Raw genomic sequence first — 114,600 nt, forward strand, 5'->3', positions numbered from 1 at the left:
CAGTCGCGTTCGGTCGCCAACCGCATGGGCGCCGAGGTCGACGAGATGGATCTTGGGCAGACCGAGGACAAGACCAAACTGATCTACGGCAGCGCAAGCAGGATCAACGCGACCGCCACCAAGCTCCGCGCGTTCCAGAAGGCCTTCGACAGCGCGGGCGAGGGTCTGAAGGGCCTCGACTCGTCCCGGCTCAAGGGGGAGACGGCCGAGGCGCTGCGCACGGCGGTGAGCACCCAGCCGCCCAAGTGGTTCACCGGTGCCGACGCCTGCACGAAGGCGGCCGGTGCGCTCGAGGCGTTCGCCGGCACCGTCACCTGGGCGCAGGGGCAGGCGCAGACGGCGATCGACAAGTGGAAGGAGGGCGTCAAGGCCTCCGAGGACGCCGCCGACGCCCACCGCAAGAAGGTCGACGCCTACAACGGCGCCGTCGACCGCTACAACGCCCAGCCCGCCGACAAGCGCGACCCGTCCACGCTCCCGCCCAAGCCGGCGGCGACGTTCGACGATCCCGGCCAGAAGCTGATGCAGGACGCCCAGGACCTGCTGGCCGAGGCCCGCAAGCAGCGGAACTCGGCGGCGGAGACCGCACGTTCCGCCGTGCGCGCCGCCCGCGACACAGCCCCGGATAAGCCGTCCTACGCCGAGCAGCTGAGGGACGGGACGGACGAGCTCCGGCTCATGCAGGACCACGTCGGCGGCGGCATCGTCAAGGGCACCGCGGGGATCCTCAATTTCGTTCGCGGCGTCAACCCCCTGGACCCGTACAACATCACGCACCCGGCCGAGTACGCCACGTCCCTGAACAGCCTGGCCGCCGGCCTGGTCGTCGCCGCCAACGATCCGGTCGGCACCGGCAAGCAGATGATCGGCGACTTCATGAAGGACCCGGCCGAGGGCTTCGGCCGGCTGATCCCCGACCTCGCCCTGACCGCGGCCACGGGTGGCGGTGGCGCGGCGGTGAAGGGTGTGCGGATCGCCGAGGAGGCCGCCGACGCCGCGCGGCTGCGCCGCCTGATCGACGACGCCCCGGACGGCACCCACCGCCGCCCGGACGGCGGGCGCACCACCGACGGCACCGACCCGGTGGATCTGGCCTCGGGCCGGATGTTCCTGCCCCAGACGGACGTGGAGCTGCCCGGCATCCTGCCGCTGGTCTTCACCCGCCGGACCGAGTCCGGTTGCACGGCCGGCCGCTTCCTGGGGACCGCCTGGACCTCGACCGTCGACGAGCGGCTCCAGATCGACGCGATCGGCGTCGTCCACGTCACCGCCGACGGGCTCCTGATCCCGTATCCGCATCCGGTCCCCGGCGCGCCCACCCGCCCGGAGACGGGCCGGGCCCGCACGCTGCTGGCCCGCGACGCCGACGGCGACTATATGGTCACCGATCCCGACAGCGGCCTGACGCGTCATTTCGCCGCTCCTCCCGGCACCGAGCCGGGCGGCGACGGCACGGCCTGGCTGTCGGCCGTCGCCGAACGCAACGGTCACGTGATCACCGTCGACCGCGGTGAGGGCGGCCTGCCGCTGGCCCTCGTCCACTCGGCGGGCCCCCAGGTGAACCTGGCCGTCACCGACGGCCTGGTCACCGCTCTGTCCCTGGCCGGCGCGGGCGGGAACGGTGCGGATCTGGCGCTGATGAGCTACGGCTACGAGGACGGCAACCTCACCACCGTCACCAAACCCTCGGGCGCCACCACCAGCTTCGTCTACGACGACCGCCGCCGCGTCATCGCCTGGATCGACTCCAACGCACACCGCTACGACTACGCCTACGACGACCGCGACCGGGTCGTCGCCGAAGGCGGCGAGGCCGGCCACATCCAGATCACCCTCACCTACACCGAGCCCGATGCCGGAACCGGTCACCGCACCACGACCCTGACCACCGCCCAGGGGCACACCACCCGCCACCTCATCGGCCCCGGCTGTCGCGTTCTCGCCACCACCGATCCACTGGGCCACGTCAACAGCTTCACCTACGACGCCCGTGGGAACCTCCTCACCCACACCGACCCGCTCGGCCGCACCCTCGCCCACACCTACGACGACAACGACCGCCTCGTCGCCGTGGTCCGCCCGGACGGCAGCCGCATCACGATGAAACCCGGCCCGTTCGGGAGGTACACGGACCTCCGGGCCCCGGACGGCAGCCGTTGGCTCCAGAGCTTCGACGCGCGCGGCAACCGGGTGGCGCTCACCGACCCGGCCGGCCACACCACCCATTACACCTACGACGCTCGCGGATGCCCGACGTCGGTCACCGACGCGCTGGGAGCCGTCACGACGGTCCGTTGCGACGCCATGGGGCTGCCCGCGCGGGTCGTCGACCCGGCCGGCGCGACCACCGAGGTTCAGCGCGACGCCCTCGGACACGCACGACGGGTCACCGACCCCACAGGGGGCGTCACGTGTCTCGAGTGGGACGCGGACGGCAATCTGGTCCGCCGGGAGGCCCCGGACGGCGCCACCGAGTCGTGGACCTACGACGGCGAGGGCAACCGCCTCACCCACACCGACCCGATCGGCGGGGTGTCCCGGTTCGAGTACACCCACTTCGACCTGGTGGCGGCCCGCGAGCACCCGAACGGAGCCCGGTACGAGTTCGGGTACGACGCCGCCCTGCGGCTCGTCGAGGTCGGCAACCCGCAAGGCGCACGCTGGAGTTACCGGTACGACGCGGCCGGCCGCATGGTCTCGGAGACCGACTTCGACGGCCGGACCCTCGACTACCGTCTCGACTCCGCCGGACAGCTCGTCTCCCGGACCGACGCGCTCGGCAACGTCATCTCCTTCGAGCGGGACCGACTCGGCCAGGTGACGCGGAAGGACGCCGCGGGCCAGGTGACCACCTACGGCTACGACGGGGCCGGAAGGCTGCTTCAGGCGTCCGGCCCGGACAGCGAACTCGTCTACGTGTACGACCGCCGGGGCCGGGTCAAGTCCGAGCTCGTCGACGGCCGCGCCATCAGCTACGCGTACAACGCCGTGGGCCGCCGCACCCGCCGTACCACTCCCACCGGTCATGTGACCACCTACGCGTACGACGCCGGCGGCCGTCCCGAGCGCCTGACCACCGGGGGGTCCCCGGTCGTCTTCACCCAGGATGCCGCGGGCCGTGAAACGGCTCGTGTCTTCGGGGACTTCGCCGACGCCCTCACCATCACCTCGGCCTGGGACGAGGCCGGGCGGCTCTCCGCCAGCCACCTGACCGTCGCCGGCCGCACCCTCGGCAGCCGCGCCTACTCCTACCGCCCGGACGGCCACCTCAGCTCGGTCAGCGACCTCCTGTCGGGCACCCGCACCTTCGACCTGGACCCGGCCGGCCGGGTCACCGCCGTCCACGCGCAGGGCTGGACGGAGCGGTACGCCTACGACGCCGACGGCAACCTGACCGAGGCGTTCTGGCCCGCGTCCCATCCCGGCAACGAGGCCACCGGCCCGCGAACCTACGCGGGAACGGCGATCACCCGCGCCGGAGCCGTCCGCTTCGAACACGACGCCCTCGGCCGCATCACCCTGCGGCAGAAGACCCGCCCGTCCCGCAAACCGGACACCTGGCGCTACACATGGGACGCCGAGAACCGGCTCACGTCGGTGATCACCCCCGACGCGACCCGTTGGCGCTACCGCTACGACCCGCTGGGCCGCCGCGTCGCCAAGCAGCGTCTTGCGGACGACGACAGCGTGGTCGAGGAGACCCGGTTCGCCTGGGACGGCATGACCCTCTGCGAGCAGACCCTTCACCACCCGGACCTGCCGAACGCGGTCGCCCTCACCTGGGACCACCGGTCCGGCGTTCCCCTCTCGCAGACCGAGCGCATCCTCACGGCGGACGCCCGTCAGGACGAGGTGGACCGGCGCTTCTTCGCCATCGTCACCGATCTCGTCGGCACGCCCACCGAGTTGATCGGCCAGGACGGCGACATCGCCTGGCGCACCCGCGCCACCCTCTGGGGCACCACCGCCTGGAGCAGTTCCAGCACGGCCTACACCCCGCTCCGCTTCCCCGGTCAGTACCACGACCCGGAAACCGGCCTGCACTACAACGTGTTCCGGCACTACGACCCCGAGACGGCGCGATACCTCACCCCGGACCCTCTCGGGCTCGCTCCCGCGCCCAACCCCGCCACCTACGTCCACAACCCGCACACCGGGTCCGACCCCCTCGGTCTCAGTCCGTATCCGCGTGGCGAGAAGGGCAATCCGTTCGACAACCGTGCGGATGCGGAGAAGGCCGCGTTCGACCTCGCCGGTGTCCCTTACGGCGAGGAACCCATCGCCGAGTGGGTGGTCACGGGGGACAAGCAACTGAAGCACGTACCCGGACACATCTACTCACCGGATCCGGCGCACTGGGGAAATTTCCGGCAGTTCGAGACGGACAGCGGCTCGCGGGTGGTGGTCGAGCACACCAACGATCCGGCAGGCCCGCACTTCCACGCCGGCAAACCCAAGATCGACGACACCCGGAACCTGGTCAACTTCGGCTGGGACAACGCAAGGGTTCAGCGGCCCGACGGCAGCCTCGGCTATCCGGAGTCCATGGAGAGATACGGCAAGATAAACAAACCGGGTGGCGACCATCACCTGTTCTACGGGGGTGGCTGAATGGCCGGAGAACCGATGAAAGGTCAGGAATCGTGACGGACCGGCAGACACCGGAGTGGCTGGACGTCCTCGGGCGGTGCGGGCTCGAGGTGACGGGGGAACCGGCGACCGACGGCCCGCCCGTGACCGCCGCCATCCAGGCGGTCAGCGGGTTCGAGGTGGAACCGGTCGCCAGGGTCCCCGCCTCGGCCCCGCAGGCCGCCGAGGCACTGGACGAGGCCTGGCATCACCATGCCGCCCGGGTCTCGCTCTGCGGGGAGAACGGGGAGTTCCTCGTCCTCCCGCCCGTACCCGGCGGCAGCAGGATCGGCTGGGTACGCGTGAAGGACCCGGTCGGCACGAATCTCCCGTCCCGTGTCTGCGCGGTGACGGGTTCCCCGGAGTTCTTGGCCGCGTCGGTCGACGGGCGCCACCTGTGTGCCGCCTCCGTCGAGGAATCCGACTACTGGGTGGTGGTGCACGAGTTCTGAGACCACAGCGGCCACCTGAAGAGCACGTCACGGGTGGAGGGCTTGGCGAAGGACGCCTGCGCCGGGCCGGAGAAGGTGAGCCGGTGGTCCCTGACCCGGCCGGTGAAGGTGCCCGCGCGTTCGTCCTGACGACGAGGTTCTTGTCGCGGTAGGTCTGCCAGACCTTGTCGATGTAGTGGTCGAAGTAGTGCTGGGGGAACAGACCGGCGTCGAGGCCGTGGCTCGGGGCGATGATGCGCCGGTTCCCGATGACGAGCCGCGAGAAGTCCGGGTGGTTCCGCAGGGCGTGGAAGACCTGTGCGCGGCCGCCGGCGCGCAGTCGCCGAGGCCGGCTGGTCAACTCCGCGCGGGACGTGGGCATCCGGCTGACCGGGCCGCAGGGCACGATCTCGGCGGGCCCGCAGCCCGATCCCTACCCCCCACTGCCCCGCAACGCCCCGGACCCCGTCAGCGTGCCCTCCGGCGGCCAGGACTGGCTCGTCCTGTCGCTGCGCGTCGGTGCCGCGAAAGAGGGCACCACGCCGAACCTGTGGCTGCTGTCACCGGACACCGCCGAGGACGAACTGGCCCTGGTACGCGGGCGGTTGCTGACCGGAGCACTGTTGGCCGCGGCACTCGCCGGAGTGGCCGCCTGGGCCATCGCCGCCAGAGCGGTGCTTCCGCTACGACGGCTCCAGCGGCGGACCAGCCGTCTCGACCCGCGGACCAGCAGCGTACGTCCGGAACACACGCCGACCCGGATCGCCGAGGTGGACGACGGCCTGACTCTGGTCGCCCAGCAGGTCGCCCTGCACCAGGGCCGGATCACCGTGTCGGACCACCCTGACGGAGGGCCTGGCACCCCCGCGCCCCGCCACCGGAGGGCCGGTCCTGCCGGAGCCCGTGCCGGGCACGCCGACCGCGGACCGTTCGAACCGCCTTTGGCAGGTGATCGAGGAGGTCAGCTGAAGAGGATGCCCCGCAGTACCCGCGCGAGGTGTTCGGTGAGCTGGTCGGACGGCATCGAAGCGAGAGGCTCGGTCCGTGCGATGTACCGGTTGAACGCCACCCCGATCATCTGCGTCCCCACGAGCGCCACGCGGGTGTCCAGGTCGTCGCCGGGGGCAGCGGTCCCACCGGGTGACAGGACGGACCGGTAGACGGCGGTGCTGTGCTCCTGCATCGCGCGCAGGAGGTCCGACGCGGCACGCTGGTCGGACGCGGCGCTGCGCAGCAGGGCGATCAGCGGATCGTTGACGGCGTCGGTCTCCAGCCGCCGTACGAAGGCACGGGCGATCCGGTCGGGCAGCGTGGCGGGGTCACCGGCCGCGACGTCCTCCAGGTCGCGATTGCCCGGCATCGCCGCGAGGAACAGCCTTTCCTTGGAGGCGAAGTGACGGGTGATCAGGCCGTGTGTGACGCCTGCCCGGCCGGCGATCTCACGGAGGGTCGTACGGGCGTATCCGCGCTCGGCGAAGGCCTGGCGGGCCGCCTCGATGATGGCCGCCCGGTGTCCCTCGGGATCCCGGCGCCTGCGTGGCTGCTCGGACACCGGCTCTGCGTCGTTCACGGCACCTCCTTCATGTGATCACTCTACGGCGGCGCGACACCTCGCCCGTAGCCACTGCTACGTTAGTATCCACTTGGATATCAACTAGGGAATGGATCCCATAGTGAGTGTTGAGACACCCGAAGGCGGCGCGGCGGTCGCCGAGACCCGCCTGCTGCACAAGATGCACAGGGCCGCGACCTCCCTGTTGGCGGAGGCGGCACAGCGGGACACCGCCTCCGCCGCGGCCCTGGCGGAGTTGCGTGACTTTCTCGTCGCGGCGCTGCGGCACCACCACGAGAGCGAGGACCACGTCCTCTGGCCGCTGCTGACCGCCGCGGACCCCGCGGCGGCGGCCGGGCCGACGGACCTGGCGGCCGAACACGACGCGCTGGACGCGGCACTGGACGCGCTGGCGGCCACTCCCGTGCGGGATGCCGACGAGCGGACGGCGCTCTCCGACGCGGCCGTGGCAGTACGCGACCTGGTACACACCCACCTGGAGCACGAGGAGCCGGTGCTGTTCCCCGCGCTGACGGCACACATGTCCGACGAGGCCTGGGCGGAGTTCTCCCGCGCTGTCATCGCATCGGCCCCGCCCGTGGGTGCCCACCTCAACATCGGCTTCTTCGAGCAGGTCGGTACTCCCGGCGAACTCGCGGTCGTCACCGCCAACCTGCCGGAAGCCGCCCTGCGCCTCGTCCCGGCCATGCGCGAGCAGGCCCGAGCCACCCTCAGCAGCCTCCAGGCCGCCGAACCCGGAAGGACCTTCACCGCATGACCACCACACTCATCGTCGGCGGCAGCGGCGGACTGGGCAGCGTCATCGCGGAGCACTTCGCCGGCCGCGGCGACGACGTCATCGTCACCGCCAGGGACAAGGCGCGGGCCGAGGCCGTAGCGGCGCGCATCGGCGGCGGCACCCGCGGGCTCGCCCTCGACCTCGGCCACCCCGAGACCATCGACGCCGCACTCGCGGACGTCACCCGGATCGACCATCTGGTGATCACCGCCGTGGGCCAAGCGGCAAACACACTCGCGGAGTTCAACATCACGGACGCGGTCTCCGCCGTGACCATGAAGCTCGTCGGCTATGCGGAGACCGTCCGCGTGCTGCGCGACCGGTTCACCCCGCAGGCGTCGGTCGTGCTCTTCGGGGGGCTGGCCAAGGAACGCCCGTACCCTGGCTCGACGATCGTCAGCACCTTCAACGCCGGGATCACCGGTCTGGTCAGGACGCTCGCGGTGGAGATCGCGCCGCACCGCGTCAACGCCCTGCACCCCGGTCTGATCGGCGACAGCCCCAAGTGGCGCGACGTCCCCGACCCACCGCACTCCGCCCAGACGCCGATCGGACGGCTGGTGACCATGGCCGAGATCGCCGACGCCACCGACTTCCTCCTCCGCAACACCGGTGTCAACGCCCACGACCTGCACATGGACGGCGGCCTGCTCGCCACCTGACGGTCCGGTGCCCACCGAGTGCCACATCCGCCGGTCCAGCACCGACACCCTGACGGCAACGACACGAACGGACGGACGGATGCGCGACACACAGCAGCCCCTCGTCCCAGCAGCCGCGCCTGCGCCCGGCCGCGGACAACACGCGGACCAGGTACTACGGTTGCTGCGTGAGTCGGGGCCCATGACGCGAGGTGAGCCCGGCGCACGGGGCGGGCAGTAACCGTGGTCCCTGCCCGCCCGACGCGTCCATGGTTCACGACTTCCGGATCAGAGGTGCATCGGTGCGGGCGGCGATGTCCTCGGCGGTGACATCCGGCGCGCATTCCACGAGAGCGAGGCCCTCGGGCGTGACGTCGAGGACGCCGAGGTCGGTGATGATGCGGTGGACGCACTGTTCGCCGGTGAGCGGCAGGGTGCATTCGGTGAGGATCTTCGGGCTGCCGTCCTTGGCGGTGTGTTCCATCAGGACGATGACGCGGCGGGCGCCGTGGACGAGGTCCATCGCGCCGCCCATGCCCTTGACCATCTTGCCCGGGATCATCCAGTTGGCCAGGTCGCCTGCGGCGGAGACCTGCATCGCGCCGAGCACGGCAGTGTCGATGTGGCCGCCCCGGATCATGCCGAAGGACAGGGCCGAGTCGAAGAAGGAGGCCCCGGGCAGCACCGTGACGGTCTCCTTGCCCGCGTTGATCAGGTCGGGGTCGACCTCGGCCTCGGTCGGGTACGGGCCAGTGCCCAGGATGCCGTTCTCGGAGTGCAGGACCACATGGACGTCCGGGGGCAGGTGGCCGGGGACGAGGGTGGGCAGGCCGATGCCGAGGTTGACGTAGGAGCCGTCGGTGAGTTCGGCGGCGGCGCGGGCGGCCATCTGGTCCCGGGTCCAGCCCAGCCGCGTTCCCAGGGTGGTGCTCATGCGCGTACGGCCCCTCGTGTCGAAGACGCGGAAATGGAAAGGTGCTCGATCTGCTTGTCGGCGGCCTCGGTCGGGGTGAGGACCACGATCCGCTGGACGAAGATGCCCGGCAGGTGGATTTCGTCCGGGCTCAGCGCGCCCGGCTCGACGAGTTCCTCCACCTCGGCGACGGTGATGCTGCCCGCCGTCGCGGCCAGCGGGTTGAAGTTGGCGGCGGACTTGCGGAAGACCAGGTTCCCGTGGCGGTCGCCGCGCCAGGCCCGTACGAGGGCGAAGTCGGTGGTGATGCCGTGCTCCAGGACGTACGCGCGGCCCGCGAAGTCGCGGGTCTCCTTGGGCGGGGAGGCCACCGCGACCGTGCCGTCGGGCCGGTAACGCCAGGGAAGCCCTCCCCTGGCCACCTGGGTGCCCACCCCTGCCGGGGTGTAGAAGGCGGGGATGCCCGCTCCCCCGGCGCGCAGCCGTTCGGCCAGCGTGCCCTGCGGCACCAGCTCCACCTCCAGCTCGCCCGACAGGTACTGACGGGCGAACTCCTTGTTCTCGCCCACGTAACTGCCCGTGACACGGGCGATCCGGCCGTCGGCCAGCAGGACTCCCAGTCCGCGCCCGTCCACACCGCAGTTGTTCGACACGACCTCCAGGCCGGTGGTGCCCTGGGCGTGGAGTGCCTGGATGAGCACGCCGGGGATGCCGCTGAGGCCGAAGCCGCCGACGGCCAGCGACGCGCCGTCGGGGATGTCGACGACCGCCTCGGCGGCGCTCGCGCGGACCTTGTCCATGAGAGAGAGGGCCTTTCTGTCGTGGCTGTCCTGTGTGGTCGCCGGTTCAGGCGTCCGCGCGCAGGGCGTCGGAGATCGACTTGGCGCCGCCGTGCGCGGTGAGTCCTCCGTCGACCGGTATCTCGGCCCCCGTGATGAAGGACGCCTCGTCGGAGAGGAGGAAGACGACGAGCGGGGTGATCTCGTCGACGGTTCCGGTGCGGCCGAGCGGTGTCTCGCGGACGTTCGCCTCTCGGAAGCCGGGCGCCGCGGAGGCGGTCATGTCCGTTTCGATGAAGCCGGGGTGGACGATGTTCACGCGGATGCCGACGGGCCCCAGTTCCATGGCGGCGGTCCGCGACAGGCCGCGCAGCGCCCACTTGCTGGCCGTGTAGGCGACCGGGTAGTGGCCGGTGAGCGCCGCGGACGAGCCGACGTTCACGATCGAGGAGCCGGGCGGCATGAGGGGCGTGAGGTGCTGGATGGCAAGGAGCGGGCCGGTGACGTTGACCGCGTGGACCCGGGCCATGTCCTCGGGGCGTACGTCGTCGATCCGGGCCCGCCAGGTGACGCCCGCGTTGTTGACCAGGCCGTGCACCTGCCCGTACGCCTCACGCAGGTCGGCGGCGAGTTCCGCCCAGTCCTTCTCGTTCGTGACGTCGAGACGGCGGCAGCCGGGTGACTCCGCGACGTCGGTGGCGATCACCCGGGCGCCCTCGCGGGTCAGCGCCTCGGCCTCCGCGGCGCCCTGGCCACCGGCCGCGCCCGTGACCACGACGACCCGGCCGAGGAGCCTTTTGGGATGGAGATCGGTCACGGCCGTTGCCTCGTGCGGCGTCGGGCGACGGGAATGGTCACGGGGTCCGGGCCGGCCACCACGGTGTTGGAGACGGAGCCGATGCCCTCGACGGTGAGGGTGACCGTGTCGCCGGGCTTCAGGGGAGCCGGGGACTGCTCACCCCGTACACCCCACAATTCGGCGAGGCAGCCGCCGTTTCCGCAGGTCCCGGAACCGAGGACGTCACCGGGGCGGACGACGGTGCCGCGTGAGGCGTAGGCGGCCATCTCCTCGAAGGTCCAGCTCATGTTGGACAGCAGGTCCTTGCCCACGACCTCGCCGTTGATCTCGGCGGTGAGCGCCAGGCGCAGGAAGCCGTCCGCGTCGCGGTACTTCCCCAGCTCGTCGGCGGTGACCAGGTAAGGACCCAGCGTGGTGGCGGTGTCCTTGCCCTTGCAGGGGCCGAGGCCGACCTTCATCTCGGCGGACTGTAGGTCCCGTGCCGACCAGTCGTTGAAGACGGTGTAGCCGACGATGTGGTCGCGGGCCTGCTCGGGCGTGAGGTCGCGGCCCTCCTTTCCGATCACGGCGGCGACCTCCAGCTCGAAGTCGAGCACGCTCGACCCCGGTGGCATGGGGATGTCGTCGTGCGGCCCGTACATCGCGTAGGGGTTGCCGAAGTAGAACGTCGGGGCCGCGTACCACCGCTCCGGTACCCCGGCAGCCCCGTCCACGGACCGCCGTACGCCCTCGACGTGTTCCTCGAAGGTGACGAAGTCCCGCACGGTGGGCGGCTGGAGCGGCGCCAGCAGTCGTACGTCGGAGAGGTGGGGGCCGGCCGGGAAGTCGAGGGTCGCGGAGCCCGCGTCGAGCAGTTGGGGCAGGCCGCCGCCCTCGGCGAGCAGGCCGGTCAGTGAGCTGACGCCGGGCAGGGGGTGGAGCGTGCCGTCCTCTGAGACGACGGCCACATGGCGTCGGTTGCGGTACTCGTACGCGGCGAAACGCATGGCGGTTTCCTGTCGGCTGTCGGCGTGAGGGGTGGCACGAAGGCCGGGGGCGCGGCAGGGGAGTCAGGGCAGTTGACAGGGCAACCGCGCCCCCGGGGACTGAAGGCTCCGCCGATCAGACCGGCGGAGCGACGAAGACGCCGCGGTCGACGTCGTTGAAGGACTCCTTGGTAACCAGTTCGTTCATGGGGTTGGCGGTGCCCCACTGGTCGGTGACCTCGGGCTTCGAGAAGTCGTAGACGTGCGGGTGCCAGGTGTCCTCGTCCAGCAGCTCCAACTCCGTCGTGTACTCCACCGTGTTGCCGTGCGGGTCGAGGAAGTAGGTGAAGGTGTTGTCGCCCGCCATGTGCCGGCCCGGCCCCCAGATCTTGCGGGCGCCGGAACGGATGACACGGCCGGAGCCGCGCATGTACTCGTCGATTCCGCGCATCTCGAAGGAGATGTGGTGCAGCGAGGTGTGCGGGCCCTTGGCGATGGCCATGGAGTGGTGCTGGTTGCTGATCCGCATGAAGTGCATGACGTCGCCGATGTGCGGATGGCCGAGGGTGTCGGACAGCCGGAAGCCGAGGTGCTCCTCGTACCACGCCTTGGTCTTGTCCAGATCCGGCGAGTTGAGGACGACGTGCGACAGCTTGACCGGGATCGACTCCTTCTCCTCGATCTTGCGGTGCTGCCGCACCTCGACGTCGGCCAAGACCTCGATGGTGCGGCCGTCGACGTCGAAGAAGCGGAAGCCATAACCGCCGCCGGGTGTTTCCACCTTGCCCGGCTGGGTGACCAGCTCAACGCCCCCGGCAAGGAGTTGCTCGGCGAGCGCGTCCACGTCGGCCGGGCTCGCGGCACCGTAGGACACGAGGTCGAGACGCTTCTCCTCGGCCTTGCGCAGCCGGACGACGTACTGCTCCGGGCTGCCCTCGGCGGCCAGGAAGGAGAGTCCGGAGTCCTCGGCGACCTTGGTCAGGCCCCAGACGCCCGCGTAGAAGTCGAGTTGCTTGTCGTAGTCCGGCACGGCGAGGTCGACATGGCGGAGGTGGGTGAGCAGGCGGCTATTCATGGGGGGGCTCCTCAGACGAGGTCGAGCAGAGCGGCGGCGTTTGCGCCGCGGACGGAGTGGAAGTCGGTGTCGGGCAGGTCCGCGGCGCGCAGCGCGCCGAGCGGGTCGTCGGTGCCCATGTCGAAGGGGAAGTCGGAGCCGAGCAGGACCCGTTCCGGGCCGACCGCTCGCAGCAGCTCCCGCAGCACCTGAGGGTCGTGGACGAGGGAGTCGAAGTACAGCTGCTTCAGATAGCTGCTCGGTTCCCGCTCACAGCCCCGGGCGTCGGGACGGGCCCGCCAGGCGTGGTCGGAGCGGCCGATGTGGGTGGGCAGGTAGCCGCCGCCGTGCGCCGCGATCAGCTTCAGGCCCGGATGACGGTCCAGGACACCGGAGAAGATCAGGTGGGAGAGGGCGACCGCGTTCTCGGTGGGCTGGCCGACGGTGTTGGACAGGTACCACCGGTCCAGGCGCTCGTCGAGGGAGCAGCCGAACGGGTGCAGGAAGACCAGGGCACCTGTCTCCTCCGCACGGGACCAGAAGGCTTCGTACGCCGGGTCCGACAGTTCGCGGCCGGGCGCGTGCGAGGAGATCTCCACGCCCCTCAGCCCCTGGTCCAGGGCGTGGTCGAGCAGGCCGACCACGAGGTCGGGATGCTGGAGCGGGACCAGGCCCAGGCCGTACAGGCGGTCGGGAGCCTTCGCACAGTGTGCGGCGGTGCCCTCGTTGGCCAGGCGGCAGACAATCTGGGCCAGTTGGGGCTCGGCCCAGTAGTGGTAGTGGGAGGGCGAGGGACTGACCAGCTGGATGTCCACGCCCTGCGCGTCCATGGCCGTCAGGCGCACCGCGGCGTCCGTCAGCTGCGGCACGCGCGCGCCGACCATCGGACCGTTCACTGCCAGGGCCGCCGGGCCGTTGCGGCGCGCGTCGAGGGCGCGGGCCTCGGCGAGACCGGGATGACCGGCGACGGCCTCCTCGACCTCCGGGAGCAGGAGGTGGGCGTGGACGTCGGTGGTCGGCGCGGAGGATGCAGTGGTGGTCACGGGCGCTCCTTGAGGAGGTTCATGGTGCGGCCGACCAGCCCGGCCATGTCGGCGTCGCGCACACCGTCCAGCTGCCACTGGCCGATCTGCATGGACGCCTCGACGACGGTGCGCACCCGGGGAATGCGGCGGTCGTGGTAGGCCTGGAGCAGCTCGTCGTCCCAGTCCCGGCCGTCGGCCACGGCCCCGCTGAGCAGCTCGGCGAGGACGAGGGCGTCCTCCAGGGACATGGCCGCGCCCTGGGCCATGGTGGGCGGGCAGCAGTGGGCGGCGTCGCCGATGAGCACGACCCGGCCCCGGTGCCAGGAGTCCTCGACCAGCAGGCGGTCGAACCAGGTGTAGTTGACCTTCTTCGGGTCGGTGATGTGCTCGGTGATCTCCGGCCAGACCCCGCCGTAGCTCTGCGCCAGGCGGCGCATCTCGTCGGCGTAGGTGGCCCGGTCGATGGAGGCGCGGTCGCGGCACCCCTCGACGACGTACGCGTAGATGGTGTTCTCGCTGGTGGGGCAGTAGCCGGCGATGTAGGCGGGGCCGCCGTAGGCGAGGTCGGTGCGCGTCACGCTCTCGGGCCGGGGGGCGGCGATGCGCCAGATGGCCATGCCGGTCGGCTCGGGTTTGTCCGTGATGCCGATCGCGGCGCGGGTGGCGGAGTTGACTCCGTCGGCGCCGATCACCAGGTCGTAGCGGCCCTCGCTGCCGTCGCTGAAGCGCACCGACACGCCGTCGGCGTCCTGCTCCAGCGCTTCGGCGGTGATGCCGAGGCGAACGCCGGCGCCGGAGGCGTGGACCGTGTCGATGAGGATCTGTTGCAGTTGGGGGCGCTGCATGCCGAGGGTGGCGGGCAGGTCCTCGCCGCCGGTCTGGATGTCCTCGGCGACGAACAGGACGGTGCCGTCGGGGGTGGTCACGCCCAGCGAGCCGAATGCGTATCCGGAGGCTTTCACCTGTTCCCACACGCCCAGTTCGCGCAGGACCCGCAGGGCGTTGCCCTGGAGGGTGATGCCGGAGCCGGTGGTGGCGTTCCAGTCCGGCCTGGCCTCGATCAGGTCGACGGCGATGCCGGCGCGGCGCAGCAGGATGGTGACGGCGTTGCCTGAGGCGCCCCCGCCGATGACCAGGACGGTGGGTGTGCCCCCGGCCGGAGGCTGGGAGAGAGTGCGGCTGTCAGCCATGTCGGGGATTCCTCCCGGGTTTGGGCCGCGCGACTTCGGGCGGCGGGGGCTGCGGCTCGCCCGCTGCGAGTGCGGGCCAGGGGTGGGGACGGGTCACCCGGCGAAGCGGGTGGAGCGGTGGGGGCCGGATGCGCCGATGCTGTCCGGGGAACGGCGCATCCGGCAGTAGCGCGGGTTCGGGTTACTTGACGGCGATCGGGTTGACCGGGGAGCCGACGGCTCCGGTGATGGGGAGGGGAGCGGCGGTGAGCCAGAACTCGTACACGCCGTCGTCGGCGCAGTCGGCGGCGAGTGCGTCGAGGTCCCACATCTCGCCGATCAGCAGGCCCATGTTGGGGATGACGACCTGGTGCAGCGGCTGGAAGGCGTTGTCGAACTCGTTGGGGCGGACCTCGAAACCCCAGGTGTCGGTGGCGATGGCGGCGATCTCGGTGCGGTGCAGCCAGCCGGCGGTGGTGAACGACAGGCCGGGCGCGGGGCCGCCCGCGTAGTCGCCCCAGCCTCCCCGCCGGGCGCGGGCGAGACGTCCGGTACGGACGAGGACGATGTCGCCGCGGCCGACGGTCGCCCCATGGGCCTCAGCGGTCTGCTCGAGGTGCTCCTCGGTGATGGCGAACCCGTCGGGCAGCTCTCCCCCACTCTCGGCTCCGCTCGAGCGGGAGGTGCCCCCACCCGTGCCGACGACCAGGCCCACGTCGAGCAGTACGCCGCGTCCCGCGACGTACGGCGCCATGTGCTCGATGCCGGTGACAAGGTCTCCGTCGGAGGTGACCACCTGCTCGGCGGCCCGTCCGTTCCACGCCTTGCCGTGGTCGAAGATGTGCCCGAGGCCGTCCCACTGGGTGGAGCATTGCAGCGGCATCGCGATCACGTCGTCCGCGCCGCCGATGCCGTGCGGGAAACCCTGGTTGCCCAGCGCCGCGTCGGTCCCCGTGTCGAGCATGGTGTGCACCGGGTTGGTCCGCCGGCGCCAGCCCTTCTGCGGGCCGTTCATGTCGAACCGCTGCGACAGCGAGAAGCTCACGCCGCGGCGTACGAGCGCCGCGCCCTCGCGCCGCTTGGCCTCGTCGAGGAAGTTCAGCGTGCCGAGCACGTCGTCCTCACCCCAACGGCCCCAGTTGGAGTACGCCTTGGCGGCCTCGGCTATCGCACCCTCCGGGTCGCGGCGGTCCAGGCTCATGCCGTTCCCTCCGCGACGCAGCGGGTGCGCTGCACGCCCAGACCGGTGATGGAACCCTCCATGACGTCACCGTCGCGCAGCAGGCGTCCCCAGTGGATGCCGTTGCCGGCCGGGCTGCCGGTCAACACCAGGTCACCGGGCAGGAGTTGAGACGTCTGCGAGGCGTACGACACCAACCGGGCGACTCCGAAGAGCATGTCCTTGGTGGACTCGTCCTGCATGGTCTCGCCGTTCAGCCTGAGCGTGACCCGCAGGTCACCGGTGTCCGCGATCGACTCCGCAGGTACGAGCCACGGGCCGAGCGGCGTGAAACCGGGAGCGTTCTTGCAGCGCAGCCAGTCCGTGCCGATGGCCTTCATGTCCTGGCGGAACACGGTGGCGCGGTCGGTGAGGTCGTTGGCGATGGTGTACCCGGCGACGTACTCCAGGGCCTCCTCGACCGTCACCCGGTAGGCGGGCTTGGCGACGACAGCCGCCAACTCCAGCTCCCAGTCCGGCTTTTCGGCCCAGGCGGGCAGGACCACGTCGTCGTAGGGGCCCGTGATCGCGCTGGGCAGGCCGATGAACACGTAGGGCAGGTCCTCGGCGGCCCGGCGGTCCATGACCGCGGCGATCTCCGCTCGTGCCTCCTCGACGGTGCGGGGGTCGTCGGGGGAACGGTGGGCGACCTCCAGATCGATCACGTGCTGCCGGTAGTTCGCGCCGGACTGGAAGATCTGCCGCGGCTCGATGGGGGCGTGCACGCGCAGGCCCTCCAGTGGCAGCCGGCCGAGGGAGTCGTCGTCCGCCAGGGTGCGCAGGACGGGGAGGGTCTCCTCCCACCGCTCCAGGACTGCGCGCAGATCCGACGGCGCCCAGTCCAGGGCGCTGCGCAGATCGAGTACCCGGTCATGGGCCAGGAGGCCGGGAAACGACTCCCCGTCCTGAGCGGAGAACGTGCCGAGCGCGAACGGGCCGGCTGATTGCGCGAGCATTGCCATCAGATTTCCTCCTGCGGGGTCGGGGTCTACTCTGACCCCGATCGGCAAATCACGGAAATTAATCCTGTGGATGTGTCGAATCCACGCCATGGATGACTCTCGTTGCTAGGTGGTTGCCGGTGAACCTGTCCCGACTCGACCTCAATCTGGTCCTCGCCCTTCGCGCGCTGCTGGAGGAGCGCAATGTCACCCGGGCCGGCGAGCGCATCGGCCTCAGCCAGCCGGCCATGAGCGCCGCGCTGTCCCGGCTGCGCCGCCATTTCGACGACGAATTGCTCGCACGTACCGGCAACGCCTACGAGCTGACTCCGCTCGGCGCCGCCCTGCGCGACCGCAGCGCCACCGCGTGCGACCTGCTGGAGCGGGTCTTCGCCAGCCAGGCCGACTTCGACCCGGCGGCGGAGTCACGTGAGTTCACCCTGCTCGCCTCCGACTACGGGGCGGCCGTGTTCGGTGCCGCACTCGCCCGCACCCTGCACGAGGAGGCGCCCGGCATCCGGCTCACCTTCCAGCACCCGGCACCGTCCGTCGTGGAGAACACCGCCGCGGTGCTGAGCACCGTCGACGGACTGCTGATGCCGCACGGCATCATCGACGGCTTGCCCGCCGTCGACCTCCACCAGGACCGCTGGCTGTTCCTGGTCGCCGACGATCACCCCGAGATCGGTGACGAACTCTCCCTGGACCAGCTGGGGCGTCTGCCCTGGGCCGTCTACCAGCGTCCCTACGACGCCCCGGCCGCCCGCCAGCTCAGCATGATAGGGATCAGTCCCCAGGTGGAGGTGTCCGTGCAGACCTTCCAGCTGCTGCCCCTCATGGTCGAGGGCACCCGCCGGATCGCGATGATCCAGGAGCGCCTGGCGCGCAAGGCGGTCCGATCCGCCGCGGTGCGCGTCCTGCCCTGCCCCTTCGAGGCGGTACCGGTGCGGGAGGCGATGTGGTGGCACCCGGTGCACGCTCAGGACGCGGGCCACATCTGGCTGCGGCAGAAGGCCGCGGAAGTGGGCGCGACGCTTGCGGGCAACGGCTACAGCAATGGCAAGGGCCCAGGGAAGGCCGTGCCCGTCGACCGGAGCGCGGGGCTGCCGCCGGGCCGGCTCTGACCGGGCCCGGCGGCAGTCCGTGATCGACGCGCTCTCGGCGGTCTTCCCACACACCCTCAGGCCAACTGCTCCGGCAACGGCCGGGGATCGACGGCGCCCACCCGGCGGCGGGCCGCCCACAGCCCCGCCGCGACGAGGGCGGCGGCCAGCCCCAGCACGCCCACCGCACCGGCGAGACCGCCGACCGCGGACTCCCCGGCGAGCAGCACCAGCGGGCAGATGAACTCACCGCCGAAGAAGGCCGTCATCCACAACCCGGTCCCACGGCCGCGGTCCTCGAACGCCAGGCGGGACATGGCACTGGTGAGAAGGGCGGGCAGCAGCATGCCGGTGCCCACACAGTTGACGACCGCCCCGATGACCAGCAGCGGGGCATTGCCCGCGAGGAACATCACCCCGAAGCCGGCCGCGCAGACCGCGAAGACGGCGGGCAGCATCGGGTCGGGAGAACGCTTGAGCCGGGCGAAGGTGACCGCTCCGCCCACGGTCGCGGCACTGGCGATCGCGGTGGCCAGTCCGATCACGCCGGTGTTCTCCACCCCGAGGTCGTCGAGCAGGTACGACATCTCCACCGGGACGGTGTAGAAGACCATCGCCCCGAAGAAGGTGAGGGCACAGATGCCGCCCAACTGCCGCCAGGGGAACGAGCGGCGGGCCTCCGTCTCGGCCGGAGTCTCCTCGCCGTCCGCACGGGCCGCCAGGTTGGGCAGGGCGGTTGCCATCAAGGGGGCGAGCGCCAGGCTCACGGCGTAGACCCAGAAGGGCACGCGCCAGCCCGCCGATCCGGCGGCGCCGCCGAGCACGAAGAAGACGGTGGCCGACGCGGAGGCGCACATGGTCTGGAGGGCGAGGTACTTCACCCGCCGGTGACCGCTGTAGTAGTCGCCGATCAGAGTCGTGCAGCAGGTCATGATCGCGGCCTCGGCGACTCCGACCAGGGCGCGGCTGGCGATGATGCCGCCCAGCGAGTCCAGCCACAGCGGTGCCGTGCCGAACAGCGCGTACAGGACGGTCGCCACGACCAGCAGGCGCTTGCGGCCCACCCGGTCCACGATCACCCCGGCGAACGGGGCCAGCAGCGCCAGCGCCAGCGCCGGGACGGTCAGCGCGAGGGGCACCAGCGCCTTGGCCCCGGGGACCGACGCGAAGTGGTCCTGCATCTTCGGCAGTACCGGGGCGATCAGCACCGCCCCCAGGATCGGCAGACAGCTGCCCGCCATCAGAAGGGTCACCCGCAGCAGATGGGCCGGGCCCGAGACGGCGACGGCTGACGGAGTGGTGGCATCGACCGCCGCGTGCGGCGGCGGGGGCACGGCACCGGGCATGGCGACTCCAGGGGCGGTGTAAGGGAGTGGGCATGCCTCACGGGCGCCGACGGCGCACGGCATGCTGGGGAAGCTCGCACGCCGGTGGCATCCGGACAGCGGCGTGCGGTAGCGACGACTATGGGGGCGCCGAGGCGCCGGTGCCATCCCCTGCACGATCCGAATCCCGTATCCGGGTTATCCACGCTGTGGATGGGATGGGCAACCGTCACGCAGACGGAAGACGTGCACGACCGTTCCTGCGCGCGAACAGCGGTGTCCCGGAGCTCGGTCGTCCCGGCCTCCGGGACACCGCCGGCTGTCGGCTGCCGGCTGCCGACACGTCGCGCACGCCGGGCAGCGTCAGCGGACAGGCAGCGGCAGGACGCGCCGATAGGCGGCGACGGCGGCGACCGCGACCACCACATGCATCACCATCAGCGCGGCGACGGCCAGCGGCCCACTGCCGGGCGTACCGCCACCGAGCAGGGACAGGTCGGGCCCGAACGACACGACCACGAGCACGGGCACCAGCCACCGCAGCAGCCCCGCCGGGTTCTTGGCGACACGACGGACGACCGCCCAGCCTATGGCGCCGAGGACAAAGCATCGGGGCAGCGCTCTCGTTCCAAGGTGCGTGCGACGGGTAGTGGCACGCGCCACCGCCGGCGAGGCGCAGTCGCCCCCGAACCGAAGTCCTCGCGCCGTGCCGACGGCCCCGGCCCTCACAGCGCGGGGCCGCAGAGGTCAGCGAGGTTGGGACTTCCGATATTCGAGCGTCATCCGAGCGTCAGGATGGTGGATTCCGCATCACCACTCCGCCCGCGAGACCCGCGCCAGCCCTTGAAGCTGCGGCTCGGACTGTTCTGCAACAGCACCTCAGTCGACGCCCTCTGGACTGCTTCGTCGAACAGTCGTCGTACGGAGCTGAGGCAAGCGGCACCTGACAGTGGACTGTCCCGGCCTGATCCGGCCGTTGTGGTCACCACAACGAGCCGCCGAGCGCGGCTGGGACACCTCGTCCCGGAGGGCGGGCAAGGCCGCGTGCGTCCGCCTCCGGCTGGTGCACCACCCTGCTCGGCCTCACATGGCGCTGACCGACCTGCCGGAGTTGTGGAACCTATCCGCGGAATGAGAAGGCAGTAGTCACCTACCCGGGAATTCACATCCAGGGGACGAATTCCTCCCCCCATCGCGAGTGGACAGCATCTCAGCACCCGCGAATCATGGTGTCCGGACCGCCGGTTGGCGGCTCGACGCCGACGAAGGGACAGGCGCCATGGTCCAGACCGTATCGTTCAGGAACAAGGCCGTGGAAATCGCGGCACACCTTCACCTGCCGGACGACTTCGACGAAGAAAAGAAGTACCCCGCCCTCGTCGGAATTCACCCGGCCGGCGGCGTCAAGGAACAGACCATAGGCCAGTACGCGAAGCAGCTGGCCGCCCATGGATTCGTCACCGTGGTCTACGACTCCTCCTACCAGGGGGAGAGCAGCGGCGAACCCCGCCTTCTGGAGGACCCGCCGACCAGAGTGGAGGACGCCCGCTGTGCGGCGGACTTCCTGACCACTCTCCCGTACGTCGACACCGAGCGGATGGGCGTGTTCGGCATCTGCGCCGGCGGCGGTTACGCGATCAGCGTGGTCCAGACAGAGCGCCGCTTCAAGGCGGTGGCCACCGTCAGCGCGGCTCCGATGGGCGAGGGCTCCCGGGCCTTCCTCGGGCAGCTCTCCCCCGTGGCCGAGCAGATCAAGACCCTGGAAGCGGTCGCCCAGCAGCGTACGGCGGAGGCGAACGGAGCGGCGCCGGTCTACGCCCCGTTCGTCCCGGAGACGCTGGAAGAGATCGACGACAACACACCGGACCTTCTGCGTGAGGGATACGACTACTACCGGACTCCGCGTGGTCAGCATCCGAATTCGAAGGGCCGTTTCCTGCTGACCAGTCTGGACAAGATGTACGCCTTCTCTACGTTCGACCAGATTCCGGATCTGCTGACGCAGCCGATGCTCCTCATCGCGGGCAGCAAGGCCGACACCAAGGTGTTCAGCGACCAGGCGTACGAGCTTTCCAACGGACCAAAGGAATTGTTCGTTGTCGACGGTGCGACTCACATCGCCATGTACGACATACCCGAGTACGTGGATCAGGCGATCACCAAGATGGTGAAGTTCTTCGCCGTCCTCTGACACCAGAATGCATGCGAGGAGCACGATCACCATGTCCGATCCCGGCCGCCCCACCGTCGCCATCGCCTTTCATTCGGGCTATGGCCACACGGCCGTCATCGCCGAAGCCGTGGCGCGGGGCGCGGCGGGAGCCGGCGCCGATGTCGTTCCGATCCCCGTCGCCACCATCACCGACGAGCAGTGGGCGCAGCTGGACGCCGCCGACGCGATCATCTTCGGTTCCGCCACCTACATGGGCACCGCCTCCGCGGCCTTCCACGCGTTCGCCGAGGCCAGCAGCAGGCGCTGGTTCGCCCACACCTGGGTGGACAAACTGGCCGCCGGATTCACCAACTCCGGAGCCAAGAGCGGCGACAAGTCGTCCACCCTCGGCTACTTCGCCACCCTGGCCGCCCAGCACGGCATGCACTGGATCAGCCTGGGCCTGCTGCCGGGCTGGGACTCCACCACAGGCAGCGAGGACGACATCAACCGACTGGGCTTCTTCCTCGGCGCCGGCGCCCAGAGCCCGACCGACGCCGGTCCGGAAGCGGTCCACACATCGGACATCTCCACCGCGGAGCACTTGGGCGCCCGCGTCGCACGTCAGGCCGCGATCTTCCGTGCCGGGCGGAGCGTCCTCGCCGCCTGATCACTCTTGCCCTCCTCATCACACCGATCCACCCCCCTCAAGGAGCGAACCGTGTCCGACTCCCCGCATCTCACCCTCATCCGACGGGTGTACGAATCCGGGATGGCCCCGGAAGTGACCAGTGAGGTCATGGCGCCGGACCTCGTCTGGGACATCACCCCCGGCTTCCCCAACAGCGGCGTCTACCACGGCTGGGACGACGCGGCGAAGAACTTCTTCGGCAGGACGATGCCGAACTACGAGTCCTTCGGCGCGGTGCCCGAGGAGTTCTACGCCGACGACTCCGGCCACGTCTTCGTGTTCGGCCACTACCACGCGGAGACGAAGACCGGGAACAAGGCCGACGTCCGGTTCATCCACCTGTGGACCATCCGCGACGGCAAGGCCGTGAGCATGCGCCAGGCCGCCGACAGCCACATCCTCCAGGAAGCCCTCAAGGGCTGACACCCGCACCGGGAGACGACAAACCATGGCGAAGATCCTCTTCGTGATCACCGCGTCCGACCACTGGACGCTGGCCGACGGAACCCGCCAGCCAGCGGGCTACTGGGCCGAGGAAGCGATCGGTCCGTACCAGGTCTTCAAGGAGGCCGGATACGAGATCGCGGCAGCGACTCCCGGCGGCGTGCCGCCCACCGCCGACGCGCTCAGCCTCACCCCGGACTTCAACGGCGGCGAGGAAGGAGCCGAGCGCATGCGGACCGCGGTGCGCCAAGCGACCGAGCTGGCCAACCCGATGCGCATCGAGGACGTGGACATCGCGGACTACGTGGCCGTCTTCTACCCCGGCGGCTGGGGTCCGATGGAGGACCTGCCCGACAACGCCGAGTCCGGCAGGCTGCTCACCGAGTGGCTGGCCTCGGGCAAGCCGGTGTCCCTGGTCTGCCACGGCCCCGCTGCACTGCTGGCCACCATCGGCCCGGACGGGACCTCTCCGTTCACCGGTTACCGACTGACCGGCCTGTCCAACGCCGAGGAGAAGCAGAACGGTCTCGCGGACCGTGCGAAGTGGCTGCTGCAAGACCGCCTCGTGGGCGAACTCAAGGCGGACTACCGCGAGGCCGACCCCTTCACCCCGCACGTCCAGGTCGACCGCACGCTGTACACCGGCCAGAACCCCTACTCGGCCGTCCCCCTGGCGCACGAGCTCGTCAAAGCACTGAGCTGACAACCGGGCGGTGTTCTGCTCCGGTGGCCGGGTTCGCGAGCGCGCGCCCGGCCACCGGCACCGTTCCAGCTCCGTCAGCGGCCGCAGAACGACGGGCTCACCGCCCACTGGCCGAACAGACAGGGGAGAGATCTGTCCCCCTCACAACAGGTGGCGTTTGTGCCACCCTGAAGGTCATGAACCGCAACCCGCATCTGAACGAGCTGGGTGAGTTCCTCAAGGCTCGTCGTGCCGAGCTCACCCCCTCCGAGGTGGGCCTGCGCGGCGGGCATCGGCGGCGTGTGAAGGGGCTGCGCCGTGAGGAAGTGGCCCTCCTCGCGGCGATCAGCACCGAGTACTACACCCGGATCGAACAGGGACGCCTCCAGGCGTCGGCTCCCCTGCTCGACGAGATCGCCCAGGTGCTCCGCCTCAACGACGCCCAGCGCACCTACCTCCTGCACCTCGCCGCGAAGGAGCGGGTGATCCCGTCCACGTATCGCGAGCGGCAGCAGGTGGACCCGCAGTTGCAGCGCATGCTGGACGATCTCACGACCTCCCCCGCCTTCGTCATCGGCCGGTGCACCGACATCCTCGGCTGGAACCGGCTCGCCGCCGCCCTGTGGACCGACTTCGGGCGCTACCCCGAGCCAGATCGTGTGTTCGTCCGGCTGCTGTTCACCGAGCCCTGGATGCGCGAGCTGTACGTCGACTGGGAGGAGGTCACCCGGCTGGCCATCGCCCAGCTGCGCATGGAGAGCGCGCGCTACCCCGACGACCAGCCGCTCACCGCACTGGTCGAGGAGTTGTCCGCCCGTGACACCCAGTTCCGGCAGTGGTGGACCGAACACGACGTCGCGCTGCGCGGCTGCGGCGTCAAGAAGCTGCGTCACCCGGTGGTGGGCGAGCTGACGCTCGACTGGAACACCCTCACCTGCGGCACGGACCCCGACCAGCACATCATCGTGTGGAACGCAGAACCCGGGACCCCGTCCCACGACGGGCTGCGCCTCCTCGCCTCCTGGGCCGCCGACCAGAAACCGACGGCGTCCGACGCGACCACCTGAGCCTTCTCCTCACGGACGCCCACAAGGGCCGGCCGACTCGTGGTGTGGTGTCGTGCATAGGGGGAGAAATACGTCCCCCCTATGGCGGCATCCCCGCCAAGATCTCTCCCCTTTTCCGGGCGCACGCAAGAAGCAAAAGTCGGACACCTCAACGACCGCTCGTCAGGACGAGGTGCTTCGCATGAAGGCTGTAGGTTTCACGGAATTCGGTGGGCCGGAGGTACTCCGTGTCCTCGAGCTGCCCGAACCGGAGGCTGGTCCCGGCGAGGTGCGCATCCGGGTGCACGCGGCGACTGTCAACGCGGTCGACGCCCTCCAGCGCAGCGGTCCCGCCCGGTCGCCGGACGCCCTGCCGCCGTTCGTGCCCGGCATGGAAGCCGCCGGCGTCGTGGACCAGATCGGCGCGGGCACGGACACGGACCTGAGCGTCGGTGACCATGTCATGGCGATCGTCCTGGCCGACGGCTCTCGTGGCGCCTATGCGGAGCGTGTCGTCGTGCCGGCGGAGTCGGTGGTGCGCGCTCCCCTCGGCGCGAGCGACGAGCAGGCCGCGTCGTTGCCGATGAACGGCCTGACCGCGCGCCTGGCGCTGGACACGCTCGGCCTCAAGGCCGGGCAGAGCGTCGCCATCACCGGAGCAGCGGGAGCGGTGGGCGGTTACGCCGTCCAGCTCGCCAAGGCGGACGGGCTGCGGGTGGTGGCCGACGCCTCGGAGCAGGACGAGACCCTGGTCAGGGAACTCGGCGCCGACATCGTCCTTCGTCGCGGAGCCGAGTATCCGGACCGGGTGCGTGCGCAGGTCCCGGAGGGTGTCGACGGGCTCCTCGACGGCGCGTCGCTCGGCGCTCTCACCGCCCGTGCGGTGCGTGACGGTGGCCGGGTGGTGACGCTGCGCGGCTACGACGGTCCCGGCGAACGCGGCATCGTCTACGAGCCGATCGTCGTGTTCCGCTACGCCCGGGAGCGCGCCGAGCTCGACCGGCTGCGCCAGCAGGTGGAGGGAGGCCGTATCACCCTCCGGGTCGCCAGGACGTTCCCCGCGGAACAGGCCGCCGAGGCACACCGACTGCTCGCGGCGGGCGGTGTGCGGGGCCGACTGGTCCTGACGTTCTGATGCGGTGCACGAGAGGGCGCTGACGCGGGTTGCGCTCGACGCCGTGGAGCCGGTACAGCAGGACTACCCACGGTCCGGCCGCACCCGCTACACGGCGAACGCGTCGCTGCGGAGAATGGGCGATGCTCGGTGAAGGGCGTTCAGTCGCGTCTCTCCGGGAGCAGCGCCCCCTGCGGCCGACGGCCCACCCGAGGAGTGCGACGCAGCCGACACCGGCGCCGCTCAGGCAGACGGCCGTCCAGCCGCCGGCGGACCACAGGGCGGAGGCGGTGGCGGAGCCGGCCGCACCACCGAGGAAGTTGCAGGTGACGAAGGCTGTGTTGAGGCGGCTGCGGGCCTGCGGCGCGAGCGCGAACAACCGCGTCTGGTTGAGGATGCTCACGCCCTGTACGGCGATGTCGAGCAGCACGACGGCCATCGCCGTCTTCGGCACGATCTTCACCGACCGGCTCGACGACAGGCTGCGCGCTGCCCTCACCGGCCAGGCCCGGTCGCGGTCGGCCGCTGCGCTGGAGGCCGACCCGCGTGCCGTGGCCGAACTCCCACCCGGCCTGCGCCCGTCCGCGCTGCACGCGTACGCGGCCTCGATCACCGACGTCTTCCTCTACGCGGCCCCGGTCGTCCTGCTTGCCTTCGCCCTGGCCTGGCTCCTCAGGGAGGACGGGCTGCGTGGCTCGGTGACCGCGCCCGACATGGCGCAGACCCTCAGTTTCCATCCCGTGCACCGGTCCTCACGCGAGGAGGTGCAGCGGGCCCTGTCCCTGCTCGGCTCGCGCGACGGGCGGCGCGGCGTCTACGAGAAGATCAGCGCCGAGGCCGGATACGACCTGCGGCCCGCCTCCAGTTGGCTGCTGCTGCGTGCTCTGCGGCCGGAGCGGTCGCTGTCGCCGGCACGGCTCGCCGAGTACAGCCAGGTGCCGCTGCCGGTGATCCAGGACGCCCTGGACGAGATCCGACAGCGTGGCCTGGCCACCCGCGAGGGCATGGACCTGATCCTCACCGATGCGGGGCGCGAGGCCGCGGCGAGGCTGTCGGCGGCCCGTCAGGACTCCTTCGCGGAACTGCTGGGCGACTGGTGGGGGCCCGACCGGCCGACGGACCTGGTCGAACTCGTCGAGGAGTTGTCCTCACAGCTCTCGGGCTCGGACAAGGAACGACCGCATGTACCGGCGCCCCGGGCCCGCGTCCGTCGCACGACGTGATCCCAGGGGCGTGCGGCGGACTTTGCCAGGCCCCGGACCCACGACGGCGTGCCGCCGGCCACGCTGCCCGGGCGCGTCCCTACGGCGTGCCGGCGGCCAGACGGCCTGTGCGTTCCACGATGTCCCCTTGGCCGCACGTGACAGCGCCCGGACGGGCCCGTCGGTCCTCAGGATGCCGCATCCCCTGCTGGCCGGTGCGGGTCCGCGGTCCACGATGCCAGGAAGAGGAGGCCGTCGTGGGACGGGCTCCTCGGGGCGGCGGTCGAGACCAGCAGCTTCTGAGTCGGGTCGGCCGCGCAGGTCAGGCTGTCCCAGTCGAGAGTGAGGTCGCCGACGATCGGGTGGCGCAGCCTCTTGGTGCCCATGCGCAGGCCGCTCATCTGGCGACCGGCCCACCACTGCCGGAAGTCGGCGTCGGCGACCGACAGCTCGCCGACGAGTGCGGCCAGCCCGGGGTCGCCGGGACAGCGGGCGGCTTCCAGGCGCAGGTGGGCCACGCAGGTCCGGGCGTTCGTCCTCCAGTCGAGGCAGAGCTCCCGGAAGGCGGGGTCGGTGAAGAGCAGTCGCGCGTAGTTGCGCTTCTTCGCGGGGATCTTGTCGAAGTCGGTGAGCAGAGCGGCTGCCAGGGGGTTCCAGGCGAGCACGTCCGTACGGCGGCCGAGGACGAGTGCGGGGGTAGTCGTCAGGTCTTCCAGGATGCGCCTGAGCTGGGGGTGAACCTGCTGCGCCGACAGACGGCGGGGTTCCCGGCCGCCCTTCGATGCCAGGTCGAACAGGTGGGCGAGCTGGTCGTCGTCGAGGTGCAGGACCCGGGCGAGCGTGGCGAGCACCGGTCTCGGCACCGGGGCACGCCCCTGTTCCAGCCGGGCATAAGCGCGGGGGCTGATCCCCACGAGTCGGGCGACCTCCTCACGGCGCAGCCCCGGCACCCGCCGGGGCGCCCCGGACTCGGGCAGGCCGACGGTCCGCGGGCTGAGTCGGGCCCGGCACACCTTGAGGAATTCTCCCAGTTCGGGCAGAGGTTCTTGGGTGTACATGGCATCGAGCATCGCAGCATTCACCTGGAATGTGAGGGGGAGGGTTTTCTCCCCGGTCTGGGAACCGCCTTTTCATCGCGGTTCGGCAGAGCCGGTCAGCCCGTCGGATCGGTCGGACCCGCCGGTCGTGAGCCCGCCAGGCCGTGTGCTCCGCGAGGCGAGGGCACGCAGTCCGTCGTACGACGGAGTGCCGGGCTCGGCTGTCCAGACGACGAGTTCCTGATCGGGATCGCCGCCACAGGTCAAGATGTCCCAGTCCAGGACGAGTTCACCCACGAGGGGGTGGCGGAACCTCTTGACGCCCGCCCCGCGGAACGGCACGTGACGGCTTCCCCACAACTGTCCGAAGTCCTCGTCCTCCACGGAGAGTTCACCCACCAGCCTGGTCAGCTCCGGATCCTCGGGGTGCGTGGCGGCCGCCAAGCGCAGCCGGGCCACGCAGTCGCGTGCGACGGCCCGCCAGTCCGCGTACAGGGTCCGCATGGAGGGGTCGGTGAAGAGGATGCGGACGCAGTTCCGCCTGCTCTCCGGCACCTTCGCGAAGTCGGTGAACAGGGCGGCGGCGAGTGGGTTCCAGGCCAGCATGTCCATGCGGCGGCCGATCACCACGCCGGGACTCGCGGTGAGATCGTCGAGCAGACGGCGCAACTGGGGGTTCGCCTTCTGCACGGTCGGCCGGCGGTGTCGCGTCCCGTGCCGGCCGGCCAGCTCGAACAGGCGGTCACGCTGGTGGTCGGACAGGTGCAGGACTCGGGAGAGTGCGGCGAGCAAGGAAGCGGACGGCTGGACACGGCCCTGTTCCAGCCGTGTGTAGTAGTCGGTGCTGATGGCGGCGAGTACGGCGACCTCTTCTCTGCGCAGCCCTGGCACACGTCGGCCGCCGGTGTCGGGCAGACCGACGGTGCGCGGGGTCAGCTCGGACCTCCGTTGCTTGAGGAATTCTCCCAACTCGTTCGGATGCGCTTCGCCGGTCATGGCGCCAGTGTCGCACCGCCCGGTCCGCGGGAAGGGGGTAAGGATCTCTCCCCTGGATAAGGAATTCCCCGCATGGAATCCTCCCCTTTGCGGACACCCCCGCAAGTGACAGGGTCGAGGGCGAATCCGGTGGCCGAAATACCTGTGTTTTACGCGTGCCGCCGATATCCGGTATTCCTGCGGCAGGCGAAGGAGGTGGACAGAGATCGTGCGGACGGACGTCACCTTCTTCAGCAACGGTCTCGCGCTGGCCGGTCACCTGCACGCTCCCGACGCCGGTGCCGGTCATCCGCTGCCCACGATCGTGGTCGTCCACCCGTGGGGTGGGACGAAGGAGCGGAGCGCCGGACTGTACCCCCGGCCCACTGCGACCTGTACGACGAACCCGCGTACGTCTCCCCTGCACTCGCCGAGCTCGCCTCGTTCTTCGCTGAGCAGCCCAACCCTCTCCCGACCCTGGGCCGCGCGGCATGAGATCCCCCCACCCGCGAACGCATCAGGAGCACCACCTCATGTCCGAACGGAAGAAATTCGCGCCGCCTGCGATTCAGGAGTTCGCCCCCAAGCTCGCCGAGGTGACGGACACCGTCCTGTTCGGTGACATCTGGGAGCGGCCGGGCCTTTCCCCACGCGACCGCAGCCTCGTCACCGTCACCGCTCTGGCCTCCCTGTACCGGGCCGATCAGCTCGGCTTCCACCTGGGCAAAGCCCTGGAGAACGGCGTCACCCGGGACGAGCTGATCGAGGTGATCACCCATCTCGCCTTCTATGCCGGATGGCCCAACGCCATGACCGCGATGATGCAGCTCAAGGAGATCGTGGAGAAGTCCGACCAGTCCGGCTGACGCCTCCGCGCCGGCCGTACGCCCAGCGACAGCACCGCACCCTCGGCCTGCCGCGCACGCGGCTCCGGCGGCGCCCGCGACGGCCCGCGCTGGAGCGGCAGCTCACGCGCCCCCTGACTGCCCCGACACACGACCAGAGCTGGGAAGGCACCATGCGAGCAACCATCATTCACGCGCCGGGTGACATCCGGGTCGAGAACGCCCCCGAACCGAAGATCACGACCTCGACGGACGCGGTCATCCGCACCGTCGCCGCCTGTGTGTGCGGTTCCGACCTGTGGAGCTACCGGGGTGTTCTGCCGGTCGCCGAGCCGCAGCCGATCGGCCACGAGTACGTCGGCATCGTCGAAGAGGTCGGCAGCGACGTCTCCAGCGTCCGACCGGGGCAGTTCGTCATCGGTTCCTTCGTCGCCTCAGACAACACCTGCCCCAACTGCCGGGCCGGCTACCAGACCTCCTGTCAGCACGCGCAGTGGCTGAACGGCGCCCAGGCCGAGTACGTCCGCGTCCCCCTCGCCGACGGCACCCTGGTCGCCACGCCGGAGCAGCCGTCCGAGGAGCTGATCCCGAGCCTGCTGGCCCTGTCCGACGTCATGGGCACCGGCTGGTACGCCGCCAGGGCCGCCGAGGTCAGGCCCGGTTCGACGGCCGTGGTCGTCGGAGACGGCGCCGTGGGCCTGTCCGGGGTCATCGCCGCCAGGGAACTGGGCGCCGAGCGCATCATCGCCATGAGCCGACATGAGTCCCGGCAGAAGCTGGCCCTGGAGTTCGGCGCCACCGACATCGTCACCGAGCGGGGTGAGGAAGGCGTCGCCCGCGTCAAGGAACTGACGAACGGCGTCGGCGCCGACTCCGTCCTCGAATGCGTCGGCACGCAGGAGTCGATGCACCAGGGCCTGCGGTCCGCGCGGCCGGGCGGCAACGTCGGCTTCGTCGGCTTCCCGCACGGCACACGGATCGACGGCCAGGAGCTGTTCTTCTCCCACGTCGGCCTACGCGGCGGGCCCGCGCCCGTGCGCGCCTACCTTCCCGACCTCATCGACCGCGTTCTGAACGGTCGTATCAACCCCGGCAAGGTCTTCGACCTGACCCTGCCCCTGGAGGAGGCGGCCGAGGGCTACAAGGCGATGGACGAACGCCGCGCCGTCAAGACGCTGCTGCGCCCGTGACCGAAAGCCCGGCGGTGGTGGGCCGCGTACCGGCCGCGCCCACCACCGCCGACGTCACCTGGCGGCTGCGGCCGTTCACACCGCTGCCGCAGCCGCCGAACAGAACGGAGCGACAGCCATGACCAGCGAGGCGATCTCCACCGTCGAGGCATACCTCAGGGCCTTCGGCACGCGGGACATACAGCGCGTCCTCTCCCACTTCGCGCCCGATGCGACCTGGACGATCCCGGGCGATCCGGCTCTGACCCCCTGGGCCGGAAGCCGCACCGGACCGGAGGCGATCCGGCGGTCCCTCACCGCGTTCTTCGCAGCCGTCGAGCCGCTCGCGTTCGAACTGGGGACCCTGGTGGAGTCCGATGGGCGGGTCCTGGCGCCGGGGCGGTACACCTCCCGGTTCCACCCCTCCGGGCAGGTGCTCGAGAGCGAGATGATCCTGCGTTTCACCGTCACCGACGGCCTGATCACCGACTACCGCGTCTTCGAGGACTCACTCGGCATCACCCGCGCCCACACCGGTGAGCCGCACACCACGGCTCCCCGCTGACGACCGGTAGCCGCGCCCGCCGCCCCTCCCGTCACGGCGTTCGCCGGTGGCGCCACGTACCCCGCCCCCCACCGGACCACGAGGATGGGAACACACCGATGACGACCTGGACAGCCGACGAACTCGACCGCATCGCCGGCGCCGATGAACTGGAGATGGCCCCGCTCCGGCGTGACGGCACCCTGCGCGAGCCGGTGCCGATCTGGGTCGTCCGCGACGGCGACGACCTCTACGTCCGCTCCTTCCGCGGCTCGGACGGCGGCTGGTGGCGCACCGCCCGCACCAGCCACGCCGGGCACGTCCGCTCCGGCGGGGTCGACAAGGACGTCACCTTCGCCGAGGTGCCCGACCCGGGGACCAACGACCGCGTCGACGCCGCGTACCGCAGCAAGTACGGCCGTTTCGGCGGCGCGTACGTCGACCCCATGGTGGCCGCACGCGCCACGACCCTGCGGCTGGTGCCCAGATGACCAGGCAGTCCCCATCGAAGCCGCTGAGCCGCCCTCTCCGGTCGGCCCCGCACAGGAGTAAGTGTCATGCTCGGTCTCGAACTGGTCGTCGCCCTGGGTGCGGCCGTGCTGGCGGGGAACGTCCTGGGACAGCGCCTGCGTGTCGCGCCGCCCGTCGTGCTGCTGGTCGTGGGCGTTCTCATCGGCCTCGTCCCGGCCGTCCGTCAGACCCAACTGCCGCCCGACGTCGTGTTGTTGCTCTTCCTTCCCGTACTGCTCTACTGGGAGAGCCTGACCACGTCGATGCGGGAGATCCGCACGAACTTGCGCGGCATCGTCCTGCTCAGCACGGTCCTGGTCATCCTCACCGCGGGGGCTGTGGCGGTCGCCGGACACGCCCTCGGACTGCCGTGGGGACCGGCGTGGGCCCTGGGCGCGGCCGTGGCGCCCACGGATGCCACGGCGGTGAGTGCCCTGGCAGGGTCGCTGCCGCGTCGTCAGATCACTGTCCTGCGCGCGGAGAGCCTCGTCAATGACGGCACCGCGTTGGTGATCTACGGACTCGCGGTCGGTATCACTGTCGGCGAGGAGCACCTCACCCTTCCCCATGTGGGCGCGCTGTTCCTGCTCGCGTACGGCGGCGGGGCCGCGGTCGGCGTGGCGGTCGCGTGGGTGAACATGAACCTGCGACGCAGGCTGGACGACCCCCTGCTCGGCAACCTGGTCATGATCCTGGCGCCGTTCACGGCGTACCTGCTGGCCGAGTTGATCCACGCTTCCGGCGTCCTCGCGGTCGTGGTGAGCGGCCTGATCATGGCCCAGGTGGCGCCCGGCCTCATCCGGGCCGAACACCGTCGCCAGGCACTGGCCTTCTGGCCGCTGGCCACGTTCATCATCAACGGCGCGCTGTTCGTGCTGGTGGGAGTGGAATTGCAGTACGCGCTGCGCCACTTGAGCCGATCCGACCTGCGGGACGCCCTCGTCGCGATCGGGGTGGTCAGCGTGGTGCTGGTCGCGGTCCGGTTCGCGTTCCTGTTCTCCTCCGCCTACCTGATCCGCGCGATCGACCGGCGCCCCGAGCAGCGTCTGCGGAGGATGAGCGACCGGTCACGCGTGGTCAGCGGGCTGGCGGGCTTCCGGGGCGCGGTGTCACTGGCGGTGGCGCTGTCCGTGCCGGAGACCCTCGACTCCGGTGAGCCGTTCCCCGGCCGGGCGTTCATCGTCTTCGTCACCTCCGGCGTCATCGTGGTGACTCTCTTGGTGCAGGGACTGCTGCTGCCGGGCGTGGTGCGCTGGGCCCGGCTGCCCCGGGACACCTCCGTCGACGAGGAGCAGATCCTCGCCGAGACCACGGCGACCGAGGAGGCCATCAAGGCGCTGCCGCAGCTCGCCGCCGAACAGGGGACCGCTCCGAAAGTGGTGGAGTGGCTGCGACAGGAGTGCGAGGCCAACCTGGCGACCGTACGGGCGAGGGGCGCGGGCACCGACGACGATCCCGCCCTGCTCCACAACCGCCACTACACCGACCTCCGCCTCGCCCTCATCGCCACGAAGCGCGCGACCGTCGTCCGCCTGAGGGACGAGGCGCGGATCGACGACACCGTGCTCCGCCGGCTCCAGGCCGCCCTGGACAACGAAGAAGTCCGGCTGAGCGGACGCGAGCAGGTCGAGTAGACGCGAGCGCACAGCCGGCCCCGACCACCCGAGTCCCCTGAGAAGGAACCCCGCCGCCATGACCTCCGGCCTCTTCGACGTCCACGCCCATCACCTCCCCGACTTCTACGTCCGGCAGGCGACCGCTGCCGGCCACACCCACCCCGACGGCATGGCCGCCTGGCCCGCGTGGTCCGTGCGAGACCACCTGGATCTGATGGACCGCAACGGCATCGAGACCGCGATGCTCTCCCTCTCCTCCCCCGGCGTGCACTTCGGCGACGACAAGGCGGCCCGCCTCCTCGCCCGGCGCGTCAACGAGTACACCGCCGAAGTGACGCGGGACCACCCCGGCCGCTTCGGATCCTTCGTGTCGCTTCCGCTGCCGGACGTGGACGGCGCGTTGGAGGAGATCGCCTTCGCATTCGACGAACTGGGCGCCGACGGCGTGGCGTTGCTGACGCACACCCATGGCGTGTACCTGGGCGACGAACGCCTCGCCCCGGTGTTCGCAGAGCTGGGCCGCCGCCGGGCCGTGGTGTTCCTGCATCCCACCTCGCCCGTGTGCTGGGAGCAGTCCGCCCTCGGCAGGCCGCGCCCGATGGTCGAGTACATCTTCGACACGGCCCGCACCGTCACGGACCTGGTGATGGCGGGCGTCCTGACACGCCACCCGGACCTGCGGATCATCGTCCCGCACTGCGGTGGCGCGATCCCCGTCCTGGCCGACCGCATCAACGAGTTCATGCGGATCTTCGCGCCCGGTCAGGAGGCACCTCCGAGCGACGCCGTGCAGCAACTGCGCGCGCTGTACTACGACATCGCGGGTACGGCCTTCCCACGCCAGGCGCCCGCACTGCTGAAGCTGGCAGACCCCGACCGCGTCCTCTTCGGCAGCGACTACTGCTGGACGCCCGCGACGCTGGCCGACACGCACATCACGGCGATCGACGCGGCCGAGCCACCGGCGGAAGGCGCCACCTGGCGTTCGCTCACCACAGCCAACGCCAAGCGCCTGTTCCCCCGCGCGGCTCCGCGCTGAACCACATGGCGCCGCGGTCAGCCCGAGCACACAGGCATCGGCATCTTCACTGAGCCCTTCGGATGCCGATCGTCGGCTCGACCGCCCGCGTGGCAGCCGTTCGATGCGTCCTGAGAACCGTCAGCGGGCCGGTGGCCGGTCGGCGGCGCTCATGCCGGTCGCGTTCCGGGGCGTGTAGTACTCCTCCAAGGCGGCGATCTCCTCGTCCGTCAAGGTGATGTCGAGGGCCGCGGCCGCGTCCGCGAGGTGCCGCGGTTTGGACGCCCCGACGATCGGAGCACTGACGACCGGATTCGTCGTCCGCGTCCCCGAAGGCGTCGCCCTGGACGAGGCCGCCCCGCTGCTGTGCGCGGGCATCACGACCTCGAGGGAACCGTAGGTGAGCGTGGTGCCGTTGAGGCAGTACTGCTCCTCACCCTTGCGGCAGGAGTCGCAGGTGCGGCACGAGTTGACCATGCAGCCGACGCCGACGCGGTCGCCGACGGCGTGCTTCGTGCCTCGGAACCGGCTTGGGTGACAACTCCAGCGATCTCATGCCCGGGAGCCACCGGGTAGTGCACCGGGCCCCAGTCGCCACGCACGTGGTGGATGTCCGAGTGGCAGATGCCGGCGTACTTGATCTCGATGAGGACATCGTGCGGGCCGACGTCACGGCGCTCGACGGTGGTCCGGACGAGCGGTTCGGTCGAGGACGTGGCGGCGTAAGCGTTGACGGTGAACACGTTTCTCCTCACAGGTGGTTCCGGCGGCTGTCCCTGCGACAGCCGTCGCGGCTTGTCCGGCAGATCGGGCTACCAGGCCGCTGCGGGCCGCGTACCCCGTGGTCAGCGGGTCAGCGACCGTGTGCGGGGGAGGGTTCCATAGGGGGGAAGATTCCCTCCCCCCTTGGGGGATCGGGTGCGGGGTACGAACCCCGAGGACTCGGCCGAGAGGGTCGGACCCGGCCCGGCGGGTCGGAGACAGACACCCCGAGCGGTCGACTCGTCAACGACGCGCAGGAGGATGAATGCACACGCGAACGCTCGGTCGCGACCTTCGAGTCTCCGCCATCGGCCTCGGCGCCATGGGCATGTCCCAGAGTTACGGCCCCAACCCTGGTGACCGGAGCGACATGATCGCCGTGCTCCGCGGAGCCGTCGATCAGGGAGTCACGTTCTTCGACACCGCGGAGGTCTACGGCCCCTACGCCAACGAGGAACTCGTCGGAGAGGCCCTCGCCCCGGTGCGTAACCAGGTGGTCATCGCCACCAAGTTCGGTTTCCGCATCGAGGACGGTGCACCCGTCGGACTGAACAGCCAGCCCGAGCAGATCCGCTCCGTCGCGAACGCCTCGCTCAAAAGGCTCGGGGTCGACAGGCTCGACCTGTTCTACCAGCATCGCGTCGACCCGGAAGTGCCCATCGAGGACGTCGCCGGGACCGTGGGCGAGTTGGTGCGGGAGGGTAAGGTCCGCTGCTTCGGGCTGTCGGAGGCCGGTGCGCAGACCATCCGCCGTGCCCACACGGTCCACCCGGTGACGGCGGTGCAGAGCGAGTACTCGCTGTGGACCCGGGATCCCGAGCCGGAGGTCCTGCCGACGTGCGTGACGCTGGGGATCGGATTCGTGCCCTTCAGCCCGCTCGGCAAGGGGTTCCTCACCGGGTCCGTGGACGCGTCGACATCGTTCGCAGCCGACGACGTCCGCACCACCATTCCCCGATTCACGGCCGAGAACCGGGCCGCGAACCAGGCCCTCGTCGAACACGTCACGTCACTCGCCCAGGGCAAGGACGCCACACCGGGGCAGATCGCACTCGCCTGGCTGCTGGCCCGACATCCGTCCATCGTGCCGATCCCCGGGACCCGGCGCAGTGCGCGCATCGAGGAGAACCTCGGCGCCACGCAGGTGCCGCTGTCCGCCGACGAACTGGCCGACCTCGACGAACTCGCCGACCGGATCGGGGTCCGGGGAGACCGCTACAACGAGCACCACATGTCGCTGGTGGACAAGTAGCGGACGGGGGCATGCGCGAGGCGGCCTCCTGGTGGGCAGCACATCACCCGGGACACCGCGTCCACTGGGGCTCCGCTCAGCCCTCGCCGGAGGCGGCGGACCGGATGGCGGGGCGTCGATGCCCCATGACATGACGAAGTCGGGCGCCACCTGCGCCCAGTTGGGGCTGAGCCCCGGCCCCAGTACTTCCCCGTTCAACGGAGGAGAGCACCACCGACAGACATCTGTCGGCGGGCGGGTGCTGCGTACATGTAGTCCCCGACTCGGGCCGGACGGGCCGCCTCGGCCCGGTAGCCCTCCACTGCCGTGACGCCTCATCAGAACGGGCGTCATCTGAGCGTCGGGATTGCTGGCGTCGTCCGGGCCGAGGGGCGGCACGACCATCCCCGCCGATCCGGCAGCGGCCCCAGAAATGCCAGGTCGGACGGCCTTCACGAGCCATGGAGACGCCCCACGTCATGGGCTTCGGGAAACAGGTCGAGGACCACCGACCGCATCTGGAAAACCGAGAAAGTTGCAGGTCAGAGCCCCTTTGCAGCAGGCTCCAGAATCGCCACGCACTCCACATGCGAGGTCATCGGAAAGATGTCGGCTTGAACGGGTCTCGGAAAAGGCCAGGTCAGAGGCCATTTCTCCGCTCGCTGTGCCGCCTGCGGGAGGCCAGAGCGTCAAACGAGCGTCACGGCGTGCAGCACGTCCCTTCTCTCCGGGACGGAACAGGCGGCCACGATCAGCTGCCCCGGCACGGCCCGTCGGCACGGCAGGCAAACCTGTGGGCTTTCGGGCTGACCGACCGGTGCACCCGATGAAGCCGTACCTCTGCACTCCATCGAGAACGCCAGGGCCTCGTTTCTTCCAGGCCGACGGCTGCTCGCAGAGGGACAATGGGGACAATGAACCCTTGTCGGTTCGTGAGGCCGGCCTACCGGTGACTCGCCGACTCCGACGGCCGGTGGATCGGGCCGCTGATCCGGGTCAGGGGTCTGCCCGTGCCGTGGTTGGCCTGGGCGATGATCTCCGCGGTGATGGAGACGGCCGTCTCCTCGGGTGTGGAGGCTCCAAGATCGAGGCCGATGGGGGAACGCAGCCGGCCCAACTGGTTCTCCGTGACGCCCTGCTCCCGCAGGCGGCGCATGCGCTCGTCGTGGGTGCGCCGCGAGCCCATGGCCCCGACGTAGGCGACGGGCAGGTCGAGGGCCAGGCGAAGCAGCGGGATGTCGAACTTGGCGTCGTGGGTGAGGACGCATACGGCGGTACGCTCGTCCACGCCGGTGCGTTCCAGGTAGCGGTGGGGCCAGTCGACGACCACTTCGTCCGCGTGCGGAAACCGGGCGGGAGTGGCGAAGACGGGGCGGGCGTCGCAGACGGTGACGTGGTAGCCGAGGAAGCGGCCGGCCTGGCTGAGGGCTGCGGCGAAGTCGACGGCGCCGAAGACCAGCAGGCGCGGCCGGGTGGCATGGACGTGGACGAGGACGGACAGCCGTTCGGGGCATTCGTCTGCCTGCCCGCCGGTGTCGATGCGGACGGTGCGGCCCGCCCGCAGCAGGGCCCTGGCCCGGTCGGCCACAGCCCGGTCCGCCGGACCGCCGTCGACGCGCCCGTAGGCGGCATGGCCGCCGCCGAGCACGCTCAGCGTGGAGCCGAGGAGGCGCTCCGGGCCGTCCACGACCTGTGCCACGGCGACCGGTCGCCCTTGAGCGATCTCGGAGAGGGCCGTGGACACGTGCGGCTGGGCTGCGGGATCGATGCGCTGGACGAAGACGTCGAGCTCGCCGCCGCAGGTCAGACCGACGGCGAAGGCGTCGTCGTCGGAGTAGCCGAACCAGGCCCGCTGCGGAGTGCGCCGGTCACGGAGCACCTGCCGGCACAGTTCGTAGACCGCTCCCTCGACGCAGCCGCCGGAGATGCTGCCGACGGCGTTGCCGTCTTCGTCTACCGCGACCGACGTGCCGACCGGCAGAGGGGCGCTGCCGCGCACGCCGACGATGGTGGCCAGGGCGAAGGGGCGTGCCTCGCGGCACCAGCGGTGCAGTGTGTCCGCGATGTTCAGCATGGCAGTTCTCCACGGCAGGGCAAGGACGGGAAGGCGAGCGGGCCGCCGCCACGACGCGGGGAAACGTCACGCGGCGGCGGCCCTGGGAGGTCCGGCAGCCTCCGGGCAGGACGGGGCGGCCTGCCGGACGAGCGGTGTGCACCCCGCCGGACCGAAGTCCGCGGATCAGAGCAACGCCTCCGCGGTGATGGGCAGTTCGCGGATGCGGCGGCCGGTGGCGTTGAAGACCGCGTTGGCGATGGCGGGCGCCACCCCGATCATGACGAGCTCGCCGAGTCCCTTGACGCCGAGCGGGTCGGCCTCGCGGTCCTCGCCGTCCAGGTAGATCGCCTTGAGGTCGGGGATGTCGGCGTTGACGGGCACCAGGTAGTCGGCGAGGTTGGCGTTGACGATGCGTCCGTCGCGGTGGTCGGTGAGCGTGTGCTCCAGCAGGGCTGTGCCGATGCCGCCGACCATGCCGCCGAGGGCCTGGCTGTCGGCGAGCTTGGGGCTGATGATGCGGCCCGCGTCGTACACGCCGAGTACCCGCCGTACCCGCACCAGGCCGAGCGTCGCGTCGACGGCCACTTCGGCGAAGGTGGCGTTGTAGCCGTAGAAGGAGTGCCGCTCCGGGCCCGAGGGCGGCGCGAAGGAGCCGTCCGCTTCCAGGTGGGTGCGGTCGTTGCGGGCCAACAGCCGCTGGTACGTCTCACCGAGGGCCGGATTGTTCTTCACGTGCAGCCGCCCGCCCCGTACGACGATGTCGGCGGTCGGTACGCCGTACAGCGGTGATTCGCGGTCCTCGACGGCCAGTTGGATCGCCTGGCGGCGGACCTTGTTGCAGGCGTCGAGGGTGGCGGAGCCGACGCTGGCCATGGTCATCGAGCCGCCGTGCGGTGGGGTCGGCGGGTAGAGGGAGTCCCCAAGCCGGAAGGTGACCGTGCGCACGGTCAGCCCGAGGGCGTCGGCGGCGACCTGGGTCTGGGAGGTGTACGTGCCCGGTCCCATGTCAGTCGCGGCTGCCTCCACCACGGCGGTGCCGTCGGCGTCCAAGCGGGCTCGCGCCTGGGCGGGCATGCGCGCGGTGTCGTAGACGCCGGCGGCCATGCCCCTGCCGATCAGCCAGTCCCCCTCACGCGTCGAGCGGGGCCTGGGGTTGCGGCGGTGCCAGCCGAACTCCCGGGCACCGACGGTGTAGCACTCCCGCAGCCGGCGGGTGGAGAACGGCAACCCACTCGACTCGTCCTCGTTCGGCTCGTTGCGCCGACGCAACTCGATCGGATCGACGCCGAGCTTGTGGGCGAGCTCGTCCATGGCCGACTCGATGACGAAGGAGGCCGTCTGGAAGCCGGGGCCGCGCATGTACAGCGGTGTGGGCAGGTCCAGCGGCACCGTCCGGTACCTCTGGGTCACGTTGGGCATGCTGTAGAGCATCTGCCCGGCTGCCAGGATGGACTCGGTGAACTTCTCGTACGACGACGTCTCGGCGTCCAGCTCGTGCGCCGCGGCGGTCAGCCGGCCACGCCGGTCACTGCCCAGGCGCAGGCGGTACTCGTACGAGGGCCGGAAACCGGTCCCGAGGTACATCTGCTGGCGACTGAGGACCAGCTTGACCGGGCGCTTCGTCACACGGGCGGCCAGCGCGGCGACGACCACGTGCGGCCAGCAGCGCAGCGCCGTGCCGAAACCGCCTCCGACGAACGGCGAGATGACCCGCACCGCGTCCGTCTCCAGGCCGAACACCGCCGCGAGTTCGGTCTGCGTGCCCACCACCCACTGGGTCTTGTCCCACACGGTGAGCCTGTCGCCGTTCCAGCGGGCGATGGTGGCGTGCGGCTCCATGGGGTTGTGGTGGTTGCGGGCCGTGCGGTATGTCAGGTCCAGCCGTACGGCCGCCGAGCGCAGGGCCGCTTCGGCGTCGCCGCGCGCGTAGTTGGTCGGCTCGTCCGGTTCGGCCTCGGTCAGGTCGGTCGAGGGTTGTTCGGCGTCGTAGCCGACCTTGACGAGGCTCGCGCCGTGCTGGGCGGCCTCCAGCGTGGTGGCGACCACGACGGCGACCGGCTGGCCGTGGAAGAGCACCCGGTCGTCCTGGAAGACCCGCAGCCTGCGCCCGGGCGGGTTGTTGGAGCCGGAGTTGTCGCGGTACGGCAGCTTCGGCGCATTGCGGTGGTGGATCACCTTCAGTACGCCCGGAAGGGCTTCGGCGGCGCCGCTGTTGATCGACATGATGCGGCCGAGGCCGATGGCCGCGTCGACGATGACGGCATGAACGGACCCGTCGACATCGTGCTCGGCGGCGTACAACGCCTTGCCCGTGACCTTGAGCCGGCCGTCCACCCGGGACAGCGGCGCACCCACGGCTGCCTGCGGCTGGGGGCTCACTTGGTACCTCCTACGACGCGCAGCTGGCGTTCGACAGTGCGCTTGAGCAGCTCGACCTTGAACCGGTTGTGTTGCAGGGGACGGGCGCTGTCCGCCGCCTTGGCGGCAGCGGCCGACCAGAGGGCCCCCGACGGGCGTTCACCGAGGAGGTGCTGCTCGACGGCGGGCAGTTTCCAGGGCACCGTGCCCACTCCCCCGGCGGCGACCTTGGCCTCGCGGATCACCCCACCGCGTATGTGCAGCGCGACGGCCGCCGACGTCAGGGCGAACTCGTAGGACTGCCGGTCCCGCACCTTGAGGTAGCCGGACCTGAGCGGGCGCGGAAGTGCGGGGATCTCGACCGCCGTGATCAACTCACCTTTACCCAGGGCCTGTTCGCGTTGAGGAGTGCTGCCGGGCCGCAGAAGGAAGTCGGCGAAGGGGACTTGGCGTGCTCCGTCCGGGCCCAGCAGGTGCACCCGGGCCTCCAGGGCGGCGAAGGCCACGGCCGCGTCGGACGGGTGCGTGGCCACGCAGGCGTCGGAGGTCCCGAGGATCGCATGGGTGCGGTTGAAGCCGTGCAGCGCGGCGCAGCCCGAGCCGGGCTCACGCTTGTTGCAGGCGGCGGTCACGTCCCGGAAGTACGTGCAGCGGGTGCGCTGCATGATGTTGCCGCCGATGGTCGCCATGTTCCGCAGCTGTGCCGACGCGCTCAGCTCCAGCGCCTCGGAGACGACGGGGTACAGGGTGCGCACCTTGGAGTGGGCGGCGGCCTCGGACATGGTCACCAGAGCGCCGATACGCAGGCCCCCGCGCTCGGTGACGGTGACCTCGCGCAGCGGCAGGCCGGTGATGTCGACCAGGGTCTCGGGGCGTTCGACGGTCTCACGCATGAGGTCGACGAGGGTGGTGCCCCCGGCGATGTAACGGCCGCCGCGTCGGCCGGCGTTGAGCGCCTCATGGGTGTCGGACGCCTTGGTGAAGTCAAAGGGATACATCAGGCCCTCACTTCCGGCCGGCGGTCTGCCCGACCGCGCGCACGATTTTGACGTAGCAGCCGCAGCGGCAGATGTTGCCGCTCATCCACTCGCGGATCTCCTCCGGCGAACCGGTATGACCTTCCTGGATGCAGCCGACGCCGGACATGATCTGTCCGGGGGTGCAGTAGCCGCACTGGAAGGCGTCCTGGTCGATGAACGCCTGCTGCAACGGGTGGAGTTGATCGCCCTCGGCCAGGCCCTCGATCGTCGTGACCTCAGCGCCTTCCAGACGCACCGCGAGCGTCAGGCAGGCGTTGTGCCGCTGCCCGTCGACCAGGACGGTGCACGCCCCGCAGGCACCGGCGTTGCAGCCCTTCTTCGAGCCTGTGAGGCCGAGGTGCTCACGGAGCAGGTCCAGCAGAGAGGTGCGGTTGTCGACCGTCACGGTCCGGCGGGTGCCGTTGACCGTCAGGGAGACGCGACTGGAGGGCGGCGCCTCGGCAGCGCTCACCTCCTGCGCGTCGGCGAAGATCGTCCCGCCGATCACACCGCCCGCGACCACGGCACCGCCGACCGCGGTGCTGGTTGCGATGAACGTGCGCCGACTGGGTGCCGAGGAGGACTCGTCGGCTCCGGTGGGGGGAGGAACGTCGAATTCAGGGAGTTCAGCAGACATACGTACGCCTTCGCATCACGGACGGATCCGTCGTGCACGACAGAGGGACAGCAGGCGGGATCGTCGCCACCACGGGCATCGGTGACCGCTCACCTCGACAGGGGGCTGGTCTCGCGGGAAGTCTTGCACCACCGGCAACACTCGTGGCAGGGAGACTTTCCTCCCCCTTTACGCTCCGTCAGGAGCGAGTGGCCCACGTCATCGGGGGCAGTTGCGCACGGGGCGAGGCGGGACAGAACCGCGTCGCCCCCCGCTTATGGGTGCGTCCGCGTCGCTCACCACGTCGTCGCGTGTGGCGGACTGATCGTTCGCTCCGAGCAGGTCGCCGACACGGCCCCTCCCCCGGGACACCGTGACATCCCGTGTCGGCCCGGGGTGTGTGATCGAGGGGCGGGGTTACTGGTTGCGGGTGCGGGGGCCGTTGTACTGCTGGTCGGTGACCGGATCGGCCCAGGCGGTCTCTGGAGTGCCGTCGCCCGCGCCCTCCCACAGGGCGATGTGCTCCATGAACCGGTCGGGGGTGGCGCCGTGCCAGTGCTCCTCGTTCGGCGGACACGCGACGGTCTCGCCGGGGTGGGCCTCGAAGACGGTGCCGTCCCGGGTGCCGATCAGGGCGATGCCGGAAACGACGTGCAGGGTCTGGCCCAGGGCGTGGGAGTGCCAGTTGGTGCGGGCGCCCGGCGAGAAGCGCACCAGGTTGGCACGCATCCTGGACGGGGCCTGGCCGGCCACGATGACGTCCCACCACACGTCGCCGGTGAACCAGTCCGCCGGGGCCTTGCTGCTGGGCTGCTGCTTGATGAATTCCATGACGGAGCTCCAGTTTTGTCGATGCGTCGGTTGTCTCTAGCGGGCGACGTAGCCGCCGTCCACGGGGAGGGCGACGCCTACGACGAAGCCCGCTCCGGGACTGCACAGCCACAGGACGGCCTGGGCGATCTCCTCGGCCGTACCGAGGCGATTGATGGGCTGGTCGGCCTCGGCCTCGGCGCGGTCGAGTTCTCCCTTGGCGATCATGTCGCTGACCATGGGGGTGTCGATGGTGCCCGGGCAGATGGCGTTGACGCGGATGCCGCGCGGGGCGTATTCGAGTGCCGCGCTGCTCGTCAGACCGATCACGCCGTGCTTGGAGGCGTGGTACGAGGCTCGGCCGGGGAGGCCGACCAAGCCGCCGAGGGAGGAGCAGTTGACGATGGCTCCGCTGCTCTGGGCGCGCATGTGCCGGAGTTCGTGCTTCATGCAGGCCCAGATGCCACGGAGGTTGATTCCGTTGACGCGGTCGAAGCGTTCGGCGGGTTCGTCGGCCGCGTCGCTCGGCGGGATCTGGATGCCGGCGTTGTTGTAGGCCATGTCGAGGCGCCCGAAGGTCTCGACGGTGCGGTCGACCGCGGCGGCGACCTGGTCCTCGTCGCTGACGTCGCAGGTGAGGGCGAGGACTTGGTGCCCGGCGTCGGCGAGTTCCTTCGCGGCCGCGTTCAGGGCCGCTTCGTTGACGTCGGTGAGGGCGACGGCGGCCCCGGACTCGGCGAACGCGCGGGCGGTCGCCAGGCCCATGCCGGCGCCTGCCCCGGTGACGAGGGCGACCTGGCCGGTGAAGTCGTAGGTGGGATTCACGTCGTGGTCTCCGTTCAGTGCAGAGGTACGGGTGGCGCGAGTGGCGTCGGGCTGCCCGGATGCGCTGCGGCGGCACGACGCCTGGCCATGAACCCCCGTCAGACGGTCTGGCCGCCGTCGACGACCAGGGCGTGGCCGGTGGTGAAGGAGGCGGCGTCCGAGCAGAGCCAGAGCACGGCGGCCGCGATCTCGTCCGGTGTGCCGAGGCGCCCGATGGGCTCATCCGCGATCAGGGCGTCCCGTCCTCCGGGTGTGCTTTCGGCGAAGCGCTGGATCATCTCGGTGTCGATGATGCCGGGGCAGACGGCGTTGACCCGGACGTTGGACGACGCGTAGTCGAGGGCGGTCGAACGGGTCAGGCCGATGACGCCGTGCTTGGCCGCGGCGTAGGCCGCCTGTCCCTTGAAACCCTTGACGCCGGCGCCCGACGAGGCGTTGACGATCGCGCCACCTCCCTGCTGGAGCAGCAGGGGGATCTGGTGCTTCATGCACAGGAACATCCCGGTCAGGCTGACGCCGATGACGCGGTCCCACTCGTCCTTCTCGATGTCCGCGGCCGGTTTGACCGGCTGCTCGACGCCGGCGTTGTTGAAGGCGACGTCCAGGCGTCCGAACGCCTGAATGGTGTCGTCCACCGCGGACCGCACGTCGTCTTCGCCGGTGACGTCACAGGTGAGGGCCAGAGCCTGCCCGCCCGCCTCCTCGATGAGCCGTGCGGTCTCCCGCAGGCCGTCCTCGGACCGGTCGGCGAGGGCGACCCGGGCGCTCGCGCGGGCGAAGGCGACGGCGGTGGTTCGGCCGATGCCGGAGCCGGCTCCGGTCACGAAGGCCACCTTGCCGGTGAAGTCCGCGGTGTTCGCAGTCATGTGCAGATTCCTCTCGCATGCTGGTACGTCGTCGGGTTCGGATCAGCAGGACGCGGATCCGGGCTTGAGTCAGTGCTGCGACGACACCTGCGCGGGTTCGTCGTGTCGCGTCTGCGTGGGAGCGCTGCTCCCGGCCACGATGCGGCCCTTGCGGGAAGTGCCGTGGACGGCGAGGGCGCTCAGGGGCAGCAGTGTGAGGGCGGCGATGACGGTGCCGACCAGGGGCGGCCCGGTCAGGCCGAGGGAGGAGTCCAGGGCCGTACCGGCAATCGCCGAGCCCGCGGCGATACCGGTGTTGAAGGCGGAGGTGGTCAGCGCCGAGGTGAGGGTGGGGGCGTCGCCGGCGAAGCGCATGGCAAGCGCGGTGACGACCGGGTTGACCGTGAAGCCGGTCAGGCCCATGAGGAAGACGAGCAGGGTGGCCGTCACCGGGTTGCCGGACAGCGGGATCATCAGGAGCAGGACCAGGGCGGTGGCCGCGGCGGCCGTGATGGTGGTGACCGTCGGACGTCGGTCGCCCAGGCGGCCTCCCGTGGTGGTGCCGCCCAGCGCGCCGACACCGAAGGCGATCAGGACGAGCGGTACGGCGCCTTCGGGGATACCCGCGCGGTCGGTCAGCAGCGGCGTGACATAGGTGTACGTCGCCAGCACACCGCCCATGATCAGCATCGCGGCGCCCAGCGCCAGCCACAGCCGGCCCTGCCGCAGAGCCCGGACCTCGGCCCCGAGGGACACCTCGGCGCGCTCCTCCTGGGCCGGGATGAAGCGCCCGATGAACACGGCGGCGAGCCCGGACAGGACGGCCAGGGCCCAGAAGGGGCCGCGCCAGCCGGTGAACTGGCCGGCGAAGGAGCCGACCGGCACGCCGACGACGTTGGCCAAGGTCAGGCCGCCGATCATGACGCCCGTGGCCCGGGTGGCGTTGCGCGGCCCCGCAGCGGTGGTGGCGACGACGAAACCGACAGACCAGAACGCACCGGTGGCCAGGGCCGTGACGACGCGGGCCAGGAGAACGATCGTGAAGGACGAGCTGAGGGCGGCGACCAGATGTCCGAGGCAGAACACGGACAGGGCCAGGACCAGCGTCTGGCGCTGGGGCAGGCGCAGGGTCGCCATGGCCATGGTGGGCGCGCCGATGATCATGCCGACGGCGAAGGCGGTGATCAGCAGGCCGGCGTGGGAGACGCTGACTCCGAGGTCACCGGCCAGTTCCGGCAGCAGGCCGGCGACGACGAACTCGGTGGTCCCCATCAGGAACGTGCCGGCGGCGAGCACCCAGACGACGAAGGGAAGCTTGCCGGGGGTGGTCCCGGATGCGGAAGGCATACGTGTGGTCTCTCCTTGCGTGGAATTCGGCGGATCGGGGGGGCTGAAGTCGTCACGGCGGATGGACGGACGGCGCAGCCAGGTCTTCGACGGTTCCATGGAACGGAACGGGTGAAAAGGGGAGGATCTTCTCCCCCTTTCTTTCGGCTGCTCTCCGTGACGGGCGAGAGGTGGGGTGGGTCAGGGCGCGGCTTCGATGGTGATCTCGTCGGCGGTGGCGAGCTGCTCGGCGCCGCCGTCGGCCATGTGCCCGAGGGGGATCAGGCCGGCCGCGTAGGGGGCGTCGCGGTAGTAGGTGGCGAGCTGGTTCCAGGGTGCGTAGTACGCCAGGTCACCGACCTCTTGGTCGGCGCCTTCCGGGGCGCCGGAGGTGGACAGCTTTCGCGGCAGGTCGGCGATCTTCTCGGCCTGGTTGAAGTCGCGCAGGGACAGGGTGAGGGGCAGCTGGGCGGCGAAGTCGCGGGCGGTGGGGTTGTCGTTCAGGGTGGCGGCGACGTGGTGGCCGTTGAGCGTGAGCCGGATGTTCATGGCGGTTGTCCTGCCGGGTGAGGTGGTGACGGCCGCAGCTGTCGAAACCTGCGGCGACGCGGGCTCGGAAGGAGAGGAGGAGGAAGAGGAGGAATCGTTGGTGCAGGCGGTCGCGACCAGCAGCAGGGCGGCGGCCGGGACCACACGCGCGAGAGCGCGACGGGGTGCCGGGTTCACGGGTCGTCCTGTGGCTAGTCGGGCAGGGGCTCGGAGTAGTGGCGGAAGCCGTCCCGCTGCTGGTGGATGTCGTACAGCCGCTGTGCCAGGGCGTCGGGGCTGCTGTGCTCGGCGTCGGGCCGGATGGCGCCCGGGATGATCAGCTGGGCGGCGTGAATGTTCTCCGGGGCGAGCGTGTCGTGCAGCATGCGGGCGTAGGCGCTTTCGGCGGCGAAGGCGATCGAGGTGCCGGCGACCTTCGGGTTGGGGCGTACGGCGCTGGAGCCGTTGACGAACAGCAGGGTGCCACGGCCGAGTTCGCGCATGCCGGGCAGGACGGCGTTCACGGCGGCGACGGGGCCCTTTACGGAGAAGGCGAGCGGCGCGTCCAGGTCGTCGGCGCCGGTGTCGAGGACCGGCTTCATGAAGTCGGCGCGCGGCACCGGGCTGTACTGGAGGATCTCGATGGGGCCAAGGTCCTTGGCGGCCGCGTACAGGGCCGCGTCCAGTGACTCGATGTCGAGGACGTCGGCGGGGAAACCGCGCGCCTGAATACCCTCACGGGCCAGCTCAGCGGTCATCTCCTCCAAACGCTCGGCGTTGCGGGCGATGAGGGCGACGGTGTGGCCGGCGCTTCCGAAGCGGCGGGCGGTGGCCAGCCCGAGTCCCGGGCCGGCGCCGATGAGAGCGAAGGTCGTCATGGGGTTCGTCGTTCCTTGTGTGAGGCGGTGGCTCCCGCCCGCATTCGCGCTACCGTGATGCGGGCCCGACGGTGTGGATGCTGGGCGGGAGGGGGCCGAGGCAGGGACGATGTGCGCCCGGCGCCGTCCGGTGCGGCCGTACGCGAGGGCGGCGTGCGATCAGGCCAGGTTCTTGCTGAAGAACTCCTCCAGCTTGTCGAACGGGAGCAGGTCCGTCCTGTCGTACAGATCGACGTGGCCGGCGTTAGGGACGGCGTAGAACTCCTTGGGCTCGGCCGCGAGTTCGTAGGCGTCCTCGCTGAAGTACCGCGAGTGGGCGTTCTCGCCGACGACGAACAGGATGGGTCGCGGCGAGATCCACTCGATCTTCGACAGCAGCGGAAAGTTCATCAACGACATGCCGCTCGTCAGCGTGAACTGGGTGATGGAGTTCGGGTGGTAGCCCCGGGGAGTGGAGTAGAACTCGCCGAACTCACGGCCGACCGGGTTGGTGTTCTCGTCGAATCCGATAGGCGCGCCGCGCGGGGTCAGGGCGGGGGCGTTGGCCTCGAAGTCCGCGTACCGCTGCTCGGCGATCGCGTCGAGCATGGCGCCTCGCTCCTCCGCGGTGAGGGAGCCCTGCCAGCCCTCCGAGGCGATCCGGGCGATGTCGTACATGACGACCGTGGCGACCGCCTTGATGCGCCGGTCGACCTGGGCCGCGCTGAGCGCGAAGCCGCCGCTGCCGCACATGCCGACGACGCCGATACGGTCCCGGTTCACGAAGTCACGGGTGCCCAGGTAGTCGACGGCCGCATGGAAGTCCTCGGTGAAGACGTCGGCGGAGGAGACGTGTCGCGGGTCGCCGCCGCTGTAGCCGTTGTAGGAGGGGTCGAAGGCGAGGGCCACGAATCCGCGCCGGGCCAGGTTCTGGGCGTAGATGCCCGGGCCCTGCTCCTTCACGCCGCCGTACGGCGCGCCGACGATGATCGCGGGGTGTTCCTGCGAGGCGTCGAAGTCCTTCGGCTGGTAGAGGTCCGCGGAGATGGTGATCCCGTACCTGTTCTCGTACGACACCGGCTTGCGGGTGACGTTCTCGTCCAAGTCGAAGATGTAGTTGTCTGCTCCAGGCATTCTTGTCTCACTTCTGTGGCGCTTGACAGGGGCAGCCGGTCACGGGGGGGGGTGGGGGTCAGGGCTTGAGGAGCGCCTTGATGGCGCGGCGCTCGTCCATGGCCTTGTAGCCCTCGGCGACCTGGTCCAGGGGCAGGGTGAGGTCGAAGACCTTGCCCGGGTTGATCCGGCCGGACAGGACGCGGTCGATCAGGTCGGGCAGGTAACGGCGGACCGGGGCGGGGCCGCCGCGCAGGCCGACGTGGGAGAAGAACAGCTCCTCGCCGTCAACCGACACGTCGTGCGGGACACCGACGAAGCCGACGTTGCCGCCGGGCCGGGTGGAGTGCAGGGCCTGCCGCATGGACTCGGCGGTGCCCACGCACTCCAGCACGGAGTCCGCGCCGATGCCGCCGGTGAGGTCCTTGACGCGGGCGATGCCTTCGTCGCCGCGTTCGCTGACGATGTCGGTGGCGCCGAACTCCAGGGCGAGCCTCTGGCGGGACTCGTGCCGGCTCATGGCGATGATCCGCTCGGCGCCGAGTTCCTTGGCGGCGATGACGCCGCACAGGCCGACCGCTCCGTCACCGACGACCACGGCCGTCGAGCCGGGCTTCACCTCGGCGGCGAGGGCGGCGTACCAGCCGGTGCCCAGCACGTCGGACACGGCGAGCAGGCTCGGCACGAACTCGGCGTCCGGGTGCTCGTCGGTGGCGACGAGGGTGCCGTGAGCGTTGGGGATGCGCACGTAGTCGGCCTGGCAGGTGCTCATGAACTCGCGGTGCAGACAGGACGACTGCCAGCCGTTACGGCAGTTCACGCAGGTGTTGTCCGAGGTGGCGAAGGAGCCGACCACGAACTGGCCCGGCTTGACGTTGGCGACCTCGCTGCCGACCTCCTCGACGATGCCCACGTACTCGTGCCCCATCGGGTGCGGGTCGCCGATGGGTTCCGCGCCGCGGTAGGGCCACAGGTCCGAGCCGCACACACAGGTGGCGACCGTGCGAATGATCGCGTCTGTCGGGTTGAGGATCTTCGGGTCGTCGAGGTTCTCGAAGCGGACGTCGCCGGGGGCGTAGATGACTGCTCCGCGCATGGGGGGCTTCCTTCGGTGCGAGTATCGGTGAGCGCGCAGCCGGTGATCGCGATCGGCTGCTCGACATCGAGCCTCACACGCGAGGGCAAGCACGAAAAGCGGAGAAATTCATCCTGGGATGAGAACATCCTGGGAGTAAATTCTCCCCCCTTTCCCGGGTGGAATCGGTGTCATGCTGGGCAGCATGACCGCCAACGTCCCCCTCAATGAGCTGGGAGAATTCCTCAAGAAGCGCCGCTCCGAGCTGAGCCCCCGCACGGTCGGACTGCCCGAAACCGGCAAGCCCCGCCGGGTTGCCGGGCTGCGCCGCGAGGAGGTCGCCCAGCTCGCCAGCATCAGCACCGACTACTACACCAGACTCGAACAGGGCCGCATGCAGGCATCGGCGCCCGTGCTGGATGTCCTCGCCCGGGTGCTCCATCTGGATGACGACGAGCGCGGCTACCTCTTCCAGCTCGCGGGCAAGACCACCACCCGCGCCCGGCGCCGAGGCCGGCAGAAGGTCCAGCCGCAGCTCCAGCGTGTCCTGGACGACCTCACCGCCACCCCGGCCATCGTGCAGGGCCGGCGCGGCGACATCCTGGCCTGGAACGCGCTGGCCGCCGCTCTGGTCACCGACTTCTCCCGCGTCCCGGAAAAGCACCGCAACTACCCGCGGATCATCTTCACCACTCCCGCGATGCGCACCCTGTACGCCGACTGGAAGACCTCCGCGCAGATCGCCGTTGCCCAGCTGCGGATGGAAGCCGCGAAGTATCCCGAGGACCCCCGCCTGATCGAACTGGTCGGTGAACTATCCCTGCGCGACAAGGAGTTCGCCCGGTGGTGGGGCGAACACCACGTCGCCGCCCGCACCGTCGGCACGAAGACCCTCAACCATCCGGTCGTCGGCGAACTCGTCCTGGACTGGGACACCCTCACCGCCAACACCGACCCCGACCAGCACCTCACCGTCTGGACCGCCGCCCCGGGCTCCCCCACCCACGAACGACTGCGCATCCTCGCCTCCTGGGCTGCCGACCAGGACCTGCCGGCCTCCTCCCCCCTCAGCTGACCGCGACCGGCCGCCGCCGTAGGAGCAGCCGGCGGATCGTGCCGGTCGCGTGGCACAGAGGGAGGCCCCTGCCTGGCCTGGCCCCCGGGGACGCGACGCCGACCAATACCTGCCGGTCGCCTCCCCTCACCAGCTGACGGCGACGGGCCGCCCCCCGGAGGCGGCCGGTGGAGTCCTGTGGCAGGCGGAGCCACCCCCGACGAGGACAGGGTCGGCCGTCCCGACGCGGGACAGAGCAGTCGCAGGCGAGCAGGTCGGGCGAGCCACGCCCGGCCAGACCAGCTGACCGTCCACCTGACGCTCCGTCGGAAGCAGCGTCAAATGAGCGTCGAGACGGTTTCCCGTTATGCCCTACAGAGTGTGGGGAACGCTTGCATCATCTCCCGAGACTCCCACGAAGTCACAGATGTCGGCTTGAACGGATCCCAGAAAAGTCCTGGTCAGAGCCGGTTCTCGGCTCATCGTCCTTCATGCAGACGCCCAGAGCGTCACAGGGAGACGCTGCCCGGGCCCTGGCCGACGACCTCCGCACACAGATTGACGACCTGCGGACCCGGTTGGGGGAGGCCGAGATGCACCTGGAGCACCTCACGATCACCCGCAAGACCGTCACCGGCCTCGCCGACCCACTAACGGCCGTCGCGCCGGACCTGCCAGAGCACCCGGACTACCCCCGCATCCTCGCCGCCTTCAACCACGCGTCCGGGCCACTACGGGCCAAGGACGTCTGCGAAGCCCTCGGCCACGAACTGCTGTCCAAGAACGTCGGAGGCACCCGCGCCAAGCTGAAACGCCTGGTCAAACTCGGGATCCTCACCGAGGCCGACACCGACAACTTCGCCAGGAAGCAATAACCGACACAACACCAGCGTCCTTGCTCCCAACTCAGCAAGACACGGACATCACCCTACGACCCACCCACTGAGGGAGTACGACCACAGGGCGATACGGCAGGCGATGATGCTGCCAGCCTCGGCGGCGGGAACCAGGCGCCGGTAAGCGCCCCGAGCGGCAGGCCGGCCAACCGCTCGTTCTGCATCAGAGGGTGAGAAGCCAGAGGCTGAGTCCGACGAATGCGACCCCACTGACGCCGAAGGCAATAGCGAGTTTCGGGTTACGCAGCCGGGGCGTGTCGAGGCTTGCGAGGACGCCGAAGAAGCAGAAACCGGCGATAAGGAGTGCCCCGCATGCCATGAGGAAGTACTTCATCTCCATCGCCCCCGTGTTTGGTGTGTTCGTGGACGCTACGGCTTCCGCAGCCGCCAGACAGCGGTGGCCCAGCGACGTATTCAACGCACTCCTCTACATCAACCGCACCGGAATCCCCTGGAAATACCTCCCGCACGACTTCCCCAACCACGGCAGCGTCTACGCCTACTACGCCGCCTGGCGCGACGAGTCGGGAAGATGGTCGGATTCGGCGAGGGCCTGACCAATCACCTCCCCGGCCGCGACGCGTTGGGGCGGGGTCATCTCATCGACAGCCGAGAGGATCTGCCGGGCCAGGGTGGTTCCTTCGCCCGCCAGGGAATGCAGCACCTCGGCCTTGATGTTGGCGGGTCGCCACGGCCCCAACAGGAGTTCGACCCGGCGGCCGCGCTGCCCGTTCTCATGTCCGCAGGCGATCCCTGGACTCATTCAGGGATCCGGGGCGTGCCCACTGCGGTGACTATGCGTCACGGTCATTTCGCAGGGCCTGGATGAGCCAGGGGTACACCGGGATCAGGTTCGGTACTACCTGCCAACCGTTGACGATCCACACCAGCCGCCAGTACCGGTCCACCCTGGGATCGTGCGCCTCTTCGAACTGCTGGGCCATCCAGTCCCGGAATTCTGTGTCAGGGGTGCGCGCGAGCACCTCGGCGAAGCGGTGCACAAGGTCGTCGATGACGGGTGCGCCCCTGTCGCTGAGCGGATCGATGCCCGACTCCATGGCCTCGGCCACCTTCTGACGGGTGAATTCCATCAGTTCCTCGCCGGCATCGCATTCGATGTCGAGCGGGCGCCCGGCGGCCTGACGTACGGCCGTCCGGCGCATCCGGGCACGGAAATCCTCGTCGCCGACCAGCTCGGCGAGCTCCACCCACGCGGCGACCTGCTCGCTGGTCGGATCATCGGGGAGGTCGGGAGTGGCAGCGCGAACCATGGCCACCGCGGTCGGGTCGGCATCCACTGTGCCGAAGGTGCCATCCACGAAATCGTCGATCAAACGTCGGCGTTCCTCGCCGGACAACTGTGTGAGCCTGTGCATGAGTGTGGTCTCCTCAGGACTGGACCCGCGTCTGGCTACGACTCGCAGAACGCTCCGACGCAGTTGCAGCACCCGGATCTGGACGTCTATGGCGTCGGCGTGCGCCGCGGCGACTTCCGTCATCGAGAGCTCGCGGTCCAGTACCCGTTGAATAGTGGCCAGGTCCATGCCCAGCTCGCGCAGTGTGCGAAGGAGTTTCAGACGAAGCAGTGCGTCGAGGTCGTAGAGCCGATAGCCGGCGGGACTACGGGTGGTCGGCGCCACCACCCCCGAATCGGAGTAGAACCGGATAGTCCTCACAGACAAGCCGGTCCGTCGGGAAAGCTCCCCGATCGAGTAGAGGGTCGTAACGTCCATGCCCCCACTCTGCTGTCTCCAGTCACTGGAGACTCAAGGCCATTGTTCCCGAGCAGGGCCCCGACCACGAGACGTCCTCCGAGTTGCTGAAGCATGCGTCGCGTGCTCTTCGCTGACCGCCAGGATGAAACGGGCACGCCTTGCACGTGCTGGGCGAGCGATGGCAGCGACATGCGAGACCGCTCGCTGACGGCCTACGGCTACCGGCCCTTGGACTCATTCATCTAGGGGCGAGTCCGACGGATCGCGCAACCGTTCCGGGTTCGGCTCGTTGGCATGTCCATGGGGCGGGGGGATCTCACGAACGAGGAATGGGCCCGACTGAAGCCGCATTTGCCGAAGTCGGTTGAGCAGGGCGGCCGTTGGGCGAGCCACCGCAGGATCATCAAGGGAATCCTGTACCGGCAGCGCAAGGGGGGGTGCCGTGGCGGGATCTTCCTGCGCGTTTCGGCTCGTGGAAGACCGTGTACGAGCGGCACAGACACTGGTCGGCGGACGGCACCTGGGACAGGATCTTCGCGGCCGTCCTGGCCGACGCCGACGCGGAGGGCCGCATCGACTGGTCGATGGTGAGCGTGGACTTCACCTCCTGCCGGGCGCACCAACATGCCGCCGGAGCCGTAAGAAGGCCCCGCGAGTCCCCGGGAAAAGACGCACGCCCTGGCAGCACCGCCCCGACGAGGGGTTCGGACGCTCCCGGGGCGGCCTGACCAGCAAATCCACCTCGCCAGGGAAGGTGGGCGACGACCACTCGCCTTTCTGATCACGCCGGGTCAGTGGGGGGATGTTTCACAGTTCGTCCCCGTCATGGAACGGATCTGGGTGGGCCGACTCGATGGCGGCCGACCCCGCACACGCCCCGACCGCCTCGGCGGAGACAAGGCGTACTGCTCCCGCCACAACCGCCGCTACCTGCGCAGACGCCAGATCAAGCACACCATTCCCGAGCCGAAAGGCCAGCGGGCCAACCGCCAACGACGCGGCAGCAAGGGCGGCCGCCCCACCGGCTTCGACAAGACGATCCATGAGCGCAGGAACGAAGTCGAGCGAACGATCAACGCGCTGAAGAACTCCCGGGCCGTCGCGACGAGATACGACGAGGGCGCCTACGTCTTCCACGGCACCGTCACCGTCGCCGCAATCCGACTCTGGCTCCGCGTCTGAACGAGCGGGCCGCCGGTGCGGTTTATCCGGCGTGCTCGGCGGCACGCGCTGCGGACATCCCTCGGATGACTTCCAGAGTGTTCTGCACGACCTGCAGGGTGCTGACACGCATGCGCTCGGCGGCCTCGCTGTCGTGGTCTGCCCCGGCTGCCTGGCCATGGAACAGGACCTCGTTGGCGAAGGTCAGGGTCAGGCCGCCGGACTCATCCTCACCAATCTCGTTGTGAATCACCCACGTAGCGCGGTCGTCCCGGCGGTGGAAACTGACACGCTGACCTTCCTGGAAGGAGACATCCTCGCGGATCCGTTCACCGCGTACCACTACCTCGCGCACCAAGCCGTCCTGCCTGCGCTCCAGTACGGTGCACTCTGACATTCCGACAACGAACGGGACAGCATTCTCCGCTTTGCTGCGAAGACCAGCCCACACCTCGTCACGGTCAAGCACGTCCTGACCAGCCTGAGACTGATCGTTGACGGGCTGAGTGACCTCGACGTGAATCACGACGGCTCCCATGACGTGGTAGATCGAACAGCGACTATCGCGTCAACTGCCGTGGAAGAAGATCCATTCCACCCGACCAACTGCAGAACGCGCCGGTTCCGGACTGTAAAACGTTCGGCCCTGTCTCGCATCCGGTGGTGACGGAGCGTGCTGTTGTCCGAGGAGGATTGCGGTGGCGAAGCAGGGTGAAGCCTGCTCGTCCGTGCATCTGGCGTGCGATCCGTTTGGTCTTGGTGTTGACGCCCTCGGTGGGGCCGTTGCTGTACGGAAGCGTGAGGGCGGCGATCACGGCGTCGATGTCCCGGTCCAGGCCCCCGGTGAAGGCGTGTAGGTGGGGCAGATCGGCTGTTCGGACTTGGGCGATCCAGCACGTGAGCACGTCGGGATTGTCGGTGTGTGGAGTAAGAAGCGGGGCGAAGTCTCTGATGCCTGAGGCCAGTTGCGTCATCTCGGGGCAGGCGGCGGCGAGCTTGGCCAGGACCTCGTGCTGCTCGGGCTTGAGGTTGTCGGGTCTGGTCAGCAGCATCCGGGCGAGTCGGCGTGGCGAGATATGGCTGCGGTCGGCGTCCGCGCGGCCTTGGTTGATGTACTTGTGCAGAAGGTTCGGGCAGCCCGTGAAGCCGAGGGTCTTGATCTCTTCGAAGAGGTGCTGGACGGGGACGCCGGGGTCTTCACTTCGGCGTTTGCGTAGGTGCTCGCGGTAGGGATCGACCAGGCCGGCACGGTACTTGGGGACGCGGAGCATGCGCTCGGGCCGGTCGGCTCGGGCGTAGCGTTTGACGGTGTTCAGGGCCAGTTGCAGTCGGCGGGCGCATCGAGCAGGCCCACGCCCTTCTCGAGCAGGCCAGGACCTGGTGCCGGCGTTCGAGGGTGGTCTGAGCGCGGGGCCCGTGGTAGATCGGTGCGTCCAGTACGGTGGCCCAGCAGGTGCTGTGTGCCTTCATCTCGCTCAGGGCGGCTTCGCACAGGTTCTTCCATAAATGCCAGCGATCACCGACTTGCACCGCGTCTGGCAGAGCGCGGCGGATGGCCTCGGCGTAGGTGGTTGAGCCGTCGCGGCACACGGCCTCGATGCCCGGATGTTCGTGCAGCCACGCTTCCAGGGTGTCGGCCGTGCGGTCGGGCAGTACGTCGATCCGCTCATGGGTCTCGGCGTCGATGATCACGGTGGCATAGCGGTGCCGCCGGCGCAGGGCGAAATCGTCGACGCCGATCACGCGGGGCACCCGGCCGGTGGGCAACGGTATGCGCAGCAGGGTGCGCAGGGCCGTGTGACCACCGAATGTGAGACAGGGCCGCTCGTTTGACAGGCCCTCAGCACCGCGAACCGCAAGCTCATCGCGCCTTTGCTGCCCTGACGCCAGGTCACCTCGGTGAACCGGCCGGCACCGGCCTCGACTGCGAGGGCGGAGACGGCCCGCGGTGGGATGCGGTAACGGGGCAGCGTCGGCGGCCCGAGCCCGCCATCAGCGGGGCCGATGCGGCTCGGCATCCTCCGGATGGGCGACTTCCTTTCCGGTCAGGGCCAGGACATAGGCCAGCCCTCGCTGCTCGAGACCGAGCCGGAATGGGGTGCTGACGCCGTAGCCGGCATCGGCGACCACCACCGGCGCCTTCAACCGCCAGGCGGCGAGTGTGTCGAGCAGGCCAAGCGCCAGACGCCACTTCTCCTGGTGGCCGGTGCCGTCGGGGACTCCGGCCCTGCGGCGGCGGTCCGGCTCATCCGCCCACTCGCGCGGCAGATACAACTGCCAGTCCAGCGGGCAGGACGCGGTGTCGGTGGCGGCATGGACGCTGACCGCGACCTGGCAATTCGCCCGCTTACCGACCGCCCCGCAGTACTGCCGGGCCACCCCCACCGACGCGGTGCCGCACTTGGGGAACGACACGTCGTCGATCACCCACACCTCGGGCGTGATCGCCTCGGCCAGCCGCTCGGCGATCCGCCGCCGCACCGGCCGCGGATCCCACGGCGACTGGTTCACGTACTGCTGGCAGGGCCTGCATGTTCCCGTCCGGCAGCCGCTCAGCCATCGGCTGGACCGACTTCCGCCGACCGTCCAGCATCAGACCCCGCAGATAACACTCACCCCACCGCCGCTGATCCCGCCGCGGCACGGAAGCGAACACATCGGCAACGAACTCCGATAACTCACCCCGGAGCCGTTCCACCTCCCCCAATCTCATACCGGAGAGGATGCCCACCACCAGCAGAGATCACCCAACGTAACGAAGCACTACTAGGATGACCAGCGAGAACGCCCTGAGTGTCGGTGGCAACCGGTTCGAGCTTCTCGGGTAGGTGTCACCCAAGATGGCCTCTTGGTGGGTGCCGACCATCGCGGCCAACCCGTACGGGGGGGCGAGGACAGCCCGGGCACCTCCGTTACGCCAGCCCGCCGGTGTCGGCCTGAGCCCCTGCAACCCAGCCCTGGAGCGCAGTCGGCTCTTCGGTCAATCTTTGGGCCGGTCTGCCTGGTTCGCCTCACGGAGAGCCACCCAGGCGTCCGCTACTGGACCGACGTGCCCGAGCTTATCGGGGTTGTTCACCGTGTGGATTGTCTGGATCTGGCCGTCGAGTAGGTCGAGCGCCCAGATGCTGAGGACCTGGCCGTCCCGGTCGCGGAAGATCGCGCCCGGCTGGCTGTTCACCTGCCGCGGCTCCACAACACCACCGCTCCTGATAACCAGCGGCACGAACGCCGCGAGCACCCGGACCACGTGCCCGGCACCAAGGACGACCGGCTTGAACCGCGGGGCCTTGCCGCCACTGTCGCCGATCATCGACACGTCGGCGGCCAGCAGCTCGGCCAGCCCGTCGACATCCCCTTCCCGAAAGGCGTCAAAGAACCGTTCGGCGAGTTCCTCGCGCTCCTTCCGGTCCGCCTCGAACCGGGCCCGGCCCGCGTCCATGTGACGGCGCGCCCGCACCGCGAGCTGGTGGCACGCCGCCTCCGATCGCCCCACGGCCGATGCGATCTCCGGGAAGCCGAAGGCGAACACCTCCCGCAACACGAAGACCGCGCGTTCGAGAGGGGTGAGCCTCTCCAGCAGGAGCAGGGCCGCCATCGACAGCGAGTCCGCCAGCTCCGCCGACCGCGCCGGATCCTCGTACGGGTCGGTCAGCAGCGGTTCGGGGAGCCACGGTCCGACATACTCCTCCCGCCGGACGCGGGCTGAGCGCAGCACGTCGATCGAGATCCGGGTGACCACGGTCGACAGGAACGCCTTGGCCGACCCGGGCTGGGTGGAGGTGGCCTGGTAGCGCAGCCAGGTCTCCTGGACCGCGTCCTCGGCCTCGCTCACACTGCCCAGAATCCGGTAGGCGATCGAGAACAGCAGCGGCCGCAGGTCCTGGAACTCTTCCGTCTTCGTCACGCCGGCTCCTCCTTGAATCTCTGCCGCCACGAGGGTGGCGTCGGCTCCCAGCTGGAGAAGCCACGCCCCTCGGCCATCAATTACCACTGCCTGTCGTGTGGCCGGCAGCAGGGCCGGGCACCTGCGGACCGGCTATGGCGCCCGGCCCGCAGAACGCCCCGTTGTCCAGGGCCACCATCACCAGGGCACCGGGCCCTCCTCACTGAAGAATCCGGCGGTCGGGCCATCCGCGCCGAGCATGGCCAGGCGCACCACGCCTGCGGCACCCTGCGCGACCGTAAGGAATCCGGTGTGGTTGTTGCTGTCCGTGTCGACGAAGCCGGGGGCGACTGCGTTGACAAGGATGCCGTCCTTCCGCAGCTCATTGGCGTACTGCACGGTCAGCGCGGTCAGTGCGCTCTTGGACGGCGAATATGCAGCCGACGGCAGCAGTGCCGCGAAGGGGCCGTCCGGATCGCTGGTGAGACTCAACGACGCGGCGTGGCTGCTGACGTTGACGATGCGTGGCGCCGGCGACCGCCGCAGCAGTGGAATCATGGCGTTGGTCACCGCAATCACCCCGAAGACGTTGGTCTCGAACACCGCCCGGACCATGTCCAAGTCGACAGAACTGGGGACTTGGTCGTGGGCCTCTTCGGGCGAGACCTGCCCAGAGCCGGTGATGCCGGCGTTGTTGATCAGTACGTCGAGGTAGCCGAACCGCTCCTCAACCTGCTTCGCGGCCTCCTGGACGGTGGCCTGGTCGGTGACGTCCAAGGCGACGGCGTGCGCGTCTCCGTCGGCCGCGCGCACCGCCACAGCGGCTTCCTCACCGCGCCGCAGGTCTCTGGCACCGATCAGGACCGTCATGCCCAGCGCAGCGAGTTGCTCGGCAACCCCACGACCGATCCCCTTGTTCGCCCCGGTAACCAGCGCGACCTTCTGATGTGTCGTCCGCTCGCTCATGCCCAGCTCCCTGTTGTCGAGGTGGGGTTCTTCTCAGAACCTGTCTTCGCAACCTGAGACGAGACAGCCCGGTCGTCTCTGACACGCGGGCAGAATCAACTGTTCTCGGTCGAGGCGATCTGGTCAGAGTCAGGCAGGACGGTCCACGGCATCGTCCAAGCGTGCCTGACCCGGCAGATCCTCGTGCTCGCCGACCGGGCCTACCAGGGTGCCGGCGCCACCGTCCGCACCCCCTACTACCACCACCACGAACAGCCCGAGCACTACCAGCAGTTCAACCATGACCGCGCCCCGTGCGACGACCGGGGCGAAGCCGAAGACGCTTCCTTACCGTTCCGCATCCTCGGTGAGGACCACCCCGAAGCGGGTCCCGCTCGCGTTCGTCCCTCATGTGGCCCCACAGGACCCGCCCGCGTGCTGCTGGTTCCGCGTCGGTCACTACAGGTCGGTCAGCTACCGGTCATCATGGCGAGGACGTCGTCGTAGGAGCCGGTGGCCACCGCGTCGCGGATGAACCTTGCGGGCTCGACGACCAGCTCCTTCGCGTCGGGCTTCTCACGCAGCAGATCGAGGACCTCGGTGAGGAAGTCGTCCAACGGCATGGACTGCTCGCTGTCCTGCTGGCCCATCAGGGTCGTGCGCACGCCCGCCGGGACCACCTCTATCACCTGGACACCGGCGTCAGCACTGGCGAGCTGGATACGCAGGCTCTCGGAGAAGGAGTGCAGCGCGGCCTTGGTCGCGCTGTAGGTCGGCGTGATCGGGAACGGTACGAACGCCAGCGCGGAGGTGACATTCATGACGGCCGCGTCGTCCTTGCCCACCAGCAGCGGCAGGAAGGCGTACGTCATCCGGATCGTGCCGAGCAGATTGGTCGCGACGTGATCCTCGGCGACCTGGAGTCCTGCCGGGTCAAGGACGCTCTCCAGCAGTTGAATGCCGGCGTTGTTGACCAGGACGTTCAACCCCGGGTGGCTCGCCGCCACGGCCTCACGGGCCCGGGCAATCGAGTCAGGGTCCGCGACATCGAGGACGACCGCGTCGATACCCGGGTGCTCGGCCGTGATCTCGTCAAGGAGTTCCTTGCGCCGGCCGGCGACAATCACCTTGTTGCCAGCCTCGTGCAGACGCACCGCCAGGCCGAGACCGATGCCAGAGGTGCCGCCGGTGATCAGGATCGTGTTGCCAGTCATCTTCATGGAGGTCTTGCTCCTTCGGTACGGCGGGCCGGTGAGCGCCCGCAGCCTCGACCGTAAGAGCGCCCGCACAGGGGCGGGAGAGGAAGGTTTGTCCATGGATCGGCAGTCTCTGCCTCGTGAAGAGAACGCCGGCCGTCGGGCCGGGTCCTGCGCAGAAACTGGACGGGGCCGCTGGCCGAGCAGTCGCGAAGGCGCATCGCGTCGGCGAAACGCTCGCCTACGAGGGCGTCGTCCAGGAGCTCATCGCGCGCTCACGCAGCGACTTCGCGCAGCCGAGCCTGCTCGTCCTCGAGACCGCCTGGTTGATCGACCGGCACGGCGCCAAGGTGGCGACGGCGGGCGCGGCGACTTTTACGGCTGCTATCTCAGCACGCGCTACCGACCCGCGCCTGGCGTCCAACTCCTGAGCCCGCGTGCAGTCTGAGTTTGATCATTGACCTCGCTGCTGTTTCAGGCGCACGAGCCTCGTGACGCCCCATCAGAAGCAGCGTCGAACGAGCGTCAAGACACCTCCCCCACCGCCCCCTCACGAAGCTGGGGCAGAGCGTTCATCGCCCGCACCCCGCTCTTCGAAGCAGCAGGTGAGGCATGTGGCGCGAGCCTGCGACGCACTCCACGCGATGGACTGAGGGAAACAGGTCGGGCACACCTCGACGCACCTGAGCAGTCCAAGTAAATCGCAGGTCAGGGCGCCTTTGAAGCCGGTTCGAGAATCGCCACGCACTCCACGTGGTGCGTCATCGGGAACAGATCGAACGCCCGCAGCGTCCGCACCTTGTAGCCGCCGTCGCGGAAGTACGCCAGGTCGCGGGCGAGGGCCGCCGGGTCGCAGGCCACGTACGCGATCTTCCGGGCCCCCAGGGACACCAGATGCTCGACCGTCTTCTTGCCCGCGCCCGCCCGGGGCGGATCCAGGACGATCAGGTCGACCTCGTCGATGCCGGTGCGCGGAAGCACCGCCTCCACCTTGCCCTGCTCGATCCGCACCCGCTCGAACCCGGCGAGGTTGTGCCGGGCGTCCTCGACGGCGCGCTTGCCGGACTCGATGCCGAGGACCGCGCCCTTGTCGCCGAGGCGGTCGGCGAGGGCGCCCGCGAAGAGGCCCACACCGCAGTACAGGTCGAGCGCCATGTCGCCCTTGCGCGGCAGCAGGCCCTGCATGACCGCCTTGACGAGGGTGTCGGCGGCCTGCGGGTGTACCTGCCAGAAGCCGCCGCTGCCGACGCGGTACGTCCGGCCGTCGGCCCGCTCGCGCACGAACGCGCGGCCGTGGACACGGTGGATGCCGCCGTCGTGCTCCTCGACGCGCATGACGGAGACGGGCCTGTCGAGTTCGACGAGAGGAAGCCGGGCGCCGGGCCGGGGCTCCAGGATGACCATGCGGTCCTGGGAGCCGGTGGCGGCGATCGCGTCGACGGACGCCATCCCTGACCAGTCGCGGTCCTCGATGCCCAGCTCGCTGACACCGGGTGCCGCGATCATGCAGTGCTCGATCGGCTCGACCTCGTGCGAACGGTGGCGTCGCAGGCCGGCGTTGCCGTCGGCGTCCACCGCGTACTGGACGCGAGTGCGCCAGGAGGGCACCTGACCTGGCGGCAGCTTGTCTCCCTCGGCCGGCATCACGGTGCCGTCCCAGCCGGCCTCCTCGGGCGTGAGGCCCGCGAGCCGCAGCAGCTGCTCGGCGACGACCTCGCCCTTGAGGCGGCGCTGGGCGCCCGGCTTGGCGTGCTGCCAGTCGCAGCCGCCGCAGCGGCCGGGGCCGGCGTACGGGCAGGGTGCCTCGACCCGGTCCTTGGACGCCTCCAGCACCCGCACCGCGTCCGCGCGCAGGTACCGGGCCCCTTCCTCGCCCTCGGTCACCCGGGCCACGACCCGCTCGCCGGGCAGCGTGTGCCGGACGAACAGCACCTGGCCGGCCTCGGTCCGGGCGATGCAGTGGCCGCCGTGGGCGACGGGGCCGATCTCGACCTCGTACTCCTGCCCGACGAGCGACACCGCCTGCGACTTCTTCGGTTCTGCCTGCATGGCGGGATGACTCCACAACGTCGAACGAGGAACGGCCGGACAACAGCCCACCAGTCTACGTGGCTGTCGTCCGGCCGTTCACCATGCGCCGGGGCGGAGCGGGCGTCAGCGGGGCAGGGTCAGTTCTTCGCGTCCGGACCCGAGGAGCCCGGTGCCTTGCCCGAACCCGACGGCTTGCCCGGACCCGAGGGCTCGGTCGAACCGGGCGTCGCGCCCGAACCCGACGGCTCCTTCGGCCGCCCCTCCTGGAGGGGACCGCGCCGCACCGCACCCGGGGCGTTCCACTCCGAGCGCCTGCGGGCGCGCTTCTTCGCCACCTCCGAGGACTGGAGCTGGTACGGGACGGACGTGACCATGACGCCCGGCGTGAACAGCAGTCGGCCCTTGAGCCGCAGCGCGCTCTGGTTGTGCAGCAGGTGCTCGTACCAGTGTCCGACCACGTACTCCGGGATGATCACCGACACCGCGTCGCGCGGCGACTCGTGCCGCAGGCTCTTGACGTACTCGATGACCGGTCGCGTGACCTCCCGGTAGGGCGAGTCCAGGACCTTCAGCGGTACGTCGATCCCCCGCCGTTCCCACTCGTCGCGCAGCGTCTTCGTCTCGACCGGGTCGACGTTGACGGTGAGCGCCTCGAGGGTGTCGGAGCGCATGAGCTTGGCGTAGGCGAGAGCGCGCAACGTCGGACGGTGGATCTTGGAGATCAGCAGCACCGAGTGGACACGCGAGGGCCGGACGGTGTCGTCACTGGGGCCCTCGGGAGCGGCGATCTCCGCGGACACGCCGTCGTAGTGGCGGCGGATCGCGGTCATCGTCCCGTAGAAGATCACCATGCCGAGCAGGGCGACCCACGCTCCGTGCGTGAACTTGGTGACCAGGACGACGACCAGGACCAGCCCGGTGAAGAAGGCGCCGAAGGTGTTGATCGCTCGGGAGCGGATCATGTGCCGCCGCTTGAGCTGGTCGGTCTCGGTCGCCAGGAGGCGGTTCCAGTGCCGGACCATGCCGATCTGGCTGAGCGTGAAGGACACGAACACGCCGACGATGTACAGCTGGATCAGCCGCGTGGAGTCCGCGCCGTAGATGACGACGAGCAGGGTGGCGGCGCCGGCCAACAGCACGATGCCGTTGGAGAAGGCGAGGCGGTCGCCGCGGGTGTGCAGCTGGCGGGGCAGGTAGCGGTCCTGGGCGAGGATCGAGCCGAGCACCGGGAAGCCGTTGTAGGCGGTGTTCGCGGCCAGGAACAGCACCAGGGCCGTGGCGGCGGCGAGCACGATGAACAGGAAGCTGCCCTTGCCGAAGACGGCCTCGGCGACCTGGGTGATCACCGGGTTCTGGACGTATCCGGCGCCGACCGCGACGCCGTTGTGCAGCAGGTCGGCGGCCGGGTTCTCGGCCATCCGGACGTCGGTGACCAGGGCCAGGACGATGATGCCGCAGAACATGGTGACGGCCAGCAGGCCCATCGCCGCGAGCGTGCTCGCCGCGTTCTTCGACTTGGGCTTGCGGAAGGCGGGGACGCCGTTGGAGATCGCCTCCACACCGGTGAGCGCGGCACAGCCGGAGGAGAAGGCGCGCAGCAGCAGGAAGACCAGGGCGAAACCGGCCAGGCCCTGGTGCTCGGCCTTGATCGTGTACGCGGCGGTCGGCGCGCGCATGGTGTCGTCGAGCACCAGCCCGCGGAAGGCGCCCCAGGCGATCATGATGAAGACGCCCGCGACGAAGACGTAGGTCGGGATGGCGAAGAGCTTCCCGGACTCCTTGACGCCGCGCAGGTTCATCAGCGTCAGCAGCACGATCACGGCGACCGCGCAGGCCACCTTGTGCTCGACGACGAACGGGACAGCGGAACCGAGGTTCTCGATGCCGGAGGCGATGGAGACGGCGACGGTCAGGACGTAGTCGACGAGCAGCGCGCTCGCGACGGTCAGGCCGGCCTTGGGGCCGAGGTTGGTGGTGGCCACCTCGTAGTCGCCGCCGCCGCTGGGATAGGCGTGGACGTTCTGCCGGTAGGAGGCGACCACCGTGAACATCAGCACGACGACCGCGAGGGCGATCCACGGGCTGAAGTGGTAGGCCGACACGCCCGCGATGGACAGGACCAGCAGTACCTCCCCAGGCGCGTAGGCCACGGAGGACAACGGGTCGGAAGCGAATACGGGCAGAGCGATGCGCTTCGGCAGGAGCGTTTCTCCGAGCCGATCACTGCGCAGTGCGCGCCCGATCAGAATCCGTTTGGGCACGTCGGTCAGTTTGGACACAACAGAGGATCGTATTCCTTCGAACACGGGGCCGCCCACCCTCCCCCGCCCTCAGCCGGGTGACGGTGTGCCGCGTCTGCCTCTCGGGTGAAATCGGCCAGGCCGGAGCGGCGGATTCCGCAGCCGGGCCGACCCCCATGTCTATATGACAATTCCCGCCCGCTGCCGCCCCTCGGAGGGTCCATGCACACGACCGCGGAGATCATCGGCGCCGTCGGTACCCTCGTCGGCCTCGGAATCCTTACCTTCCTCAGTCTCTCGAGCATCAGCCGCCGCTGATCCCGGGCGATGCGTGCACGGGGGTGCCCTGCGCCGACCGCGCGTGTGTAGCTTGGGCGGCGGTCTGAGACCCTGTTCGGAGCCAGGCCAGAAATTTATTGACTTCTTGACTTCTTGACCTCGGAAGGACGGTCGTGCACATCGTCATCATGGGCTGCGGCAGAGTGGGTTCCGCTCTCGCCCAGACCCTGGAGCAACAGGGGCACACGGTCGCCGTGATCGACCAGGACCCCACCGCCTTCCGACGACTGGGCTCCGGTTTCGGCGGCCGTCGTGTCACCGGAGTCGGCTTCGACCAGGACACCCTGCGCGAGGCGGGCATCGAGGAGGCAGGCGCCTTCGCGGCCGTGTCCAGCGGCGACAACTCCAACATCATCGCCGCCCGCGTGGCTCGTGAGATGTTCGGCATCGAGAACGTCGCCGCCCGCATCTACGACCCCCGCCGCGCCGAGGTGTACCAGCGCCTCGGCATCCCCACCGTCGCCACCGTCCGGTGGACGGCAGACCAGATGCTGCGCCGGCTGCTCCCCTCCGGCGCCGAGCCGCTGTGGCGCGACCCGACCGGCGGCGTCCAGCTCGCCGAGGTGCACGCCGCTCCGTCCTGGGTCGGCCACAAGATCAGCAAGCTCCAGGAGGAGACGGGCGTCCGCGTGGCGTTCCTCACCCGTCTCGGCGAGGCGATCCTGCCCTCCTCCCAGACGGTGCTCCAGGAAGGCGACCTCGTGCACGTGATGCTGCGCAGCGACGAGGTCGAGAAGGTCGAGGCCTCGTTCGCCGAGGGCCCCAAGGAGGACGGTCACTGATGAGGGTCGCCATTGCCGGAGCCGGCGCCGTCGGCCGCTCGATCGCGGGCGAGCTGCTGGAGAACGGCCACGAGGTCCTGCTCGTGGACAAGGCGCCGACCGCGATCTCGGTCGAGCGCGTCCCGCAGGCGGAGTGGCTCCTTGCCGACGCCTGCGAGATCACCTCCCTCGACGAGGCCGCGCTCCAGCGCTGCAACGTCGTGATCGCCGCGACCGGCGACGACAAGGTCAACCTGGTCGTCTCGCTGCTGGCCAAGACGGAGTACGGGGTCCCGCGCGTCGTCGCCCGGGTGAACAACCCGAAGAACGAGTGGCTGTTCAACGAGTCCTGGGGCGTCGACGTGGCCGTCTCGACGCCGCGTCTGATGTCGGCCCTGGTCGAGGAGGCGGTGAGTGTCGGCGACCTGGTCCGGTTGCTCCGCTTCAGTCACGGCGACGCCAACCTCGTCGAACTGACCCTCCCCGAGGAGTCGGCCCTGGCCGGCACCCAGGTCGGCGACGTGGAGTGGCCGGAGGACACGTCTTTGGTCACCATCATCCGCGGCACCCGGGTCCTCACCCCGACCCGCGAGGACTCCCTCGAGCCGGGCGACGAACTGCTGTTCGTGGCCGCCCAGGCGAGAGAGGAACAGCTGGAGGACCTCCTGTCGGTCCGCAGGGACGACACCGGCAGCTGATCCGCGAACGTGACGACGATGGGGCGCCCGGAGTTCTCCGGGCGCCCCATCGTCGTCACGCACGGCGGGCCGTGCCGCCTTCCCTACCCGGCCGGCTCCACCAGCCCGTCCGGCATCGATGTCCAGGCCCGTTCAGGGCCGAAGCGGGGTCCGGGGCGCAGCCCCCGAGGGCGTTGACCCATCGCCGGGAACTAACCCTCCCGACGGTGCCGCCCACCGGCCTCCGAAGCAGCCGCCGCCTCCGCGGCAGCGGCCTTCTCCTCCGCCTCCATCTCCGCGAACACGTCGATCGGCGCGGGCGCCTTCGCGAGGAAGACCCACGTCAGCCAGACGGCGAGCAGGAACGGCGGGATCTTCAGGGCGATCAGCACCCAGCCCAGCTGCGCGGTGTCGGCCCACCAGTACAGCGGGAACAGGATCGCGCACTTGGCGAGCAGGATCAGCCCCCACGCCCAGCTGGCCTTGGCGTACGCCTTCTTGCGGCCCGGGTTGCGGGTCCGCCAGGAGAGGTTCTCCTTGAAGACCGGACCCAGGATCAGGCCGATCAACGGCACCCCGCAGAGCGTGGTGACGATGTAGGCGAGGGCGAGGCCCAGCGTGTACAGCATGCCCGGCAGATAGAAGTCCTTGGCGTTGCCGGTCATCATCGCGAAGACGACACCGAAGGCGACGCCGAAGACCCCGCTGAAGGCGTGCTTGACCGTGTCCTTCCGCACCAGGCGGACCACGACCAGGATCAGCGACACCGCGAGCGCGGCGATCGCGGACATGTGCAGGTCCTTGTTGATCGTGAAGATCGTGACGAAGAGCAGGCCGGGCACGACCGTCTCGACCATGCCCCGCACCCCGCCGAACGCTTCGAACAGCGCGGCCTCGGTCACCGCCCGGGCGTCGGCCGCGGCCGTGTCGTCCGCGGTCGTGTCTTCGGTCGGCTTGTCGAGCGACGTCACCGGCTACTCCCTACCCAGGGGTCTCAGTTCGTACTTGGGGTTGAACAGCACCCGGCGGCCCCGGCTCATGGAGACCCGCCCCGATGCGATGAGCCTGCGCCCCGGTTCTATCCCCACTATGGAGCGCCTGCCCAGCCACACCACGTCCAGCGCGGCGCTGCCGTCGAACAGCTCGGCCTCCAGGGCCGGAACTCCGGCGCGCGGCCGCAGGGTGACCGTGCGCAAGGTACCAGTAACCGTGACGATCTGGCGGTCCTGGCAGTCCCCGATCCGCGTGCAGCCGGCCGTCTCGGTGTCCTCCCGCAGCTCCTCGGACTCCAGGTCCTCCTGCGACGAGGAGAGCCGGTCGAGCATGCGCCGGAACCGGCCCACCGGCTTTTCGGAACGAGGAACAGCACTCATGTCTGAAGCGTACCGGGGCACACCCCTGTGCCGTAGCCACCGCCCCGGCCGTCGCACTGGTGCCGCGGCGGGCAACGTTTGCCCGTCAAGGAGCGGCGTCCGGTGCGTGCTCTCGGCGTGCCGGCCGGAAGTCCTCGTACTGGACGTACCTGGGCTTTCGGCCGGTGCGGCGAGAGTGCGTGCCGGGCGTCGCGACGGGGCGAACGTTGCCTGTCGCGGCACTAGCGCTCGAACCGGTATCCCATCCCGGGTTCGGTGACGAAGTGCCTGGGATGCGAGGGATCCGCCTCGAGCTTGCGTCTCAGCTGCGCCATGTACACCCGCAGGTAGTTGGTCTCCGTCCCGTACGACGGCCCCCACACCTCCTGGAGCAGCTGTTTCTGGCTGACCAGTCGGCCGGTGTTGCGCACCAGCACCTCCAGCAGGTGCCACTCCGTGGGGGTCAGCCGTACGTCCTTGCCGGCCCGGTCGACCTTCTTCGCGGCCAGGTCGACGGTGAATCCCTCCGTCTCCACCAGGACCTCGTCCTCGCCGCCCGCGGCGGGTTCGGCCCGGCGGACGGCGGCCCGCAGCCGGGCCAGCAGCTCGTCCATGCCGAACGGCTTGGTGACGTAGTCGTCGGCGCCCGCGTCGAGCGCCTCGACCTTCTCGTCCGAGGAGTGCCGGGCGGACAGCACCAGGATCGGCACCCTGGTCCAGCCGCGCAGCCCTCTGATCACCTCGACGCCGTCCATGTCGGGCAGTCCCAGGTCGAGGACGACGACGTCCGGGTGGCGGGCGGCGGCCAGTTCGAGGGCGGTGGCGCCGTCGTGCGCCGCGTCGACGTCGTACTTGCGGGCCCTGAGGTTGATCACGAGGGCGCGGACGATCTGCGGCTCGTCGTCGACCACGAGCACCCTGGTGGGGGCCTTGGGTGTCCCCCCAGCCGGGCTCAGCATGGGGCATGCCTTTCGGGTTGTGCGGGTCGCGGCTCGGGGCGGGGCCCCGCCGCGCGGACGCTGAGGACCATGGTGAGGCCGCCGCCCGGGGTGTCCTCGGCGTTCAGGGTGCCGCCCATGGCCTCGGCGAAACCACGTGCGACCGCGAGTCCCAGGCCCACCCCGGCCCCGCGCGGGGCGTCGCCGTAGCGCTGGAAGGGCGCGAATATCCGTTCCTTGGCCTCGTCGGGAACGCCCGGCCCGCGGTCGACGACCCGTACCTCCACCCGGTCGGACATCGCACTCGCCGACACCAGCACGGGCGTGCCGCCCGGGCTGTACTTGACCGCGTTCTCGACGAGGTTGGCCACCGACCGCTCCAGCAGTCCGGCGTCCACCGCGACCATGGGCAGTGTCTCCGGGATGTCCAGCTCCACACTCTGCGCCGGGTCCGGCACCCCACCGAGCGCCATCGGCACGACCTCGTCCAGGTCGATCTCCCGGATGATCGGCGTGACCGTGCCCGTCTGGAGGCGGGACATGTCGAGCAGGTTGCCCACCAGGTGGTCGAGACGGTCCGCGCCCTCCTCGATGCCCTCCAGCAGTTCCGCCCGGTCCTCCTCCGACCAGGCCACGTCGTCGGACCTGAGGCTCGACACCGCCGCCTTGATCCCGGCCAGCGGTGTCCGCAGGTCATGGCTGACGGCGGCCAGCAGGGCCGTGCGGATGCGGTTGCCCTCGGCGAGCGCGCGGGCCTGGTCGGCTTCCTCCTGGAGGCGCCGCCGGTCCAGTACGACGACCGCCTGCGCGGCGAACGCGGCCAGCACCCGCCGGTCCTCGGCGGGCAGCACCCGCCCGGTGAGCGCCAGCGCGAGACGGTCGCCGACCGGCACGTCCACGTCCGCGTCCTCGGGCCGCTCGACCGGCGGTCCGGACCCGACGTGTCCCGCGCGGGTCCACGGCCCTCTGTCCTCCGCCCGTTCCAGCAGCGCCGCCGACTCCATCCCGAAGGTCTCGCGCACCCGCTCCAGCAGCGCCTCCAGGCTGGTCTCGCCCCGCAGTACGTTGCCCGCCAGGTAGGAGAGGATCTCCGACTCGGCCCGCAGCCGGGCCGCCTGGTGCGTACGCCGGGCCGCCAGGTCGACCACCGACGCCACGGACACCCCGACCCCGATGAAGATCACGATGGCGACGATGTTCTTGGGGTCGGCGATCGTCCATCTGTGCAGGGGCGGTGTGTAGAAGTAGTTCAGCAGGAGCGAGCCCAGCGCCGCCGAGGCCAGGGCCGGCAGCAGTCCGCCGAGCAGCGCCGCCGCCACCGTCACGGCCAGGAACAGCAGCATGTCGTTGGCGAGGCCGAGGTGGACGGTGTTCAGCAGCAGCGCCAGGAGCGGCGGGCCCACCACGCCGACCAGCCAGCCCCAGACGATCCGGGCGCGCCCCAGCCGGGCGCCCCGGGCGACCGGCAGCCCGCGCCCCTTGGCGACCTCGTCGTGCGTCACGATGTGCACGTCGAGGTCGGAGCCCGACTCCCGGGCGACCGTCGCGCCGACCCCGGGGCCGAAGACGTACTGCCAGGCCTTGCGGCGCGAGGAGCCGAGCACGATCTGTGTGGCGTTGACCCCGCGGGCGAAGTCGAGCAGCGCGGCCGGGATGTCGTCGCCGACCACATGGTGGAAGGTGCCGCCCAGGTCCTCCACGAGGGTGCGCTGGACCGCCAGTTCCTTGGGCGAGGCGGATGTCAGCCCGTCGCTGCGCGCGATGTAGACGGCCAGCACCTCGCCGCCGGCGCCCTTCTCCGCCAGCCGCGTCGCCCGCCGGATCAGGGTGCGTCCCTCGGGACCGCCGGTCAGCCCGACCACGATCCGCTCGCGTGAGCCCCAGATCGCCGACACCCGGTGCTCGCTGCGGTACTGCTTCAGGTATTCGTCGACCCGGTCGGCCAGCCACAGCAGGGCCAGCTCCCGCAGCGCGGTGAGGTTGCCGGGCCGGAAGTAGTTGGACAGGGCCGCGTCCACCTTGTCCGGCTGGTAGATGTTGCCGTGCGCCATCCGCCGCCGCAGTGCCTGCGGTGACATGTCCACCAGCTCGATCTGGTCGGCGTGCCGGACCAGCTCGTCGGGCACGGTCTCCTGCTGCCGTACGCCGGTGATCGCCTCCACGACGTCACCGAGCGACTCCAGGTGCTGGATGTTCACGGTCGACACCACGTCGACGCCCGCGGCGAGCAGTGCCTCCACGTCCTGCCAGCGCTTGGCGTTGCGTGAGCCCGGGACGTTGGTGTGGGCGAGTTCGTCCACCAGGGCGACCCGCGGGGCGCGGGCGAGAACCGCGTCCACGTCCATCTCGGTGAAGAGACCGCCGCGGTACTCCAGGTCCCGGCGCGGGACCTGTTCGAGGCCGTGCAGCATCACCTCGGTGCGCCGGCGCCCGTGGTGCTCCACGAACGCCACCACGCAGTCCGTGCCGCGCTCCACCCGACGGTGCGCCTCGGACAGCATCGCGTACGTCTTGCCCACACCCGGTGCCGCACCGAGGTAGATCCGAAGCTTTCCGCGTGCCATGGCCTCATTGTCTTTCAGGGGCTCTCCCGCGCAGGACTGCGTGCGCAGCGTCGACCTTACGGCCAACAGTTCCGACATAAAGGATGAACTGAGGGGCGAGGAGCGCCTTTGACGCATCTCTGACGCGGTGAGACGGACACCGTCGCCCCTCGATCCTTCATCGGACGAGCCCCCCGAAACGGTTCACGCGGGATTGTCCCCGTGGGTGAGCGTCTCCCAGGCGACGAAGAGGTTGTTGCCGGCGGCCGGACGGTTGCGCAGCGTCAGCGTCCCCGTGTTGCTCATCGCGATGCCCAGGCGGTTGTGCAGCGCGTTGTAGCCGATCTCGGTGACCGGGCCGAGCCCGAGGTTCAGGGAACCTCCGCACAGCGAGCTCGGGACGCTCGCGCCGAGCTGGTACCTGGCCTGGAAGCCGAGGGCCTGCCGCAGCCGCTCGCCGACGTCGGTGCCGTAGAGGTCCTGCCCCTGGATCCGGCTGGTCTCGGCGACGTGCGAGATCGCGGAGATGCCGTAGCCGGTGTGGGTGAGGTCGCGGCAGGTCTCCTGGGTCAGGCCGGTGACGAAGGTGCCCTGTCCCTGCCAGTAGGCGACGATCTTGTCCCGGGTGTTCAGGTTCTGGCTCGGCACGGTCCTGGGCAGCTCGCCGTCGGAGGCCAGGTAGACGTAGGCGGCCGTGCGGGTGCGGAACCTCGCCATGGCCTTGTCGTACGACGACCGGTCCTCGAGGAAGACGGAGATGCCGATCGCGGCCTCCGTCATGGAGAGCTCCCAGTTCCCGTTGGAGTGGGAGCCGTTGATCACCTCGGGCAGGTAGACATCCCGCAGCATGGTCGCGAAGCGGCCGGAGTTCGCCCAGGCGCCGGTGTACGTGTACTTGATGATCTCGGCGGCCCTCGGCCAGGACGAGCCGGCCCAGCCGGTCTGGAGGGGCGCGTTGCTGTCGGTGTGGTCCTTGACGACGGCCGACCATGCGTCCATCAGCTCGATGGCCTTCTTGGCGTACCGCTCGTCCCGCGTGACGTACCAGGCGAGGGCGTCGGTGTACGCGGCGAGCGCGTCCTGCCGCTCGTCCGTGCAGCCGTGGTCGGGCTGGGAATAGGAGCCGCACTCGACCACGGCGCGGGGTGCGGGGGTACGGCTCAGGTCGGCGTACTTGCTCGCCAGCAGCTGGTCGAAGGCCCCTTTCCAGGGCTGGGCCGCGGAGCCGACCTTGCCCCGGACGAAGTCGAGCTGCGCCCGGGAGACGGTGACCCCGGGATGGGCGAAGGCGGCGGGGGCGGCGGGGACGGCTCGGGCGTGCGGCACGTTCACGGGCACGAGAGCGCCCAGGACCAGGGCGGTGACGGTCACCAGGAAGGCGGTTCGGCGCACAGCGGCTCCCTTGTCGTTCTTGTATGTGAACAAAAAGCGCTCATATGAACCACAAGCTGAGCGGAGACCGTAGGTCCAGACCAATGGACCGTCAAGGGTTCACGCACGAGAAAGCCGCAAGGATGAACACGTCAAACAATGAACGGCAGGCGCGGGCACGGCGAAGGGCCGCACCCCGTGAGGAGTGCGGCCCTTGCGGCGCTGCTGTGGCCGTGCGGCCCGCCGTCGCGGTCTAGCGGACCTCGGTGATCTCCGGTCCGCGCTGCAACTGGCCCATGCCGCCGGAGAAGCGGGAGCTCTCGTCCTGCTGCTGGACGCCCTCGGGGACCATCTGCGCGTCGTTCGGCAGCTTGAGGACGATCGGATCGCGGGGGGCCATCGGGCCCTCGCCGCGGACCACGACCGTGTCCCGGAAGATCTGCTCGAGCAGACCGGCCGCCTGCGGCTGCACGGCACCCTGCCCCGAGATCACCCCGCGCAGGAACCAGCGGGGGCCGTCGACACCGACGAACCGCACGACGTGGAAGCCGCCCGTGCCGTCCGGCAGTTGCACCGGCACCTGCGCCCGCAGCTCCCAGCCGAGCGGGCCCTCCACCTCGTCCACGATGCCACCCTGCTGGGTGATACCGGAGCCGATCTCCTCGCGCACCTCGCCCCAGATGCCCTCGCGCTTGGGGGCGGCGAAAGCCTGGAGCTGGATGGCACTGTCACGCAGCACGACGGTCGCCGCGACGATCGCGTCACCGGCGACCTCGACCCGCAGTTCCATGCCGTCGACCCCGGGCACGAAGATCCCGCCGAGGTCCACACGGCCCTCGGCCGGGTCGCGCACCTCCGAGTCGTCCCAGGGCCCGTCGGGCCTCGGCTCGGGCTCGAGCCGCACGCGCTCGCGCCCGCCCTCTACCTCGTCCGCCTCAGCGTCGACACTGTCGACGACCTGCTCGGCCTCGCCGGCCGCGTCCTCGGCGGCACCCTTCTTGTTGCGACGTCCGAACACGTCACTGTCCTTCCCGGTCGGATACGACCGATGCGTATCGATTCCCACCCGTCGCGCCGCCATCGGCGGCCGAGGCGCTTGTACCGCTTGCACCGCCCACGGCGGCATGCCCGCCGGTGGACCCGAAGCCCCCCGCGGCCCGCGCCGATTCGGGAAGCTCCGCGACCTCCTGGAAGCGGACCTTCTCGACCTGCTGTACGACCAGTTGGGCAATCCGGTCGAAGCGCTCGAACCGCACGGTCTCGCGCGGGTCGAGATTCACCACGATCACCTTGATCTCCCCACGGTACCCGGCATCAACCGTCCCCGGGGCATTCACGAGGGCGACGCCGCACCGGGCGGCCAGCCCCGAACGCGGGTGCACGAAGGCCGCGTACCCGTCGGGGAGGGCGATGGACACCCCCGTGGGCAGCACGGCCCGTTCACCGGGCGCAAGTTCATGACTGCGCGTGGTGCGCAGATCGGCTCCGGCGTCGCCCGGGTGCTCGTACGCCGGAAGCGGTACCTCGGGGTCGACGCGCCGGATCAGGACGTCCAGGAAGTCACGGCTCACGGGTTCACCTCGAAGGCGCGGGTGCGCCGGCTCTGGTCGGGGTCGCTCATCGCGGCCCGGATCTCCGCCTCGCGCCCGTGGTTCACGAAGTGTTCGACCGCGACCTCCACGAAGAGCGCGTCGGCGCGGACGGCGACGGGCCCGTCGGGGCCGCCGATCCGTCCGGTGGCACTCGAGTAGATCTTGCGCCGGGCCACCGCCGTCACCTCGGCCTCCAGGTACAGCGTGGTCCCCACGGGCACCGGCCGTACGAAGTCGGTCTCCAGCCGCCCGGTCACGGCGATCGTGCGCAGCAGCCAGTTCAGCGAGCCGAGTGTCTCGTCCAGTGCGGTGGCCAGGATCCCGCCGTGCGCGAGGCCGGGCGCACCCTGGTGGGCGGGCTGCACGGTGAACTCGGCGGTGACGGTCACTCCCTCGCCGGCCCGCGCCTCCAGGTGCAGCCCGTGGGTCTGCCCGCCGCCACATCCGAAACAGTGTTCGTAGTGGGCACCGAGAAGCTCGCCGGGCACGGGAGCGTCGGGGTGCCGGACGGGTTTCACGGCATCGGCCGGAGGCTCAAGAGCTGCGGAAGTACCACTCACAGCCGCAGACCTTACCCGCGCGTCCGTCGTATCCGGACACCGTGCCAAGCTTGGCTCCATGCAGCTCTCCGCCACCCCGTACGAAGAACGCCTCACCGCCCCCCGCTCATGGTGGTTCGTCTCGTTCCTCGTGGGTGTCTCGATGGCCCTGATCCTGCTGCCCTTCGGCACCCTGCCGTTGCTCGGCGGCCTGGTCGGCGGCACCGCGGCCGCCGCGGTCGTGGCCAGCTCCTACGGCTCCCTGCGGATCCGGATCGTGGGCGACTCCCTGATCGCGGGCGAGGCGAAGATCCCGGTCGCCGCACTGGGCGAGGCAGAGGTCCTGGACGCGGACGAGGCGCGCGCCTGGCGCACGTACAAGGCCGACACCCGGGCCTTCCTGCTGCTGCGCGCGTACATCCCCACGGCCCTGCGGGTGGAGGTCACCGACCCGGCCGACCCCACGCCCTACCTGTATCTGTCGACGCGGGAGCCGGAGCGCCTGGCGGAGGCGCTGAAGGCGGCGCGGGAGACCGCGGCGTAGCCGGACCCCTCGGCCGGGCCCGGCCGGCCTGGCAGACCCTCTCAGCGCCCCAGCTGTCTGCGGTGTCCCGGGCCGTCGCCGTCCTCGAGGTCGGCGGGTTCTTCGGGGTTCAGGGGGTTCGCGGGGATCTCCCCCATCGCCAGTGGATCGGCCGGCTTCTCCAGCGGAGGCAGTTCCGTCAGCGTGTCCCACGGCACCTGCATCCTGCGCAGGTCGGCGCGGACCTTCGCGGCCAGTCTCCTGGTGTCCCGCCGGTTCATGACCGCGCCCACGGCGGCGCCGACCATGAAGGGCATCAGGTTCGGCAGGTCACGGACCATGCGCTTCATGATCTGCTGACGCAGCTCGCGCCTCATCTGACCGCCGAGCGCCGAGTTGATCGACGACGGCTTCATGACGTCGATCCCGCGTTCGCCCGACCACGAGCGCAGATACGCGGTACTGCGGTCCTTGAGGTTGCCCGCCGGCCGCACTCCGTAGACCTCGTGGAGTTCGGCGATCAGTTTGAGTTCGATCGCCGCGACCCCGGTGATCTCCGCGGCCAGTTCGGTCGGCATCGCGGGGGGCACGGGAAGCATGGCTGCCGCCCCGATGCCCGCTCCGACGGTGGACGTCGCGTTCGCCGCGCCCGCCACGAGCTTGTCCGCGAGCTGCTCCGGCGCCAGGCCGGGGAACTGCCTGCGCAGCGTCTGAAGGTCCCGTACGGGGATCCGCGGGGCGATCTCGATGATCCGGTCGGCGAGGTGCCCCAGTCCCGCCCTGGCGCGGCTGCCGCCCTTGCGGACGCCTTCCCGGGCCAGCTCCGTCGCCTTGTCCCGGATGACCGCCGCCCTCCGCCTGGCGACGGGGGCGGCGTTCCGCGCGGGTACCGGGAGGTCAGTCCGGTCAGACGCGGGTTCGAGCGAGGCCGATCCCGCAGGGATCTCTCCCGTGCCGGATGAGCCTCGCTCGTCGTCACGCACGCCGTGAGGGCCGGGGGCCGGCCCTTTGTCCGTTCCCCGGAAGGGGAAGCGGCGCTTCCGAGGAGGGGTCGAGCCAGTCACGGCCGACCCCGCCTCAGTCGCAGTCGCGGCAGATCGGCTGGCCGTTCTTCTCCCGGGCCAGCTGGCTGCGGTGGTGCACCAGGAAGCAGCTCATGCAGGTGAACTCGTCCTGCTGCTTCGGCAGCACCCGGACGGCCAGTTCCTCGTTCGAGAGGTCTGCGCCGGGCAGTTCGAGCCCCTCCGCCGCCTCGAATTCGTCGACATCGACTGCTGAGGCGGACTTGTCGTTCCGCCTGGCCTTCAGCTCTTCAAGACTGTCTGAGTCGACGTCGTCATCGGTCTTGCGTGGGGTGTCGTAATCGGTAGCCATTTCGCCTCTCCCCCTCTGGGTGTCTGCGGTGTCTCCAGCGCACGTAACGCGTGAGAGGCCGGACTTGTGCCCGCCTCGAGGCGGAGATTTTGCCTCACATCAAGGTCTGTTACTCAATCGACACCCAACCGGACTCCTCAAGAGTGATCGGCTTGGATGGCGATGCGGACCGTACACGGTCCGAATGCCGCACTTCAAAGGCGTCTCACCGTGTACTTCCCGTGATCAGGACCCCTGAAAACCCGGATTTTCCGGGCTTTACGACGGCATTCATGATCACGGAGAGTAGATGGCCGGAAATTCGTCCTTGTGATCGATCACACACGGGAGAGCCAGGTCGGGACCCAGAAAATTCCGCGCAAAGCGAACATCCCCGCGTGTGTCGGCGACATGATCTCAGACGGGGAACGTGACCCGCATCATGAGCCCACCCCCCTCGCGCGGCTGGGCCGCGATATGACCGCCGTGCGCCCGGGCCACCGACCGCACGATGGACAGACCCAGTCCGACCCCCTTGTCACTGCCCGTCCGCTCCGTCCGCAACCTTCGGAAAGGCTCGAACAGGTTGTCGATCTCGTATGCGGGTACGACCGGTCCGGTGTTGGACACGACGAGGACCGCCTGCCCGTGCTGGACCTCGGTGGTCACCTCGACCCAGCCGCCCTCCTGCACGTTGTACCGTACGGCGTTCTGCACCAGGTTGAGCGCGATCCGCTCCAGCAGGACGCCGTTGCCCTGCACCACCGCGGGCTTCTGCTCACCCCGGATCACCACGCCCCTGGCCGCCGCCTCGCCGTGCACCTGGTCGACGGCTTGTTCGGCGACCTCCGCCAGGTCGACCGGTTTGCGCTCGACGATCTGGTTGTCACTGCGGGCGAGCAGCAGCAGGCCCTCGACGAGCTGCTCGCTGCGCTCGTTGGTGGCCAGCAGCGTCTTGCCCAGCTGTTGCAGCTCCACGGGCGCGTTCGGATCGGAGAGGTGCACTTCGAGCAGCGTGCGGTTGATCGCCAGCGGGGTCCTCAGCTCGTGCGAGGCGTTCCCCACGAAGCGCTGCTGGGCCGTGAACGCCCGCTGGAGACGCTCCAGCATGTCGTCGAAGGTGTCGGCCAGCTCCTTCAGCTCGTCGTCCGGTCCGTCCAGCTCGATACGGCGGGACAGGTCCGAGCCCGCCACCGCGCGCGCGGTGCGGGTGATCCGGCCGAGCGGGGACAGCACCCGGCCGGCCATCGCGTAGCCGAAGGCGAAGGCGATCACGGCGAGGCCCAGGAGAGCCAGCAGGGAACGGCTGAGGAGGTCGTCCAGGGCGTGCTGGCGCTGGACGGCGTCGCACTGCTTGAGTATCGAGCTGACCTCGTCCGTGGGCGCGGAGTTCACGGCGGGACAGCTCGTGCTGTGGACGTCGAGGCCGCCGACCCCGCGGATGTCCAGGGACTGGCCGCCGCCGCCCTCGTGGAGGGCCTGCGCGGCCAGCAGGTAGATGATCGACAGCAGCATGATGCCGGCGATCAGGAACATCCCGCCGTACAGCAGCGTGAGCCGTATGCGGATGGTCGGGCGCAGCCAGGGAAAGGGCGTCTGCGGCCGCCTCGGGTCCCAGGTGGGCTTCGGAGGCGCCTGGGCGGGCGCGGGTGTCGATGCCACGGCGATCAGATCCGGTAGCCGGAACCCGGGACCGTGACGATCACCGGGGGTTCGCCCAGCTTGCGGCGGAGCGTCATGACGGTCACGCGGACGACGTTGGTGAACGGGTCGGTGTTCTCGTCCCAGGCCTTCTCGAGGAGCTGCTCCGCGGAGACCACCGCCCCCTCGCTGCGCATCAGCACCTCCAGGACGGCGAACTCCTTCGGTGCGAGCTGGACCTCCTTGCCGTCGCGGAACACCTCGCGGCGGTTCGGGTCGAGCTTGATGCCGGCCCGCTCCAGGACGGGCGGCAGCGGCAGGCTGGTGCGCCGGCCGAGGGCACGCACGCGTGCGATCAGCTCGCTGAAGGCGAAGGGCTTGGGGAGGTAGTCGTCGGCGCCGATCTCCAGTCCCTCTACGCGGTCGCTGACGTCGCCCGAAGCCGTGAGCATCAACACCCGTGTGGGCATGCCGAGTTCGACGATCTTGCGGCAGACGTCGTCGCCGTGCACGAGGGGCAGGTCCCGGTCGAGGACGACCACGTCGTAGTCGTTGACGCCGATGCGCTCCAGGGCGGCCGCACCGTCGTACACGACGTCGACGGCCATGGCCTCCCGGCGCAGTCCGGTGGCCACCGCATCGGCGAGCAGCTGCTCGTCCTCGACGACGAGTACGCGCACGTCGCTTGTCCTTCCTGTGTCCACCCGCGTAGCGCTCCGTGAGCGCACGCGGGCAGGGGTTCTGGTGACTGTGGGCTTCCATCCTGCCCTTTTCGGCCATAAGTCGGCGGTAAGGCGGGTGTGCGCGGGATGAAGGCCGGGTGTGAAGCCCGGGAATGCGAAATTTTCTCGAGACGTTGAGGTTTCCGTGGAATGGAGCGGGGGGAGGACGGCTTTACACACCACGCGATCACGCTCTGCATGTGCCACAACACCATGTGGTACTCCCTCTTCCGCTTGCAGAGCGGGCGTGGGTGTCCGGCACCGTCGCCGCCCGGCAGGGCAGCGCTGGGCACCTATGGCAGACGTGATCGCCCCTTCCCAACCGGCACACCCCCGTGCCACCGACCCACGACCCTGGACGAGGGGGCGCAGCATGGACGCATTCACCGCAGGACTTCTGCAGCGCATAAGGACGACCGAGTCCGACCTGACGCGGGCTCGCGACGAGGGCGACGACTTCCTCGTCGAGGTGGAACAGGCCGAGCTCGACGACCTGCGCCGCCTCGCCGCCGAGCACGGTGTGGAGGTCGGCGCGACGAGCGTCTGAGCAGTTCGCAGGCAAGCGGAGGGCCCCGGCGAATCCAGCGCCGGGGCCCTTTCGCGTGTCCGCGCGGAAACGCGCTCAGTCGTGCCAGGCGCCCGCGTCCTCCAGGAGCCGCTGGAGGGGCTCGAAGACGCCGGGGGTGGCCGCCACCGTCAGATCACGGGCGGGGCGCTCTCCGGGCCGCCCACCGGTCAGCGCGCCCGCCTCCCGGGCGATCAGGTCGCCCGCGGCGAGGTCCCAGGGGTGCAGCCCGCGCTCGTAGTAGCCGTCGAGCCGGCCCGCGGCCACGTCGCACAGGTCGACCGCGGCCGAGCCGCTGCGCCGGATGTCCCGCACCAGCGGGATCAGCCGCTGAGCGACGTCGGCCTGGTGGGCGCGGACCTCGGTGACGTAGTTGAAGCCGGTGGAGACCAGGGCCTGGTCGAGGGGCGCCGCGGGACGGCAGGAGAGGGCGCGTTCGCCCTCCCGTGCGCCGGTCCGCCACGCGCCGCGGCCACGCACCGCGTGGAAGGTCTCGTCCCGCATCGGGATCCCGACGACCCCGACGACGGTCTCACCGTCCTGCTCGGCGGCGATGGAGACGGCCCAGGTGGGCAGTCCGTAGAGGTAGTTCACCGTGCCGTCGAGAGGGTCGATGATCCAGCGGATTCCGCTGCTGCCCTCGACGGAGGCGCCCTCCTCGCCGAGGAAGCCGTCGTCCGGGCGGTGCTCGGAGATGAGGCCCGTGATCAGCTTCTCGGCCGCGATGTCCATCTCGGTGACCACGTCGATCGGGCTCGACTTGGTGGCGGCGACCGCGAGATCGGCCGGGCGGCCGTCCCGCAGCAGCTCGCCGGCCCGGCGGGCGGCCTCCTTGGCGAGCTCGAGCAGTTCCGTGTGCAGGGGGTCGGTCACGCCGTTCCTCACGCGTAGGGGCTGTCGGCGCCCGCGGCGGCGGGCCTGGGGGCGCGGGCGGGGCAGCAGCCGACCGGGCAGAGGTCATGGCTCGGGCCGAGCGCCCCCAGGGCGCACGGGGTGACGTCCTGGCCCCTCTGTGCCGCGGCGCGCTCCAGGACGAGCTCACGGATCGCGCCGGCGAAACGCGGGTCGGCGCCGACGGTCGCCGAGCGGCGCACCGGCAGGCCCAGTTCGCCGGCCTTCGCCGTGGCCTCCGTGTCGAGGTCGTAGAGGACCTCCATGTGGTCGGAGACGAAGCCGATGGGGGCCATCACGACGGCCGGGGCGCCGGCCGCGTGCCGCTCCTCCAGGTGGTCGCAGATGTCGGGCTCCAGCCAGGGGATGTGCGGCGCGCCGGAGCGGGACTGGTAGACGAGCTGCCAGGGGTGGTCCACGCCGGTCCGCTCGCGGACGGCGTCGGCGACGAGCCGCGCGGTGTCCAGGTGCTGCCGCACGTACGCGCCGCCGTCGCCCTGCCCCTCGACCGGGCCCGAGGTGTCCGCGGACGCGACGGGGATGGAGTGGGTCGAGAAGGCGAGGTGGGCGCCGTCCCTGACGTTGTCGGGGAGGTCGGCCAGGGACCGCAGCACACCCTCGATCATGGGCTCCAGGAAGCCGGGATGGTTGAAGTAGTGCCGCAGCTTGTCGACCTTCGGCGGCTCGAGGCCCTCGGCCTCCAGCGCGGCCAGCGAGTCGGCGAGGTTCTCGCGGTACTGGCGGCAGCCGGAGTACGAGGCGTAGGCGCTGGTCGCGAGGACGAGAATGCGGCGGCGGCCGTCGGCGACCATCTCGCGCAGGGTGTCTGTGAGGTACGGGGCCCAGTTGCGGTTTCCCCAGTAGACCGGCAGGTCGAGGCCGTGATCGGCGAAGTCCTTGCGCAGGGCTTCCAGCAGGGCCCGGTTCTGTTCGTTGATCGGGCTGACCCCGCCGAAGAGGAAGTAGTGCTGCCCGACTTCCTTGAGGCGTTCCTTGGGGATACCGCGCCCGCGCGTCACGTTCTCCAGGAACGGAACCACGTCGTCCGGGCCTTCCGGGCCGCCGAAGGAGAGCAGGAGCAGGGCGTCGTAGGGGCTGGCATCGAGCGCGTCTCGCATGAGTCGATCCTGCCACCCGTCTCCGACAGGCGGTAAACGGTGGGGTGCCGTGAGGGCCCTGGAGCGGGCGCCGGACGCGACGGCGCCCGGATTCCCTGATGCATTAGGGTGGCCTAACTTCGTAAGCTGTATGAGCGGCGTTCACGCCTTACTGCTTCAGTCGGGCTCACGCATGTCCTGCCGAGTCCCTGCCGAATCGCCTTCCCTCACCCGCGCCGAGCCGCCACGCGCGCGTGCCAGGACCCACCGGAGACCCCGTGCCCAGCCCGTACCGCGCCCTGTTCGACGCCCCCGGCTCCAAGCGCTTCTCCGCCGCGGGGTTCCTCGGCAGGATGCCGCTGTCGATGATGGGCATCGGCGTGGTCACGATGGTCTCCCAGCTCACGGGACGCTACGGGCTGGCAGGGGCGCTGTCGGCGACCATCGCGCTGGCCGCCGCCGCCTTCGGTCCGCAGATCTCGCGCCTGGTGGACGTGCACGGTCAGCGCAGGGTGCTGCGCCCCGCGACGCTGGTCGCGCTGGCCGCCTCGGCCGGGCTGCTGCTGGCCGCGCACTTCGCGTGGCCGGACTGGGTGCTGTTCGTGTGCGCCGTCGGCATCGGCACCGTGCCGAGCCTCGGCGCGATGGTCCGGGCCCGCTGGGCGGCCGTGTACCGGGGCACGCCGAAACTGCACACCGCGTACTCCTTCGAGTCCGTGGTGGACGAGGTGTGCTTCATCTTCGGGCCGATCATCTCCATCGGCCTGTCCACGGTCTGGTTCCCCGAGGCGGGTCCGCTCCTCGCGGCCGGCTTCCTCGCCGTCGGCGTCTTCTGGCTGACCGCCCAGCGGGCCACCGAGCCCGTGCCGCACCCGCGCGGGCAGCGCGACGGCGGTTCAGCCCTGCGCTCACCCGGTCTCCAGGTCCTGGTGGCCACGTTCGTGGCGACCGGAGCGATCTTCGGGGCGGTCGACGTGGTCACCGTCGCCTTCGCCGACGAGCAGGGCCACAAGGGCGCCGCGAGCGTCGTCCTGGCGATCTACGCGGCGGGTTCGTGCCTGGCCGGGCTCGTGTTCGGACTGCTGCACCCCGAGGGGGCGGCGGAACGGCGCTGGCTGCTGGGCGTGTCCATGATGGGCGTGAGTATGATCCCCCTCCTACTGGTCGGGAACTTGCCGTTTCTGGCCGTGGCGCTGTTCTTTGCGGGCCTGGCCATCGCTCCCACGATGATCACCACCATGTCCCTCATCGAAGAGCACGTACCACGCGCGCAACTGACCGAGGGCATGACCTGGATCAGCACCGGGCTCGCGGTCGGCGTCGCGCTCGGGTCCTCCATCGCCGGCTGGGTCATCGACGCGGCGGGCGCACGGGCCGGGTACGGGGTTCCGGCGGTGTCCGGAGCCGTCGCGGTCGCGGTCGGTTTCCTGGGGTACCGCCGGCTGAGCAGGCCGGCTCCGGGTCGGGGAGGCACCGTTGAGCAGCACGACGAGCGGGAAGAACGCCACGTGGCGTAACTGGGGCGGCAATGTCGCCGCACGCCCCGCGCGGGAGGTCACGCCCGCCTCCGTCGACGAACTGGCCGAGGCGGTGCGGCGGGCCGCCGAGGACGGGCTGAGGGTGAAGGCCGTCGGCACCGGCCACTCCTTCACGTCGATCGCGGCGACCGACGGCGTGTTGATCCGCCCGCAGCTCCTGACCGGCATCCGCAACATCGATCGCGACAACATGACCGTCACGGTCGAGGCCGGAACGCCGCTCAAGAGACTCAACCTGGCGCTCGCGCGCGAGGGTCTGTCGCTCACGAACATGGGCGACATCATGGAGCAGACCGTCTCCGGGGCCACCAGCACCGGCACGCACGGCACCGGCCGTGAGTCGGCCTCGATCGCGGCTCAGATCAAGGGCCTGGAGCTGGTCACCGCCGACGGCTCGGTGCTCGTCTGCACCGAGAAGGAGAATCCCGAGGTCTTCGCGGCCGCCCGGATCGGCCTGGGCGCCCTCGGCATCGTCACCGCGATCACCTTCGCCGTCGAGCCGGTCTTCCTGCTCACCGCGCGGGAGGAGCCGATGCCCCTCGACAGGGTGCTCGCCGAGTTCGACGCACTGTGGGCCGAGAACGAGCACTTCGAGTTCTACTGGTTCCCGCACACCGGCAGCACCAACACCAAGCGCAACAACCGCAGCGCCGGTCCCCGCAGGCCGGTGAGCCAGGTCTCGAGCTGGGTCGAGGACGAGTTCCTCTCCAACGGCGTCTTCCAGGTGGCCCAGTGGGTCGGACGGGCGGCACCCGCCACCATCCCCACGATCGCCCAGATCTCCAGCAAGGCCCTGTCCGCGCGTACCTACACCGACATCCCGTACAAGGTCTTCACGTCCCCTCGCCGGGTGCGCTTCGTGGAGATGGAGTACGCGGTCCCGCGCGAGGCGGTGACCCAGACGTTGCGTGAGCTGAGGTCGATGCTCGACCGCTCGGGGCTGCGGATCAGCTTCCCGGTCGAGGTGCGCACCGCGCCGGCCGACGACATCACCCTGTCCACGGCCTCCGCCCGCGACAGTGCCTACATCGCCGTCCACATGGTCAAGGGGACTCCCTACCAGGGGTACTTCACCGCCGCCGAGCGCATCTTCACCGCCCACGAGGGCCGGCCGCACTGGGGCAAGGTGCACACGCGGGACGCGGAGTACTTCGCCGGTGTCTATCCGCGCTTCGGCGAGTTCACGGCGCTGCGGGACCGGCTGGATCCCGACCGCCGGTTCCAGAACGACTACTTGCGCAGGGTCCTGGGGGCGTAGCGGGTCTGCCGGGCGCGGGGGCCGTCGGCCCCCGCGCCGCTCTCGGCGGCCGGGGGAGCAGGTGCCGCCGGCCGTCGCACGGAAGGACGAAACGGATAGTTCCGTTTCGGCGGATTCCGTGAACCACGCCACAGCCAAGATCGCCGAACGCCCGTCACCGAGCGTCAATTCGCACCCGCCGCCAGAAGTTGAGTGGCGCGCCAATCCACGCACGTGGCCCAAATGGAGTACTGTTGCGAGCCCTGGGCCCGGTCTCCTGCCAGGACGTCCGGGGCCTCGCTGGACCGCTGGAGGGGGACCGATTGCACAGGGTGACGGGGTTGGTCACTGAGCGTGGCGAATAGGTAACCGTGCCATAACGGCGGCGGAGGGCCTGTGCCCGACACGCCGAACAACTCGGCAAGGTTGTGGCAGGCTGCACCCGGGCAGGCCACACTCGACTAGCGGAAGCAGCGACGCACGTGACGTCGGCAGGCACCACCCGGGAGGTCCCCATGCCCGAACTGCGTGTCGTGGCCGTCTCGAATGACGGCACACGGCTGGTGCTGAAGGCTGCGGACAGCACGGAGTACACGCTTCCGATCGATGAGCGTCTGCGCGCCGCCGTCCGCGGCGACCGTCCCCGCCTCGGCCAGATCGAGATCGAGGTGGAGAGCCATCTCCGCCCCCGTGACATCCAGGCGCGTATACGTGCCGGTGCCACCGCGGAGGAAGTCGCCCAGATGGCCGGCATCCCCGTCGACCGTGTGCGCCGGTTCGAGGGCCCCGTGCTGGCCGAGCGCGCCTTCATGGCCGAGCGGGCCCGGAAGACTCCGGTCCGCCGGCCCGGTGAGAACGCCGGACCCCAACTGGGCGAGGCCGTCCAGGAACGGCTGCTGCTGCGCGGCGCCGACAAGGACACCGTCCAGTGGGACTCGTGGCGCCGCGACGACGGCACCTGGGAAGTCCTGCTGGTCTATCTGGTCGCGGGCGAACCGCACTCGGCGAGCTGGACGTACGACCCGCCCCGGCGGCTCGTCCAGGCGGTCGACGACGAGGCGCGCTCGCTGATCGGCGAGTCCGACGACCTGGCCGCTCCCGAGCCCAGCTTTCCGTTCGTCCCGCGCATCGCGCGGCTGCCGCGCGACCGTCCGCTGGACCGCACCCTGGACCGGCCGAGCCTGCCGCCCCAGCCGTCCGAGCCGGCCGAGGAGAGCATCGGCGAGCGTGAACGCGACTCGCTGACCAGCCTGTTGGAGGCGGTGCCGAGTTTCCGTGGCGACATGGTCGTCCCGGAGCGCCCGGCCGAGCCCGCCGCGGAGGAACCCGACGAGCAGGAGCCCGTCACCGAGGAACCCCCGGCACCGGCCGCCTCCGCCGGGTCCGCCTATGCGGACGTCCTCATGCCGCGTTCCGTCGGCAGCCACCGCGACCGTCTGGTGGGCGCCACCGACCGCCAGGCCGAGGCGGACGGCGTCCGTCCGGGCCGCCGGGCCGCAGTGCCGAGCTGGGACGAGATCGTGTTCGGCACCCGCCGGAAGAAGCAGGAGTAACCGGCCAGGACCGGCCCTCGGGCAACTCGCCCGGGGCGCCGGTCGGTTCACGGAGTCCGGTCCGCACGCCCGTACGTACGTGGGGGAGGGCCGCACCTGCTCGGTGCGGCCCTCCCCCACGCGCGTGTGCGCTACGGCTACCGGGGGTCCGGGCCCACCGCCACCGGCCGGGCCGGGTCCGAGGACCACTCCGACCAGGAGCCGACATAGAGGGCCGCCGGAACACCCGCGACCGCCAGCGCAAGTACCTCGTGGGCGCCGGAGACGCCCGAGCCGCAGTACACGCCGACCTCGGCTCCGTCGGACGCTCCCAGCGCCTTGAAACGGTCCTTCAGCTCCTCCGCGGGAAGGAAACGGCCGTCCGGACCCACGTTGTCGTTCGTGGGCGCGGAGACGGCGCCCGGGATGTGGCCGCCGACCCGGTCGACCGGTTCGACCTCACCCCGGTACCGCTCCCCCGCGCGGGCGTCGAACAGCACTCCGGAGCGGGCGAGAGCGGCGGCCCCGTCGGCGTCGAGCAGGCCCGTGGCACCCGGCACCGGCTCGAAGTCGCCCTCCACGCGCGCGGGGACGTCGACCGAGAGGTCGCTCTCCCACGACGGCAACCCGCCGTCGAGGACCCGCACGTCCGGGTGACCCGTCCAGCACAGCAACCACCACGCGCGCGCCGCCGCCCAGCCCTGCCCGCCGTCGTACACGACCACCGGCCGGTCGGCCGAGACACCCGCCCGGCGCATGGCGGAACCGAACGCCGCGAGGTCGGGCAGCGGATGCCTGCCCCGTTCGCCCGGGGCTCCCGCGAGCTCCCGGTCCAGGTCGACGTAGACCGCACCGGGCACATGCCCGGACCCGTACGCGGCCCGGCCGTCGAACGGCGGCTCCCCCGCGGCCTTCGCCAGGCTGAGCTGCCAGCGGACGTCGAGCACGACCGGCGGATTCGCCCCCGCCAGGTCGCCGGCCAGTTCCGATGCGGTGATGATGACGTTCATGGCCACCATCCTCGCGTACGGGGTGGCCCCATCGCTCCGGTCCGGCTACTCTGCTCGGCCGGACAGGCTCGATCACGGGGCGTGCGGGATCGAGCACATGCCGTACAGGCGATCGACATACGGCGACAACCACACGTGCACCGAAGAGAAACCCCCTATCAGGCATCCTCCGACGGCGGAAGCGACGCGGCCACCGTGAGGGGCCGAGGAGAGAGTGACGATGACCGAGGCAGGCGGGTCGGCCGGTCCGATCGGCGCAGCGGACGCCCGGTACGCGCCCGGTACACCCTGCTGGGTGAGTCTGATGGCCCACGGGTTGACCGGGACGCAGGAGTTCTATGCGGAGCTGTTCGGCTGGGAGTTCCGCCCCGGCCCTCCGCAGCTCGGCCCCTATGTGCGGGCACTGCTCGACGGCCAGGAGGTGGCCGGCATCGGTCAACTGCCCCCGGATCGTCACCTCCCGGTCGCGTGGACGCCCTATTTCGCCTCGGACGACGTGGACAGGACCGCGGAAACGGTCCGGCTGTGCGGCGGCACGATCGGAGTCGGCCCGCTGGACGCCTCCGACGCCGGGCGGCTCGCGATCGGTTCGGACCCCTCCGGCGCCGTCTTCGGCGTCTGGCAGGGGGCGGCCCACGTCGGGACCACCCTCACCGGCGTGCCCGGCACCCCGGCCTGGAACGAGCTGACGACCTACGAGGCCGCGAGCGTCCGCAAGTTCTACGAGACGGTCTTCGGCTTCGAGGACACGGTGTCGTCCGCCGACTTCGACTACGTGACCCTGCGCGTCGCCGGGCACCCGGTCGCCGGCATCCACGGCGTGGGCACCGAGCTGCCCCGGGACCGGGGACCGCACTGGACGACGTACTTCGAGGTGGCCGACACGGACGCGGCACTCGCCCTGGTAGCAGGTCTGGGCGGGCGCGTCCTCGAGCCGGCCCGGGACAGCGGGCACGGGCGCGTGGCGACCGTGGCCGATCCCGAAGGGGCGTGCTTCTCCCTGATCCAGGGGCCTCGGTGAGAGCCGTCCCGCGAGGCCGTCGGCGCCTAGACCTGCTGCACGGGCAGCACGTCCGGTGACAGGGCGGCCGCCCGCGCGGACGCCGAGGTCATACGGCGACGGTGGTGGCGTCTGCACAGGACCTCGTAGCCGATCGTGTCCGCCTGGTCCACGTCTCCCACGACGACCTGGGCGCCCTCCACGACCATGAAGCCGCCCACCGTGCGGGCGTTGTGCGTGGCGCGGGCGCCGCACCAGCACAGCGCCTCGACCTGGAGCACCTCGACGCGGTCGGCGAGCTCGACGAGCCGCTGGGAGCCGGGGAACAGTTTGGAACGGAAGTCCGTGGTGATCCCGAAGGCGTAGACGTCGATGTCCAGGTCGTCGACCACGCGCGCGAGCTGGTCGATCTGCTCCTCGGCCAGGAACTGCGCCTCGTCGGCGATCACGTAGTCCGCGCGGCCGCCCTGCGAGAGGTGGTCGACGAGGGAGGCGTAGAGGTCCTGACCGTCCTCGACCTCGACGGCGTCGGTGACCAGGCCGAGCCGGGAGGACAGCTTGCCCTCGCCCGCGCGGTCGTCCCGGGTGAAGATCATGCCCTGGAGTCCCCGCGCGGAGCGGTTGTGCTCGATCTGGAGAGCCAGCGTCGACTTCCCGCAGTCCATGGTTCCGGAGAAGAACACCAGCTCGGGCATGGGGAGTCGAGCGCCTTTCGGTGAAGGTGGAGACGAGTCGGGAGCAGGGGCGGGAGAGACGGCTTCGGGCGTCAGGAGCGTACTTCGAGCAGCGGGACCAGCTGCTCGGCAGGGGTCATCGAGCCGTGGTTGCCGACCATCGACGACTCCTTGGGCTCCCGTTCGGAGGCGATGAGCAGAACGTCGTCCCGGGCGGCCGCGACGACGTCGCCGAGGCGGGCGTACACCCGCTTGTCGACCTGCGGCCCGAACCAGCCCGCGGCGATCGCCTCGTCGCGCGAGGCGACCCAGAACTGTTCGCCGAGCACCTCGCGCCAGCAGGTCAGAACGTCGCCCTCGGCGCCCGGCACGGCGTAGACATGGCGCGCGCGACCCTCGCCGCCCAGCAGGGCCACCCCTGCGCTCAGCTCCCAGTCCGCGTCGAAGTCGATGCGGTGGTCCTCGTCGAAGGGCACGTCGACCATGCCGTGGTCAGCGGTGACGTACAGCGCGCTGCGCGGCGGGAGCTGCTCGGCGAGGCGCTGGACGAGCCGGTCGACGTACATGAGCTGACCGCGCCAGGTGTCGGAGGCGACGCCGTAGCGGTGCCCCGCGCCGTCCAGTTCCGCGTAGTAGGTGTAGACGAGGGAGCGGTCGCCGGCGGCGAGTTGCTCGGCGGCGAAGTCCATGCGCTCCTCGCCGGTCAGCCGTCCGTGAAACGTTCCGCCGCTGAGGGCCACCTTGGTCAGCGGCGTGTTCTGGAACGTCGGGGACGACACCTGGGCGGCGTGCACACCCGCCTTGTGCGCGAGCTGGAAGACCGTGGGGTACGGCTGCCAGGCGCCGGGGGCCGTCCACGGCTGCCAGCGGAGCTGGTTCATCAGCTCGCCGGTCGCCGGGTTGCGCACGGTGTAGCCGGGCAGGCCGTGCGCGCCCGGGGGCAGGCCGGTGCCGACGGAGGCTAGGGAGGTCGCGGTGGTCGCCGGGTAGCCGGCGGTGAGCGGGCGTCCGGTGCCGCCTCGTGAGCTGCCGAGCAGCGCGTGGAGGTAGGGCGCCTCGTCGGGGTGGGCCTTGATCTGCTCCCAGCCGAGGCCGTCGATCAGGAAGACGCAGTTGCGGTCGGCCGGGGTCAACTCCGTGATCGCCGCGGCCGTACCGGGTACGCCCATGCCCGCGGCCAGCGTCGGCAGCAGGTCGGCGAGGGAGCCGGAGCCGTACTCCGGGACCGGAGCGGAGCCGACGGCGAGCGGTTCGGGGAAGTCCCAGGCGGCGTCGAACGGGGTGGCCTCGGGGCGCCCTCGGTCAGGGGCGGCGGGGGGCTGCGGGTGGGACATCAGCGGGTTACGTCCGCTGTCGCCTCGGAGAGCGACTGTGCGAAGACGAGCGTCTGGCGGACCGTCTCCGGGCCGTCACCCGCCTCGCTCACCCGCAGGCTGAGGTCGTCGGCCGTCGAGCTGCCGGTGTAGCCGTGGTCGGCGTCGCAGTTGGGGTCTCCGCAGGCGGCCGGCTCGAGGTCGATGCGGGAGACGGCGCCCCAGCCGATGGTCAGCACGACCTCGCGGGGCAGGGTGCCCGGCGTGTACGACTCCGGGTTGGCGACGACGCGGCTGAGGACGACGGAGGAGATCCGGCCGAGCTTCACGGACTCCGTGGACGTCGTGGCGTACGGCGTCGGGGAGGTGGTGTCGGCGGCCTGCTCGTCGGTGTGGCTCACGATGAAACGGTTGCCGGTGAGGACCAGCACGGTCACATGCCGCCGCACCTCGTTCTGGTCGAACGTGGTCTCCTGGTGGACCAGGTACGACCGGATCGGCTCGCCGCCCACAGCGGCCTCCACCGCCTCGGCCACGAGTGCCGGGTAGTAGCCGCTGCGCTCGATCGCCGCGCGCAGCCCCTGGGTCGTCGTACTGGTCTTGGCCATGCCGTCCATCCTACGGGGGCCCACTGACTGCGAGGCACCGCTCAGGACCGCTTCGCTACGTCGGCGGCGGCGTCGGAGCGCTCCGACGGCGCCCCGGGGGCGCACCCACGAGCGGCACGCTGCCCGGCGGCGCGTCCACGCGCGCGTACCCGGCGACGTGCTTCTGGCGCCCCGGACGGTCCACGGCTCCGGGCGGGAACCTGCGGGACCGGCCCGGTACGTCGGGGCCTGCTCAGTACGTCGTGGGCTGCTCAGTACGTCGGCAGTGTCCTCGGCCCGAGGTCGCCGCGGGCCGGCGGGGGTGCGAGGCGTACGGACGCGCCGAGGACGCTCAGGCCGTGCGGGGCCACCACGACCGGTTCCAGGGTGACCGCGACGACCTCGGGGTGGTCGTCGACCAGCCGGGACACCCGCAGCAGCAGCTCCTCCAGGGCGGCGGTGTCGACGGGCGTCGAGCCACGCCAGCCGAAGAGGAGCGGGGCCGTCCTGATGGACCGGATCAGCGAGGTCGCGTCCCGGTCCGTGACCGGGACGAGCCGGTGCGCCATGTCCCCGAGCAGTTGCGAGGCGGCGCCTGCGAGCCCGAAGGACAGGACGGCTCCGGCCGCCGGGTCGATGACCGCGCGGACGACCGTGTCGACCCCGCGCGGTGCCATCGCCTGGACGACCGGGCGGATCTCCTCCGGCTTGCCGAACAGTCCGGTCAATTCGGCGTACGAACGACGCAGTTGCTCCTCGTCCGCCACGTCGAGACGTACGCCGCCCAGGTCCGCGCGGTGTCGCAGGTGCGGGGCCGTGGCCTTCAGGGCGACGGGATAGCCGAGAGCGTCCGCGGCCCGCGCGGCCTCGTCAGGGGTGGGCGCCGGGATCGCCCGGCGGGTGCGGATGCCGTAGCGGCCGAGCAGCTCGCAGGTCTCCTCGGTGCCGAGGGTGAGTCCCTGCCCGCGCGCGAGGAGCCCGCCGATCAGTTCGGCCGCGCCCTTCTCGTCGATGTCCTCGTACTCGGGCACCTTGCCGGCGACGGCCGCCTCGCGCCGCCACTGGGCGTACTTCACGGCCTCCGCGAGGGCGCGGACGGCACGTTCGGCCGCGGGGTAGGCGGGGATGAGGTGCGCTCCCTCGGGCGCCACTACGGCCTCGGGCGCCGGCCCGCCGCCCGAGGCGTCGGCGGGTCCAGGGTCCCCGCCGCCGGCACGCGCGCGGTGCTGGTCGTCGGTGGGCTCGCGGTGGTCGCCGGTGGGCGCCCGGTCCTCGTCGTCGGTACGCGCGCGTGGGGAGGCTTCCGCGCGCGGTGCGGTGCTCGCCGCGGCGGACAGCGCCGTAGCGAGACCGCCGAGTTCCACGTGCACGACGAGCACCGGTTTGGCGGGAGCGGCGGCCGCGGCCGACCGCAGGGCCTCCGCGAGTTCCGCGTCCCCGGGCGACCTCTCCCCGATCGCCGGGATGGCCGTCACGACCACCGCGTCGCACGTCTCGTCGGCCAGCGCCCGGGCCAGCGCGGCGTGGAAGTCCTGCGCCGACGCCTCTGTCGTCAGGTCCGAGGGCGGCTGTGGCCGCAGTCCCTCCGAGAGGCAGGCGTCGTACGTCAGCAGACCGAGGGACTCGGAGTTGCCGAGGATCGCCACCCGTGGTCCCGTCGGCAGCGGCTGGCGGGCGAGCAGCAGCCCCGCGTCCACCAGTTCGGTGATGGTGTCCACGCGGATCACGCCGGCCTGCCGCAGCAGCGCCGACACCGTCGCGTGCGGCAGCCGCGTCGCCCGGACGGCGTGCCCCTGCGGGGCGGAACCCGCGCCCTGGACGACGACGAGGGGCTTGGCGGCCGCCGTGCGCCGCGCGAGGCGGGTGAACTTGCGCGGGTTGCCGATGGATTCGAGGTACATGAGGGCGACATCGGTGTCGGGGTCGTCGTACCAGTACTGGAGGACGTCGTTGCCGGAGACGTCCGCGCGGTTGCCGGAGGAGACGAAGGTCGACACGCCCGTGACACCGGTGACTCCGCCGCCCCGCCGGTGGAGGCGGGACAGCAGGGCGATGCCGATGGCGCCGGACTGTGCGAACAGGCCGATCCGCCCGGGCCGCGGCATCTCCGGGGCCAGTGAGGCGTTGAGCCGCACCTCCGGGGAGGTGTTGATGACCCCGAAGGCGTTGGGGCCGATGATCCGCATCCCGTACGCGCGTGCGTGCCGGACGAGTTCGCGCTGGCGCTCCCGCCCCTCGGGCCCGCTCTCGGCATAGCCGGCGGAGAGGACCACCAGTCCCTGCACGCCGTGCTCGCCGCACTCGGTGACGGCCGCGGGCACCTGTTCCGCCGGGACGGCGACGACCGCGAGGTCCACGGGCGCCGCTATGTCGCGCACCGAGCGGTGGGCGGGCACCCCGTCCAGTTCCTTCAGATCCTCGGGGAAGGCCTTGTTCACGGCGTAGAGGGGCCCGGTGAAGCCGGCCTCGCGGAGGTTGCCGAGGACGCTGCGGCCGACACCGCCGGGCGTGCGGCCGGTGCCGACGACGGCGACCGATCCGGGCGCGAGCAGCCGCCGTACGGAGTGCGCCTCGGCGCGCTGCTCCCGCGCGCGCTGCACGGCGAGGGAGCGCTCGGTGGGTTCGAGCCCGAACTCCAGGTGTACGACGCCGTCCTCGAAGCTGCGCTTCTGGGTGTAGCCGGCGTCGGTGAACACCTTGATCATCTTGGTGTTGGCGGGAAGGACCTCGGCCGCGAAGCGGCGGATGTCGCGCTCGCGTGCCACGGCCGCGATGTGTTCGAGCAGCGCGGAGGCGACACCGCGGCCCTGGTGGGCGTCCTGCACGAGGAACGCGACCTCGGCCTCGTCGGCCGGTCCCGAGGCGGCCATGCCGTCCGGACCAATGCGGTCATAGCGTACGGTTGCGATGAACTCGCCGCCGACCGTGGCCGCGAGTCCCACCCGGTCCACGAAGTCGTGGTGCGTGAAGCGGTGGACGTCCTTGGCGGACAGGCGCGGGTAGGGCGCGAAGAAACGGTAGTACTTCGACTCGTCCGAAACCTGCTCGTAGAAGCTGACCAGGCGCTCGGCGTCGTCGGCGGTGATGGGGCGGATGCGCGCGGTGCCGCCGTCGCGCAGCACCACGTCGGCCTCCCAGTGGGCGGGGTACTCGTGCCGGTCCGACGCGCTCTGCATGGGGCCCAGACTACGGCTCGCGTACGGCAACGGCGCGAGGCAGTCTGTGGAGGACGGAAGTCGGATCGAGGCCGCGATCCGAGGACCACGGCAGGAGGGGGCCCACCACCCCCTCCCTCATACGCTTCACGTGTGGAACACTGGTCTAGACAACCTGAAACACTGAAGGGCAGCATCACATGGCTGAGCGCCGCGTCAACGTCGGCTGGGCCGAGGGCCTTCACGCCCGCCCCGCTTCCATCTTCGTCCGGGCCGCCACGGCCGCAGGCATCCCGGTGACGATCGCCAAGGCAGACGGCAACCCCGTCAACGCGGCCTCCATGCTGGCCGTGCTCGGCCTGGGCGCCCAGGGCGGCGAGGAGATCGTCCTCGCCTCCGAGGCGGACGGCGCGGACGCCGCGCTCGACCGCCTGGCGAAGTTGGTCGCCGAGGGACTCGAGGAGCTTCCCGAGACCGTCTGACCGATGAATGCGGTGTTCGCCGCCTCATAGGCGTCACGGATACCTCGAAGGGCTCGTCCGAATTATCGGGCGAGCCCTTCTTCATTCCCGTTCCCGGGCAGCAGAAATAATCCCCCGCGAATTATCCCCTCTTTGTATACGGCCCTCTTGTTAATGCCGCAGGCCCGTCATGTTTACGGGAGGTTGCGAAGTCCTCACACGGTCGAGGCGCTCGGCGCCGCCGGAAAAGCGCAGCCGGTGCGCGGCCGTCGCGCGCTCGGTGTGGAGCGACGTGATCGCCCGCGCGCGCTCGCCGTCGCCGCGTGCCACGGCGTCCACGATCGCGCCGTGCTCCGCCCACGACTCCACGGGGTCCGCCGGCGCCTCCACCGCGTACATCCACGCGATCTTGTGGCGCAGCTGGGTGAGCATCGACGTCAGGGCGTGGCTTCCCGAGGACTGGGCGAGCGTCTCGTGGAACCAGCTCCCCAGGGAGCGCAGATCCTCGCTGTTGCCCCTCCGGGCCCGCTCCTGGCCCAGTCGGACGAGCCCGCGCAGCACCTTCAGATGAGCCTCGGTGCGGCGCTGTGCGGCCCGGGAGGCGCCGAGCGGCTCCAGGAGCATGCGCATCTCAAGAAGGTCCGCGGCCTCCAGCTCCGTCGGCTCCGCGACGCACGCGCCCGCGTGCCGCCGCGTGACGACGAAGCCCTCGGCCTCCAGGGTGCGCAGCGCCTCCCGGACCGGAACGCGGGAGACGCCGTAGCGGCGGGCGAGAAGTTCCTCGGTGAGACGGCTGCCGCGCTCGTAGACACCCGCGACGATGTCGTCCCGAATGGCCGTGCACACCGAGTGCGCCGGAATACGCATGACGGACCTCCGCCTTAATCCCCGTGAAACGTCGATGATTGACGTGTGTTCCGTGACTCTATTGCAATGAGCGGGAAATTCCGACGGCGAGCCGGATTCCGGGGATATTTTTTGGACAGCGGAGGCCCCCGAAACGGCGAAAGCCCCGGCCGGGAGGCCGGGGCAGAACGATCTGTCGCCGTGGGTCGTCAGACGTTCACGCCGTGCTTGCGCAGGTAGGCGACCGGGTCCATGTCGGAGCCGTACTCCGCGGTGGTGCGGGCCTCGAAGTGCAGATGCGGGCCGGTGACGTTGCCGGTGGCGCCGGACAGGCCGATGCGCTGGCCCGGGGTGACGTGCTGACCCACCGACACCGCGATGGACGACAGGTGACCGTACTGGGTGTAGGTCCCGTCGTTCATCTTGATCACGATCTGGTTCCCGTAGGAGCCGCCCCATCCGGCCTCGACCACGGTGCCGGAGCCGACCGCGTGCACGGAGGTGCCGCTCGCGGCGTGGAAGTCGATGCCGGTGTGGCTGCCGGAGGACCACAGAGAGCTGCTGGCCTGGTAGCCGGTGGAGACATAGGAACCGGTGATCGGCGGTACGAAGGTGTTGAGGAGCTTGCGCTCGGCCTCACGGGCGGCACGTACGCGTGCCTCGCGCTCCTCCACCGCCTTCTTGACGGCGGCCTGGCGGGCGGCCTCCTCGAAGGCCGCCTGCTTCTGCACGGCGACCTGGTCGTCGATCTGCTCGACGACGGACTCGCCGGCGGTGACCACGGGGATCAGCCCGGTCTGCTCAGGGGTGGGCTCGGCTGCGAAGGCCGGGGTGGAGGCGACGGTGGCCATGACACCGGTGGTGGTGAGCGCCGCGATGCCCGCCGCGCGGACGCCGCTGCGCTGCATCCGGCTGGGCCGACGGTGCTTCCCGGTGGCGCAGGTGAACGCCATGAAGTTGGGGGTGTCCTTTCCTTCCCTCTCGCCTACCGGGTTAGCTGACGGGTTCGGAGCAGGAAGGTCTCCTACGGACCCCCTCGCGCTGCACGCGCGGGCGTCCGATTCACCCCAGGGACTTCACAAGTGGGTCCCCGGCTCCCCTGGCTCGCGCCGTACGGGGACTCGGCGATGACTGTCCGGTGCCGCGGGTGCGGCGCACTGCCTGACGAACAGCCCGGATGACGCTAAGCGGCGCGGGTTTCAATCCTCAAACGGATCCCGGTTTTTGTAGCGCATCCCACAGGGCAGACGGGCAGCGTCCGCCTCAATTCGGACATGCGGAGGCCCTGGTGACGCTCTCGTCGACCAGGGCCCCTGCACGCGCGCGTGGTTGGCGGGATCTACTCCGCCGACACGACCTTCACCTCGCCGATGCCGAGAGCCTCGACCGGCTCCTTGATCTGCGCGGCGTCACCGACGAGCACGGTGACCAGCCGGTCCACCGGGAAGGCGTTCACGGCCGCCGCGGTCGCCTCCACCGTGCCGGTCGCGGCGAGCTGCTGGTACAGCGTGGCCTGGAAGTCGTCGGGCAGATGCTGCTCGACCTGGTCGGCCAGCGTGCCGGCGACGGCCGCGGCCGTCTCGAACTTCAGCGGCGCCACGCCGACCAGGTTCTGCACGGCGACGTCACGCTCGGCGTCGGTCAGCCCCTCGGCGGCGAGGGTGCGCAGGACCTTCCAGAGGTCGTCCAGAGCGGGACCGGTGTTCGGGGTGTCCACGGAGCCGCTGATCGCGAGCATCGCGGCGCCCGAGCCGTCCGGGGCCGACCGCAGGACCTGGCCGAACGCGCGGACCCCGTAGGTGTAGCCCTTCTCCTCGCGCAGGACACGGTCCAGCCGGGAGGTGAGGGTGCCGCCGAGGCAGTACGTGCCGAGCACCTGCGCCGGCCACACACGGTCGTGCCGGTCGGCGCCGATCCGGCCGATCAGCAACTGCGTCTGGACGGCGCCGGGGCGGTCCACGATGACGACCCGGCCGGTGTCGTCGGCGGTCACCGGCGGCACGGGCCGCGGCTGGGCCGAGGACCCCGTCCAGGCGCCCAGGGTGTCACCGAGGAGCGCGTCCAGGTCGACGCCGGTGAGGTCGCCGACGACCACGGCGGTGGCGGTGGCGGGGCGGACGTGCTTCTCGTGGAAGGCGCGTACGGCGGCCGAGTCGATCTTCTCGACCGTCTCCGCGGTGCCCTGGCGCGGGCGCGACATCCGCGCGGTGGCCGGGAACAGCTCCTTGGAGAGCTCCTTGGCGGCGCGCCGGGAGGGGTTGGCCAGCTCGTGCGGGATCTCGTCCAGGCGGTTGCGGACGAGGCGCTCGACCTCGCTGTCGGCGAACGCGGGCGCCCTGAGGGCGTCCGCGAGCAGACCGAGCCCCTTGGGCAGGCGCGAGACAGGCACCTCGAGGCTCAGCCGGACGCCGGGGTGGTCGGCGTGTGCGTCCAGGGTGGCGCCGCAGCGCTCCAGTTCGGCGGCGAACTCCTCGGCGGAGTGCTTGTCGGTGCCCTCCGAGAACGCGCGCGCCATGATCGTGGCGACACCGTCGAGGCCGATCGGTTCGGCGTCCAGGGGCGCGTCGAGGAGGACCTCGACGGCGACGACCTGCTGGCCGGGACGGTGGCAGTGCAGCACGGTCAGGCCGTTGGCCAGCGCGGTGCGCTCGGGCGCCGGGAACGCCCACGGCTTGGCCTCGCCCGCCCGGGGCTGGGGGTGGAAGTCCATCGTGGCGAGCTCGGTCACCGGGCCGTCTCCTCGTTCTCGTCCTGGTCGGCGGGCGCTTCGGGGGCGGTCGGCTCGTAGACGAGCACCGCACGGTTGTCGGGGCGCAGACGGGCCTTGGCGACCTCGCGCACCTCCTCGGGCGTCACCTCCAGCACACGCTGGACGGCGGTGAGGGCGAGCTGCGGGTCGCCGAACAGGACGGCGAACCGGCACAGTTCGTCGGCGCGGCCGGCGACCGTGCCGAGCCGGTCGAGCCACTCGCGCTCCAGCTGCGCCTGGGCCCGCTCCATTTCCTCGGCCGTGGGGCCCTCCTCGGCGAACCGGGCGAGCTCCTCGTCGATGGCGGCCTCGATGACGGGCACCTCGACGTCGGCGGACGTCTTCACATCCAGCCAGCCCAGGGAGGGCGCCCCGGCGAGGCGCAGCAGGCCGAAGCCGGCCGCGACGGCCGTACGGTCGCGGCGCACCAGCCGGTTGTAGAGACGAGAGGACTCGCCGCCGCCGAGGACGGTGAGCGCCAGGTCGGCGGCGTCGCACACGCGCGTGCCGTCCTCGGGCAGGCGGTAGGCGGCCATCAGCGCACGGGACGGCACCTCCTCCTCCACGACCTCACGCAGCTGCTCGCCGATGACGTCGGGCAGTCCGCCGTCACGCGGCGCGGGCTTGCCGTCGTGGCCGGGGATGGAACCGAAGTACTTCTCGACCCAGGCGAGGGTCTGCTCCGGGTCGATGTCGCCGACCACGGAGAGCACCGCGTTGTTGGGCGCGTAGTACGTCCGGAAGAACGCGCGCGCGTCCTCCAGGGTCGCCGCGTCCAGGTCGGCCATCGAACCGATCGGCGTGTGGTGGTAGGGGTGACCCTCCGGGTAGGCGAGGGCGGTCAGCTTCTCGAACGCGGTGCCGTAGGGGACGTTGTCGTAGCGCTGGCGGCGCTCGTTCTTGACGACGTCGCGCTGGTTCTCCATCGACTCGTCGTCGAGCGCGGTGAGCAGCGAGCCCATGCGGTCGGCCTCCAGCCAGAGGGCGAGCTCCAGCTGGTGGGTGGGCATGGTCTCGAAGTAGTTGGTGCGCTCGAAGCTGGTGGTGCCGTTGAGCGAGCCGCCCGCCCCCTGCACGAGCTCGAAGTGGCCGTTGCCCTTGACCTGGCCGGAGCCCTGGAACATCAGATGCTCGAAAAGGTGAGCAAGACCCGTACGCCCCTTGACTTCGTGGCGTGAACCGACGTCGTACCAGAGGCACACCGCCGCGACGGGGGTCAGGTGGTCCTCCGAGAGCACCACGCGCAGGCCGTTGGCCAGACGGTGCTCGGTCGCTGTCAGGCCCCCGGAGCCTGCCTGGGCTGTGGCCGTGTGACCCATGGGCATGTACATCCCTTCCGATCGCGGACGCGGTCGTCGAAACCGCGGTTTTCCTGCCGGTCCTGCCACTGTATGCAAGCGTGCGGAGGGTCTGCGAAGTTCCCGCACGACATACGCCGAGAGCGAGATCGCGTAGCCTGCGGGCAGCCGCGGAGGAGATGCCTCTGCGTACGGGCCGGACGGCCGACGCCGGGCCTCGCCCGCTCTGTCAGTGCCACGGTCCACAATGGTCCGCGTCAGATCCGTATCACGCCCCAGCAAGGAGCCGGCAGCGATGGCCCGCCGCAGCACGAAGACCCCGCCGCCCGACGACTCGTACGAGGAGCGGATCCTCGACATCGACGTCGTCGACGAGATGCAGGGCTCCTTCCTCGAGTACGCGTACTCGGTCATCTACTCCCGCGCCCTGCCGGACGCCCGTGACGGCCTCAAGCCGGTGCACCGGCGCATCGTCTACCAGATGAACGAGATGGGCCTGCGCCCGGAGCGCGGCTATGTGAAGTGCGCCCGGGTCGTCGGCGAGGTCATGGGCAAGCTGCACCCGCACGGCGACGCCTCGATCTACGACGCGCTGGTGCGGATGGCCCAGCCCTTCTCCATGCGCGTGCCGCTGGTGGACGGCCACGGCAACTTCGGCTCGCTGGGCAACGACGACCCGCCGGCCGCCATGCGGTACACCGAGTGCCGCCAGGCCGCGGCGACCAGCCTGATGACCGAGTCGATCGACGAGGACACGGTCGACTTCACGCCCAACTACGACGGCCAGGAGCAGGAGCCGGTCGCGCTGCCCGCCGCCTTCCCGAACCTCCTGGTCAACGGCGCGTCCGGGATCGCGGTCGGCATGGCCACGAACATGCCGCCGCACAACCTGGGCGAGGTCATCGCGGCCGCCCGCCATCTGATCCGCTATCCCGCCGCGGATCTGGACGCCCTGATGAAGTACGTTCCGGGCCCCGACCTGCCGACCGGTGGCCGGATCGTCGGCCTCTCCGGCATCCGGGACGCCTACGAGAACGGCCGCGGCACGTTCAAGATCCGTGCCACGGTGTCGGTGGAGACCGTCACGGCCCGCCGCAAGGGCCTGGTCATCACCGAACTGCCCTTCACCGTCGGGCCCGAGAAGGTCATCGCCAAGATCAAGGACCTGGTCGGCGCCAAGAAGATCCAGGGCATCGCCGACGTCAAGGACCTCACCGACCGCGCGCACGGCCTGCGCCTGGTCATCGAGATCAAGAACGGCTTCGTGCCGGAGGCGGTCCTGGAGCAGCTGTACAAGCTGACGCCGATGGAGGAGTCCTTCGGCATCAACAACGTGGCGCTGGTCGACGGCCAGCCGCTCACGCTGGGCCTCAAGGAACTGCTGGAGGTCTACCTCGACCACCGCTTCACCGTGGTGCGCCGCCGCAGCGAGTTCCGCCGGGGCAAGCGCCGTGACCGGCTCCACCTGGTGGAGGGCCTGCTGACCGCGCTCGTCGACATCGACGAGGTCATCCGGCTGATCCGCTCCAGCGACAACAGCGCGCAGGCCAAGGAACGCCTGATGGAGCGCTTCTCGCTGTCGGACGTCCAGACCCAGTACATCCTCGACACCCCGCTGCGCCGGCTGACCCGGTTCGACCGCATCGAGCTGGAGGCGGAGAAGGAGAAGCTCAACGAGGAGATCACCGAGCTGACCCGGATCCTGGACTCGGACGCGGAACTGCGCAAGCTGGTCTCGGCCGAACTGGCCTCGGTGGCGAAGAAGTTCGGCACCGAACGCCGTACGGTCCTGCTGGAGTCGTCGGGCGCCACGACCACCGCCGTACCCCTCCAGGTCGCGGACGACCCGTGTCGCGTCCTGCTGTCCTCCACGGGTCTGCTGGCCCGTACGGCGAACGCCGAGCCCTTCACGGCGAACACCGAGGACGGCGACGGGGACGGCGACGGCAGGCGCACCAAGCACGACGTGATCGTGTCGGCGGCACCGGCCACCGCACGCGGGGAGATCGGCGCGGTCACCTCCGCGGGCCGGCTGCTGCGGATCAACGTCGTCGACCTGCCGCAGCTCCCGGACACGGCCTCGGCGCCGAACCTCTCGGGCGGCGCCCCGCTGGCGGAGTTCGTCTCCCTGGAGGGCGACGAGACGCTGGTCTGCCTGACGACGCTCGACGAGTCGTCCCCGGGTCTGGCCATCGGCACGGAACAGGGCGTCGTCAAGCGAGTCGTGCCCGACTACCCGACCAACAAGGACGAGCTGGAGGTCATCACCCTCAAGGACGGTGACCGTATCGTCGGCGCGGTGGAGCTGCGCACCGGCGAGGAGGACCTGGTCTTCATCGCCGACGACGCCCAGCTGCTGCGCTACCAGGCCTCGCAGGTGCGCCCGCAGGGCCGTGCGGCGGGCGGTATGGCGGGCATCAAGCTCACCGAGGGCGCGAAGGTGATCTCCTTCACGGCCGTGGACCCCGCGGTGGACGCGGTGGTCTTCACGATCGCGGGCTCGCGCGGAACCCTGGACGACTCCGTCCAGACGACGGCCAAGCTCACCCCCTTCGACCAGTACCCGCGCAAGGGCCGCGCCACGGGCGGTGTGCGCTGCCAGCGGTTCCTGAAGGGCGAGGACTGCCTGTCCCTGGCGTGGGCGGGTCCCCTCCCCGCCAAGGCCGCGCAGAAGAACGGCCTGCCGGCCGAACTTCCGGAGATGGACCCGCGCCGGGACGGCTCGGGCGTGTCGCTGGCCAAGACCGTCGCCGTGGTGGCCGGGCCGGTCTAAGCCCCGGACGCGGCCTCGGTCCCGGGCTCCTGGAAAGCATCGTCGTCGGGGGCCTGTACGTAGCGCAGGACGCCCCACATGCCGTGCTCGTCGGCCTGTGGGGCGTCGTCCTTGCACGCCTCGAGTTCCTTGTCGAGGGCGGCCACGTCGATGCCGGAGCCGATGAGGACGAGCTGGGTGAGGCGGGCGTCGGCAACAGGCCAGGGCTCCGGGTAGAACCGGAGAAAACGCCCGACGGCGTGCACGGCATACCGGTTGGCCGGGTCGTGCGGGCCGAAGCCGACGTACCCCTTGATCCGGTACAGCCCCTCGGGCCGGCTGTCGAGGAACTCCATCAACCGGCGGGGATCGAGGGGTGCTTCGGAGGTGAAGGAGAGGCTGTCGTAGGCGGTGTGAAGATGGTCCGCGTGATCGCCCTCGGAGTGGTCGTGCAGGTCGTCGAAGGAGAGCTGCCCGACGCGCTCCTCGCCCGGCCGGCAGTCGAAGAGGAACTCCGGGTCGATACGGCCGTGGGTGGCGGGGACGACGGCCGCCCGGTCGGTGAGGGTGCGGACGAGTCCGAGGACCCGATCGGCGTCGGGCGCCCGGTCGAGCTTGTTCACCACGACCAGGTCGGCGAGGGCGAGGTGGCGGTCGATCTCGGGGTGCTTCGCCCGGGTGTCGTCGAACTCGGCGGCGTCGACGACCTCGACGAGCCCGCCGTAGACGATGGCCGGATGCTCGCTGGCCAGCACCATCCGGACCAGTTCCTGGGGTTCGGCGAGTCCGCTGGCCTCGATGACGATGACATCGATGCCGGCGGCAGGTGCCGCGAGCCGTTCGAGATACACGTCGAGTTCGCTGGTGTCGACGGCACAGCACAGGCAGCCGTTGCCGAGGGAGACGGTGGAGTCGCCGAGCGCACCGGCCACGGCCATGGCGTCGATCTCGATGGCGCCGAAGTCGTTCACGATCGCGCCGATCCGGCTTCCTCCGCTGCGGTGCAGGAGATGGTTGAGCAGGGTCGTCTTGCCGGAACCGAGGAATCCGGCGAGTACGACGACCGGGATCTGCTGCTGGCTGCGGCTCTGCGACACGTGCGACCTTTCTGACACCAACGCGTGCACCGGCGCGCGGGTCCGGCGCGCGTACGAGGATTGAATGCCGTACCAGGATACGAGCCGCAGGAATCACCGCGAAGTGAACGATTGTTAGCAGCATCCGCGGGGCAGATGTTGGGCAAGACGCTCTGGCGTGCGACCCTCGCTTCCCTCCGTGCGCCTCCCCTCCGCCTCCCCCGCCGGTCAGAGCCGCTCGGCACCCTGGGAGACGGCAAGCGCCGCCCACCGCTCGCCGGTCCCCGTCATGTCCACCCGCACCCCGACGACCGGCGCACGGCCGCTCGATCGGGGGTTTTTGACATGGCCACACAGAGGTTTGGGGTACGCGGACTCGGCGCCGTCGTCGCGGCGGCCGCCGGCATGGCCGCGGGCGCCCTCGTCACGATGACGGCACACCGTCACGCGCTGGAGGCCCTGCGCGTACGGCTGGAGCACCTGGAACGGACCGCCCACTCCCAGCAGCACACCAATCTGGCCAACCAGCAGCGCCTCCACTGGGAGTTGCTGAGCAAAGCCATCGACGACCCCGAACTGGCCGAAGTGCTGGACCTGTTCGAGCCTCCCGTCTCCACCAAGCAGCGGAGGCAGTACCTCTACGCCAACGCTCTCTACACGAACGCGTTGATTTACTACCGGTTGGGCAACATATCCCGCGAGGAGTTCTTCGGATACATTCGGGGCATTCTACAGAATCCCGTGGTACGGGAGTACTGGTACGCGACGAAACACCAGAGGGCGACCATTGCGGACGGTTCGGACGAGGCGGAACTCGGCCGCATGGTGGACGAACTCCTGACACAACTCGAGGAGTCGGACGCGGACGAATGGTGGGTGGTGGGCGAGCCGCCCGGCCCATGAACTCCGGCCGGCCATCGGCGCACTCCGGCAGGCGAGGGCTCACACTCCGGGGCTCACACCCCCTCTCGCGGAATCACACCCTCGGCCCATAACGAACAGGTGAAGTTGGCAGTTAGATGAGGCGTCAGGGAGTTGACTCGCGCTTGATCGCGTAGAGGACCCCACCAGATCGTCGCCTACGCAGCCGGATGACGAGCGACCCCACAGGGCCCGCCTTGCACCGCGCCGTCGTCGTGCGCAAGCCAACGGACCCCAGGGAAGCAACAGTGAGTCAGATCATCCGTCGGATCGGTGCATCTCCGCGCGCGCGAGGGAGCGTGAGTGGAGCGAATTGCCCCGATATCTTTGAACTTGCCGACGGCAATTTCGCCATTATCGGCACGGACGCCACGGATGTCCTGGACCCGGACCTTCCCTCCGACGCTTCACGCGGCGACCACGAGAGAATTGTCGTCATCACACGCGAGACATTGATTCGCGCCAAGGCCGATATTCCGGACCTCTGAGCCTTTGCAGTAGACGCGGCCCGGCTCGCCCATCCGCGACGCCGGGCCCCTTTCACGTCGCCTGCCCTTGCGACGCCCACTATTGCGGCGCCCGCCCTTACGACAGTGCACTTCAAGCCACGGCCGGCGCCTCGACCGGCGCATCCGGCCCCACGTACCGTGCGACCGGGCGGATGACCTTCGAGCCCTCGGCCTGCTCCAGGATGTCGGCGCTCCAGCCCACCACCCGTGCCGCGGCAAAGGCCGGGGGGAACATCTCGCGGGGCCGCCCACAGACTCCCATCACCACGCCTGCGTAGAACTCCACGTGAATGTGCAGCTCCCGGCCGGGCTTCAGTTCGGCGAGGATCGCCTCCACGCGCCGCTCCGCTTCGACGGCGAACTGGACCCGCGGGCCGCCGAACCGCTGCGCGATCTCGCGGGGTATGCGTGAACGCGGGTCCTTCGTGCGGTAGACGGCATGACCGAAGTCCTGATGCGTACCCCGGCGAGGACACGCTCACGAATCCAGGAGTCGATGCGATCCGGGGTGCCGATCGCGTCCAGGGTGTCCAGCGCCCGACCGGGCGCGCCGCCGTGCAGGGGTCCCGACAGCGCTCCCACCGCCCCCACGAGGCACGCGGCCACGTCCGCCCCGGTCGAGGCGATGACCCTGGCCGTGAGCGTCGACGCGTTGAAGCCGTGAGCAATGGTGGCACGCTCTCCTCCCTGATCTTGATTCGACGGTCCATGGTTGATGTCATATTGTCAACGTTGATCGAATCAATATGATCTTCTTGTGGATACGGTGATGCCCATGCGCGACGAGGACCCCGCACCCGGTCACCCCGAACGACGGCTGAGCACCAAAGAGGCCGCCGAGCGGCTCGGGGTGAAACCCGAGACCGTGTACGCGTATGTCAGTCGCGGCCAGCTGAGCAGTCGCCGCACGCCCGGTGGCGGCCGGGGCAGCACCTTCGAGGCCGAGGAGGTCGAGGCGCTCGCACGCCGCAACAGGCGGGAGAGCAGTGGGAGTCCGGGCTCCGGAGCCGAGCTGTCCGTACGCACGCGCGTGACGCTCATCGACCAGGACCGCTACTGGTTCCGGGGTGTCGACGCCGTCGAACTGGCCGGCCGGCACTCCTACGAAGAGGTCGCGGAGTGGCTGTGGACCGGCCGGCTGAGCCCCGGGGTCACCTTCACCGCGCCCGAGGCGTCCGTCGAGGCCGCCCGCCGTGTCGTCGAGGCGCTGCCCGAACACACCGGGCCCACCGACCGGTTGCGGGTCGCCGCAGTCGCCGCAGCGGCCGCGGACCCCCTGCGGTTCGACCTGTCCGAGGACGCCGTGCTCGGCACCGCGCGCATCCTGATCCCCACTCTCGTCGCCGCCCTGCCCCCGAAACGGCCGACCCCACGGGACGACGGCCCGCTCGCGCTGCGCCTGTGGCGCCGGCTCAGCGGCCGTCCCCCCGAGGACGCACAACTGCGCGCCCTCGACACGGCGCTCGGTCTGCTGGCCGACCACGACCTGGCCGCCTCGACGCTCGCGGTGCGCGTCGCCGCCTCGGCCCGTGCGCACGCCTACGCGGCGGTCTCCGCCGGGCTCGGTGTGATCGAGGGGCCGCTGCACGGCGCGGCAGGCGGCCTCGCGCATCGCATGCTGCTGGAGGTACTCGACCTCGGCAGTGCCGCGCCGGTGATCGCCGCGGAACTGCGGGCCGGCCGCCGCATTCCTGGCCTCGGTCACCGCCTCTACTCCGGCGAGGACCCACGCGCGCGTGCCCTGTTCGCCCTCCTGGAGGAGATCCCCGCGGCCGGACCTGCTCTCGCCGCCGCCCGGGACATCGTGACGACGACCGCCCGCCACGCGCCGCTGCACGCCAACGTGGACCTGGCGCTCGCCGTCCTCACCGCCTCCTGCGGCATGGAGTCCTCCGCCGGCGAGACGATCTTCGCCGTCGCCCGTACGGCGGGCTGGATCGCCCACGCCCTGGAGGAGTACGGCGAGCGGCCCCTGCGCATGCGCCCCAGCGGGCACTACGTGGGCCTGAAGCCGCCCCAGCCCCTACCGGAGTAGCCGGACGACTGCGCCGTCGGTGGACGCCCCGCTTCTGTGCGTGGGCGCCACCGCGGACGGTCGACCGCGGGCCGGACACGCGCGCGCACCCGCACGGCTCGGCAGATACCCCGGCCGGAATTCACTCCGCGGCAAGTCAGGTTAGGCTCACCTCTGTGAGTACGTGCGCGACCGTCTCGCGGGATCTCGGTGAGCCCATTTCCGGAACCGCGGCCACGGCAACGACCTGGCTCCTCCTGGAGCAGCCGGGCCCCTGGGGTGCCAGAGCGCTGGTCTCGAGCCACCTGGACCCGGCCCTGGGCCGCGCCCTGGAGGCGGCCGCGCGGGACACGGGCGTGCGTATCGCGCTGATCCGCCGTCCCGGACGCCACGCGGACTTCGGCGCACCGCCCCTGCGGCAGGTGTACGCGGCGCACACCGTCCCGGGAAAGGTGTGGTTGCGCAGCGCCACGACCCACGACCCACGACAGCTGCTGGACCTCGACTTCGCCGCGCTCGGCAGGGGCGACCACCACAGCTTCGACACCGCGCTGCGGGGCCGCCCCCACACGGGCGACCCGCTCGCCCTCGTCTGCACCAACGGCAAGCGCGACCGCTGCTGCGCCCTGCTCGGCCGTCCGCTGGCCGCGGAACTCGCCGCCTCGGGAGTGCGGGGTGCCTGGGAGGTCACCCATCTGGGGGGCCATCGCTTCTCCCCCACGCTGCTCGTCCTGCCGCACGGCTACGCGTACGGCCGGGTCCGGGCCCGCACCGTCAAGGAGGTCCTGCACGGTGTCCGGGAGGGCCGGATCCTCGTGGAGGGGTGCCGCGGATCCTCGGCCTGGGAGCGGCCCGGCCAGGCGGCGGAGCTGGCAGTGCGTTCGGCGACCGGCGAGGAGGCGGCGGAGGTGCTGAGCGTCGTCCGGACGACCGGTGGCGCCCCGCGCTGGGAGGTGACCGTCGCGCACACGGACGGGCGCCACTGGCAGGTCGTCGTGGCCGAGGGCGCTTCGCTGCCGCCCCGGCCGGAGAGCTGCGGCACCTCGGTCCTCGGTTCACCCGCGCGGATGGACGTGCTGGCGGTACGCGAGCTGTCGGCGACGGCGCTGGTGGGCTGACCCGCCTCCGAACAGGGCTCGCCCCACCCCGCCCGAACCGTTTCCTCTTGAGCGGGTCAAGAGATCCACTTCACCCGCCCCTACGGCTGCGCCGGTCCACCCACGTACCGTCTTGGGTATGAGCCCCACTCCCCCCGCCCGTCGCCTGCGCCTCGGAATGCCGCGCCGCATGTTCTCGCAGCTTCTGCTCATGCAGCTGACGATCGCCGCGGGAGTCGTGGTGCTCGCGACCGGACTGTTCCTCGCCCCGCTCAGCAACCAGCTCGACGACCAGGCGATGCGCCGGGCCCTCGCCATCGCCCAGACCACCGCGGCCGTGCCGCAGATCGCAGAGGACCTTCGGACCACCCGGCCGTCGGTCGGCGGACCGGTGCAGCGGGAGGCCGAGCGGATCCGCGTGGCCAGCGGTGCCGAGTACGTCGTGGTGATGGATCTCAGCGGTACACGCTGGTCGCACGCCGACCCGAAACAGGTCGGCGGCCACGTCTCGACGGACCCGAGCCAGGCCCTGGCCGGCAAGGACGTCATGGAGATCGACAGCGGCACCATGGGCCGCTCGGCCCGCGGCAAGGTGCCCCTGCGCGACGACGACGGCAAGATCATCGGCGCGGTCTCGGTCGGTATCGAGTACGACAGCGTGCGGGCCCGGCTGATCCACGCGATCCCCGGGCTGTTCGCCTACGCAGGCGGCGCCCTCGCCGTGGGCGCGCTGGCCGCCTGGCTGATCTCCCGACGGGTCCAGCGCCAGACCCGGGACCTGGCCTTCTCCGACATCTCGGCGCTGCTCGCCGAACGCGAGGCGATGCTGCACGGCATCCGGGAGGGCGTGGTCGCCCTGGACCGGGCCGGCCGGGTCCGGCTGCTCAACGACGAGGCTCAGCGTCTTCTCGGCATCGGGGAGGAGGTGGTGGGCAGATCCCCCGACGAGGCGCTCGGTGAGGGGCGTACGGCCGACGTGCTGGCGGGCCGGGTGACCGGCACGGACCTGATCGCCGTCCGCGGCCAGCGCGTCCTGGTCGTCAACCGGATGCCCACCGACGACGGCGGCGCCGTGGCCACCCTGCGCGACCGCACCGAACTGGAACAGCTCGGCCGTGAACTCGACTCGACGCACGGCCTCATCGACGCGCTGCGCGCCCAGGACCACGAGCACGCCAACCGGATGCACACACTGCTGGGGCTGCTCGAACTGGAGATGTACGACGACGCCGTGGAATTCGTCGGGGAGGTCGTCGGCGATCACCGGGCCACCGCGGAGCAAGTGACCGAGAAGATCGGGGACCCGCTGCTCGCCGCGCTGCTGGTCGGCAAGGCGACCGTCGCGGCCGAACGCGGCGTCGCCCTGTGGGTATCGGACCGCACCCGGCTGCCGGACCGCCTGATCGACCCGCGCGGGCTGGTCACGGTCGTCGGCAACCTCGTGGACAACGCGCTCGACGCCGTCGGGGGCAAGCCGCACGCGCGCGTGGAGGTCGAACTGCGTGTGGAGGGCCGCACGGCGGTTCTGAGGGTGCGGGACACGGGGCCCGGAATCCCGGCCGAGCAACGGGAGCTGATCTTCACCGAGGGCTGGTCCACGAAGAAGCCGCCTGCGCACGGCAAGCGTGGCATCGGGCTCTCCCTGGTGCGCAGACTCGCCGAGCGGCAGGGCGGGCACGCCACGGTCGACGACGCGGCGGGCGGGGGCGCCGAGTTCACCGTCGTCCTGCCGGAGGCGCTGACCGCGTCCGACCTGGAACCCGCTCTGGTCGCACCGGGGAAGATCACTGACGAGGAGGAGTCGCGATGATCGAGGTCCTGGTCGTGGACGACGATTCCAGGGTCGCCCGGGTCAACGCCGCCTACGTGGAGAAGGTGCCGGGCTTCCACGTCGCCGGCGAGGCCCACAGTGCGGCGGACGCGCTGCGCCGGCTGGAGCTCCTGCCCCGCGTCGACCTCGTCCTGCTGGATCACTACCTGCCCGACGAGACGGGTCTGGAGGTCGTCCAGGAGATGCGCCGGCGCGGCCACCAGACCGACGTGATCATGGTGACGGCCGCGCGGGACGTCTCCACGGTGCAGGCGGCCATGCGGCAGGGTGCCCTCCAGTACCTGGTGAAACCATTCGCCTTCGCGGGTCTGCGCACCAAGCTGGAGGCGTACGCGGAGCTGCGTCGCGCACTCGACGGCGGCGGGGAGGCCGAGCAGGCGGATGTCGACCGCATGTTCGGCGCGCTGTCCGCCCCCTCGGAGCCCGGCCTGCCGAAAGGGCACTCCCCCACCACCGCCGAGCTCGTGCGCCAGTCCCTGATGAACGCCGAAGGGCCCCTGTCGGCCCAGGAGATCGCCGACCGGACCGGGGTGAGCCGCCAGACCGCCCAGCGCTATCTGAAGCTCCTGGAGCGCACGGGAAGGGCGCGGCTGACCCTGAAGTACGGCGACGCGGGCCGCCCGGAACACCGTTACGTGTGGGCGACCCGCGCCTGAGGGCACGGTTCACGGGGCGGCGGGGAGAGAACCGTGCCCTCAGGGGCAACGGACCCCGGCCCGCCGTCCGCTCGACCGTCAGCCCACGGCCTTCTCGACGAACTCGGTGGTGTACGTCTTGTCGAGGTCCACGTCGGCGTTCTGGATGGTGGGGTTGAACGCCTTGAGGACCTTCTCGACGGTCTCGGGGCCGTTCTTGGGCATCACGCCGTCCTTGGTGAACATCGGCAGGGTGTTCTTGATGGCGACCGAGTAGAGCAGCTTGTTCCCCTGCGAGTAGTCCGTCGGCATCTTCGCGGCTATCTCGCTCGCGCTGTGGGTGGACATCCACGTGAGCGTCTTGACGAACGCGTTGGCCAGCTTCTGGACGGTGTCCTTGTGGCTGTTGACCCAGTCCGTCTGCATGTACAGGCTCGACGAGGGATACGGTCCGCCGAGCGCGTCCTCGGAGCCCTGCGGGGTGCGCATGTCGAGCAGGACCTTCCCCGCCTTCTTGTCCAGGATGTTCGCCACGGTCGGGTCGGTCGTCATGCCGCCGTCGATGGCTCCCTGCTGGAGCGCCGCGATGAACGTCGGCCCCGCACCCACGGCGACCGGGGTGAACTCGCTGACCTTGACGCCGTTCTTGACGGCGAGGTACTTGGTCAGGAAGTCGGTCGAGGAGCCGAGGCCCGTGACCCCGAGCTTCTTGCCCTTGAAGTCCTTCGGCGAGGTGATGTCGCCCTCCGCCTTGGTGGAGACGATCTCCACCTCACCCGGGGCGTGCGAGAACTGCACGACGGACTCCACGTCCTTGCCCTTCACCTGAAGGTCGAGGGTGTGATCGTAGAAGCCGACCGCGCCCTGGACCTGGCCGGAGACGAGCGCGGTCTCGGCCTGGACTCCGGCCGGTTCGCTCAGCAGCTCGACGTCGAGCCCCTCGGCGTCGAAGTAGCCCAGGCGCTGGGTGAGCATGGCGGGCAGGTAGATGACCTTGTCCAGACCACCGACCATGATCTTGACCTTGGTGCCCTTGCCGTCCCCCTTGCTCCCCGAGCCGGTGGACGCGGTACTGGCGGCGTCGTTGGCACACGCGGTGAGGGAGGAGAGGGCGACCAGGGCGGCGGCGGTCAGGGCCGTGTATCTGACGGTTGTGCGCATGGCGGGTTCACGTCCTTGTGAGAGGGCGATGCGGGGTGATGCGAGGGCGGGGCGGGGGGGTGGATACGAGGGAGTCCGTCGACGACTGAGGCCGCTGAGCAGCCCCTTCGCAGCGAAGGTTCCCGGAGGATCGTTCAACGAAGGTCAGCTGTCGGAGCCAGACGGTTTCCAGCGGAAGATGCGGCGTTCGGCGAAGGTCAGCAGCCCCTCCGCGACGAGTGCGACGACGGCGAGGATGACCATCGCGGCGTACACGCCCGCCGCGTTGAACGTGCCCTGCGACTGCGCGACGAGCAGACCGATCCCCTTGGTCGCGCCGATGTACTCGCCGACGATGGCGCCGATGAGGGCGAAGCCGAAGCTGACGTGGAGGCTGGTGAAGATCCAGGAGGTGGCGGACGGCACGACCACCTGGAGCGTCACCCTGCGGTCGCTCGCGCCGAGGATGCGGGCGTTGGCGACGAGGTTGCGGTCGACCTCCCGGGCGCCCTGGAAGGCGTTGAAGAAGACCGGGAAGAACACCAGGACGACGGCCGAGGCGACCTTGGAGGCCGGGCCGAGGCCGAACCAGATCACGAAGATCGGGGCCAGCACGATCCTGGGTATGGAGTTGAGCACCTTGATGTAGGGACCGAGGACGTCGGCGAGAAAGGCGATCCGCCCCAGTGCGATACCGCACACGACGCCGGCGACGACACCGATGACCCAGCCGAGCAGCGCCTCGTGCAGCGTGTACCAGATCTGCTCGCCCAGGGAGCCGAGCGCCGTACCGTGCGTCACCCAGGTGTAGATCTGGTCCCAGATCTTGCTGGGCATGGAGAAGTTGAAGGGATCGATGACCTTGGCCCGGGAGAACGCCTCCCACAGGCCCAGGACGGCCACCAGCAGCAGGACACGGAACGCCGACACGACGACCTTGCGTCTGCGTGCGGCACGCGCGCGTGAGTGGGCGCGGTCCGGAGCCTTCACGGTGCCGACGACCGGCGTGCTGAGCACATCAGGCGACATGGGCGGCGCTCCTCTCGCGGGTGATGCGGACCTCTTCGCCGAGGGACTCCCAGATCTCGCGGTAGATCTCGATGAACCGCGGCTCGAGGCGCACCGACTCGACCTTGCGCGGCCGTGGCAGGTCGATGTCGAAGACCTGCTTGACCGTGGCGGGGCCTGCGGTCATCACGACGACCTTGTCGGCCAGCGCGATGGACTCCTCCAGGTCGTGGGTGACGAAGACGACGGACGCGCCGGTCCCCTCCCACAGCTCGAGGAGTTCGTCCGACATCAGGGCTCTGGTCTGCACGTCGAGAGCCGAGAACGGCTCGTCCATGAGGAGGATCTCGGGGTCGTTCACAAAGGTCGCGGCGAGGGCGACGCGTTTGCGCTGACCTCCGGACAGCTGGTGCGGGTAGCGGTCCTCGAAGGCGGTGAGCCCCACCCGGGCCAGCCATTCGCGGGCCTTCCGCTTCGCCTCCGCCTTGGGCACACCGCGGAAGCGAGGCCCGGCCATGACGTTGGACAGGACCGTACGCCAGGGAAAGGTGGCGTCCTGCTGGAAGACGAAGCCGACCTTGTCACCGACGCCACGCACGGGCTGCCCGGCGACCATCACCTCGCCCTGGGTGGGCTCTTCCAGGCCGCTGACCAGGGTCAAGGTGGTCGACTTGCCGCAGCCGGTCGGGCCGACGACGGCCACGAACTCGCCATGGCCGACCGTGAGGTCGAGTTCCCGCACGGCCGTGTGCGGGGCCCCCGACGGGGTCCTGAAGACCTTGCTCGCGCCCCGCAGCTCGATGGCGGGGCTGGTGTGTGCGCTCATGGCCGGGGACGGTAGAGGTGACCCGGGAGCCGGCATCAGCCTTCTGGCCGCATGCGCTTCTTTTGCTTGCAGTAGCCTGTTGTGCTCGTTTTGCTCGCGCTAGAACAGCGAAGCCGAAACAAGGGCGTAACGCCCGACAGGCCTTGACGGAGAGAGGCCCGATGATTGACGTCCTGGTGGTGGACGACGACTTCCGTGTCGCCGAGATCAACGCCAAGTACGTGGGAAAGGTTCCCGGTTTCCGGGTGGCCGCCCGCGCGCACAGTGCCGCCCAGGCGCTGGGCGCCATCGAGCGCGGGACCATCGACCTGGTGCTGCTCGACCACTACCTGCCCGACCAGACCGGCCTCCAGCTCGTCCACCACATGCGTGAACAGGGCCACGGCACCGACGTCATCATGATCACGGCGGCCGGTGATGTCAGGACGGTGCAGACCGCGATGCGTCTGGGCGCCCTGCACTACCTGGTCAAACCCTTCACCTTCGCCGCGCTGCGCACCCGCCTCGATTCGTACGCCGCCCTGCGCCGCACGGTGGACCGGGTCGGTGGCCACGGCATCGCCGGCCAGGAGCAGGTCGACCGGATCTTCGGCGCCCTGCGTACGGGCCCTGCGCCGTCCTCGCCCGGCCTGCCGAGCGGCCACTCGGAGCCGACCACGGACCTGATCTGCGCGGTGCTGCACCGTGCGAGCCACCCGCTGTCGGCTCACGAGGTCGCCGCCGAGACCGGCCTGAGCCGCTCGACGGCGCAGCGCTATCTCCGTCACCTCGAACAGGCCGGACGCCTGCACCTCTCCCTCAAGTACGGCGACACGGGCCGCCCCGAACACCGGTACGCGTGGGTGGCGCCATAGGCCCGCACGAGGGCCCCGGCCCGGTACGACGGTGCGTGACGCTGCCCGTCAAGCGGCGCCCGCCCCCGTCAGTGACCGCACCTCGGTCTCCGCGTGCTTGGCCTCGTCCGCGACCTCGGCCGAGGTGACCGTGCCCAGCCAGCCCGCCAGGAAGCCCAGCGGGATCGAGACGAGGCCGGGGTTCTGCAGCGGGAAGTACTGGAAGTCGACGTCCGGGAAGAGCGACTCGGGGCTCCCGGACACCACCGGCGACAGGACGACGAGGGCCAGGGCCGGAACCAGTCCGCCGTACACCGCCCACACAGCGCCGCGTGTGGTGAAGCCACGCCAGAACAGCGAGTACAGCAGCACAGGCAGGTTCGCGGACGCGGCGACGGCGAAGGCGAGCCCCACCAGGAAGGCGACATTGAGATCGCGGGCCAGCAGCCCGAGGGCGATCGCGACGACGCCGACGCCCACCGCGGCGACCCGCGCCACCGCGACCTCGCTGCGGGGCTTGCTCCGCCGACGGCGCAGGGATGCATACAGGTCATGCGCCACCGACGCCGAGGAGGCGAGCGTGATCCCGGCGACGACGGCGAGGATCGTGGCGAAGGCGACGGCGCCCACGACCGCGAACAGAACCGCTCCGCCCGCGGAGCCCGCGCCACCGCCCAGGTCCAGTGCCAGGAGCGGAACCGCCGTGTTGCCCGCCGCGTTCGA

General features: G+C 70.3%; 101 protein-coding genes, 9 pseudogenes and 1 riboswitch (2 of these 111 running past the window's edge). Of the genes and pseudogenes, 42 read left to right on the plus strand and 68 right to left on the minus strand.

Annotated features, from left to right (window positions below; all coding sequences use genetic code 11):
* On the plus strand, positions 1-4,611 hold the 3' portion of the coding sequence (locus OHS71_RS11060; RefSeq protein ID WP_328479223.1) for a putative T7SS-secreted protein. It extends 165 nt beyond the left edge of the window; only the last 4,611 of its 4,776 coding nucleotides appear in the window; its start codon lies off the left edge, out of view; the stop codon is at positions 4,609-4,611.
* Between the two features lie 32 nt (positions 4,612-4,643).
* A complete protein-coding gene (locus OHS71_RS11065) occupies positions 4,644-5,081 on the plus strand; it encodes a hypothetical protein (protein ID WP_328479224.1) in 438 nt (145 codons plus the stop codon).
* Between the two features lie 169 nt (positions 5,082-5,250).
* Here the strand turns inward: OHS71_RS11065 and OHS71_RS41325 are convergent.
* Positions 5,251-5,442, minus strand: a pseudogene (locus OHS71_RS41325) (hypothetical protein); the annotation flags it as partial.
* Between the two features lie 579 nt (positions 5,443-6,021).
* On the minus strand, positions 6,022-6,630 hold the full coding sequence (locus OHS71_RS11075; protein WP_328479225.1) for a TetR/AcrR family transcriptional regulator: 609 nt from the start codon (positions 6,628-6,630) through the stop codon (positions 6,022-6,024).
* Between the two features lie 103 nt (positions 6,631-6,733).
* On the opposite strand from OHS71_RS11075, the gene OHS71_RS11080 reads away from it, so the two are divergent.
* Entirely contained in the window at positions 6,734-7,390 is a 657-nt protein-coding gene (locus tag OHS71_RS11080) for a hemerythrin domain-containing protein (protein ID WP_328479226.1), read from the plus strand.
* The gene (locus OHS71_RS11085) at positions 7,387-8,073 is read left to right on the plus strand and encodes an SDR family oxidoreductase (RefSeq protein WP_328479227.1); all 687 of its coding nucleotides are present in this window, start codon (positions 7,387-7,389) and stop codon (positions 8,071-8,073) included. Before OHS71_RS11080 ends, OHS71_RS11085 begins: the two co-directional genes overlap by 4 nt.
* 253 nt (positions 8,074-8,326) lie before the next feature.
* On the opposite strand, the gene OHS71_RS11090 is transcribed toward OHS71_RS11085, so the two are convergent.
* The 9 genes from OHS71_RS11090 to OHS71_RS11130 all read right to left on the minus strand — a co-directional run bounded on the left by OHS71_RS11090 (position 8,327) and on the right by OHS71_RS11130 (position 16,937).
* On the minus strand, positions 8,327-8,962 hold the full coding sequence (locus tag OHS71_RS11090) for a CoA transferase subunit B (protein WP_328484473.1): 636 nt from the start codon (positions 8,960-8,962) through the stop codon (positions 8,327-8,329).
* A gap of 20 nt (positions 8,963-8,982) precedes the next feature.
* Positions 8,983-9,765, minus strand: a complete 783-nt coding sequence (locus OHS71_RS11095) for a CoA transferase subunit A (RefSeq protein WP_328479228.1) — start codon at positions 9,763-9,765, stop codon at positions 8,983-8,985.
* Positions 9,766-9,811: 46 nt separating this feature from the next.
* Entirely contained in the window at positions 9,812-10,561 is a 750-nt protein-coding gene (locus OHS71_RS11100; RefSeq protein ID WP_328479229.1) for an SDR family oxidoreductase, read from the minus strand.
* Positions 10,558-11,529 (minus strand): fumarylacetoacetate hydrolase family protein, encoded by a 972-nt coding sequence (locus OHS71_RS11105; RefSeq protein ID WP_328479230.1) that lies wholly within the window; start codon positions 11,527-11,529, stop codon positions 10,558-10,560. The genes OHS71_RS11100 and OHS71_RS11105 overlap by 4 nt, the downstream gene beginning before the upstream one ends.
* Positions 11,530-11,644: 115 nt before the next feature.
* Positions 11,645-12,583, minus strand: coding sequence for a VOC family protein (locus OHS71_RS11110; protein ID WP_328479231.1), 939 nt, complete (start codon positions 12,581-12,583; stop codon positions 11,645-11,647).
* Between the two features lie 11 nt (positions 12,584-12,594).
* Complete coding sequence (locus OHS71_RS11115; protein WP_328479232.1) at positions 12,595-13,605, minus strand: amidohydrolase family protein; 1,011 nt, start codon at positions 13,603-13,605, stop codon at positions 12,595-12,597.
* Complete coding sequence (locus tag OHS71_RS11120) at positions 13,602-14,777, minus strand: FAD-dependent oxidoreductase (protein ID WP_328479233.1); 1,176 nt, start codon at positions 14,775-14,777, stop codon at positions 13,602-13,604. Before OHS71_RS11120 ends, OHS71_RS11115 begins: the two co-directional genes overlap by 4 nt.
* Before the next feature lie 181 nt (positions 14,778-14,958).
* Positions 14,959-15,957, minus strand: a complete 999-nt coding sequence (locus OHS71_RS11125; protein ID WP_328479234.1) for a cyclase family protein — start codon at positions 15,955-15,957, stop codon at positions 14,959-14,961.
* Entirely contained in the window at positions 15,954-16,937 is a 984-nt protein-coding gene (locus tag OHS71_RS11130; protein WP_328479235.1) for a fumarylacetoacetate hydrolase family protein, read from the minus strand. Before OHS71_RS11130 ends, OHS71_RS11125 begins: the two co-directional genes overlap by 4 nt.
* Positions 16,938-17,056: 119 nt before the next feature.
* On the opposite strand from OHS71_RS11130, the gene OHS71_RS11135 reads away from it, so the two are divergent.
* Positions 17,057-18,040, plus strand: coding sequence for a LysR family transcriptional regulator (locus tag OHS71_RS11135; protein WP_328479236.1), 984 nt, complete (start codon positions 17,057-17,059; stop codon positions 18,038-18,040).
* 56 nt (positions 18,041-18,096) lie between these two features.
* On the opposite strand, the gene OHS71_RS11140 is transcribed toward OHS71_RS11135, so the two are convergent.
* Both OHS71_RS11140 and OHS71_RS11145 read right to left on the minus strand, forming a co-directional pair.
* The gene (locus OHS71_RS11140) at positions 18,097-19,365 is read right to left on the minus strand and encodes an MFS transporter (protein ID WP_328479237.1); all 1,269 of its coding nucleotides are present in this window, start codon (positions 19,363-19,365) and stop codon (positions 18,097-18,099) included.
* A gap of 342 nt (positions 19,366-19,707) precedes the next feature.
* On the minus strand, positions 19,708-20,007 hold the full coding sequence (locus OHS71_RS11145) for a DUF6069 family protein (protein WP_328479238.1): 300 nt from the start codon (positions 20,005-20,007) through the stop codon (positions 19,708-19,710).
* A 616-nt stretch (positions 20,008-20,623) separates the two neighbouring features.
* Here OHS71_RS11145 and OHS71_RS11150 point away from each other — a divergent pair.
* The 7 genes and pseudogenes from OHS71_RS11150 to OHS71_RS11180 all read left to right on the plus strand — a co-directional run.
* Positions 20,624-21,535, plus strand: a complete 912-nt coding sequence (locus tag OHS71_RS11150) for an alpha/beta hydrolase (protein ID WP_328479239.1) — start codon at positions 20,624-20,626, stop codon at positions 21,533-21,535.
* A 31-nt stretch (positions 21,536-21,566) separates the two neighbouring features.
* Positions 21,567-22,166, plus strand: a complete 600-nt coding sequence (locus OHS71_RS11155; RefSeq protein ID WP_328479240.1) for a flavodoxin family protein — start codon at positions 21,567-21,569, stop codon at positions 22,164-22,166.
* A 51-nt stretch (positions 22,167-22,217) separates the two neighbouring features.
* Complete coding sequence (locus tag OHS71_RS11160; RefSeq protein WP_328479241.1) at positions 22,218-22,610, plus strand: nuclear transport factor 2 family protein; 393 nt, start codon at positions 22,218-22,220, stop codon at positions 22,608-22,610.
* 25 nt (positions 22,611-22,635) lie between these two features.
* On the plus strand, positions 22,636-23,334 hold the full coding sequence (locus OHS71_RS11165; protein ID WP_328479242.1) for a type 1 glutamine amidotransferase domain-containing protein: 699 nt from the start codon (positions 22,636-22,638) through the stop codon (positions 23,332-23,334).
* 176 nt (positions 23,335-23,510) lie between these two features.
* Positions 23,511-24,380: a helix-turn-helix domain-containing protein gene (locus OHS71_RS11170; protein ID WP_328479243.1), complete on the plus strand. Its 870-nt coding sequence runs from the start codon at positions 23,511-23,513 to the stop codon at positions 24,378-24,380.
* A gap of 181 nt (positions 24,381-24,561) precedes the next feature.
* Complete coding sequence (locus OHS71_RS11175; protein WP_328479244.1) at positions 24,562-25,494, plus strand: NADP-dependent oxidoreductase; 933 nt, start codon at positions 24,562-24,564, stop codon at positions 25,492-25,494.
* 416 nt (positions 25,495-25,910) lie between these two features.
* A pseudogene (locus OHS71_RS11180) lies at positions 25,911-26,696 on the plus strand (EmrB/QacA family drug resistance transporter); the annotation flags it as partial.
* A 167-nt stretch (positions 26,697-26,863) separates the two neighbouring features.
* Here OHS71_RS11180 and OHS71_RS11185 read toward each other — a convergent pair.
* A complete protein-coding gene (locus tag OHS71_RS11185; protein WP_328479245.1) occupies positions 26,864-27,733 on the minus strand; it encodes a helix-turn-helix domain-containing protein in 870 nt (289 codons plus the stop codon).
* A 72-nt stretch (positions 27,734-27,805) separates the two neighbouring features.
* Positions 27,806-28,708, minus strand: coding sequence for a helix-turn-helix domain-containing protein (locus OHS71_RS11190; protein WP_328479246.1), 903 nt, complete (start codon positions 28,706-28,708; stop codon positions 27,806-27,808).
* Positions 28,709-29,220: 512 nt separating this feature from the next.
* Between OHS71_RS11190 and OHS71_RS11195 the strand changes: the two genes are divergently transcribed.
* The 6 genes from OHS71_RS11195 to OHS71_RS11220 all read left to right on the plus strand — a co-directional run bounded on the left by OHS71_RS11195 (position 29,221) and on the right by OHS71_RS11220 (position 34,410).
* Positions 29,221-29,553, plus strand: coding sequence for a carboxymuconolactone decarboxylase family protein (locus tag OHS71_RS11195; protein WP_328479247.1), 333 nt, complete (start codon positions 29,221-29,223; stop codon positions 29,551-29,553).
* 152 nt (positions 29,554-29,705) lie between these two features.
* The gene (locus OHS71_RS11200; protein WP_328479248.1) at positions 29,706-30,722 is read left to right on the plus strand and encodes a zinc-dependent alcohol dehydrogenase family protein; all 1,017 of its coding nucleotides are present in this window, start codon (positions 29,706-29,708) and stop codon (positions 30,720-30,722) included.
* 118 nt (positions 30,723-30,840) lie between these two features.
* Positions 30,841-31,266 (plus strand): nuclear transport factor 2 family protein, encoded by a 426-nt coding sequence (locus OHS71_RS11205; protein ID WP_328479249.1) that lies wholly within the window; start codon positions 30,841-30,843, stop codon positions 31,264-31,266.
* 98 nt (positions 31,267-31,364) lie between these two features.
* The gene (locus OHS71_RS11210) at positions 31,365-31,736 is read left to right on the plus strand and encodes a DUF2255 family protein (RefSeq protein ID WP_328479250.1); all 372 of its coding nucleotides are present in this window, start codon (positions 31,365-31,367) and stop codon (positions 31,734-31,736) included.
* Positions 31,737-31,802: 66 nt separating this feature from the next.
* Positions 31,803-33,389, plus strand: a complete 1,587-nt coding sequence (locus OHS71_RS11215; protein WP_328479251.1) for a Na+/H+ antiporter — start codon at positions 31,803-31,805, stop codon at positions 33,387-33,389.
* A gap of 58 nt (positions 33,390-33,447) precedes the next feature.
* Complete coding sequence (locus OHS71_RS11220; protein ID WP_328479252.1) at positions 33,448-34,410, plus strand: amidohydrolase family protein; 963 nt, start codon at positions 33,448-33,450, stop codon at positions 34,408-34,410.
* 363 nt (positions 34,411-34,773) lie between these two features.
* Here OHS71_RS11220 and OHS71_RS11225 read toward each other — a convergent pair.
* Positions 34,774-35,132, minus strand: a pseudogene (locus OHS71_RS11225) (alcohol dehydrogenase catalytic domain-containing protein); the annotation flags it as partial.
* A 284-nt stretch (positions 35,133-35,416) separates the two neighbouring features.
* On the opposite strand from OHS71_RS11225, the gene OHS71_RS11230 reads away from it, so the two are divergent.
* Positions 35,417-36,403, plus strand: coding sequence for an aldo/keto reductase (locus tag OHS71_RS11230; RefSeq protein WP_328479253.1), 987 nt, complete (start codon positions 35,417-35,419; stop codon positions 36,401-36,403).
* Between the two features lie 922 nt (positions 36,404-37,325).
* Here the strand turns inward: OHS71_RS11230 and OHS71_RS11235 are convergent.
* From OHS71_RS11235 to OHS71_RS11290, 12 genes are all read right to left on the minus strand, one after another.
* Positions 37,326-38,456: an XdhC family protein gene (locus OHS71_RS11235; protein ID WP_057575521.1), complete on the minus strand. Its 1,131-nt coding sequence runs from the start codon at positions 38,454-38,456 to the stop codon at positions 37,326-37,328.
* A gap of 165 nt (positions 38,457-38,621) precedes the next feature.
* Positions 38,622-40,817, minus strand: coding sequence for a xanthine dehydrogenase family protein molybdopterin-binding subunit (locus OHS71_RS11240; protein ID WP_328479254.1), 2,196 nt, complete (start codon positions 40,815-40,817; stop codon positions 38,622-38,624).
* Positions 40,814-41,794, minus strand: a complete 981-nt coding sequence (locus tag OHS71_RS11245) for an FAD binding domain-containing protein (RefSeq protein ID WP_328479255.1) — start codon at positions 41,792-41,794, stop codon at positions 40,814-40,816. Before OHS71_RS11245 ends, OHS71_RS11240 begins: the two co-directional genes overlap by 4 nt.
* 7 nt (positions 41,795-41,801) lie before the next feature.
* Positions 41,802-42,452, minus strand: coding sequence for a (2Fe-2S)-binding protein (locus OHS71_RS11250; RefSeq protein ID WP_328479256.1), 651 nt, complete (start codon positions 42,450-42,452; stop codon positions 41,802-41,804).
* Between the two features lie 396 nt (positions 42,453-42,848).
* A complete protein-coding gene (locus OHS71_RS11255) occupies positions 42,849-43,262 on the minus strand; it encodes a (R)-mandelonitrile lyase (RefSeq protein WP_057605737.1) in 414 nt (137 codons plus the stop codon).
* A gap of 36 nt (positions 43,263-43,298) precedes the next feature.
* The gene (locus OHS71_RS11260; RefSeq protein WP_057575512.1) at positions 43,299-44,066 is read right to left on the minus strand and encodes an SDR family NAD(P)-dependent oxidoreductase; all 768 of its coding nucleotides are present in this window, start codon (positions 44,064-44,066) and stop codon (positions 43,299-43,301) included.
* A 98-nt stretch (positions 44,067-44,164) separates the two neighbouring features.
* On the minus strand, positions 44,165-44,932 hold the full coding sequence (locus tag OHS71_RS11265) for an SDR family oxidoreductase (RefSeq protein ID WP_328479257.1): 768 nt from the start codon (positions 44,930-44,932) through the stop codon (positions 44,165-44,167).
* A 69-nt stretch (positions 44,933-45,001) separates the two neighbouring features.
* Positions 45,002-46,258 (minus strand): MFS transporter, encoded by a 1,257-nt coding sequence (locus tag OHS71_RS11270; protein WP_328479258.1) that lies wholly within the window; start codon positions 46,256-46,258, stop codon positions 45,002-45,004.
* Between the two features lie 180 nt (positions 46,259-46,438).
* Positions 46,439-46,786, minus strand: a complete 348-nt coding sequence (locus OHS71_RS11275) for a cyclophilin-like fold protein (RefSeq protein WP_328479259.1) — start codon at positions 46,784-46,786, stop codon at positions 46,439-46,441.
* A gap of 191 nt (positions 46,787-46,977) precedes the next feature.
* Positions 46,978-47,643, minus strand: coding sequence for an SDR family NAD(P)-dependent oxidoreductase (locus tag OHS71_RS11280; protein WP_328479260.1), 666 nt, complete (start codon positions 47,641-47,643; stop codon positions 46,978-46,980).
* A gap of 159 nt (positions 47,644-47,802) precedes the next feature.
* Complete coding sequence (locus tag OHS71_RS11285) at positions 47,803-48,756, minus strand: alpha/beta hydrolase (protein ID WP_328479261.1); 954 nt, start codon at positions 48,754-48,756, stop codon at positions 47,803-47,805.
* A gap of 58 nt (positions 48,757-48,814) precedes the next feature.
* Positions 48,815-49,831 carry a zinc-dependent alcohol dehydrogenase family protein gene (locus OHS71_RS11290; RefSeq protein WP_057605730.1) on the minus strand — a complete coding sequence of 339 codons (1,017 nt, stop codon included), beginning with the start codon at positions 49,829-49,831 and terminating at the stop codon, positions 48,815-48,817.
* Between the two features lie 172 nt (positions 49,832-50,003).
* Here OHS71_RS11290 and OHS71_RS11295 point away from each other — a divergent pair, with 172 nt between their 5' ends.
* Together OHS71_RS11295 and OHS71_RS11300 are read left to right on the plus strand one after the other, a co-directional pair.
* A complete protein-coding gene (locus OHS71_RS11295; protein WP_078907469.1) occupies positions 50,004-50,885 on the plus strand; it encodes a helix-turn-helix domain-containing protein in 882 nt (293 codons plus the stop codon).
* Positions 50,886-51,355: 470 nt separating this feature from the next.
* Positions 51,356-51,739 (plus strand): hypothetical protein, encoded by a 384-nt coding sequence (locus OHS71_RS11300; RefSeq protein WP_328479262.1) that lies wholly within the window; start codon positions 51,356-51,358, stop codon positions 51,737-51,739.
* A 184-nt stretch (positions 51,740-51,923) separates the two neighbouring features.
* Here the strand turns inward: OHS71_RS11300 and OHS71_RS11305 are convergent, their stop codons facing one another.
* Positions 51,924-52,100: a hypothetical protein gene (locus OHS71_RS11305; RefSeq protein ID WP_266726590.1), complete on the minus strand. Its 177-nt coding sequence runs from the start codon at positions 52,098-52,100 to the stop codon at positions 51,924-51,926.
* 67 nt (positions 52,101-52,167) lie between these two features.
* Between OHS71_RS11305 and OHS71_RS11310 the strand changes: the two are divergent.
* Positions 52,168-52,284 (plus strand): annotated as a pseudogene (locus tag OHS71_RS11310) (transposase); the annotation flags it as partial.
* Here OHS71_RS11310 and OHS71_RS11315 read toward each other — a convergent pair.
* Positions 52,263-52,523: a hypothetical protein gene (locus tag OHS71_RS11315; protein WP_057605729.1), complete on the minus strand. Its 261-nt coding sequence runs from the start codon at positions 52,521-52,523 to the stop codon at positions 52,263-52,265. The pseudogene OHS71_RS11310 and the gene OHS71_RS11315 sit on opposite strands and share 22 nt — an antisense overlap.
* 31 nt (positions 52,524-52,554) lie before the next feature.
* A complete protein-coding gene (locus tag OHS71_RS11320; RefSeq protein ID WP_328479263.1) occupies positions 52,555-53,493 on the minus strand; it encodes a helix-turn-helix domain-containing protein in 939 nt (312 codons plus the stop codon).
* A 282-nt stretch (positions 53,494-53,775) separates the two neighbouring features.
* On the opposite strand from OHS71_RS11320, the pseudogene OHS71_RS11325 reads away from it, so the two are divergent.
* A pseudogene (locus OHS71_RS11325) lies at positions 53,776-54,657 on the plus strand (IS5 family transposase).
* A gap of 22 nt (positions 54,658-54,679) precedes the next feature.
* Here the strand turns inward: OHS71_RS11325 and OHS71_RS11330 are convergent.
* The 5 genes and pseudogenes from OHS71_RS11330 to OHS71_RS11350 form a co-directional block, all read right to left on the minus strand.
* Complete coding sequence (locus tag OHS71_RS11330; protein WP_328479264.1) at positions 54,680-55,162, minus strand: SRPBCC family protein; 483 nt, start codon at positions 55,160-55,162, stop codon at positions 54,680-54,682.
* A 169-nt stretch (positions 55,163-55,331) separates the two neighbouring features.
* Positions 55,332-56,436 (minus strand): annotated as a pseudogene (locus OHS71_RS11335) (ISL3 family transposase); the annotation flags it as partial.
* A gap of 38 nt (positions 56,437-56,474) precedes the next feature.
* A pseudogene (locus tag OHS71_RS11340) lies at positions 56,475-57,349 on the minus strand (IS701 family transposase); the annotation flags it as partial.
* A 267-nt stretch (positions 57,350-57,616) separates the two neighbouring features.
* Complete coding sequence (locus OHS71_RS11345) at positions 57,617-58,540, minus strand: RNA polymerase sigma-70 factor (protein ID WP_057605725.1); 924 nt, start codon at positions 58,538-58,540, stop codon at positions 57,617-57,619.
* Between the two features lie 177 nt (positions 58,541-58,717).
* Positions 58,718-59,485, minus strand: coding sequence for an SDR family NAD(P)-dependent oxidoreductase (locus tag OHS71_RS11350; RefSeq protein ID WP_328479265.1), 768 nt, complete (start codon positions 59,483-59,485; stop codon positions 58,718-58,720).
* Between the two features lie 144 nt (positions 59,486-59,629).
* Between OHS71_RS11350 and OHS71_RS11355 the strand changes: the two are divergent.
* Positions 59,630-59,803: pseudogene (locus OHS71_RS11355) on the plus strand (IS5/IS1182 family transposase); the annotation flags it as partial.
* A gap of 131 nt (positions 59,804-59,934) precedes the next feature.
* Here the strand turns inward: OHS71_RS11355 and OHS71_RS11360 are convergent.
* Positions 59,935-60,684, minus strand: a complete 750-nt coding sequence (locus OHS71_RS11360) for an SDR family oxidoreductase (RefSeq protein WP_328479266.1) — start codon at positions 60,682-60,684, stop codon at positions 59,935-59,937.
* A gap of 116 nt (positions 60,685-60,800) precedes the next feature.
* On the opposite strand from OHS71_RS11360, the gene OHS71_RS11365 reads away from it, so the two are divergent.
* A complete protein-coding gene (locus OHS71_RS11365; protein ID WP_328479267.1) occupies positions 60,801-61,091 on the plus strand; it encodes a hypothetical protein in 291 nt (96 codons plus the stop codon).
* 277 nt (positions 61,092-61,368) lie between these two features.
* On the opposite strand, the gene OHS71_RS11370 is transcribed toward OHS71_RS11365, so the two are convergent.
* Both OHS71_RS11370 and OHS71_RS11375 read right to left on the minus strand, forming a co-directional pair.
* A complete protein-coding gene (locus OHS71_RS11370; RefSeq protein ID WP_328479268.1) occupies positions 61,369-62,709 on the minus strand; it encodes a class I SAM-dependent RNA methyltransferase in 1,341 nt (446 codons plus the stop codon).
* A gap of 119 nt (positions 62,710-62,828) precedes the next feature.
* The gene (locus OHS71_RS11375) at positions 62,829-64,970 is read right to left on the minus strand and encodes an APC family permease (protein WP_328479269.1); all 2,142 of its coding nucleotides are present in this window, start codon (positions 64,968-64,970) and stop codon (positions 62,829-62,831) included.
* A gap of 413 nt (positions 64,971-65,383) precedes the next feature.
* On the opposite strand from OHS71_RS11375, the gene OHS71_RS11380 reads away from it, so the two are divergent.
* Both OHS71_RS11380 and OHS71_RS11385 read left to right on the plus strand, forming a co-directional pair.
* Complete coding sequence (locus OHS71_RS11380; RefSeq protein ID WP_328479270.1) at positions 65,384-66,052, plus strand: potassium channel family protein; 669 nt, start codon at positions 65,384-65,386, stop codon at positions 66,050-66,052.
* Positions 66,052-66,729 carry a potassium channel family protein gene (locus tag OHS71_RS11385; RefSeq protein WP_328479271.1) on the plus strand — a complete coding sequence of 226 codons (678 nt, stop codon included), beginning with the start codon at positions 66,052-66,054 and terminating at the stop codon, positions 66,727-66,729. Before OHS71_RS11380 ends, OHS71_RS11385 begins: the two co-directional genes overlap by 1 nt.
* 191 nt (positions 66,730-66,920) lie before the next feature.
* Here OHS71_RS11385 and OHS71_RS11390 read toward each other — a convergent pair whose 3' ends face one another.
* The 8 genes from OHS71_RS11390 to OHS71_RS11425 form a co-directional block, all read right to left on the minus strand.
* Positions 66,921-67,679, minus strand: a complete 759-nt coding sequence (locus OHS71_RS11390) for a DUF3159 domain-containing protein (RefSeq protein WP_328479272.1) — start codon at positions 67,677-67,679, stop codon at positions 66,921-66,923.
* A 3-nt stretch (positions 67,680-67,682) separates the two neighbouring features.
* On the minus strand, positions 67,683-68,081 hold the full coding sequence (locus OHS71_RS11395; protein WP_306948879.1) for an OB-fold nucleic acid binding domain-containing protein: 399 nt from the start codon (positions 68,079-68,081) through the stop codon (positions 67,683-67,685).
* 221 nt (positions 68,082-68,302) lie between these two features.
* Positions 68,303-69,019 carry a response regulator gene (locus tag OHS71_RS11400; RefSeq protein WP_328479273.1) on the minus strand — a complete coding sequence of 239 codons (717 nt, stop codon included), beginning with the start codon at positions 69,017-69,019 and terminating at the stop codon, positions 68,303-68,305.
* On the minus strand, positions 69,013-71,562 hold the full coding sequence (locus OHS71_RS11405) for a sensor histidine kinase (RefSeq protein ID WP_328479274.1): 2,550 nt from the start codon (positions 71,560-71,562) through the stop codon (positions 69,013-69,015). Before OHS71_RS11405 ends, OHS71_RS11400 begins: the two co-directional genes overlap by 7 nt.
* A 183-nt stretch (positions 71,563-71,745) precedes the next feature.
* The gene (locus OHS71_RS11410) at positions 71,746-72,933 is read right to left on the minus strand and encodes an alginate lyase family protein (protein ID WP_443046907.1); all 1,188 of its coding nucleotides are present in this window, start codon (positions 72,931-72,933) and stop codon (positions 71,746-71,748) included.
* A 232-nt stretch (positions 72,934-73,165) separates the two neighbouring features.
* Entirely contained in the window at positions 73,166-73,930 is a 765-nt protein-coding gene (locus tag OHS71_RS11415; protein WP_328479275.1) for a DUF3710 domain-containing protein, read from the minus strand.
* 1 nt (position 73,931) lies between these two features.
* Complete coding sequence (gene dut / locus OHS71_RS11420) at positions 73,932-74,483, minus strand: dUTP diphosphatase (RefSeq protein WP_328479276.1); 552 nt, start codon at positions 74,481-74,483, stop codon at positions 73,932-73,934.
* The gene (locus tag OHS71_RS11425; RefSeq protein ID WP_328479277.1) at positions 74,480-75,064 is read right to left on the minus strand and encodes a PaaI family thioesterase; all 585 of its coding nucleotides are present in this window, start codon (positions 75,062-75,064) and stop codon (positions 74,480-74,482) included. Before OHS71_RS11425 ends, dut begins: the two co-directional genes overlap by 4 nt.
* 58 nt (positions 75,065-75,122) lie before the next feature.
* Here OHS71_RS11425 and OHS71_RS11430 point away from each other — a divergent pair, with 58 nt between their 5' ends.
* A complete protein-coding gene (locus tag OHS71_RS11430) occupies positions 75,123-75,587 on the plus strand; it encodes a DUF3093 domain-containing protein (protein WP_328479278.1) in 465 nt (154 codons plus the stop codon).
* A gap of 41 nt (positions 75,588-75,628) precedes the next feature.
* On the opposite strand, the gene OHS71_RS11435 is transcribed toward OHS71_RS11430, so the two are convergent.
* The 4 genes from OHS71_RS11435 to OHS71_RS11450 all read right to left on the minus strand — a co-directional run bounded on the left by OHS71_RS11435 (position 75,629) and on the right by OHS71_RS11450 (position 79,240).
* Positions 75,629-76,630, minus strand: a complete 1,002-nt coding sequence (locus OHS71_RS11435) for a hypothetical protein (RefSeq protein ID WP_328479279.1) — start codon at positions 76,628-76,630, stop codon at positions 75,629-75,631.
* Between the two features lie 13 nt (positions 76,631-76,643).
* Entirely contained in the window at positions 76,644-76,940 is a 297-nt protein-coding gene (locus tag OHS71_RS11440) for a DUF4193 domain-containing protein (protein ID WP_003993510.1), read from the minus strand.
* Between the two features lie 396 nt (positions 76,941-77,336).
* Positions 77,337-78,581 (minus strand): sensor histidine kinase, encoded by a 1,245-nt coding sequence (locus OHS71_RS11445; RefSeq protein WP_328479280.1) that lies wholly within the window; start codon positions 78,579-78,581, stop codon positions 77,337-77,339.
* A 5-nt stretch (positions 78,582-78,586) separates the two neighbouring features.
* Positions 78,587-79,240, minus strand: coding sequence for a response regulator transcription factor (locus OHS71_RS11450; protein WP_020125132.1), 654 nt, complete (start codon positions 79,238-79,240; stop codon positions 78,587-78,589).
* 415 nt (positions 79,241-79,655) lie between these two features.
* Between OHS71_RS11450 and OHS71_RS11455 the strand changes: the two genes are divergently transcribed.
* Positions 79,656-79,829: a hypothetical protein gene (locus OHS71_RS11455; RefSeq protein ID WP_328479281.1), complete on the plus strand. Its 174-nt coding sequence runs from the start codon at positions 79,656-79,658 to the stop codon at positions 79,827-79,829.
* Positions 79,830-79,904: 75 nt separating this feature from the next.
* On the opposite strand, the gene OHS71_RS11460 is transcribed toward OHS71_RS11455, so the two are convergent.
* Both OHS71_RS11460 and OHS71_RS11465 read right to left on the minus strand, forming a co-directional pair.
* Positions 79,905-80,720: an inositol monophosphatase family protein gene (locus OHS71_RS11460; protein WP_328479282.1), complete on the minus strand. Its 816-nt coding sequence runs from the start codon at positions 80,718-80,720 to the stop codon at positions 79,905-79,907.
* Between the two features lie 8 nt (positions 80,721-80,728).
* Complete coding sequence (locus tag OHS71_RS11465; protein ID WP_328479283.1) at positions 80,729-81,856, minus strand: ferrochelatase; 1,128 nt, start codon at positions 81,854-81,856, stop codon at positions 80,729-80,731.
* A 257-nt stretch (positions 81,857-82,113) separates the two neighbouring features.
* On the opposite strand from OHS71_RS11465, the gene OHS71_RS11470 reads away from it, so the two are divergent.
* From OHS71_RS11470 to sepH, 3 genes are all read left to right on the plus strand, one after another.
* Positions 82,114-83,352, plus strand: a complete 1,239-nt coding sequence (locus tag OHS71_RS11470) for an MFS transporter (RefSeq protein ID WP_328479284.1) — start codon at positions 82,114-82,116, stop codon at positions 83,350-83,352.
* Complete coding sequence (locus OHS71_RS11475; RefSeq protein ID WP_328479285.1) at positions 83,312-84,631, plus strand: D-arabinono-1,4-lactone oxidase; 1,320 nt, start codon at positions 83,312-83,314, stop codon at positions 84,629-84,631. Before OHS71_RS11470 ends, OHS71_RS11475 begins: the two co-directional genes overlap by 41 nt.
* Before the next feature lie 494 nt (positions 84,632-85,125).
* A complete protein-coding gene (gene sepH, locus OHS71_RS11480) occupies positions 85,126-86,163 on the plus strand; it encodes a septation protein SepH (protein ID WP_328479286.1) in 1,038 nt (345 codons plus the stop codon).
* A 137-nt stretch (positions 86,164-86,300) separates the two neighbouring features.
* On the opposite strand, the gene OHS71_RS11485 is transcribed toward sepH, so the two are convergent.
* Complete coding sequence (locus OHS71_RS11485; protein ID WP_328479287.1) at positions 86,301-87,152, minus strand: sulfurtransferase; 852 nt, start codon at positions 87,150-87,152, stop codon at positions 86,301-86,303.
* A gap of 220 nt (positions 87,153-87,372) precedes the next feature.
* Between OHS71_RS11485 and OHS71_RS11490 the strand changes: the two genes are divergently transcribed.
* The gene (locus OHS71_RS11490; protein WP_328479288.1) at positions 87,373-88,173 is read left to right on the plus strand and encodes a VOC family protein; all 801 of its coding nucleotides are present in this window, start codon (positions 87,373-87,375) and stop codon (positions 88,171-88,173) included.
* A 26-nt stretch (positions 88,174-88,199) separates the two neighbouring features.
* Here the strand turns inward: OHS71_RS11490 and OHS71_RS11495 are convergent, their stop codons facing one another.
* From OHS71_RS11495 to OHS71_RS11510, 4 genes are all read right to left on the minus strand, one after another.
* A complete protein-coding gene (locus tag OHS71_RS11495; protein WP_328479289.1) occupies positions 88,200-88,847 on the minus strand; it encodes a thymidine kinase in 648 nt (215 codons plus the stop codon).
* A 71-nt stretch (positions 88,848-88,918) separates the two neighbouring features.
* Positions 88,919-90,160 (minus strand): alkaline phosphatase family protein, encoded by a 1,242-nt coding sequence (locus tag OHS71_RS11500; protein WP_328479290.1) that lies wholly within the window; start codon positions 90,158-90,160, stop codon positions 88,919-88,921.
* On the minus strand, positions 90,160-90,756 hold the full coding sequence (locus OHS71_RS11505) for a DUF5998 family protein (RefSeq protein WP_328484475.1): 597 nt from the start codon (positions 90,754-90,756) through the stop codon (positions 90,160-90,162). The genes OHS71_RS11500 and OHS71_RS11505 overlap by 1 nt, the downstream gene beginning before the upstream one ends.
* A gap of 242 nt (positions 90,757-90,998) precedes the next feature.
* Positions 90,999-93,902, minus strand: coding sequence for a bifunctional acetate--CoA ligase family protein/GNAT family N-acetyltransferase (locus OHS71_RS11510; RefSeq protein ID WP_328479291.1), 2,904 nt, complete (start codon positions 93,900-93,902; stop codon positions 90,999-91,001).
* A gap of 179 nt (positions 93,903-94,081) precedes the next feature.
* Between OHS71_RS11510 and OHS71_RS11515 the strand changes: the two genes are divergently transcribed.
* A complete protein-coding gene (locus OHS71_RS11515; protein ID WP_020125117.1) occupies positions 94,082-94,363 on the plus strand; it encodes an HPr family phosphocarrier protein in 282 nt (93 codons plus the stop codon).
* A gap of 150 nt (positions 94,364-94,513) precedes the next feature.
* Here the strand turns inward: OHS71_RS11515 and OHS71_RS11520 are convergent, their stop codons facing one another.
* From OHS71_RS11520 to OHS71_RS11535, 4 genes are all read right to left on the minus strand, one after another.
* Positions 94,514-95,209: a GntR family transcriptional regulator gene (locus OHS71_RS11520; protein WP_328479292.1), complete on the minus strand. Its 696-nt coding sequence runs from the start codon at positions 95,207-95,209 to the stop codon at positions 94,514-94,516.
* A gap of 188 nt (positions 95,210-95,397) precedes the next feature.
* Positions 95,398-96,141 (minus strand): M23 family metallopeptidase, encoded by a 744-nt coding sequence (locus tag OHS71_RS11525; protein ID WP_328479293.1) that lies wholly within the window; start codon positions 96,139-96,141, stop codon positions 95,398-95,400.
* Positions 96,142-96,155: 14 nt separating this feature from the next.
* A riboswitch (cyclic di-AMP (ydaO/yuaA leader) is annotated at positions 96,156-96,325 on the minus strand.
* Between the two features lie 202 nt (positions 96,326-96,527).
* Positions 96,528-97,916, minus strand: coding sequence for a M16 family metallopeptidase (locus OHS71_RS11530; protein WP_328479294.1), 1,389 nt, complete (start codon positions 97,914-97,916; stop codon positions 96,528-96,530).
* The gene (locus OHS71_RS11535) at positions 97,913-99,262 is read right to left on the minus strand and encodes a M16 family metallopeptidase (protein WP_328479295.1); all 1,350 of its coding nucleotides are present in this window, start codon (positions 99,260-99,262) and stop codon (positions 97,913-97,915) included. Before OHS71_RS11535 ends, OHS71_RS11530 begins: the two co-directional genes overlap by 4 nt.
* A gap of 268 nt (positions 99,263-99,530) precedes the next feature.
* Between OHS71_RS11535 and OHS71_RS11540 the strand changes: the two genes are divergently transcribed.
* Positions 99,531-102,008 (plus strand): DNA gyrase/topoisomerase IV subunit A, encoded by a 2,478-nt coding sequence (locus tag OHS71_RS11540; protein WP_328479296.1) that lies wholly within the window; start codon positions 99,531-99,533, stop codon positions 102,006-102,008.
* On the opposite strand, the gene OHS71_RS11545 is transcribed toward OHS71_RS11540, so the two are convergent.
* Complete coding sequence (locus tag OHS71_RS11545) at positions 102,005-103,084, minus strand: CobW family GTP-binding protein (RefSeq protein ID WP_328479297.1); 1,080 nt, start codon at positions 103,082-103,084, stop codon at positions 102,005-102,007. The two genes, OHS71_RS11540 and OHS71_RS11545, sit on opposite strands and share 4 nt — an antisense overlap.
* Positions 103,085-103,408: 324 nt before the next feature.
* On the opposite strand from OHS71_RS11545, the gene OHS71_RS11550 reads away from it, so the two are divergent.
* Both OHS71_RS11550 and OHS71_RS11555 read left to right on the plus strand, forming a co-directional pair.
* Positions 103,409-103,966, plus strand: coding sequence for a DUF6082 family protein (locus OHS71_RS11550; protein ID WP_328479298.1), 558 nt, complete (start codon positions 103,409-103,411; stop codon positions 103,964-103,966).
* Between the two features lie 266 nt (positions 103,967-104,232).
* On the plus strand, positions 104,233-104,472 hold the full coding sequence (locus OHS71_RS11555; RefSeq protein ID WP_328479299.1) for a hypothetical protein: 240 nt from the start codon (positions 104,233-104,235) through the stop codon (positions 104,470-104,472).
* A gap of 112 nt (positions 104,473-104,584) precedes the next feature.
* Here the strand turns inward: OHS71_RS11555 and OHS71_RS11560 are convergent.
* A pseudogene (locus tag OHS71_RS11560) lies at positions 104,585-105,168 on the minus strand (citrate/2-methylcitrate synthase); the annotation flags it as partial.
* 100 nt (positions 105,169-105,268) lie between these two features.
* On the opposite strand from OHS71_RS11560, the gene OHS71_RS11565 reads away from it, so the two are divergent.
* From OHS71_RS11565 to OHS71_RS11580, 4 genes are all read left to right on the plus strand, one after another.
* Complete coding sequence (locus tag OHS71_RS11565; RefSeq protein ID WP_328479300.1) at positions 105,269-106,528, plus strand: citrate/2-methylcitrate synthase; 1,260 nt, start codon at positions 105,269-105,271, stop codon at positions 106,526-106,528.
* 155 nt (positions 106,529-106,683) lie between these two features.
* Positions 106,684-107,625, plus strand: coding sequence for a sucrase ferredoxin (locus OHS71_RS11570; RefSeq protein WP_328479301.1), 942 nt, complete (start codon positions 106,684-106,686; stop codon positions 107,623-107,625).
* Between the two features lie 118 nt (positions 107,626-107,743).
* The gene (locus OHS71_RS11575; RefSeq protein WP_328479302.1) at positions 107,744-109,414 is read left to right on the plus strand and encodes a sensor histidine kinase; all 1,671 of its coding nucleotides are present in this window, start codon (positions 107,744-107,746) and stop codon (positions 109,412-109,414) included.
* Positions 109,411-110,091, plus strand: coding sequence for a response regulator (locus tag OHS71_RS11580; protein WP_328479303.1), 681 nt, complete (start codon positions 109,411-109,413; stop codon positions 110,089-110,091). Before OHS71_RS11575 ends, OHS71_RS11580 begins: the two co-directional genes overlap by 4 nt.
* 78 nt (positions 110,092-110,169) lie before the next feature.
* Here the strand turns inward: OHS71_RS11580 and OHS71_RS11585 are convergent, their stop codons facing one another.
* From OHS71_RS11585 to OHS71_RS11595, 3 genes are all read right to left on the minus strand, one after another.
* Entirely contained in the window at positions 110,170-111,231 is a 1,062-nt protein-coding gene (locus OHS71_RS11585; protein ID WP_328479304.1) for an ABC transporter substrate-binding protein, read from the minus strand.
* Between the two features lie 144 nt (positions 111,232-111,375).
* The gene (locus OHS71_RS11590; protein WP_328479305.1) at positions 111,376-112,239 is read right to left on the minus strand and encodes an ABC transporter permease; all 864 of its coding nucleotides are present in this window, start codon (positions 112,237-112,239) and stop codon (positions 111,376-111,378) included.
* Positions 112,229-113,044 carry an ABC transporter ATP-binding protein gene (locus OHS71_RS11595; RefSeq protein ID WP_328479306.1) on the minus strand — a complete coding sequence of 272 codons (816 nt, stop codon included), beginning with the start codon at positions 113,042-113,044 and terminating at the stop codon, positions 112,229-112,231. The genes OHS71_RS11590 and OHS71_RS11595 overlap by 11 nt, the downstream gene beginning before the upstream one ends.
* A gap of 161 nt (positions 113,045-113,205) precedes the next feature.
* Between OHS71_RS11595 and OHS71_RS11600 the strand changes: the two genes are divergently transcribed.
* Positions 113,206-113,898, plus strand: a complete 693-nt coding sequence (locus tag OHS71_RS11600) for a response regulator (protein WP_328479307.1) — start codon at positions 113,206-113,208, stop codon at positions 113,896-113,898.
* Positions 113,899-113,946: 48 nt separating this feature from the next.
* On the opposite strand, the gene OHS71_RS11605 is transcribed toward OHS71_RS11600, so the two are convergent.
* Positions 113,947-114,600, minus strand: the end of a protein-coding gene (locus OHS71_RS11605) for a solute symporter family protein (protein WP_328479308.1). The gene runs 939 nt beyond the window's last position; only the last 654 of its 1,593 coding nucleotides appear in the window; the start codon falls outside the window, past its right edge; it ends in the stop codon at positions 113,947-113,949.

It is taken from the genome of Streptomyces sp. NBC_00377, assembly GCF_036075115.1.
In the GTDB taxonomy this organism is placed as follows: Bacteria; Actinomycetota; Actinomycetes; order Streptomycetales; family Streptomycetaceae; genus Streptomyces.

Excerpts from the sequence above, each read along its gene's own strand:
- OHS71_RS11085 (WP_328479227.1), top strand. The coding sequence starts at position 7,387 with ATGACCACCACACTCATCGTCGGCGGCAGCGGCGGACTGGGCAGCGTC.
- OHS71_RS11095 (WP_328479228.1), bottom strand. The coding sequence starts at position 9,765 with ATGGACAAGGTCCGCGCGAGCGCCGCCGAGGCGGTCGTCGACATCCCC.
- OHS71_RS11105 (WP_328479230.1), bottom strand. The coding sequence starts at position 11,529 with ATGCGTTTCGCCGCGTACGAGTACCGCAACCGACGCCATGTGGCCGTC.
- OHS71_RS11110 (WP_328479231.1), bottom strand. The coding sequence starts at position 12,583 with ATGAATAGCCGCCTGCTCACCCACCTCCGCCATGTCGACCTCGCCGTG.
- OHS71_RS11120 (WP_328479233.1), bottom strand. The coding sequence starts at position 14,777 with ATGGCTGACAGCCGCACTCTCTCCCAGCCTCCGGCCGGGGGCACACCC.
- OHS71_RS11125 (WP_328479234.1), bottom strand. The coding sequence starts at position 15,957 with ATGAGCCTGGACCGCCGCGACCCGGAGGGTGCGATAGCCGAGGCCGCC.
- OHS71_RS11130 (WP_328479235.1), bottom strand. The coding sequence starts at position 16,937 with ATGGCAATGCTCGCGCAATCAGCCGGCCCGTTCGCGCTCGGCACGTTC.
- OHS71_RS11140 (WP_328479237.1), bottom strand. The coding sequence starts at position 19,365 with ATGCCCGGTGCCGTGCCCCCGCCGCCGCACGCGGCGGTCGATGCCACC.
- OHS71_RS11150 (WP_328479239.1), top strand. The coding sequence starts at position 20,624 with ATGGTCCAGACCGTATCGTTCAGGAACAAGGCCGTGGAAATCGCGGCA.
- OHS71_RS11155 (WP_328479240.1), top strand. The coding sequence starts at position 21,567 with ATGTCCGATCCCGGCCGCCCCACCGTCGCCATCGCCTTTCATTCGGGC.
- OHS71_RS11165 (WP_328479242.1), top strand. The coding sequence starts at position 22,636 with ATGGCGAAGATCCTCTTCGTGATCACCGCGTCCGACCACTGGACGCTG.
- OHS71_RS11170 (WP_328479243.1), top strand. The coding sequence starts at position 23,511 with ATGAACCGCAACCCGCATCTGAACGAGCTGGGTGAGTTCCTCAAGGCT.
- OHS71_RS11175 (WP_328479244.1), top strand. The coding sequence starts at position 24,562 with ATGAAGGCTGTAGGTTTCACGGAATTCGGTGGGCCGGAGGTACTCCGT.
- OHS71_RS11185 (WP_328479245.1), bottom strand. The coding sequence starts at position 27,733 with ATGTACACCCAAGAACCTCTGCCCGAACTGGGAGAATTCCTCAAGGTG.
- OHS71_RS11190 (WP_328479246.1), bottom strand. The coding sequence starts at position 28,708 with ATGACCGGCGAAGCGCATCCGAACGAGTTGGGAGAATTCCTCAAGCAA.
- OHS71_RS11195 (WP_328479247.1), top strand. The coding sequence starts at position 29,221 with ATGTCCGAACGGAAGAAATTCGCGCCGCCTGCGATTCAGGAGTTCGCC.
- OHS71_RS11200 (WP_328479248.1), top strand. The coding sequence starts at position 29,706 with ATGCGAGCAACCATCATTCACGCGCCGGGTGACATCCGGGTCGAGAAC.
- OHS71_RS11205 (WP_328479249.1), top strand. The coding sequence starts at position 30,841 with ATGACCAGCGAGGCGATCTCCACCGTCGAGGCATACCTCAGGGCCTTC.
- OHS71_RS11210 (WP_328479250.1), top strand. The coding sequence starts at position 31,365 with ATGACGACCTGGACAGCCGACGAACTCGACCGCATCGCCGGCGCCGAT.
- OHS71_RS11215 (WP_328479251.1), top strand. The coding sequence starts at position 31,803 with ATGCTCGGTCTCGAACTGGTCGTCGCCCTGGGTGCGGCCGTGCTGGCG.
- OHS71_RS11220 (WP_328479252.1), top strand. The coding sequence starts at position 33,448 with ATGACCTCCGGCCTCTTCGACGTCCACGCCCATCACCTCCCCGACTTC.
- OHS71_RS11230 (WP_328479253.1), top strand. The coding sequence starts at position 35,417 with ATGCACACGCGAACGCTCGGTCGCGACCTTCGAGTCTCCGCCATCGGC.
- OHS71_RS11235 (WP_057575521.1), bottom strand. The coding sequence starts at position 38,456 with ATGCTGAACATCGCGGACACACTGCACCGCTGGTGCCGCGAGGCACGC.
- OHS71_RS11245 (WP_328479255.1), bottom strand. The coding sequence starts at position 41,794 with ATGTATCCCTTTGACTTCACCAAGGCGTCCGACACCCATGAGGCGCTC.
- OHS71_RS11250 (WP_328479256.1), bottom strand. The coding sequence starts at position 42,452 with ATGTCTGCTGAACTCCCTGAATTCGACGTTCCTCCCCCCACCGGAGCC.
- OHS71_RS11255 (WP_057605737.1), bottom strand. The coding sequence starts at position 43,262 with ATGGAATTCATCAAGCAGCAGCCCAGCAGCAAGGCCCCGGCGGACTGG.
- OHS71_RS11265 (WP_328479257.1), bottom strand. The coding sequence starts at position 44,932 with ATGACTGCGAACACCGCGGACTTCACCGGCAAGGTGGCCTTCGTGACC.
- OHS71_RS11270 (WP_328479258.1), bottom strand. The coding sequence starts at position 46,258 with ATGCCTTCCGCATCCGGGACCACCCCCGGCAAGCTTCCCTTCGTCGTC.
- OHS71_RS11275 (WP_328479259.1), bottom strand. The coding sequence starts at position 46,786 with ATGAACATCCGGCTCACGCTCAACGGCCACCACGTCGCCGCCACCCTG.
- OHS71_RS11280 (WP_328479260.1), bottom strand. The coding sequence starts at position 47,643 with ATGACGACCTTCGCTCTCATCGGCGCCGGCCCGGGACTCGGGCTGGCC.
- OHS71_RS11285 (WP_328479261.1), bottom strand. The coding sequence starts at position 48,756 with ATGCCTGGAGCAGACAACTACATCTTCGACTTGGACGAGAACGTCACC.
- OHS71_RS11290 (WP_057605730.1), bottom strand. The coding sequence starts at position 49,831 with ATGCGCGGAGCAGTCATCTACGCCCCCGGCGACGTCCGCTTCGAGAAC.
- OHS71_RS11295 (WP_078907469.1), top strand. The coding sequence starts at position 50,004 with ATGCTGGGCAGCATGACCGCCAACGTCCCCCTCAATGAGCTGGGAGAA.
- OHS71_RS11300 (WP_328479262.1), top strand. The coding sequence starts at position 51,356 with ATGCAGACGCCCAGAGCGTCACAGGGAGACGCTGCCCGGGCCCTGGCC.
- OHS71_RS11305 (WP_266726590.1), bottom strand. The coding sequence starts at position 52,100 with ATGGAGATGAAGTACTTCCTCATGGCATGCGGGGCACTCCTTATCGCC.
- OHS71_RS11315 (WP_057605729.1), bottom strand. The coding sequence starts at position 52,523 with ATGAGTCCAGGGATCGCCTGCGGACATGAGAACGGGCAGCGCGGCCGC.
- OHS71_RS11320 (WP_328479263.1), bottom strand. The coding sequence starts at position 53,493 with ATGGACGTTACGACCCTCTACTCGATCGGGGAGCTTTCCCGACGGACC.
- OHS71_RS11350 (WP_328479265.1), bottom strand. The coding sequence starts at position 59,485 with ATGAGCGAGCGGACGACACATCAGAAGGTCGCGCTGGTTACCGGGGCG.
- OHS71_RS11360 (WP_328479266.1), bottom strand. The coding sequence starts at position 60,684 with ATGAAGATGACTGGCAACACGATCCTGATCACCGGCGGCACCTCTGGC.
- OHS71_RS11370 (WP_328479268.1), bottom strand. The coding sequence starts at position 62,709 with ATGCAGGCAGAACCGAAGAAGTCGCAGGCGGTGTCGCTCGTCGGGCAG.
- OHS71_RS11385 (WP_328479271.1), top strand. The coding sequence starts at position 66,052 with ATGAGGGTCGCCATTGCCGGAGCCGGCGCCGTCGGCCGCTCGATCGCG.
- OHS71_RS11395 (WP_306948879.1), bottom strand. The coding sequence starts at position 68,081 with ATGAGTGCTGTTCCTCGTTCCGAAAAGCCGGTGGGCCGGTTCCGGCGC.
- OHS71_RS11400 (WP_328479273.1), bottom strand. The coding sequence starts at position 69,019 with ATGCTGAGCCCGGCTGGGGGGACACCCAAGGCCCCCACCAGGGTGCTC.
- OHS71_RS11405 (WP_328479274.1), bottom strand. The coding sequence starts at position 71,562 with ATGGCACGCGGAAAGCTTCGGATCTACCTCGGTGCGGCACCGGGTGTG.
- OHS71_RS11430 (WP_328479278.1), top strand. The coding sequence starts at position 75,123 with ATGCAGCTCTCCGCCACCCCGTACGAAGAACGCCTCACCGCCCCCCGC.
- OHS71_RS11440 (WP_003993510.1), bottom strand. The coding sequence starts at position 76,940 with ATGGCTACCGATTACGACACCCCACGCAAGACCGATGACGACGTCGAC.
- OHS71_RS11455 (WP_328479281.1), top strand. The coding sequence starts at position 79,656 with ATGGACGCATTCACCGCAGGACTTCTGCAGCGCATAAGGACGACCGAG.
- OHS71_RS11465 (WP_328479283.1), bottom strand. The coding sequence starts at position 81,856 with ATGCGAGACGCGCTCGATGCCAGCCCCTACGACGCCCTGCTCCTGCTC.
- sepH (WP_328479286.1), top strand. The coding sequence starts at position 85,126 with ATGCCCGAACTGCGTGTCGTGGCCGTCTCGAATGACGGCACACGGCTG.
- OHS71_RS11485 (WP_328479287.1), bottom strand. The coding sequence starts at position 87,152 with ATGAACGTCATCATCACCGCATCGGAACTGGCCGGCGACCTGGCGGGG.
- OHS71_RS11490 (WP_328479288.1), top strand. The coding sequence starts at position 87,373 with ATGACCGAGGCAGGCGGGTCGGCCGGTCCGATCGGCGCAGCGGACGCC.
- OHS71_RS11495 (WP_328479289.1), bottom strand. The coding sequence starts at position 88,847 with ATGCCCGAGCTGGTGTTCTTCTCCGGAACCATGGACTGCGGGAAGTCG.
- OHS71_RS11500 (WP_328479290.1), bottom strand. The coding sequence starts at position 90,160 with ATGTCCCACCCGCAGCCCCCCGCCGCCCCTGACCGAGGGCGCCCCGAG.
- OHS71_RS11505 (WP_328484475.1), bottom strand. The coding sequence starts at position 90,756 with ATGGACGGCATGGCCAAGACCAGTACGACGACCCAGGGGCTGCGCGCG.
- OHS71_RS11510 (WP_328479291.1), bottom strand. The coding sequence starts at position 93,902 with ATGCAGAGCGCGTCGGACCGGCACGAGTACCCCGCCCACTGGGAGGCC.
- OHS71_RS11515 (WP_020125117.1), top strand. The coding sequence starts at position 94,082 with ATGGCTGAGCGCCGCGTCAACGTCGGCTGGGCCGAGGGCCTTCACGCC.
- OHS71_RS11520 (WP_328479292.1), bottom strand. The coding sequence starts at position 95,209 with ATGCGTATTCCGGCGCACTCGGTGTGCACGGCCATTCGGGACGACATC.
- OHS71_RS11525 (WP_328479293.1), bottom strand. The coding sequence starts at position 96,141 with ATGGCGTTCACCTGCGCCACCGGGAAGCACCGTCGGCCCAGCCGGATG.
- OHS71_RS11535 (WP_328479295.1), bottom strand. The coding sequence starts at position 99,262 with ATGCCCATGGGTCACACGGCCACAGCCCAGGCAGGCTCCGGGGGCCTG.
- OHS71_RS11540 (WP_328479296.1), top strand. The coding sequence starts at position 99,531 with ATGGCCCGCCGCAGCACGAAGACCCCGCCGCCCGACGACTCGTACGAG.
- OHS71_RS11550 (WP_328479298.1), top strand. The coding sequence starts at position 103,409 with ATGGCCACACAGAGGTTTGGGGTACGCGGACTCGGCGCCGTCGTCGCG.
- OHS71_RS11565 (WP_328479300.1), top strand. The coding sequence starts at position 105,269 with ATGCGCGACGAGGACCCCGCACCCGGTCACCCCGAACGACGGCTGAGC.
- OHS71_RS11575 (WP_328479302.1), top strand. The coding sequence starts at position 107,744 with ATGAGCCCCACTCCCCCCGCCCGTCGCCTGCGCCTCGGAATGCCGCGC.
- OHS71_RS11580 (WP_328479303.1), top strand. The coding sequence starts at position 109,411 with ATGATCGAGGTCCTGGTCGTGGACGACGATTCCAGGGTCGCCCGGGTC.
- OHS71_RS11585 (WP_328479304.1), bottom strand. The coding sequence starts at position 111,231 with ATGCGCACAACCGTCAGATACACGGCCCTGACCGCCGCCGCCCTGGTC.
- OHS71_RS11590 (WP_328479305.1), bottom strand. The coding sequence starts at position 112,239 with ATGTCGCCTGATGTGCTCAGCACGCCGGTCGTCGGCACCGTGAAGGCT.
- OHS71_RS11595 (WP_328479306.1), bottom strand. The coding sequence starts at position 113,044 with ATGAGCGCACACACCAGCCCCGCCATCGAGCTGCGGGGCGCGAGCAAG.
- OHS71_RS11600 (WP_328479307.1), top strand. The coding sequence starts at position 113,206 with ATGATTGACGTCCTGGTGGTGGACGACGACTTCCGTGTCGCCGAGATC.